The following is a 115,343-nucleotide window of genomic DNA, read 5'->3' as shown; positions in this document are numbered from 1 at the left end:
TCTACTTCTGCCTGCGTTACTACGTGTGATGCTGTGCCTGTTGTTGACTCTCCTGGTAATAACGTTGTCTTGCCTAATGTGATATTGCCGCCGAACATCGGGTCAGTTACGATCACATCTTTCAATGTTACGTTACCTGTGTTTGTCACTGTGAATGTATAGTCTACTGTTTCACCTGCGACTAAGCCCGTTGCTGTCGTTGCTTTATCTAATGTAATGCTTGTTGACGGGTTCGTCGGTACTTCTACTGTATCTTCATCTGTCGGTGGTGGTGTATCTCCTGGCGGAGTGCCTGTTACGTTCGCTGTGTTCGTAACTTTACCACCGTCGATGTCTGCCTGTGTTACCACTTTGCTTGCTGTTCCTGTCGTTGTTTCACCTGGTGCTAATGTTGTCTTATCTAATGTGATACCCTCTGGGAACATTGCGTCTGTCACGGATACATCTTTCAGTGTCACTGCACCTGTATTCGTTACTGTGAACGTGTAAGTGATTGTATCGCCGACTTTCACACTTGTTTGATCTGCTGTTTTCTCAAGATCGATTGCTGACTGCTGATCTGTCGGTACGTCCACTGTATCTGTCGCCGTTGGCGATGTTAAGCTGCCAGGTGGTTTACCTGTTACGCTTGCTGTGTTCGTTACCTTGCCACCGTCGATATCTGCCTGTGTTACTACTTTGCTTGCTTTACCTGTTGTTGATTCTCCCGGTGCTAATGTTGTGCTAAGTAATGTGATGCCCTCCGGGAACATTGCGTCTGTCACCGTTACGTTTGTTAATGTCGTTGTTCCTGTATTCTTCACGTTGAATGTGTAGTCGATTGTATCGCCGACTTTCACGCTCGTCTGGTTCGCTGACTTATCTAACGTAATCGCTGTTGAACTATCTGTCTCTACTTTGACTGTATCATCATCTGTCGGTGGTGTAACATCTCCTGGTGGTGTTCCTGTTGTTGTTGCAGTGTTAGTTACAAAACCGTTATCTACATCTTCTTGTGTTACAACTTTAATTGCTGTTCCTGTTGTTGATTCCCCTGGTGCTAGTGTCGTCTTACCTAATGTGATACCTTCTGGGAACATCGGATCTGTTACTTTTACATCATTCAATGACACTGTACCTGTATTCGTTACCTTAAACGTGTATTCTAGAGAATCTCCAAATTTTACCAATCGTTTATCAGCCGATTTTTCTAACGTAATTGCTGGTGTACCGTCTTGCGTTACAACTACAGTGTCTTCATATGTCGGTGGTGTCAATTCCCCTGGCGGTGTGCCTGTTACGCGTGCTGTATTCGTTACTTTACCTGCATCAACATCCGCTTGTGTTATCACTTTGCTTGCTGTTCCTGTTGTACTTTCTCCTGGTGCCAATGTAGTTTTATCTAATGTGATACCGTTCGGGAACATCGGATCTGTGACTTTTACATCTTTTAATGTCACTGTACCTGTATTTGTTACAGTAAATCCATATTCAATTGTTGACCCAACAACTAATCCTGTAGCATTTGATGTCTTGTCTAACTTAATACTTGCAGTTGAATCAGTAGGTACTTTTACAGAATCCTTATCCGTTGGTGGCATTAATCCTGTCGGCGGTGTTCCTGTTGTTGTTGCTGTATTTAATACATAACCTGCATCGATATCTGCTTGTGTCACTATGTGTATTGCTTTAGCTGTAGTTGATTGCCCAGGTAATAAAGTCGTCTCTAATAAAGTAACAGGTTCATTAAACATTGGATCAGTAATTGATACATTTGTTAACGTTACATTTCCTGTGTTTGTAACCTTGAATGTGTAATTAATAGGATCTCCTAAATTTGCAATTACTTTATCCGCCGTTTTTTCTAAATCAATATTAGTTAATCTTTCTTGATTTATCGTTACTTTGTCTTCTGCTGTTGGTGGTGTTAATTTCCCTGGTGGTGTTCCTGTTGCTGTTGCTGTATTCACTAATGAACCTGCATCAACATCTGCTTGTTTCACTGTCTTAGTTGCTGTTCCTGTTGTACTTTCTCCTGGTGCTAATGTCGTCTTATTTAAAGTAATTCCATCAAACATTGGATCTGAAACTTCCACATTAGTTAATGTTACATTTCCTGTGTTTGTTACTTTAAATTGATATGTTACTGTTTCTCCTGCAATCAGTTCAGTATTGTTTGTAGATTTATCAAGTTCAATACTTGTTACTGGTTTGGCAGGGACTATAGCTGTGTCTTCTGCGGTTGGTGCCGTAATGTTACCCGGTGGTTTGCCAGTTACACTTGCTGTATTTGATACAGAACCTTTATCCATATCTGCTTGCGTTACAGTCTTAGTTGCTGTTCCTGTTGTACTTTCTCCTGGTGCTAATGTTGTCTTTTCTAACGTAATACCTTCCGGGAACATTGGGTCAGTTACTTTAACATCTTTCAATGTCACAGTACCTGTATTCGTCACCTTAAATGTATACGTTATTACTTCTCCTACTTTTGCTTCTTGTTGAACAGCTTCTTTATCAATTTCTATTGCTGCAGATTGATTTGCTGGTACTTCAACAGTGTCTGTTGCTGTAGGTGGAGTTAAACCGTTTGGTGGGGTTCCAGTTGTTGTTGCTGTATTAGTAACTAAACCACCATCTATATCTGCTTGCGTTACTACTTTACTCGCTCTTCCTGTTGTACTTTCTCCTGGTGCTAATGTCGTTTGAAGTAAACGGATACCTTCAGGGAACATCGGATCTGTCACTGTTACTTTCGTTAATGTCGTTGTTCCTGTATTCTTCACGTTAAAAGTATAATTAATTGTTTCTCCAACGTTAACTGCCTTTTTATCTGAGGTTTTATCTAATGTAATACCTGCAGAACCACTTTGTGTGATTTCTACAGTATCTTCATCTGTTGGTGGTGTTAAACCTCCAGGTGGCGTTCCTGTTGTTAGGGCTGTGTTCGTTAACTTACCTGCATCGACTTCAGACTGAGTGACTACGTGAGATGCAGTTCCTGTTGCACTTTCACCTGGTGCTAATGTTGTCTTACTTAAAGTAATATTTCCACCAAACATCGGATCAGTCACAATAACGTCTTTTAACGTTACAGATCCTGTATTTGTTACTAAGAATTTATAATTTACTGATTGGCCGGCAACTAATCCTGTTGCATCAGTAGTTTTGTCTATTTTAATACTCGTTTTCGCATCAGTTGGTACTTCTACAGTATCTTTATCTGTTGGTGATGGACCTGATGGTGATGTCGCTGTTGCTGTTGCTGTATTTGTAACAACACCCGCATCAATGTCTTGTTGTGTTACGACTTTAGTTGCTGTTCCTGTTGCTGTTTCACCTGGTGCTAAAGTTGCCTTATCTAAAGTAACGCTACTAAACATCGCATCAGTTACTTTAACATCAGTTAAAGTTGTATTACCCGTATTTGTAACCGTAAATGTATAAGTAATATTATCACCTAACGCGACTGATGCTTTATCAGCTGTCTTCTCAAGATCGATTGTTGATTGCTGGTTAGTTGATACATCAACTGTATCAGTTGCAGTCGGTGGTGTTAATCCAACAGGTGGTGTTCCAGTTGTTGTTGCTGTGTTCGTTACAACACCTCTATCAATATCTGCTTGAGTTACTACTTTAGTAGCACTGCCTGTTGTTTCTTCCCCTGGCAACAATGTTGTATTAGTTAAAGTAATACCATCAGGGAACATTGGATCAGTCACAATGACATCGGTCAATGTTGTTGTTCCTGTATTTTGCACTTTAAATGTATACGTAATTGTTTCACCTAATTTAACATTTTCGTTTGCTGATGATTTATCTAATGAAATTGATGCTGTTCGATCAGATGTCACAGTTACAGTGTCGTTATCAAAAGGTGGCTCTAAATTCCCTGGTGGTGTTCCAGCAACTACCGCCTTGTTATCAATTCTACCTCTGTCAACATCTTGTTGTGTCGCTACGTATTGAATCGTTCCAACTGCTTGCTCTCCTGGCTCAAGTACAGTTTTATCTAATTCAATATTTTGTCCTGTAAATAAATCTTCACTGTGTACATTTGTTAAAGTGACATTTCCTGTGTTTGTTATAACAAACGAATAAGTTAATGTATCTCCAACTTTAAATATTTGTTTATCGACTGACTGAACAATAATGATATCGGGCGTCCCTGTTGCTACTACTCTATTATCGTCTGTTGCCGTCGGAGGTGTTAATCCAGCTGGTGGTGCGCCTGTTACGCTTGCTGTGTTGATTATTTCTCCGTTATTTATATCTTCTTGCGTAACAGTATATGATTTTGTAATCGTTGTTGATTCACCTGGAGCAAGTATAGTATCTTCCAGTGTGATTGAGCCACCTAACTTTTCATCTGTAAGCGTTACATTAGTTAATGTACTTGTGCCTGTATTGGTAACGACAAACTTATAAGTTATTCTCTCTCCAGCTTTAGTAACAGTCGTTAAATCACTCGATTTATCCAAAGTAATATTTGCTGTTGGATGCGTATTAACAACTTCTGTTTCTTCATCAGTTACTTTTGGCCCCACAGGAGGTAACCCGGTAACATTTGCTGTATTTACAATCTCTCCACGCTCAAATTCATCCTGTGTAACAACATGCTGGAATTGAACTTCTGTCTTCTCACCTGGTTGTAAAGTCGTATTATCTAGTTTGATAACACCACCAAACATTGGATCTGTTAATTCGATATTAGTTAATGTTACGTTACCTGTATTAAATATTTCTAAATCATAAGTTATAACTTGTCCAACGCGCTCAACTTCTTGTATATCCGCATGCTTATGCAATTCAATTGCAGGTTTATGTTCAGTCGGAATAGTTACTGTATCCGTTGCTGTTGGATGCGTTAAGTCTCCTGGTGGCGTACCAGTTACTGTCGCAATATTATAAACACTTAATTTATTTAAATCTGATTGAGTAACAGTATGTGTTGCTGTTCCTATTGTTTGCTCGCCTGGTAATAACGTTGTCTTTGCTATTGTAATACCATTAGGGAACATCGGATCAGTCACAACTATATCCGTCAAGGTCGTATTTCCTGTATTTGTAACTGCAAATGTGTAAGTAATAACTTCTCCCGTTTGCTGGATAATTGTCCGTCCTGCAGTCTTTTTAATCGCAATACTAGTATTTTGCTTTACCGGAACTTTTACCGTAGCAGTGTCTGTCACTTGTGTACCTGTTGGTGGTGTACCTGTTACTTTTGCCATATTCACCAGCTTACCTGAATCAAATTCTTCTTGTGTTACGACATGTATTGCCGTACCTTCAGTTGATTCACCTGGTTCAAGAACTGTATTTGTTAAGATACGGTTATTAGGGAACATCGGATCGGTAATAACAACATCTTTCAATGTAGTATTACCTGTATTTGTCACTTTAAAGTTGTATTTTATTTCCTGCCCCGGCGCTGTAATTTCCGTTAAATTTGCTGTCTTCTCAATTGACATACCATTTGATGTAATAGCCGGTAATTCTAAAAAATCCGTATCTGATGGATCATCTAAGTTATCTGGAGCTGTTCCAACTGCGAATGCTGTATTAGGTAATTTACCGTTGTTAATATCACTTTGTTGTACAGTATACATTGCTGTTCCTGACGTTGTCTCTCCAGGTTCCAAGGTTGTTTTCTGTATAGTAACAGGACCACCTACTAATGGGTCATTAACTTTTACATCTTTCAACGTAGTTGTACCAGTATTCGTTACTGTAAAAGTATATGTTACTAATTCTCCAGCAGATTTAATCTCCTTTAAATTCGCTTCTTTTTCTAAATCTATTCCAGTTGTACCTATCGCCGGAACTGTTACTGCATCTGTTGAAGTTGGCGGTGCGCCCGATGGCGGTGTACCTGTCGCTTTCGCTGTATTATAAATTGTTCCTGCATTCATTTCTGCTTGTGTAACTGTATGTTTTGCTGTTCCTGTTGTTGTTTCTCCTGGTGCTAAATTTGATTTTGCTAAAGTAATGCCATTAGGGAACATAGGGTCAGTTACTACAACATTTGTTAAGGTCGTATCTCCTGTGTTCGTTACTGTAAATTGATAATCAATGATATCCCCAGCTTTAGCAACATTTAATATCTTTGTTGCTTTATCAAGATTTATTCCTGGTTTACCATTTGGTGTAACGATAGCATTATCGTCATCAGTAACATTTGCACCTTTTGAATCTTTACCATTGACTATCGCCGTATTTTTAATTGCATCTTTTGCCATATCAGCAGTAGTCACAGTATAAATGGCAGTTCCTGACGTTGTTTCTCCTGGCGCTAACGTTGTTTTTTGAAGTGAGACATTTCCACCTAACATTGGATCGTTTAATACTACATCTGTAAGTGTCGTATTACCTGTATTTGTTACAACAAAATTGTATGTAACTTTGTCTCCTTCTTTTACTTGTGTAGCTGTTGTTGACTTTTCTAACTTAATCATTGGACTAAGTTGTGTTGGAACATCAACTGTATCAGTTGATGTTGGTGATGTACCTATTGGTGCAGTGCCTGTTACTGTTGCTGTATTTTTAATATTTCCTGAATCAAATTCTGCTTGTGTTACAGTGTGTGTTGCTGTTCCTGTTGTTGTTTCTCCTGGGGACAACGTTGTATCCTGTAATACGATACCACCAGAGAACATCGGGTCACTTACAGTCACATTCGTAAGTGTAACGTCTCCTGTATTTTTTACAGTGAAGTTATAATAAAGCGTTTGCCCAGGCGTTGTAACCAACTCATTTTGTATCACTTTATCCAATGTAATGGATGGTGTTGATGTTGTTGTTACTGTTTCAGTATCTTTTGCTGTAACTTCTGTTCCTGAAGGTGGTGTGCCCGCAACCGTTGCTGTATTCGCAATGGTTGGGTTGAACATATCTTTATCTGTTACAGTATATTTTGCTGTACCCGTTGTTGATTCCCCGGGCAATAATGTAGTTTTCATAAGAGAAACCACTCCACCGAGCATCGGGTCTTTCAATGAAACATTTGTTAAAGTTACATTCCCCGTGTTCGTTACAGTGAAGTTATAAGTAACAATATCTCCTTCTTTAACAACGGATTTATCTGCAACTTTGTCTAAAGTAATTGCTGGCGTATCTGGAGTCAATACAGTCACTTTGTCTTCATCCGTTGGAGGTGTGATATCACCTGGTGGTGTACCTGTAACTTTTGCTGTATTAACTATATCTCCACCATTTATTTCTTGTTGCGTAACAGTCTTAGTTACTGAAGCTGTTGTACTTTCCCCAGGATTTAACGTCGTCTTACTTAGCGTAATTCCTTGCGGGAACATCGGATCATCCAGCTTAATATTGTATAAAGCGATTTCCCCAGTATTTGTTACTTTGAATGTATACGTAATTAGGTCTTCAGCTTTCGTTACCGAAGTTACGTTTGATTGCTTTACTAAATCAATCGTTGCCTTTAACTGTTTATTATCGACTGTTAGTGGACTAGGCATCGAAGTTTCTGTTCCTGTTGTGTCTATTTTAAGAACGGTATAGCTACCATCACTATTAACCGTTATTTTATATTTAGAATTGTCTTTAACATAACCTGACGGTGCAGTTGTTTCTTCAACAATGTACACACCGGGCATTAAATCAGGAGTAATAACTTTTCCAGTAGATGTTGAAGTCGCCGTTACCGGTGTTCCATTTTCTACTTGTACAATTTTCCCTGATGCATCTTCGTAAGTAGTAACTGGTGTTATTTTAAATTCTGCACCAGGTATCCCTTTCTTACTACCATCAGGTGCAACTCCATTCTTCTGGAATGAAATTGGCCAAGGTCGTTGATTCGGTGTATAAACTTTAACTTCATTAGATAATAAAGATTGCTTCGTCGTAGCGCCTGAAATTGTAGTTATGATTTCCGCCTGGTTAGGAATACCGTTCGTTACAATATCAGTATAAAGCGCTCCAGCTTGAGCGAATTCAGGCTTTATCTTTGCTGTGATCAGTACTTTATATTGATCACCTAAATAGCTCGTAAATTTCCCATCAGCATCTGCTGGTAATGTTACTTTAACTTCATTATTCAATGTAGTAATTGCATTAGACCCTAAAGTAAACGGCACTGATGAAGCACCACTTTTATCAAGTGCAACAACCTTAACATCTAAAATTTCTAATCTCGGATCAATCTTATCATAAAGTACTGGACTTGTTGTCCAGGCTAATGGTGATCGATTAAAAGCATAGTCATTCGAAAACGAAAATGTTTGTGTCCCGGAATCTAAAGTGGTACTTGGTGTTCTATATGAAGTTTCAGTCGCTTTTTTTACAGATTTTTTCACTGTTGTTTCACAATTAAAATATTGATAAGTATCTGCTTTAGAAGGTCCAAACTTAGGTACAGTTACTTTCTGAGTACCGAAAGTAAATTCACCGGTTAGTGTCGGCCCTATTTCGTCTGCCGTAGGATCCGCATCAATAACAAGTAAATCAGGATTTAGAAGTTGGGTTGTATATTCTAAACTGTATTCAGATCCATCGTAATCAAATTTGTTAACCGTTATTGTTGTGCCATTTTGGGTAAATGATAACGGGATTCTTTCTCCTGTTGTTTTATTAACAAGCGTCATGGTTTCCATTTTGTATCCAGCAGTTAATGTAAATGTTCCTGAAGAATTCACTGCTTGTGCCGCGTTACTAATTGCTGAAGATAACTGGTTAACAAAAGCAGTAGAATCTCCCGTATTGATATAGTAACCTGGATCTGTTGAATAACTTTGTAAAGTGGTTTGAATTTGTGGACGCATCGTCGTTTCATATAAAGGGCCATACATCGTCATATTAGAGAATGAATTTCTATCTTCTAAGAAACCAACAACAAATTCTGCATTAGAGTATGACGTCTTAACACTTGTAACAGCAGCTGTTAAATCATTCAACCTTGCCTTCCAGTCCTGAGAAGTTTCATATTGATAAATATAAGGCCATGTACCATTCGCTGCGTCATAAAATTGATCATACACTGTTCCCGGATAATCATTCACATATTCATTTCTTATAAACGCACCTGTAACCGCATTGTATCTAGCCCAGCGATATTTAGTATAATATTGCCTTAAACTATCATCATAATATGTTCCTACCACTGTGCTTACCGATTTAAAGTTATCAATATATGCCTGTTCCCCGATATTTGTTTTTTCGATACTTTGCGTGACCGGACTTACGTTAGCCACACCATCTGTAATTAATACGAACACCGTTTGTCTACCTGTTGCAGCACCTGCAACAGATTTATAGTCATTTAATGCTTGAGTCACACCACTTGGTGTCGGCGTTCCACCTTTAGGGACAACCGCATTTACAAACGATTTAACAGATGTAATATCTGACGTTAACTTAGAACTGTTTGTGGTAATCTTAAAATCATTAATCGCACTAGTATAGTAATTTGTTCCTGGAGGGTTTTGGAAGTTGTTGTTCTTCACCCCTTGGAATGTTGTTATCATCGTACGATCGCCATCTGCAGGTTGCACAAATTTATCAATTGAAGCATTGATCATTTCTTTAACATTAGGCATGTTAGATGTAAATGATCCACTGGCATCTAAAATAAAGACTAAATCTAATGGTTTTGGACTAAGTGTGACTTTTGGAATAGAAGTCGTGCCAGTCAAAGTTTTTGTACATAATGCAGGCGGGACTCCACTCGTTGCAGCATCTGCTTTATTTTGAGATATAAATTGTAATGGCAATGCCATAACAATTATCGCTATCATCAAAATGATTCTTGTAAATTTATTCATATTAACCTCCTTTGTTAACAATTGATTTCAAAATAGACAAAAAAATTACTCACTACTAAATTCCATTATCATTAATATTCTATGTATTATCAGTTTCCTTTTCAATAGGAATATAGTATGTTATTCACCAGATAATTTTTTTCTTAGTATAAAAAATATATCCTTCTTTATAATGATAAAATTAATTATATTAAAATAGTAAAGAGACAGAGAATTAAGTGTAAAATAGGTGTTTCCATATTATTTTCCTATATATATATTCTAACTATTTTCCTATTTAAATTTTCCTTTTAATGCTAATTTTGTGTCTTTTTTATGACAATTTGTGAATAAAGTTTCAAGAACAAAAAAAGAGATGTATCGTTTAACAACACACCCCTTTTATTTTTTGTTAATTCTATTCCCACTCAATCGTGCTTGGTGGCTTAGATGTAATATCATAAACAACACGGTTAACGTGTGCTACTTCGTTTACGATACGACTCGATACTTTTTGAAGTACTTCCCAATCGATTCTGGCAAAGTCACTTGTCATACCATCGATACTTGTTACAGCACGTACACCTACTGTGTAATCATATGTTCTATAATCTCCCATAACACCAACCGAACGGATATCAGGTAATACAGTGAAGTATTGCCAAATATCTCTTTCAAGACCTTCCTGAGCAATTACCTCTCTTAAGATTGCATCAGATTCACGTACGATTTCTAATTTCTCTTCAGTAATTTCACCTAGTACACGGATTCCAAGTCCAGGACCCGGGAATGGTTGACGCCATACTAAATGTTCAGGGATACCTAATTCAATACCTAATGCACGTACTTCGTCTTTAAATAGTGTATTCACAGGCTCGATTAATTCAAACTGCATATCTTCTGGTAGTCCACCAACGTTATGGTGTGATTTAATCGTTTGTGCAGTCTTTGTACCTGATTCAATAATATCTGTATAAAGAGTTCCTTGTGCTAAGAAATCAGCATCTTTTAATTTCGTTGCTTCTTCATCGAATAAGTATACGAACTCATTACCGATAATCTTACGTTTCTTCTCAGGATCAGATACCCCTGCTAATTTGCTCATAAAACGTTCTTTCGCATCAACGCGAATAATATTCATGTTAAATCCTTCACCGAACTGTTTCATCACCATATCGCCTTCACCTTTACGGAGTAAACCATGGTCAACGAAGATACAAGTTAACTGATCGCCAATTGCTTTATGGATTAATACTGCAACTACTGATGAATCTACACCACCACTCATCGCACAGATAACTTTTCTATCTCCAACTTTTTCGCGAATCTTCTCGATTTCGATTTCGATGAAGTTTTCCATTGTCCATTCACCTGTACACTTACAGATTTCGCGGATAAAGTTACGTAATAAATCATTTCCATATTCAGAATGACGTACTTCAGGATGGAATTGAACTCCATATAAATTACGTTCAGGATTCTCAATCGCTGCATATTTACAGCTTGGTGAATGTGCAATGACATTAAAACCTTCAGGTAGGTTGATTACTTTATCGCTGTGACTCATCCATACTGTTTGTTCTTCTGGAAGTTTTGTAAACAATGAATGTGTTTCTGCTTTAATGACTGCTTTACCGTACTCACGTTCATTTGCACGTTCTACAGTTCCGCCTAATAATTTTGTCATTAACTGCATACCATAGCAAATACCCATTACAGGTACACCTAAATTAAAGATTTCAGGATCTACCGTAAACGAACCTTCTTCATAAACTGAATTTGGCCCCCCTGAAAGAATGATTCCTTTAGGATTCATCTTTTTAATCTCTTCAATTGAAATTTCATGATCGTGAAGTTCTGAATAAACACCCATCTCACGAATACGTCGTGTGATCAACTGGTTATACTGACTTCCAAAATCAAGAACTAATATAAGTTCCTGTTCAAATGCCATTTCCATAGTTTGTTCTCCTTTTAGTTAAGTTAAGTATATTATAATGTAATTTGTCGTGTGAAGATATTCTTACATTGAATAGTTTGGCGATTCTTTCGTAATTTGAACATCATGTGGATGACTTTCGATTAATCCAGCACCTGTCATACGGATAAACATTGCTTCTTCACGTAAAGCTTCTAAATCTTTCGAACCTGTATAACCCATACCACTTCTTAAACCACCTATTAATTGGTAAACAGTATCTTGTAATGCACCTTTATATGCGATACGCCCTTCGATACCTTCCGGTACAAATTTCTTCGCATCTTTATCTTCCTGGAAGTAACGGTCTTTAGAACCTTTTTCCATCGCGCCAAGTGATCCCATACCACGATATACTTTGTATTGACGGCCTTGGAAGATTTCAGTATCTCCAGGTGATTCAGTCGTACCTGCAAGTAATGATCCTAACATTACTGCATGACCACCGGCAGCTAATGCTTTCGCGATATCTCCAGAGAATTTAATACCACCATCTGCAATAATTGCTTTACCATGTTTCTTCGCTTCTGTCGCTGCATCATAAATTGCAGTAATCTGTGGTACACCAACACCGGCTACAACACGTGTTGTACAAATTGAACCTGGTCCAATACCAACTTTAACGACATCCGCACCTGCTTCGATTAAAGCACGTGTACCTTCTGCTGTAGCAACGTTACCCGCAATTAATGTTACTTCAGGGAAGTTCTTCTTAAGTTCAGAAACCATCTCTAATACACCTTTAGAATGACCATGTGCTGTATCAATCACTAAAGCATCTGTTCCCGCTTCAACAAGTTTAGTCGCACGTGTAATCGTATCTTTTGCAATACCTACTGCTGCTGCGACTAATAAACGTCCATGCTCATCTTTTGCAGCATTAGGGAATTCAATGACTTTCTCGATATCTTTAATTGTAATTAAACCTGTTAAATGACCTGTTTCATCAACAATCGGTAACTTTTCAATTTTATGTTGTTGTAACATTTTTTCAGCTTGTTCTAACGTTGTTCCTACAGGTGCAGTTACAAGTTTTTCACTTGTCATAACATCTGAAATTTTAATCGAATAATCTTCAATAAAGCGTAAATCACGGTTTGTTAAAATACCTACAAGTTTCATCTCTTCTTCACTATTAACAATCGGCACACCTGAAATACGGTATTTACCCATTAAATGTTCTGCAGCGAATACTTGCTCATCCGGTGTTAAGTAGAATGGATTTGTGATAACGCCATTTTCTGAACGTTTAACCTTTTGAACTTCGTCAGCTTGTTGTTCGATACTCATATTCTTATGAATTACACCAAGACCACCTTGACGCGCCATTGCAATTGCCATCTTTGCTTCTGTAACTGTATCCATTCCAGCAGATAATACTGGAATCTTTAAGTTCAAACGGTCTGATAAAGAAACGCTTAAATCTACAGTGTGTGGTAATACTTCTGAGTGACCTGGCACTAATAATACATCATCAAATGTTAGACCTTCTTTTTGAAACTTGTTTTCCCACATAATTAACTTGACCTCCATATATTTTTAAAATTTTAGTAGTTCTATTATTTCACATTTTCACGTATTTGTTTATCTTTTAATCCGTTAAAAAATAAATTAAGGATAATGGCAGTAAATGTACCGATAACAATTCCATTTTGTGTCAACCATTCATAGTCATTGCCAAACTTGCTGAAAGCTTCCGGTACTGTTGTTATGCCTAATCCGATCCCGACAGATACTGCAATAATCAATAGATTATCTTGTCTTGTGAAATCAATAGCACCAAGCATTTTCACACCATATGCCATGACCATACCGAACATGGCAATCATTGCACCACCTAGAACAGATGTTGGAATGATTGTCGCAATTGCACCAAGTTTCGGAATCGATCCACATAACAATAATAAACCGACCATACCATACATAACTTTATTTGATTTCACACCCGATAATGAAACGAGTCCTACGTTTTGTGAATATGCCGTATACGGAAATGCGTTGAAGATAGAACCTAAAACAATCGCAATTCCTTCTGCACGATAACCTTTAGATATATCTTTTCTATCTATTTTTGTTTTTGTAATCTCACTTAGTGCTGAATAAACACCTGTTGATTCAATTAAGCTGACGATTCCTACAATAACAAATAATAAAATTGATCCTAATTCAAATTTAAATCCTGCAAATCTAAATGGTTTCGGTAATTCGAACCAGTTAGATTCATGTACAGGATTTAAATTTACTAAGCCAAAGAATGAAGCAATTACTGTACCGATGACTAAACCGAGTAATATCGCGATTGAACGAATAAATCCGGTAGATAATCTATGAATAACTAATATAATGATTAAAGTGATTAAACCTAATAAAATATTAAGCGGAGCTCCGTAGTCTTTACTACCTTGTCCACCAGCAAGATTATTCATCGCCACCGGCATTAACGTAATACCAATAATCGTTACAACACTACCTGTTACTACTGGCGGGAATATCTTTACCAGATAGGAAAAGAACGGTGAAATAAGTACGATAATAATCCCTGAAGCAAAGAGTGATCCATAAAGGACATCTATTCCGTGTTTTGAACCTACCATAATCATTGGGGTTACGGCAGTAAAGGTACATCCAAGTACTACAGGTAAGCCAATCCCGATACCTTTATATACTTGTAGGAATGTAGCAACACCACACATAAAGATATCGACAGAAACTAAATATGCCGTTTCTTGTGCGCTAAACCCTAATGCATGCCCGACTATGATTGGAACAATAATTGCTCCAGCATACATTGCGAGCAAATGCTGAATACTTAATAATAAATTTTTCATCTTATTCGCCTACCAATGTCACTTTATTATCATCTAAAGAAGCGATTCTACATAAACTTGTGACACTTAATCCTTTATCTATTAGTCTTTGGTATCCTTTTTGGAAGCTTTTTTCAACTACGATACCAACACCCGCACAACTTGCCCCTGCTTGATTTACTAAATCATATAATCCAAGTGCCGCCTCACCATTTGCTAAAAAATCATCAATGATTAATACTCGATCATTCTCATTTAAAAATTTTTTAGAAATAATAACATGATTTGTTTTATTCTTCGTATACGAATGGATATCCGTCTGATAAACTTCTTCTGTTAAAGTGCTTGGCTGTGCCTTCTTTGCAAATAAACAAGGCACATCAAAATGCAATGCTGCCATAATAGCTGGTGCAATCCCTGATGCTTCAATTGTCAGGATTTTGGTAATGTTCTCATCTTTGTACGTCTCATAGAACGTCTTGCCTATTTCATGCATTAACTTTGCATCAATTTGATGATTCAAGAAAGAATCAACCTTCAGAATTCCTCCATCAATTACTACACCGTCTTCTTTAACTTTTTGCTGCAATAATTCCATAACGACCTCCATAAATTTGATAAAAAAATGTTAAAAGAATATAAAAAAAACTCATCTTAAATAAAATTTAAGATGAGTAATAAGTGTATTTATATGAATAAATATCACTTTTATTACTCATAGTCACATTATTTACGGTAATGTGGTAGAAACGCTAAAGCCATATCCTTTAATTTATATGAGTTATTCTTATTTATAATATTTTATAGATAATATCAAAGTTATACTTAATTAGCAATACCGCTTTAAAATGACGCATTATTCAAAATAATCAGTATGTAATATATTAAATAGATTAATTTTTTAATCGCAATTTATCTGACTCGATGACGGTAAAAGTATGTTAATCTCTTATAAACTTAATATTTTTAAAATATTTTTTTATAAAAAAGTATGCTTTTCTTCCATATGTATGTCACTATTAATTCTCTAAATTTAGAAAAAATTCTTTATTATTTGTGTTTACCTTTTAAGTTCACGGGTATCTAATTAGCATAACAACAAAACAACAGTCATCAAGCAACGACAATACAAACAATTTGGAGGTACGATGAAAATGAGAAACTTAGAAACATTTTTAAATGAAGAAAGTTTATTACGTAGAATCGACCAACTAAAAACACAAGGTATTGCAGAGCATGACTTACATGTCATTTCTAAAAACAAATTAGATGGTTCAGCTTTAGATTATACAGATGTACAATTTAAAGATGCTGAAGGTTCTTTCGGTGATAAAGTGGCAGCATTCTTCACTGGAGAAGACCCACAACATCGAGTGTTTGACAAATTAGAATTAAGTGAATCAGAGCGTGTCGAGTATGATAATGCTGTAGACAGCGGAAAAATTCTACTTTATGTAGACAATGATGCTTACGCTACTGATGAAGGTAGTACTTTAAGGGACAATGATGTTCCAGATCACATTAATGAAACTGACCATACAGGTCTTGGATACGCGGCAAGTGTGAATGTTGATACTGATGCGGATTATGCAGAGAAACACAAAAGAAATAACTTAAACAATGGAGAGGAAGTAGTAAATATGAATAACAATAACAATTACAATAACAGTGGATTAAGCTATGAGGAGTACAACAACTTATCAAGAGAAGAGCGTTTAAACAATTTAGATAGCGATTTAAGAGACCGTAACGACATTTCAGATGATGAAAAAATTCAATTACATGAAGAACGTTTACGTGTAAACAAAGATGTAGTTCAATCGGGTGAAGTTACAATCGACAAAAATGTAGTATCTGAACGTCAAGAATTTGATGTACCAGTATCTCACGATGAAGTTACAATTGAACGTCGTAAAGTTAACGAAACTGTAGCTGATGGTCACTTCGATAACGATTTAGACGAAGAAACTATCCGTGTCCCATTAACTGAAGAACGCGTGTCTATCGATAAAGAAAACGTAGTATCTGAAGAATTATTAATCAAGAAAAACCGTGTAACTGACACTGAGCATGTTTCAGAAGAAGTTCGTCGTGAAGAAGTTGAAATCGACGATACAAATGCTCACCGTCGCGATGATTTAGATAACGACTTAACTGACCGTCGCGATGATTTAGGTAACGACTTAACTGACCGTCGTTAATTACAACATAAAAAAGAAAAGTCCTTCGGGACTTTTCTTTTTTATGTTAAATTTCTAAAAGTGCTTTAAATGGGTTGAAGTGATACAATAAGGATATTAAATAATGTAAACGGAGTATTAAAATGAAATTTTTACATCTTACAGAACCTGATCATTATTTTCAGCAATGTATGGATTTATATAATGCTGAATTTGATTATGAAATTCGAGAACCTATTGAAGTATTTACACAGTCTTTTAACGTTAAAAGACAAGATGAAGAAAGTTATCATTTTATCGCTGCCTATGAAGATGATATACTGTATGGTTTTATTGCATTCCATTTAGAAGTGACATATCGTATAGGTTACATCGTATATCTCGTCGTTAATCCAGAAGTACGTGGGAAACAAATAGCGCTTCAACTTATGAATGAGGCTGAAGATATCATGGTAAAACTTTGTGAGAATAATGGCACCGTATTAGAACATATCATGCTTGAATGTGAAAAAGATGCCGATGGGAATAGCCCACTTGACGCATTTTACAAGAAGTTTGGCTTTACAAAAACAAATTTCAATTATCATCAACCCGGTCTACGTGAAGACGATCCTGTACCTATGAATTTGTATTTAAAAACGAGCAATAAAATAGAGGCGCGAACAGCAATCGAACATATTTATCGTGTTAAATATGTTCGATGCAATAATATTGACCTTAAAACAATCGATCAGTTATTAGCTGAAATGTAATAAGGGTGAGACATAAGTCTTAGCTCTCTTCTGTTTAACAGCTTAAACGACAGAACACTTCTGTCCCAGCCTTGTTTTTTATATTTTAAGATTATGTATAGCTACTTTAATATTTTACATAGTACTTCAAATGAAAGGTACGTGTTTATTTTATGGTACTCATAAACATCTAACATAAGTTGATAAGCTTTGATGCCTAACGGTTTTTTTGAAAGCGTGCTAAATAGTGATAAATCTATCTTTCCTTCGTAATGGTGCATTTCTTGAAGATAAAAGAATGCGTATAATTCATAATCCGTTTCTTCATTAAGATTAAATCCTAAGAAAGAAAAATAAGGATGATCTTTTAAAACTTCGATTTCACTTTTTGTAAGTGCTGTATATGATTTTGTCATATGCACATACATTCTAATGACTGCTTCAACAAATTCTGTTACATGAGAAGGTATTTTTTCATATTCTAAAGCCAGTTCTTCCAGCAAAATATGATTCTGAGAGTCGAGACCATCTCTCACAATCTTCTGATGTAATCTATGCATTTCAACATTAAGTGGATCGAGCTTTTCTAAGATATGATAAATTTTGTACAAAATCAATCGGTTAAATGGATTCAATTCAAAGGAATGATTCGTATCTAGCCAATTGTTCATATTGGTCAACCTCCCTCCCTAAGTTTTATGTGATTATTAAAAGATATTAATAATTACAAAATTATTATATTTACTTTTTATAACAATTTCAACACTTTAATTGTAAAATAACACTATAATTAATATTAAATTTTTATAATAAATGTGAATTAAATATAAATTTTTTGAAAATTTGATAAACAAAAAATAAGCTGCAATCCATTAGGATTGCAGCTTATGAATTATATCTTATTGTTCATCTTTAACATATGGTAATAATGCCATATGACGTGCACGTTTGATCGCTACAGTTAACATACGTTGGTATTTAGCTGAAGTACCTGTTACACGACGTGGTAAAATTTTACCGCGTTCAGAAATGAATTTTTTAAGCATTTCTACTTCTTTATAGTCGATATGTGTAATTCCGTTTGCTGTGAAATAACAAACCTTTTTACGACGACGACCGCCTCTTCTTGGTCCACCTGCCATGATTGTTGCCTCCCTTACTTACAATTTTCTTTATTAGAACGGTAAATCATCATCACTGATATCAATCGGACCAGTTGCATTTGCAAATGGATTCGTTGATGGTGCTGATGCATTAGACTGTTGTTGATTGTTGTTATTATGATTTGATTGATAATTTTGACCTTGAGATTGTTGTCCATAATCACCTTGATCATAACTTGAATAGTCTTGACTCGGGTCATTATTTGAACGATTTTGATTTGCATTCTTCGGTTCTAAGAACTGTACTGAATCACAAATTACTTCCGTTACATATACTCTACGGCCTTCTTGATTATCATAACTACGTGATTGCAATCTGCCATCTACCCCAGCTAAACTACCTTTGTTTAAGAAGTTATTCACATTTTCTGCTTGTTTACGGAAAACGACACAGTTGATAAAATCAGCTTGTCTCTCTCCTTGAGCATTTGTAAATGTGCGATTAACTGCTAATGTAAATGTAGCTACTGACACGCCTGATGGTGTGACTCTGTATTCTGGATCTTTTGTTAAACGACCTACTAATACAACTCGGTTAAGCAAATAAATCGCCCCCACATGTTAGGTTTATTTTTCTTCTTCGCGTATAACGATATGACGGATAATGTCATCGTTGATTTTTGCTAAACGATCGAATTCGTTTGTAGCAGCATCAGTTGAGTTTACTTTAACGATTTGGTAGAAACCTTCTTTAAAATCGTTGATTTCGTAAGCTAAACGACGTTTACCCCAATCCTTTGATTCGATGATTTCCGCTCCGTTAGAAGTAAGAATCTCTTCGAAACGCTCGATTAAAGCTTTCTTAGCATCTTCCTCAATGTTCGGACGTACGACATACATAATTTCGTATTTTCTCATCTTTTACACCTCCTTATGGTCTATGCGGCTTTATTATTTAATAAAGCAAGGAATAATTTTCATTACTCACAATAGAGAATTATAGCATAGTTTACTTTTTTCATCAATCATTTCTTTTATAAATTAATGATGAACTTCATTTAATTGATAAGTCACCATTTCTTTTGAATAGAATAATTTAATATCACCGGTACGATGCAAATAAACGTATTCTTCATAATCTGTGTCATCCGGATTTATTTCATCAGTTTCGATAATGTCTAAATAGCGTATCGCCGTTTTTGGAAATGAGACTTTATTGTAAATTGAATCATTTAGTTTCACTGGTTCAGATATTGCAACTGCCTGTACTAAATAATGATATGTAACATGGTATATCGGATTTACTTTGTCTTCAGACTTAATAATAACTTTGATACAGTATATGATTCGCTTTAATGGTTGCATGTTATGCTCCTGTTTGTTTGATTATACATTAAATCTAAAGTGAACAACGTCGCCATCCTGCATGATATAATCTTTTCCTTCTAAACGTACACGACCCGCCTCTTTTGCAGCAGTCATACCATTATGTTCAATTAAATCATCATAACTTACAATTTCTGCTCTGATAAATCCACGTTCAAAGTCAGTATGAATGATTCCTGCACATTGGGGTGCAGTCATACCACGTTTAAACGTCCATGCACGCACTTCTTGTACACCAGCTGTAAAGTAAGTAGCAAGACCTAATAAGTGATATGAAGCTTTGATCAATTTATCTAACCCAGATTCTTCAATACCCAGATCTGCTAAATATTCTTTTTTATCTTCTTCATCTAATGCCGCTAACTCTTCTTCAATACGTGCACTGATAACAATTACTTGTGAACCTTCATTATCAGCATATGCTTTAATTGCTTTTACATGTTCATTTTCTTCTCCTGCTACTAAATCGTCTTCAGATACATTTGCCACATATAACATTGGCTTTGCAGTTAACAAGTGCATACCTTTAACAACTTTCTCTTGTTCCGGAGAGAATTCAATACTTCTTGCAGGACGTTCATTTTCTAAAGCTTCTTTAATAATTGCTAAGATTGATTCTTCAACCATTGCATCTTTATCTTTTTGTTTTGCCATCTTCTGCACACGAGCATAGCGTTTTTCAACAGATTCTAAGTCCGCTAAGATTAACTCCATATTGATAACTTCAATATCATCTACAGGGTTTACTTTACCTGATACGTGTGTAATATTCTCGTCTTCAAATGCACGCACTACTTGACAAATTGCGTCAACGTCACGGATATGAGATAAGAATTTATTTCCTAAACCTTCACCTTTAGATGCACCTTTAACGATACCAGCGATATCAGTAAATTCAAATGCTGTTGGTACTGTCTTTTTAGGTGTAACTAATTCAGTTAATTTATCTAAACGTACGTCTGGTACTTCTACGATACCAACGTTAGGGTCAATTGTAGCAAACGGATAGTTAGCTGCAAGTGCTCCTGCCTTTGTAATTGCATTAAATAATGTTGATTTTCCTACGTTTGGTAATCCTACAATTCCTGCTGTTAAAGCCATAATTTCTTCTCCTTATTCGGCATGTGCCGTTATCTTTTTAATTTTTTTATTGAATGCTTGTCTCGGTAGCATAATACTACGACCGCAACCTTCACATTTAATACGGATATCCGCACCTAAACGAACTACTTTAAAAAGTTTCTCTCCACACGCATGGGGTTTCTTCATTTCAACAATTGTATTTAATTCATAATCATTTTGCATTGTGATCACCCTTATTTGGTTGATTGTACATAACAACACGTGGCATAGGTACGTGAATGCCATTTTGATCTAAAAACTCTTTAATATCACCACGTAATATTCTTGAAACTTTCACATGATTATTTGGTAAAGTTTCTGCCGACATTCTTATTTTTGTTTCTCCTGCACTAACCATTTCAACACCTAACATTTCAGGTGCTTTTACTAAATCAGCATATTTCTCAGGTAATGTTAATAAATAGGGCTGCAATATTGATTCTATATGCGAGATATTTTCTTCACTTGATACGGAAATATCGAATATCGCAATTGAGTTATTTACTGAGAAATTAACAATTTCATTCATTGTGCCATTAGGCAAAATCGTAAGTTCCCCTGTAAATGACTTGATACGTGTTGAGCGCAGACCGATAGATTGAACAGTGCCTTCTGCAACAGTAGTGCCTGTTGTATTTATTCTAACATAATCTCCAACATCAAATTGATTTTCAAAGATAATAAAAAAACCAGTAATAACATCTTTGACCAAAGTTTGTGCACCAAATCCAATGGCGATACCAGCAATACCAGCCCCCGCGATAATACTTTCGACTTTCACACCAAAGTTACTCAGTATTGTCGTTAAAACGATAAACCAAATTACATATGATGCAATATTTTGCAGTAGTTTGATTAACGTTGTGTCCCGTTTTGTTGATTGTGAAAAATTTGTTTTACGTCTGACTCTAAAAAATTGTTCAATGAACTTATTAACAATGCGCACAATAATGACCGCTATAATAATGAGCATAATGGACCATAAAATATCAGTAGCAATATTCAACCACATCTTTGTATCAAAAAATATGACCTTTAATTCATTAATAATATCATTCACAACATTCACCTACTGTGTATTCTCTAACAATGCAATAAGACGATTAAACTCTTCTTCAGAAGTAAACTCAATTGCAATTTTTCCTTTTTTACGCGATTTAGAAATTTCTACTTTTGTTCCTAAATGACGTTTTAAGTTTTCTTCATGTTTCACAAGAAACACTGGTTTTTTCTTTTCTTTCTTCGGCTTAGCTTCTGTATGATTTAAATCTTTAATATATTTCTCTAGTTCACGCACACTCATTGATTCAGCGATTACTTTTTTGGCAACTGTAATCATTTCTTCTTCTGATTTTAGGCCAAGTAGTGTACGTCCGTGTCCGCCTGAAATCTTCTTCTGATCAATTAAATCTTTAACCGCCTGTGGTAAATTCATAAGCCGCAGCATATTCGCAATATATGGTCTTGATTTACCTAATCGGTCAGCTGTTTCAGCTTGTGTTAAATTTAATTTATCCATTAGAAATTGATAGCTTTTCGCTTCCTCCAGTGGATTTAAATCTTCACGCTGTAAATTCTCTATCACTGCAAGTTCCATCATTTGTGTATCAGTTAATTGCTTAACGATTGCCGGAATCTTTACTTTACCTGCTAATTTACTTGCTCTAAAACGTCTTTCACCTACAACAATGTCATAACCTTTCACTGACTTACGTACAACGATAGGTTGCAGTACACCATGCATCTTAATCGATTTACTTAATTCGTTCAATGCCTGCTCATCAAATTCATGACGCGGCTGATATGGATTTGGTCGTAATTCTGAAAGACTGATATCTTCTACTAATTCATCCTGTTGGTTTTCCTGGAAAAGTGCGTCTAAGCCCCTTCCTAATCCTTTACCTAATCCTCTAGCCATGGCGTACAACCTCCTCAGCTAAGCTCTTATAAGTCTTCGCCCCCGTTGAACGGGCATCGTACACACTGATTGGTTGTCCGTGAGATGGTGCTTCTGATAATCGTACGTTACGAGGAATAATTGTATCGTATACTTTTTCACCAAAGTGGTCTTTTACTTCTGCAATCACATCATTACCTAAATTCGTACGTGCATCCAGCATCGTTAATAATACACCTTCAATTTCAAGCGATTGATTTAAATGACGTTGTACTAAACGAATTGTGTTAAGTAATTGACTCAAACCTTCTAGCGCATAGTATTCACATTGTACAGGGATTACGATTCCATTCGCTGCAGTAAATGAATTGATTGTCAACAAACCTAATGAAGGTGGACAATCAATGATGATATAATCAAAATCAGTTTCTAACTCTTTAAATGCATATTTTAAACGTACTTCTCTGCTCATCGCAGAAACTAACTCAATTTCAGCACCAGCTAATGCAATATTAGCTGGAATAATATATAAGTTTTCAACCGCTGTTTCCAAAACACATTTATTGATATTCACATCTTCAACAAGCATGTCGTACACTGAATTTTCTACGTTATTTTTATCTACACCAACACCACTCGTGGCATTACCTTGAGGATCGGTATCTACTAATAAAACTTTTTTACCAAGTTCTGCTAATGCAGCACTTAAGTTAACTGAAGTTGTCGTTTTACCAACTCCACCTTTTTGATTTGCGATGGCCAATATTTTTGTCATCAATATTCTCTCCTACTCATGTTTTTCATATAGTAACGATTATAACAATTTTATCGAAATTCTGCACAGACAATCCGTGAACAGAAAAAAGTGGATGAAAGTATCATCCACTTTATTGATTCATATCATTCTTAAATACTTTTATAGAAATTTCATAGAAATTTTCATACTCGGTATCTTTACGTTTTACTTTTACGCCGCTTTTCTCAACTGCTTTTAAACTTTCACCGATTGTATTGAATGCAAGCTTTAAATCTCTCGTGAAGCCAATACGTTTAGGTTTCACATCTTCTCCACCCAACAAGCGCTTAACACGTTCTTCTGTCTGCTTCACATTTAAATTTTGGCTTTTAATAATGTCCAGCATCTTTTTTTGCCCAACTTCATCTAAAGCAAGCAATGCTCTGGCATGTCGTTCTGTAATTTGCTGCTTGCCCAATGCATCTAAAATCGGTTGAGATAAACGTAATAGTCTTAACTTATTCGCAATAAATGACTGACTTTTACCTAAACTAGTCGCAAGATCCTGTTGCGTAATACTATCTAAGTCTAATAACTTCTTATAAGCTTCCGCTTCTTCAACAGCTGATAAATTTTCACGTTGAATATTTTCGATTAAAGCAATCGCAGCAGTTTCTTTGTCATTCATCTGTTTAACAATTACTTCTGTTTCAGCAGTGCTATTGAACTTTAATGCACGAAACCTTCTCTCGCCTGCAATAATCTCATACATACCTTCTTCAATTGGACGTACCACAATAGGTTGTAATAAACCATATGAACGAATGGATTCTGCTAATTCTTTAATCTTTTCTTCATCAAAAATTTGTCTTGGTTGATATCTGTTCGGTACAATACGTTCTACTGGGACAGTAACAACATTACCATTCTGACGCTGTACATCAACATCTTCTTCTTTATCTTTTAGTCCAAATAACTTAGAAAAGGGTTTTTTCATATCAATCGACTCACTTTCACTTCAAAATACGATAACAATTTAGTATCTTACTTTAATAAAGGCTCTTTATTCGGTGTGCCTGGTTTGCGTGGATATTTTTTAGGTGTTTGACGTTTCTTTTCAATATCCAAAATATAACGCATACTATCTTCTTCTGGTAACGTTAAAGGATGATTATGAATTACTTCTCCACCTAAAATTGAAATTGCAAATAAACCTTCTTCCACTTCTATTTCACCTTGTGCACCTTTTAACGCTATAAAATGACCGCCTTTTTTAACAAGAGGTAAACACAATTCGCTGAGTACTGAAAGACGAGCAACTGCGCGTGCTGTTACAACATCAAATGATTCACGGTACTCACCCTTACCAAACGTTTCAGCACGATCATGAATAAATCGAACGTTCGTCAAACCAAGTTCAACACTTAAATGATTTAAGAAGTTGATGCGTTTATTTAATGAATCAACGATCGTCACTTCAAGATGAGGGAACATAATTTTTAATGGTATGCTTGGAAACCCAGCACCCGCACCTACATCACAAATGGACTGAACCTTTGTAAAATCATAATAAAAACTTGGTGTAATTGAATCAAAAAAGTGCTTTAAATATACTTCTTCTTTTTCAGTCACAGCAGTTAAATTCATTAGCTTATTCCACTCTACTAAAGTTTCATAGTAAATTGCAAATTGTTTTTGTTGTTTTTCAGTGATAGTAAAGCCTTTTTCCTGTAATTTTTGTACGAATTGCGTCTCGTTCATCTAGTTCACCCTTTTAATTTTTCCCTGTTCAATATAGACTAATAAAATTGAAATATCTGCAGGATTCACACCTGAAATTCTTGAAGCTTGCGCAATACTTAATGGTTTAACTTCTTTTAATTTCTGACGCGCTTCTGTTGCTAATGAATGAATATCATCATAATCAATATTTTCTGGAATTTTTTTGTTTTCCATACGTTTCACTTTTTCAACTTGTTGTAATGACTTTTGAATATAGCCTTCGTACTTCGTCTGGATTTCTACTTGTTCTGCGACCGCTTCATCTACTGTGACTTCATTGTCTATGAGTGTAGCTACAGCGTTATAATCCATTTCAGGTCGACGTAATAAATCAATCGCTAAAATACCATCTTTTAAAGCAGCTCCACCACGTGAAGCAATCATTTCCTGTGTTTCTGCATTTGGTTTAATACGGGTATTTGTTAAACGTTTTATTTCCTCGGAAATAGCAGCTTTCTTTGCAATAAATTTAGCATAACGGGCTTCATCTATCAATCCTATTTCTTTACCGATTTCCGTTAAACGTAAATCAGCATTATCATGACGTAATAATAGACGATGTTCAGCACGGCTTGTAAGTAGTCGATATGGTTCGTTTGTACCTTTCGTTACTAAGTCATCGATTAAGACCCCAATATAAGCTTCGTGACGTCCTAAAATTAATGGTTCTTGATTTAATACTTTTGCTGCAGCATTAATACCCGCCATTAAACCTTGACCCGCTGCTTCTTCATATCCACTCGTTCCGTTAATTTGTCCCGCAGTAAATAAGCCATCTATCTTTTTCGTTTCAAGTGTTGGCCATAATTGTGTTGGCACAATTGCATCATATTCAATCGCATATCCAGCACGCATCATATCTGCTTTCTCAAGACCAGGGATTGATTGTAACATTTGAAGTTGTACGTGTTCCGGCAAGCTTGTAGATAACCCCTGAACGTAAACTTCTTTCGTATTACGTCCTTCTGGCTCTAAGAAAATTTGATGACGAGGTTTATCATTGAAACGCACGAATTTATCTTCAATCGATGGACAATAGCGCGGACCTGTTCCTTTTATCATGCCTGAATACATTGCAGACAAATGCAGATTATCATCTATTACTTTATGTGTTGCGGCATTTGTATATGTTAACCAGCAAGGTAACTGATCTAAGATGAATTCAGTCGTTTCGTAACTGAATGCACGTGGTACTTCATCACCAGGCTGAATTTCAGTTTTCGAATAATCAATTGTATTGCCATTCACACGAGGTGGTGTTCCCGTTTTAAAGCGCACAATATCAAAGCCGATTTCACGTAAGTGATCTGCTAATGTGATTGATGGCATTTGGTGGTTTGGTCCTGAAGAATATTTAATATTACCTAAAATAATTTCCCCACGTAAAAAAGTACCCGTAGTAAGTACGACTGCATCAGCATAGTACGTTGTACCAATAATTGTTTCTACACCTTTAACTTTATCATCTTCAATGATTAAACGTTCAACCATACCTTGCATAATATCTAAGTTGGCGGTATTTTCTATAACATCTTTCATTTCTTGCTGATAAAGCACTTTATCTGCTTGTGCACGTAAAGCACGTACAGCTGGTCCTTTACCTGTGTTTAACATACGCATTTGAATGTGCGTTTTGTCTATCGTTTTAGCCATTTGGCCACCTAAAGCATCAATTTCACGGACAACAATTCCTTTTGCAGGACCACCTACCGATGGATTACATGGCATAAAAGCAACTGAGTCCAAATTAATTGTCAGCATTAAAGTCTTTGCACCTTTTCTCGCTGCAGCTAATCCCGCTTCAACACCTGCATGACCTGCACCAACAACAATTACATCATATCTTTGTTCCAAAATATTTCCTCCTTATTTTCCTAAACAGAACTGGCTAAATAACTGATCGATTAAGCCATCTGCAACAGACTCACCAATTACTTCTCCAAGTAACTCCCATGTTTTTATTAGATCGATTTGAATCATATCTATCGGTACACCACTTTCAGCAGCAATAATAGCATCACTGATTGATTGTTTTGCATCTTTTAATAAACTAATATGTCTTGCATTTGAGACATATGTCATATCTTGATTCGATACTGCTCCTTCAAAGAATAGATCACGAATCTTCTCTTCTAACTGTTCGATACCACTTTGGTCAACCATCGATGTCATCACAATTGGCGTATTTACACCAACCATTTGTTTCACCGCTTCAATATCTAATGCTTGTGATAAATCTGTTTTGTTAATAATAACGATAACATCTTCATTTTTAATAACTTCAGCAAGCTGATGATCACTTTCTGTTAATGCTTCATTATAATTTAATACGTAAAGAATTAAATCAGCTTTGCTTAAAGCTTCACGACTACGTTCAACACCAATCTTTTCTACGATATCGTCTGTTTCACGAATACCAGCCGTATCTACTAAACGTAAAGGTACGCCACGTACGTTTACATATTCCTCTAACACATCACGTGTAGTTCCTGCAATTTCCGTAACAATTGCTTTATTATCTTGAATTAAATTATTTAACATTGAAGATTTACCAACATTAGGTTTACCAACGATAACTGTTGATAATCCTTCACGTAAGATTTTACCTTGCGTACCAGTTTGTAATAATCCTTCAATGCTCGTCTTTATCTTTTCAGCTTCTGTTAATAAGAATTGATTCGTTGCTTCTTCTACATCATCATATTCAGGATAATCAATATTAACTTCGACTTGTGCTAGAATTTCCAGGATTGATTGACGCAATCCTTTAATAAGTGTGCTAAGTCGACCTTCAATTTGCTGCATCGCAACTTTTGACGCACGATCTGTTTTAGAACGAATAAAATCCATTGTTGCTTCTGCTTGAGATAAATCAATACGACCATTCAAAAATGCACGTTTCGTAAATTCTCCTGGCTCAGCTAACTTTGCACCATTAGATAATGTTAGTTCTAAAACACGATTAACAGTCATAATACCACCATGACAATTGATTTCAACAATATCTTCTCTCGTATAGGTTCTAGGTGCACGCATTACTGCCACCATTACTTCTTCAACAATGTCATTTGTCTCAGGATCAATGATATGACCGTAATTTATCGTGTGTGAATCAACATTAATTAATTTGTGCTTACCTTTATATATCTTGTCTGCAATATTTATCGCTTCATCTCCAGAAAGTCTAACGATAGCAATGGCGCCTTCTCCCATCGGTGTTGAAATACTTGAAATTGTGTCGAATTCCATACATTGATCCTCCTTTAAATGTCCATTTGTTGATTGTAGTTTGAAATGTTAAAAATGAAAACACTTTTGCTTTAAATAAACAGATTAACTCTAAAAACTTAATGTTTTTAGAGTTAGTCAGAGTTATAGAATTAACGTGCTTTAATGACTAAATAACGATGAGGTTCACGACCTTCAGAATATGTTTCGATATTCTCAATATTGGTCAATATTTGATGCATAATTTTTCGCTCATAGTTCGGCATAGGCTCAAACTTTACCGGTTTACGTGTAGCAACTGCTTTTTTTGACATATTTAAAGCGAGATTTTGTAACGTTTCTTTACGTTTCTCACGGTAATTCTCGATATCCAGCGTTACAGTCATATAACCTTTTTCAATATGGTTATAATAATTTTGAGCAAGCAACTGCAGACTATTCAATACTTGTCCACGCTTTCCGATAATTCGTCCAGCTTCACTTGATTCCAAATTAATCACAACTTCACTATTATTCTTAAAGCTGCTTGTAGCAAAAGTATCAATACCCATTTCTTGAATAATAGCAGTGATATATTTTTCAGTTTGATTCAGTGCATCTGTTTTTGCTTGTTGTTTTGATAGCGACTCTTTTTCAGTAGTAGCAAGTATAACTACATCAGTATCAATACCCTTTTTATCGTCCGATTGTTCAAGTTGCACTCGTTCTGTATTAGTCGTTTGTTCTTCTGTTTCCTGAGTTAAGTGTTCACTTTTATTTTTAACAGCTTCAATAGTAGAAAGTTTCTTTAATTCAGGGTCAATTACAGTAAGTTTCACTTCTGCATCAGCTTTGCCAATACCAAAAAAACCTTTCTTTCCTGGGTGGATAACATCAATCTTTACTTGTTTTTCTTGCAGGTTTAATTCATCAAGTCCTTGTTGAATCGCAAGTTCAACAGTACTGGCTATATAATTTTTCTCTAACACAGGCATACCTCCATCATAAGATTAACTGATTCTTTTATTAAAACCTTTCGCAATCTTCATGACATGCTCAAGACTCTTATGAATTTCTTCAACTGTCATATCTTTTGAAGGGTTTCTGGCAATAACAATAAAATCATCTTTAATGATATCTTGTTTATGGCGCGTAAAACTTTCTCTAATCGCTCTTTTTATACGATTACGTGTCACAGCATTTCCAATTTTTTTCGACACTGAAATGCCTAATCTAAAATGCTCATTTTCCTGATTATTGAATCTATAGATGATAAATTGCTTATTAGCAACGGACTTACCTTGTTTATAAACTTTTTGAAAATCATCATTTTTTTTGATTCGATATGCTTTTTCCACGATACACCAACTTCTATCACTAAATAGATACTTTTATTCATTATACTAGAATACAGACCTGTTTTAAACAAAATAAAAAAAGACCACTGAAATGTTCAGTGATCTTATGCTGATAATACTTTTCTGCCTTTACGACGACGACGCGCTAATACGTTACGGCCGTTTTTTGTGCTCATACGTGCACGGAATCCATGAACTTTACTATGTTTACGTTTATTTGGTTGATAAGTACGTTTTACCACTAAAAACACCTCCATTAATTTATATTTCATCTATCGAATTTCGTCTAGTGATTTACAGTAACTATTGAAGTATATCAAAAGCAACCTCTAAAATCAACCTCTTTCTAGTTAGAAGATTGAAAGAAAGGTATCCACTTATCCACATCTATTCACAGATCTTTGTGGATAATCATAAATCAGATTCAACTTGTTCCATAGTTATTCACATCCTAAATCACATATTCAACTTTACTTTTAAAGTGCGATGTGGTTAAGTATATGTTTGTGGATAAGTCGATGTAACACTTGATATTATAATCTTTTTTTGATAAGATTTTGATATATTTCCTGTGGATAAAGAATTGGTTTATGATTTTATCCACATTTTGTGTATAGTTTGTGGATAAACTATTCAAACCTGTGTTTTATGTTTATTCACATTTTTAATACTGTGTATAACTTTGAAATTTTTTTATAAGAAAGAGGAACATTATGAGTGGAATCGATACGATATGGGATAAAGTTTTAACAAAATTACAGACAAAACTAACGAACGCAAGTTACGATACTTGGTTTAGTGAAACAAAGATCAAGTCTCTGGATAACAATCAAATCGTTATTTTAGCACCAACTTCTTTCAATGCAGACTGGCTGAAAAAAAATTATTTAAACTTAATTCAGGAAGTAATAGAAGAAACTATCGGAGAACATTTAAATATTAAAGTCATTTCTGATGAATTTGATGATTCCGAAACTGATTTTCAGGCAAATAAACCTACTGAAAGACCTGCTTCTCAAGAAATTTTGCCAAGTCAACTCAACACTGATAATACATTTGACACTTTCGTCATCGGAAGCGGTAATCGCTTTAGTCATGCAGCAAGTTTAGCAGTTGCTGAAGCACCAGCAAAAGCATACAATCCGCTGTTTATATATGGTGGCGTAGGTTTAGGTAAGACACATCTAATGCACGCCATTGGTCATTACGTTATGGAACATAAGGAAAATGCAAAAGTCGTATATACTTCAAGTGAAAAGTTTACGAATGAATTCATCAATTCCATTAAAGACAACAAAACTGAAGAATTTAGATCGAAATATCGTAATGTTGATGTACTGCTCATAGATGATATTCAGTTTTTAGCTGGAAAAGAATCGACACAAGAAGAATTTTTCCATACGTTTAACGAACTTCATCAAAATCATAAACAAATTGTAATTTCAAGTGATCGTGCTCCCAAAGAAATACCTACTTTAGAAGAACGTTTACGCTCACGTTTTGAATGGGGACTAACAACAGACGTTACCCCACCCGATCTTGAAACACGTATCGCAATATTACGTAAAAAATCAGAGGAAGAAAATATAGAGATTCCAAATGAAGCAATGCTTTATATCGCTACTCAAATTCAATCAAATATTCGTGAACTTGAGGGAGCACTAACAAAAGTTGTTGCCTATTCTAAATTAGTAAACCGTGAACTAAACTCTGATTTAGTGGCTGAGGCTTTAAAGGATATTATCGCTTCTAGTAAACCAAAGAAAGTAACCATTCAGGATATTCAGGAAGCTGTAGGTGCATACTATAACATCCGTCTAGAAGATTTCAGTGCAAAAAAGCGTACTAAATCTATTGCATTTCCTAGACAAATTGCAATGTACTTAGCACGTGAACTCACTGACTTCTCTTTACCTAAAATTGGTGAAGAATTTGGTGGAAGAGATCATACAACTGTTATACACGCTCATGAAAAAATCAGAAAAGAATTAGAACATGATAATAGTTTAAAAAGTGATTTAAAAAATATCGAAAAAGATATCAAGGGGTAATGTTAAAATTGTGCATAACTTTTTGATACATATAAACAAGTTATGCACATGTGGATATCTTCTCCGAACTCAGTTCAATAGACTTATCCACCTATTCACAGCCCCTATTACTATTATTACGGTTTTAAAAGAGATAAAATATATATAAATATCATTTTAAGGAGCTTATTCATTATGAAATTTACAATTCAAAGAGATCACTTTATTACTCAATTGAATGATACATTAAAAGCCATTTCTCCAAGAACAACTTTACCAGTATTAACAGGTATTAAATTAGATGCTTTTGATAATAAATTAGTATTAACAGGGTCAGATTCAGAAGTATCTATTGAAATTACGATTCCAACTGAGCAAGGAGACAATGAGATTTTATCTGTGGATACGAAAGGCTCAATCGTATTACCAGGTCGTTTCTTTGTAGATATCATTAAAAAATTACCTGCAGATACTGTAACGATTGAAACAAATGATAACTTCCAGGCAAAAATTACATCAGGACAATCAGAATTTAATGTATCTGGTATTGATTCAGATCAATATCCATTATTACCACAAGTAAGTGAACAAGAAGCGATTACTTTACCAATTAAAGTATTAAAAAATATTATCAAACAAACTAATTTCGCAGTGTCCACGTCAGAAACACGTCCAGTGTTAACAGGTGTTAACTGGCTGATAAGCGATGGTATATTAAACTGTACTGCAACAGATTCACATCGTTTAGCTTTAAGAAAGCTTCAACTGGAAAACACGAACATTGAAACAATCAATGTCATTATTCCAGGAAAAGCATTAAATGAGTTAAATAAAATTATTGATGATACTGAAGAAACAATTGATATTTTCTTTGCATCAAACCAAGTATTATTCAAAGTAGGAAATATTAACTTTATTTCACGTCTGCTTGAAGGAAATTATCCAGATACATCACGTTTATTTCCAGAAAGCTATGAGACGGCGTTATCTATTAATAACGGAGACTTCTTCCGTGCCATTGATCGTGCCTCTCTACTGGCTCGTGAAGGGGGAAATAACGTCATTAAATTATCTGCTTCAGAGAATGCAGTAGAATTATCTTCTACTTCACCTGAAATCGGTACGGTGAAAGAAGATGTTAAGACAAATAAATTTGAAGGAGAAGGTATCAAAATTTCCTTTAACTCAAAATATATGATGGATGCACTACGTGCCATTGATAATGATGATGTTCAAATTGAGTTCTTTGGAACGATGCGACCATTTATCCTGAAACCCGAAGAAGATGAAAATTTAGTTCAGCTTATTTTACCGATAAGAACATATTAATTTAAAAGCTTAAGCCAGATTCTGGTTTAAGCTTTTTATTTTGACAAATAAAGTTTTTATTTTGACAAATATACTTGTCATAAAATATGCTATATATTACAATTTTAAGTGAGATAATACTATTTTCTTAAAGTATGGAAATCCTCAAAAACTATGATGGAGGTAGCAAAATGCTGATTCTGGAGAATGTTAGTAAAGAATTTAATGATTTCAAAGCAGTAGACAATGTCAATATTTCTGTACCTGCTGGTGAGATGCTTGGTTTCTTAGGCGGAAATGGTGCGGGAAAAACGACAACATTTCGCATGATTTTAGGTCTTCTATCTAAGACGGCAGGAATAATTACATATAACGGTAAACCGATTGATTATTCTGTCACTGATATAATTGGTTACTTACCTGAAGAGCGTGGCTTGAATCCAAAATTAAAAGTAAGTGAACAAATTCAGTATTTAGCCCAGTTAAAAGGTATGAATAAAAAGGATATTGATAAAGCTCTAGATTATTGGCTCGATCGTTTCGATGTACCAGAAAATAAAAATAAGAAAATCGAAGACTTATCTAAAGGTAATCAACAAAAAATTCAATTGATCGGTGCCATTATACATCGCCCCTCTTTACTTATTCTTGATGAACCTTTTAGCGGTCTTGATCCAGTGAATGTAGAACTGTTAAAATCAGCTGTTAAAGAAATCAATGAAAATGGTGCTACTATTGTATTTAGTTCGCATCGCATGGAACATGTAGAAGAGATGTGTGAACATGTGTGTATTTTGAATAAAGGTAAGACGGTTGTTTCAGGAGAAATTAAACAAGTGAAACATGATTTTGGCAAGAAAGAAATCATTATCGAAGGACAACATGATTTTAGTACGTTAGCGAATGTTCCAGGCGTAACAAAATTTAGTCAAAATAAAAATGATGTGCGTATTCAAATTGCTAATGGAGAGGTAGCACCTATCATATTCGATGCTGTTAAACAAATGGGCTATGTTTCAAGATTCCAGGTCAATGAACCATCTCTAAATGAAATATTCATTGAGAAAGTAGGTAATAGACATGAATAAATTTATACCGACATTTTGGTTAACATTCTGGAAAAAAGTATCGAGTAAATCTTTTATCATTTCGACTTTGATCGTAATACTTGCGATTATCGCATTAAGTAACGCTGATAAAATTTATGATTTCTTTGATAAGAGCGAAGATGATATTACTGTTATTACTTCCGAAGACAAAACATTATCAACTGTATTTAAAGATGAATATCAAAAATTAGATAAGAAAAAGAAGTTAAAGATAGTTGATCTTGAAGCGGGGAAAAAAGGGATAAAAAATGAAAAATATAAAGTATTGATCGAAATTAAAGAAAATACAGATAAAACAATTGAAAGTAAAGTTTATACACTAGATAGTTTAGGTACAGATGAATTGATGCAGATACAATCTACATTGACTGCTTTTCAGAGCAATAATATTGCAAAGTCACTAAATCTTGCACCTGATAAATTAGCAAAAGTGCTATCACAAGCCAAAGTTGATAATGAAGTTATTAAACCATTAGATGCTAACGATAAAGTGTCTGAGGAAAGTAAAGCAGTAAATACAGCGTTAGTATATGCAGGAATCTTTTTAATTTTCTTTATTACAATTAACTATGGAAGTCAAATTGCTACAGAAATTGCACAGGAGAAATCATCACGTGTCATTGAAATGATCGTCACAAGTATTTCACCAATCACACATTTAATGGCTAAGATTATTGGGGTCATTGCAGTAGCGTTAGTACAAATTATCATCTATGCGCTTACAATTTTTATATGTGTTCAGGTGTTTAATTTAAATAAAACGATTGAAAGTTTTGGATTTAAATTTACACAGGAAAATGTTCGTGTACTTATGTATGCACTTATTTTCTTAATTTTGGGCTTATTGCTATATATCAGTTTAAGTGCAATTGTCGGTTCATTAACAAATCGTATTGAGGATATAGGTCAAGCCATAATGCCGGTCACATTTTTAAATATGGCTGCATTCTATATTGCGATATTTAGCTTAACAACACCAGATACACTACTTGTAAAGATTACAAGCTTTATTCCTTTCTTCACGCCACAAGTAATGTTACTCAGAACCATTTCTCAGAAAACGAGTGATGTTCAGCTTATCATTGGTATTATTATTTGTATCGTAACGATTATTGTACTGTTTTTTATCGCAGCAAAAATATACAAAGGTAGTGTATTCAGTAACGATAAAGGACTAATTAAGAATTTTAAAAGAGCATTGCAAACAAAATAGTTCACAAAAAATTAACTATTTTATTGTGGCATTGTTATTTTATTTAATATAATATTTATACTATGTATTCTAAAAATTTATAATAATAAATAACAAATTGTGTATACACAATAAAGAGAGGTCAATTCGATGAAGAATAAAAGCTCATTAATTTTTACGATGGTTCTTACACTTTTAGTTGTAGGTGCTTTGGCAGCAATGGTGATCATGAAACAAAAAGATAAAACTGAAACAGATAGCGTCGATACATCGACAGTTGATTCTACAGTCAATAACAATCAAGGTAAAGATCCGGTAGATACTGATAAGGTTGATTTAAAAGGTCAACCGATGATAGGAAAAAAAGATGCGAAAGTAACAGTGGTTGAATTTGGAGATTTTAAATGTCCGGCATGTAAATATTTTGATAGTAACATGAAACCTGAACTTAAGAAAAAATACTTTGATACAGGTAAAGCGAACTATTACTTTATTCATACACCATTTCATGCTGAAGAATCAATTTTAGGTGGACTTGCTGGTGAAACAGTGTTAAAAAATGATCCAGATAAATATTGGGCATTCCATGATGCATTATTTAAATTACAAACGCATAATGGTTCTCAAGATAAATGGTTAACGATGGCTGCTGTTAAGAAGGCACTTAAAACTGCAGGCGTAAAGGACGAAGCGAAAATAGTTGATGCAATTAAAGCGAACAGTGAGAAAGCTGCTGTTCAAAAAGATATCGATTTATATCAAAAACACAATATCACTTCTACACCAACAATCATTGTTAATGGTAAAGCACTTGCTGATCCGATGAACATCGATGCGGTCACAGAAGCTATTGATAAGGCGTTAAAATAATGAAAAATACTAAATATTTTTATATTTCCTGGGTAATTGCACTTGTGGCAATGTTAGGTAGTTTGTATTATTCAGAAATCATGCATTATGTACCTTGTGAAAAATGCTGGTATCAAAGAATCTTAATGTATCCTTTAGTAATTATTGCTGGATTTGCAGCATTTACAAATGCATATCAATTTAAATATTTGATTATGACTTTCTCTGTCATCGGTTTTTGTATTTCGGTGATTCACTATATGGAACAGAAGATTCCTGGATTTGCACCAATCAAACCATGTGTTGGTGGCGTCCCTTGTAGTACACAGTATGTGAATTACTTTGGTTTTATTACAATTCCATTTTTAGCTGGAACGGCATTTTTGTTAATTACAGTGATGATGTTACTTGTTAAAAAATCAAATGTAGATGTAAAATAAATGATTTAGAAAAAAATATGTAATGTTCATAAATAAAAACGTTGAATGATAAGCATTCAGCGTTTTTATTTATGTGAAAAAACATGCAATTTTTAAAGATTAAAGGTATAATTATATAATGACTGACATGGAATAGGAGTGAACCGTGAATGGTAAATATAGTCGAACTAAATAGTGAGATTACGTTAGGTCAATTTCTAAAAGCAGAAGGGATTATCTCAACGGGCGGACAAGCGAAATGGTATCTGCAGGATAACCCGGTAATGTTGAACGGAGAAGAAGAAAACAGACGTGGTAAAAAGCTTCACCAGGATGATCTTTTAGAAGTTGAAGGCGAAACTTACAAGATTACTTACACGGAAGCATAATGAAGTTAAAAGCATTATCTTTATCGCATTATCGAAATTATGATTCCGTCAAATTAGACTTTAGCGATGAAGTAAATATTTTGATAGGTATTAATGCACAAGGAAAGACAAATCTTTTAGAAGCGATATATTGTTTAGCGATGGCTAAAAGTCACAGAACTTCAAATGATAAAGAACTAATTACCTGGGGTGAACAATTTAGTCATATTGAAGGTGACTTAGAATACCGACATGGCATCATGCCATTATCACTCACAATTTCATCAAAAGGTAAAAAAGCGAAAGTGAATCATTTAGAACAAAAGAGACTGACTGAATACATCGGCCATATGAACGTCGTTTTATTTGCACCAGAAGACTTGAATTTAGTTAAAGGTAGTCCGCAAATAAGACGCCGATTCATCGATATGGAAATCGGCCAGATATCTGCTGTTTATCTTAATGATTTATCAAACTTTCAAAGAATACTCAAACAAAAGAATCATCATCTTAAGCAACTTAAACTATCAGGCAATACTGATACTACGATGCTTGAAGTATTGAATGAACAATTTGCGGAATATGCAGTAAAACTTACGCAGCGACGTAAATCATTCATTGAAAAACTGGAGGAGCTTGCCTTACCTATTCATCAAGGCATTACAAAACAAAAAGAAAACTTAAAATTACTGTATGTATCAAGTCTTGAATATATTGATGACACACAAGCCATGATTGAAGCTTGTGTTTCATTGCTAAATAAAGAAAGTAAACGTGAGATAGAACGTGCACAAAGTTTATTTGGCCCACATCGTGATGATATTACGTTTGCCATCAATGATATTGACGTGCAAACGTACGGATCACAAGGTCAACAGAGAACGACAGCTTTATCAGTGAAGCTTGCTGAAATAGAATTGATTAATCTGGAAGTGGGAGAATATCCGATTCTATTGCTGGATGATGTATTAAGCGAGCTTGATGATTTAAGGCAGACACATTTACTTACTACAATTCAACATAAAGTTCAAACATTTGTAACAACAACATCAGTGGATGGTATTGAACATGAAACAATCAACAGAGCGAAATTATTTAATGTTTCTGATGGACATATTTCGACTAATTGAAGGCTAGGTGACAATCTTGGAACAAAATTTAGATCAATATGGTGCTGACCAGATACAAGTATTAGAAGGATTAGAAGCAGTTAGAAAAAGACCAGGTATGTATATCGGCTCTACTGCATCACGTGGATTACACCACTTAGTATGGGAAATCGTTGATAATAGTATCGATGAGGCATTAGCAGGATATGCGGATGAAATTGAAGTAGTGATAGAAAAAGATGACTGGATTAAAGTTACAGATAACGGGCGTGGTATTCCGGTTGAAATGCATAAGAAAATGGGTCGTCCTGCGGTAGAAGTTATCTTAACAGTATTGCATGCCGGAGGTAAATTCGGCGGTGGCGGATATAAAGTTTCTGGTGGTTTACACGGAGTAGGTTCTTCTGTCGTTAACGCACTATCATCAACTTTAGAAGTATATGTACATAAAGATGGACAAATTCATCATCAGGCGTATCATCAAGGGGTTCCTGCTTTTGATTTGAAAGTTATTGGTGAGACAGATAAAACAGGAACTGAAATCCGCTTTAAAGCAGATCCGGAAATATTTACGGAAACAACAGAGTATGAATATGAGATTTTACAAAAGCGTATTCGTGAACTTGCATTCTTAAATAAAGGTATTAAGATTATAGCTCGTGATGAACGCGAAGAAGAAGTGATTGAAGATGAGTATCACTATGAAGGTGGTATTAAATCATACGTTGAATTATTAAATAAATCTAAAGAAGTATTATTCCCTGAACCGATTTATATTCATGATACACGTGACGATATTGAAGTAGAAATTTCAATACAATATAACAATGGTTACTCAACAAACCTTTTAAGTTATGCAAATAATATCCATACATATGAAGGTGGAACGCATGAGGATGGCTTCAAACGTGCATTAACACGTGTCATTAATAACTATGGTGCTAAAAATAAACTGATTAAAGAAAATGATGAGAAACTATCCGGGGAAGATGTACGTGAAGGAATTACTGCGGTAGTGTCTATTAAACATGGTAATCCTCAGTTTGAGGGACAAACGAAGACGAAACTAGGCAATACAGAAGTACGTCAAATTACAGATAATCTATTTGCAGAAAACTTTGAAAGATTCTTAATGGAGAATCCGCCTGTTGCACGTATTATCGTTGAAAAAGGTATTATGGCATCACGTGCACGTCTTGCTGCGAAGAAAGCGCGTGAAGTAACACGACGCAAATCGGGACTTGAAGTTTCTAGTCTTCCGGGTAAACTTGCAGACTGTTCTAGTAAAGATCCATCAATCAGCGAATTATATATCGTTGAGGGAGACTCTGCCGGTGGTTCAGCGAAATCCGGTCGTGACTCTAAGACTCAGGCTATTTTACCGTTACGCGGTAAGATATTAAACGTTGAAAAAGCACGATTAGATCGTATTTTAGGAAATAATGAAATCCGTTCTATGATTACAGCGATGGGTACTGGTATCGGCGGCGAATTTGATATTTCTAAAGCACGTTATCACAAAGTTGTTATTATGACGGATGCGGATGTTGATGGTGCGCATATTAGAACACTATTACTTACTTTCTTCTATCGTTTTATGAGACCGTTACTTGAAGCGGGATATATTTATATTGCACAACCACCATTATTTAAAGTGGAGCAAGGAAAGAAAAAATATTACGTCTATAATGAACGTGAACTTAATAAATTAAGAGAAGAATTACCAGCAACACCGAAGTGGCAATTAGCACGATATAAAGGTTTAGGTGAGATGAACGCTGACCAGTTATGGGAGACAACAATGAACCCTGAGAACCGTTCGATGTTACAAGTAACTTTAGGTGATGCGATAGAAGCAGATGAAGTTTTTGAAATGTTAATGGGAGATGTTGTTGAACATCGCCGTACATTTATCGAAGAAAACGCGGTTTATGCAAACGTTGATGTATAAAGATAGTATTTTAAGGAGGCGCCATTTATGGCTTTAGAGCACGATTCAAAACTAAAAGACCAGAATATTGTCAAAGAGATGAAGGATTCGTTTCTTGACTATGCGATGAGTGTAATCGTTTCTCGTGCGTTACCAGATGTACGTGATGGTATGAAACCCGTACATCGTCGTATATTATACGGAATGAATAATCAAGGTATGACACCAGATAAACCCTATAAGAAGTCTGCACGTATCGTAGGAGATGTTATGGGTAAATATCACCCACACGGTGACTCTTCAATTTATGAAGCAATGGTTCGTATGGCACAGGACTTCAGTTATCGCTATATGCTCGTTGATGGACAAGGAAACTTTGGTTCTATGGACGGCGATGGTGCAGCTGCGATGCGTTATACAGAGGCACGTATGTCTAAGATTGCTATGGAATTAATGCGTGATATCAACAAAGATACGATTGATTTTACAGATAACTACGATGGTAATGAACGTGAACCAGTCGTGCTACCTTCTAGATTTCCTAATCTACTTGTCAATGGTGCATCAGGAATTGCGGTTGGTATGGCAACAAATATTCCTCCGCACAACTTAACGGAAGTTATTAACGGTGTTTTAGAATTAAGTAAAAATCCTGACATTTCGATTCCTGAATTAATGGAGTTTATTCAAGGTCCTGATTTTCCTACTGCAGGCTTAATATTAGGTCGTAGTGGTATCCGTCGTGCATATGAGACGGGTCGTGGATCTGTTATTATGCGAGCGAAGACGTTAATTGAAACCCGTCCAAACGGTAAAGAAACGATTATCGTAACAGAAATCCCTTATCAGGTGAATAAAGCACGTTTAGTAGAGAAGATCGCTGAGCTTGCACGTGATAAAAAGGTTGATGGTATTACAGATTTACGTGATGAGACAAGTTTAAAAGAAGGTGTACGTATCGTAATTGATGTACGCCGTGATGCGAACGCAAATGTTATCTTAAATAATTTATATAAATTAACACCGTTACAAACTTCTTTTGGTGTGAATATGTTAGCGCTTGTTGATGGACAACCGAAAGTTTTAAATATTAAACAAGCAATCTATCATTATTTAGAGCACCAAAAAGTAGTAGTTCGTCGTAGAACGCAATATAACTTGAAGAAAGCTGAAGATCGTGCACATATTTTAGAAGGATTACGTATTGCATTAGATCATATCGACGAAATTATTGCTTTAATTCGTGGTTCAAAAAATGATGCTGAAGCGATGGAAGGATTAATGGAACAATTTAAGCTTTCTGAGCGTCAGGCACAAGCAATATTAGATATGCGTCTACGTCGATTAACAGGACTTGAACGTGACAAAATTGAAGAAGAATACCAGGAATTACTGAAATATATTGATGAATTAAGAGCCATCTTAGCAGATGAAGAAAGATTACTGGAAATTATTCGTGAAGAATTAATTGAAATCCGTGAAAAGTATGGTGATGAACGTCGTACAGAAATCACAGCAGGCGGATTTGATCATTTAGAGGATGAAGATTTAATCGATGAAGAAAATATCGTTATTACGTTAAGTCATAATAACTATATTAAACGTTTACCAGCATCTACTTATCGTACACAACACCGTGGTGGACGTGGTGTTCAAGGAATGAATACTTTAGACGAAGACTTTGTTAGTCAAATGGTAACGACCTCAACTCATGATAACGTATTATTCTTTACGAATATGGGTCGTGTTTACAAAGTTAAGGGATATGAAATTCCTGAACTATCTCGTCAATCAAAAGGAATACCAATCGTTAACGTATTAGAACTGGAAAAAGATGAAAAGATTAGCACGATGATTGCGGTGAAAGACTTAGAACGTGAAGATGCCTTTATTATATTTGCGACGAAACAAGGTATTATTAAACGTACGAATCTTTCTCATTTTGCGCGTATTAATAAAAACGGTAAGATTGCAATTAACTTTAGAGAAGACGATGAACTGATTGCTGTACGTTTAACAGATGGTAATAAACAGTTAATTATCGGTACAAAAAATGCATCACTCATCCGTTTCGAAGAAGATAAACTGCGTCCACTCGGAAGAACAGCTGCAGGTGTAAAAGGTATTTCATTACGCGAAGGCGATGAAGTAATAGGACTTGACGTTATTGAATCTAATGGTGAACATGAAGTATTGATTGTTACTGAAAATGGTTATGGTAAACGTACGGGTGAAGCAGAATACCGTATTTCTAACCGTGGTGGTAAAGGAATTAAAACAGCAAGTATTACTAAGAAGAACGGTAATCTTGTTTGTATCACAACAGTTAACGGTGACGAAGATATTATGTTGGTGACGAATCAAGGTGTAATCATTCGTTTAGATATTGCTGAATTCTCTCAAAATGGTCGTTCAGCGCAAGGTGTACGCTTAATTAAGTTAGGTGAAAGTCAACATGTTGCGACCGTTGCGAAAGTGGAGAAAGAAGAAGAAATTGATGTAATTGATGAAGATAAGTTGCCAGGTGAAGTAATTGCCAAACAAGAAACAACATTAACTGAAGAAGCATTAGAAGATAATAATGAAGATATAGAAGCTGAAGATGGTCATGTTGTTGGTACGCTTGAAGATGAAGAAGATGACGCTCAAAAAGATATTTTAGAAAGTTCATCTTTTGATGATATTTTTAAAGACGAAGAAGAAACTGAATAAAATTGTAAAGAACTAAAGCCAATTTTTTAAGTTGTGCTTTAGTTTTTTTATTTCCTGAGTAATATTGAAATCACTTCAATATTGCTGGAAACGTTTTATATGTTTTTTAAAGGCGTATTATTTGAAGTAAGCATGTATTCGTACTAGCATTTAAATTGTAAAAAAATATAACTTTAATTAGGAGCGTTAATATTATGAAAAAATCTGGTGGAGATTTATTCGTTGATACATTAATTAATCATGGTGTGACACATGTATTCGGAGTACCTGGAGCGAAAATCGATAAAGCATTTGATGTTTTAGAAGATAGAGGTCCCGAAGTCATTGTGACACGTCATGAACAAAATGCGGCACTTATTGCACAAGGTATCGGTCGTATCACAGGTAAACCTGGCGTTGTACTTGTAACGAGTGGACCAGGGGTAACCAATTTAGCGACAGGATTAGTGACGGCAAACTCTGAAAGTGATCCGGTCGTTGCGATTGGGGGTAATGTTAAACGAGAAGACAGTTTAAAACGTACACATCAATCATTAGATAACGCTGGTCTAATGAGTCACGTTTCTAAGTATTCAGTTGAAGTTCAAGATGCGAACAGTATTTCTGAAGCAGTTACGAATGCATTCCGCGCCAGTGTTGAAGGACGTAAAGGTGCAGCATTTGTAAGTATCCCACAAGATGTTATATCAGCAGAAAACGTGGAGGTGGATGCTATTGAAGTGAAAGAACCACCTGTTTTAGGACCGGCACCCAATTTTGAAATTGATACATTGGCTGAAAGAATTAAACAAGCAAAGTTACCAGTATTTTTACTTGGGATGCGTGCCTCTTCAGAAGAAAATACTTTAGCGATAAGAAAATTTATGGCAAATAATGCGATACCAGTTGTAGAAACCTTCCAGGGTTCTGGTATTATTTCAAGAGAATTAGAAGAGCATTTCTTCGGAAGAATTGGCTTATTTAGAAATCAGCCTGGTGATGAATTATTAAAACATGCCGATTTAGTAATATCAGTAGGTTATGACCCAATTGAGTACGATCCGGTGATTTGGAATAAAGAAAATGAAAAGACAATTATTCATATAGATGAAGTGCAAAGTGATATCGATAATCATTATGCACCGGTAACTGAATTAATTGGTAATACTGCGCTCACAATTCAACGATTAGATGAGAAATTAGATCCAGGTGATATTCAGCTTGATGAAAATGCTCAAAAAATATTATTAAATGTGGCACAAATGATTCAAAAGAAATATGAATTGCCTGAAGATTACATGAATGCTGAGAAAGTAAATCCTAAACATATTGTTAAAGCAGTACGTGAATTAATTGATGATGAAACAACAGTTACTGTAGATGTAGGGTCTTTATATATTTATATGGCACGTTATTTTAGAAGTTATGCACCACGTCATCTCTTGTTCTCAAATGGGATGCAGACATTAGGTGTAGCACTGCCTTGGGCGATTGCAGCATCAATTGTACGACCAGGTAAAAAGATTGTTTCTATGGCGGGGGATGGAGGTTTCTTATTCTCAGGTCAGGAACTTGAAACAGCAGTAAGACTTAAAGCGCCAATCGTACAGCTTATTTGGAATGATGGCCATTATGATATGGTTAAATTCCAGCAGGAAAGTAAGTATGGTAAAGGTGCAGCAGTTGACTTAGGTCCTGTTGACTATGTTAAATATGCAGAATCTATGGGTGCAAAAGGATATAAAGTGAATCACTCTAGTGAGTTAGAAGATGTACTGAAGAAAGCGATGTCAGAAGAAGGACCGGTTATCGTAGATATTCCTGTAGATTATAGCAACAATGCTAAATTAATGGAAGATTTATTACCAGACGCTACAAACTAGGAGGATAACGATGAATAACTTATATCAATATTCAACAATGGGTGCACTTGTAGGAGGTATGTTTGAAGGAACATTTAAAATGTCAGATGTACTTTCAATAGGAAATTATGGTATCGGAACAATGGATGGCTTAAATGGTGAACTGATTGTTTTGGACGGCACACCATATTTAATCGAAAGTACAGGAAATGTACGCGTTGTTTCACCTGAAGAAACAACACCTTTTGCAAGTATGATGGACTTTAACCCGACAAAGACATTAACTTTTAAAGGCAGTTTAAATAAAGAACACTTAGACGAAGAAATATTAAAAACAATGCAGGGAATGAACTATTTTCATGCAGTAAAGATTAAAGGTAAATTTAAAATGATTAAAGCAAGATCAGTGAAGAAACAACAACAACCCTATCCAAAACTTGTTGAAGCGGTTAAAGAACAAGGCTATTTTGATATTCAAGATACAGAAGGTACATTGTTTGGATTTTATACACCTCATTTCATTATGGGCATCGGTGTTGGCGGTTATCATGTACATTATTTAAGTGACGACGTGACACAGGGTGGTCATGTATTTGATTATGAGATTGAAGACGTGAAAGTTGAACTTGCTTTGCAGGAAGATTTTATCTTAAAAATGCCGGATACCAATCATTATCGTGAAAATGATTTGAATGATCCGGAAATGCTTAAAGATATTGAAGCAAGTGAATAGAAAAACAATCCTGAATCATTTGATTCAGGATTGTTTTTCTATTCCTCTAGCTTTTTCATCATATAAGGTAATTCATCGATAATACGGCTTGCTGGTACAACATACATTTCCTGAGCTAATTGATCTCCGATTAAGCTATGAATGAAAACAGCTTGTTTAATTGCTTCTCCTGGATCGAATTGACCTAGGAAACTTGCGATAATACCTGCTAATGCATCTCCCATACCGCCTGACGCCATTGCTGCATTACCGACAGTGATTTTATAATCACCGCTTTTCAAATATAATTCTGTTTCATGTTTCTTTAATATAACATGTGCACCTAATTCATCAGCTTTAGCACGGTTACGTTCAGGTGTCTGTTCTGCAATAGGAATGCCGCTTAATCGTTCCCACTCCATCTGGTGTGGCGTGAAGATAACATTACATTTTGGTAACGGATGTTTTAATTTGCTTAATATAGTAATAGCATCTCCATCTATAATTAACGTTTGATGTTCCTGAATATGTTGAAATAATAATGTTAAAACATTATTCCCCTGGAAATCCAGACCAAGTCCAGGACCGATTAAAATACTATCTGCGTTGTCTATTAGCTTTGTCAGGCGTTTTATATCATTAATGTCAGAAACCATTGCTTCAGGACATCTTGAATGTAATGCTGTATGATTTGTATTGTGCGTAGCAACTGTTGTGAGTCCCCCACCACTGTATACACAAGCACGAGCTGCCATCATAATTGAACCACCCATATTCTGGTTGCCTCCGATGAGCAATATGCGACCATAATCCCCTTTGTGTGTAAGTACTTTGCGTTTTGGTATGCTGATAGACTCAATAATTTGCATGATCATTCTCCTTATAATGTGATATCCTTATTCGCTATAGAATGACATAAATAGTTGTCATTCTTATATCCATATGATACTATATTATCAAATTAGATAATAAATTTGTCATTTGGGATAAGTAATGTTGAAGTAATTTTAGAGACATAGCGGTTGGTGTAAGCTATGATACTACATACATGAAATTCTACCCATAATTAAAGTTTGGCAAACCGGTGATGAACCGTTATGTAATGGAGAGAATAGTTGAGACGAAAGTTTTAACTATTAATTAGGGTGGCAACGCGTAAATACCACGTCCCTTTTTGGGATGTGGTATTTTTTTGTACCCAAAAATAAAATTAGGAGGCAATCAACATGTTAGACATTAAATTATTTAGAAATGATGCTGAGTTTGTTAAGAAAAAATTAGAAATGCGTGGTATCGATACGTCAATCGTCGATGAAATATTAAATTTAGATTCTAAAACACGTGAATTGACTGCAAAGACTGAGGAATTAAAAGCGAAACGTAATAAAGCAAGTGAAGAAATCGCACTTAAAAAACGTAATAAAGAAAATGCAGATGATGCAATCGAAGCAATGCGCGCAGTTGGTGATGAGATTAAAACAATCGATGCAGAATTAAATAAAGTATCTACAGATTTACGTGATAAATTAGTACGTTTACCTAACTTAGTAAGTGATGAAACACCTTTCGGTAAAGATGAAGATGATAATGTAGAAGTACGTAAATGGGGTACACCACGCGAGTTCGATTTTGAAGCGAAAGCACACTGGGATATCGTTGAAGATTTAAAGATGGCTGACTTTGAACGTGCTGCTAAAGTATCTGGTGCACGATTTGCTTTCTTAACTAAAGACGGTGCGCGTCTAGAGCGTGCTTTAATGAACTTTATGCTGGATACTCATCGTGAAAATGGCTATCAGGAGATGGTGACACCGCAACTTGTAAATGCTGATTCTATGTTCGGTACGGGTCAATTACCGAAGTTTGAAGAAGACTTATTTAAAGTTGAGAAAGAAGGATTATATACTATCCCTACTTCAGAAGTGCCTTTAACAAACTTTTATCGTAATGAAATTATGACATCTGATTTGTTACCGACTAAATTTACTGCGATGACAGCTTGTTTCCGTAGTGAGGCGGGATCAGCGGGTCGTGATACACGTGGATTAATTCGTATGCACCAATTCAACAAAGTTGAGATGGTTCGTTTTGAAACACCTGAAAATTCATTTGCAGCATTAGAAGAGATGACACGTCATGCAGAAGCAATATTAGAAAAATTACAAATTCCGTACCGTACGATTAATTTATGTTCTGGTGATATTGGATTTGGAGCAGCAAAAACATATGATGTTGAAGTTTGGTTACCAAGCTATAACGCATATAAAGAAATTAGTTCTTGTTCAAATATGACTGATTTCCAGGCAAGACGTGCAAATATCCGCTTCAAACGTGATAAAGATGCGAAAGCTGAATTTGTGAATACATTAAACGGATCAGGTCTTGCTGTAGGTCGTACATTTGCAGCAGTTGTTGAAAACTATCAAAATGAAGATGGTTCAATTACTGTTCCGGAAGTACTTGTTCCTTACATGGGCGGACAAACAATTATTAAATAATCTGAATAAAAAAATAAATTGTTTAAAATAATTTAGACAAGGTATCTGTAAAAGAGGTACCTTGTCTTTTTGTTTTAAAAATATGGCAATCAAAAAATAAACAAAATAATATATTTTTTATACTTGAATATATTTAATATATCTGATATATTAAATATATAAGTTAGAAATAAGGAATGATTACACATGTTTAAAAAGCTTTTTGGTAAAGACAAGGCAACAAAAACTAAAACAAATAACGAAAGAGGTAATTTAACGATGACAAACTTTACTTTAGACAAAACACACTCAGGAATTGACTTTTCAATTAAACACATGATGGTTTCAAAAGTTAAAGGAGAATTTACAGATTTCGATGTAACAGTTACTGGAGACATCAATGATTTATCTTCTTTAAATGTTAAAGCATCAGTTAAAGTTGATTCAATTGATACAAACAATGCTGATCGTAATGGTCATTTAAAATCTGGAGATTTCTTCGATGTAGAACAATACCCAGAAATCACTTTCGTATCTAAATCATTAACAAACAACACAATTACAGGTGACTTAACAATTAAAGATGTTACAAACGAAGAAACATTTGATTTAGAGTTCAATGGAGTTCACAAAAGCCCAATGACTGGTGGAGATGTGACTGGTTTAGTAGTATCAGGATCAATCAACCGTGAAAGATATGGTTTAACTTGGAACCAAGCGTTAGAAACTGGCGGCGTTATGGTTGGTAAAGACGTTAAATTTGAAGTTGGTGCAGAATTCTCAATCGAAGGTTAATTTATAATTTTTAGACTGCCTAATTATTAGGTAGTTTTTTTTTTGTATTTTTAATAAAAATGTACATACATTGAGGTATTTTAAGTAAAGTTGTAAAATAGAATAGTTATAGAAATATTCTTAGAAAGTGAGAATTTATGTTGAAGATTGATTTAAGTAAGACGATTGTCGTTACGATGATTATGATGATGGTAACGTTACTGATAAATTTCCTGCCGTTTATGGCATTCATTATCGCACCGTTTCTGCTTATACCGACTGTATATTTGTTCTGTAAGTCGCGTAATAGTTTTTATATCATGAGTTTAATCGTAATACTCATAACTATTTTTATGTCGATATTTACGATGCAGGTCATAATGGGATCGATATTTGCTGGATATATCATTGGTCAATTACTGATAGAACGTACATCTAAAGAACGCATGCTTTATATCCTTACAGTTTTTTATAGTATATATACACTTGTATCGATTATCTTCCTTCAGTTAACTGACTATTTACCTAAAGTGCAGACTTGGTTTAAGCCAACAATTGATATTTATAATGAATACTTATCTAAAGGCGTTAAAGAAGGTACAATTCCTGCTTATCAGTTAGAGATGTTTAATACAAGTATGAATGAAGTGATTAAACAAGTACCTGGAATTGTTATTTTATCGCTATTTTTATTAGCCTTATTACAATTGGTGATAACTTTACCTGCATTACGCCAGTTTAAGATTGCGACACCCAACTTTAGATCATTATATACATGGCAGATGCCGAAAGTACTATTAATCATTTATTTATTTGTACTATTAGCGCATTTTGGAATTTCAGAAACTGATTATGTTCCTCTCGGAATCGTGATAAACTTAAGATATGTATTAGAGTGGATGTTATTCATTCAAGGATTATCTTTATATAGCTATTTTATAAAGATGAGAAAAATTCATCTGATTGTTAAAGTTTTTATATTCTTTATCGCGTTTTTATACGCTCCCATTACTCAACTTTTCGGAATTATTGATTTGATGGTAAACTTAAAGAAAAGAATACCGAAAAAGTTTAAGTAATAAATAATTTAATGAGGTGTCACAATGAATAGGAAGTACAATAAGCAAACATTAATTATGCCATTTATTGTTATGTGTCTCGCAGCTTTTATTGTTACAGGAATACTTTATACGGTACATCCTATGACAGCGACGGTTTCATTCGGCATACTTTTTGTCATCACGTGCATCAGTCTTTTCTATTTAAGATATGGTATCAGACACAATGAATCTTATATTGCGAATTTATCAACATCTATTGATAAGGGAAAACGTTATGCAATAAGCGAATTACCCATCGGTGTTATTCTTTTAGATGAAAATGAGCATATTGAATGGCATAATCATTTTATTAATGAGAAGATTAATGCTCCTATTATTTCTGAATCTATTCATAATTTGTTCCCTAATTTGCTGAATCAACTTAAAAATACAGGTGTAAATGAAGCCACTGCCAACTTTGAATCATACAAATTTAAAGTAAAATATGGTGAAGATTTAAACACTTTGTATTTCTTCGATATTACCGATAAAGTTGAAATAGAACAATTATACGATGAAGCTAAGCCTATTATAGGGATACTGTTCCTGGATAACTTCGATGAAATTACACAAAACATGGCTGATGCGCAACGTACGGAAATTAATAGTATGATGTCGACTGAAATTAATAAATGGGCTGAAGAGAATAACGTATATATTAAACGTTATCAATCAGATCAATATATGATGTTCTTTAATCAAAAGATCTTACATAAGATTGAAGAGACAAAATTTAATTTATTAGATACTATTCGTGAAAAAAGTCGAGAAATCAAAACGCATATCACACTGAGTGTTGGCATTGGTGAAGGCTCTGAAAATTTACTGGATCTTGGTACATTAGCGCAATCAAGTTTAGATTTAGCACTTGGTCGTGGTGGTGACCAGGTAGCGATTAAGAACATGAATGGAAATGTTCGATTCTATGGTGGTAAAACTGATCCTATGGAGAAACGTACACGCGTTAGAGCACGTGTTATCTCTCATGCACTCCGCGATATTTTAATCGAAGGTGAAAACGTTATTATTATGGGACATAAACGTCCTGATATGGATGCGATCGGTGCTGCAATTGGTGTTGCACGCTTTGCTAAGATGAACAATTTAAAGGCGAATATCATTCTAAATGATTATGATGTTGATGATACTTTATCTCGTGTTATGGCTGAAATTGCAGAAAAACCTGAGCTCGATGAAATATTTGTGTCTTCAGAAGAAGCATGGAATTTAATGACGAAGAAGACGACATTGGTTATCGTAGATACACATAAACCTGAAATGGTGATTGATGAAAGTATATTAAATAAAGCGTATCGTAAAGTGGTGATCGATCATCATCGTCGTGGCGAATCGTTTATCGAGAGTCCATTGCTTGTATATATGGAACAATATGCGAGTTCTACAGCAGAACTTGTAACTGAATTACTGGAATATCAACCGACAGAACATAAGTTGACGCGTCTAGAGGCAACGGTAATGCTTGCCGGCATTATTGTTGACACACGTAACTTTACGCTGCGTACAGGTTCCAGAACATTTGATGCAGCAAGTTTCTTAAGAAACCATGGTGCTGATACGATTCTTTGTCAGCATTTCTTAAAGGATGATATTGAAACGTATATTAAACGTTCCGAAATTATTCGTACCGTGCAGTTAGAAGATAATGGCATAGCAATTGCGCATGGCCCGGTAGGTGAGATCATTCATCCGGTTATTGTTGCACAAGCTGCTGACGAGCTTTTGGGTATAGAAGGTGTTGAAGCATCTTTTGTGGTGGCAGAGCGAAAAGAGAATGTCATCGGTATTTCTGCCAGATCGTTAGGAGAAATAAATGTTCAGCTTGTTATGGAAAGTATGGGTGGCGGTGGTCATTTATCAAATGCTGCAACACAACTTGAAAATGTCACGATCAATGAAGCAATTTTGCAATTACAACAAACTATAAATGAACAAAGTGAAGGAGAAGATTAGTTATGAAAGTTATATTTACTCAGGATGTTAAAGGAAAAGGTAAAAAAGGCGAAATTAAAGAAGTACCAGTAGGTTATGCAAATAACTTCTTATTAAAGAATAAATATGCTGTAGAAGCTACACCAGGAAACTTAAAACAGTTAGAAGCACAAAAGAAACGTGTTGAGTTGGATAAGCAACATGAATTAGAAGAAGCGGAAAAACTAAAAGAGAAATTAGAATCACTGGAAGTAAAAGTAACTGCTAAATCAGGTGAAGGTGGCCGTTTATTTGGATCTGTAAGTTCTAAACAAGTAGCTGATGCTTTAAATAAGCAACACGGTATCAAACTTGATAAACGTAAAATGGACTTACATGATGGCATCAGAAGTCTAGGTTATACGAATGTACCTGTTAAATTACATAATAAAGTAAGTGGTACATTAAAAGTTCACGTTACAGCAGAATAAAATTTTTAGGAGGATAATATGTCAGATTATCTTGAAGGTAAGAAACTGCCTTTTAATTTAACAGCTGAGCAATCTGTATTAGGTGCTATCTTTATTGATAATGAAGTATTATCTTCTGTGCTTGAAACATTATTGCCGCTACATTTTTACAGACAAAGTCATCAGAATATATTTCAGGCGATGCTTACTTTATCTGAACAAAACGATGTTGTAGATATCATTACTGTTATGAATCAAATGACGCAGGATGGAACGCTTGAAGCGAGTGGCGGGGAACTTTATCTTATTGAATTGTCAGAGAAAGTACCTACTGCTAGAAACGTTGATTTCTATGTGGATATTGTTTATCGTGATGCCGTAAAGCGTCGTTTAATTCATGTTGCTGATAGTATTATGGCTGATGGATATAATGAGTCACTCGATTTGGAAACATTACTTGCAGATGCTGAAAAGCGTATTATGGAAGTGTCGACCAATCGAGGTGCAGACGGTTTTAAAGAAATTAAAGACGTGTTAACACAAGTCTTTAATAATGCGGAAGAACTTGATAATAATAAAGGCCAAACGCCTGGTATACCTACCGGTTATCGTGACCTGGATCAAATGACTGCAGGTTTTAACCGTAATGATTTAATCATTATCGCAGCACGTCCATCAGTAGGTAAGACAGCGTTTGCGTTAAATATTGCCACACAGGTGGCTACAAATGATCATCCGTATACAGTAGCAATATTTAGTCTTGAGATGGGTGCAGATCAACTTGCAACACGTATGATATGTAGTACAGGGAACGTTGATTCGAATCGACTGCGAACAGGACAGATGGACGGAGAAGATTGGAATCGTTTCACAGTTGCTGTAGGTAAATTATCTCGAACAAATATTTTCATTGATGACACGCCAGGAATTCGTATTACAGATATTCGTTCTAAATGCAGACGACTTCATCAGGAACATGGACTGGATATGATATTGATTGACTATCTACAGTTGATACAAGGTTCTGGAAGTCGCTCAAGTGAAAATAGACAACAAGAAGTGTCTGAAATATCTCGTATGTTAAAGGCATTAGCGCGTGAATTAGAGTGTCCTGTTATTGCCTTATCTCAGCTCTCTCGTGGCGTGGAACAACGACAAGATAAACGACCGATGATGAGTGATATTCGTGAATCGGGATCGATTGAACAAGATGCTGATATTGTAGCCTTCTTGTATCGAGATGATTATTATAACCGTGGACAAGGTGAAGATGGCGAAGAAGTAGAAGTTGATGCAGGTGCGCAAGATGAGAATGGTGAGATAGAAATTATTATTGCTAAGCAGCGTAATGGTCCTACAGGGACTGTTAAATTGCACTTCTTAAAGCAATATAACAAGTTTACTGATATCGATTACGCACATGCAGATATGATGTAAAAAAACTATAAAACACGTACTTTAAATCGATTAATATATTTAAAGTAGTGTTTTTGTTTGTAATTTACAAATAATTTTCAGGAATGTTTGTACTTATTATATTGATTTTTGAATAAAAATATTAAATTTCAAAACGAAAAAACAGTATAAATCAAATGAAATAAAGAAGATTATTCATTTATGCATTCCTAAATACATAAAACCTTATTTCATAAGGAAAAATTATGTATAATTATTAATGTTCGGTTTTTGGTTGATTTTTCATCTATATATTGATAGAATGGCTAAGGTTAGTCAAGAAAATTTGGAGGTGCACGCATGTCATCAATCGTAGTTGTTGGGACGCAGTGGGGAGACGAAGGTAAAGGTAAAATCACAGATTTTTTAGCTGAACAGGCAAATGTGATTGCTCGTTTTTCAGGTGGTAATAATGCAGGTCATACTATTAAATTCGGTGGAGAAACGTATAAATTACACTTAGTACCATCAGGAATTTTCTATTCAGATAAATTATCAGTAATCGGTAATGGCGTTGTTGTAGATCCGGTTGCTTTATTAAAGGAATTAGATGCATTAAATGAACGTGGTATAAGTACAGATAACTTACGTATCTCAAATCGTGCCCAAGTTATTTTACCGTACCATTTAAAACAAGATGAATTAGAAGAAGAAAAACGTGGCGACAATAAAATCGGTACAACGAAAAAAGGTATTGGACCGGCATATGTTGATAAAGTACAACGTATCGGGATCCGTATGGCTGATTTATTGGACGAAGAAACATTTAGAGCAAAGTTAGAAGAAAACTTAAATGCTAAAAATGAACTATTCGAAAAAATGTTCAATGCTGAAGGATTCACTTTTGAAGAAATCTTTGAACCTTACTTTGCCGCAGGACAACGATTGAAACAATATACAGTGGACACTGCAAAAGTATTAGATGACGCTTTCGAAGCAGAAGAAAAAGTATTGTTTGAAGGTGCACAAGGTGTGATGCTTGATATCGATCATGGTACTTATCCATTTGTTACATCAAGTAACCCGATTGCAGGTAACGTAACAGTTGGTACTGGTGTAGGACCGACTTTTGTTGATAAAGTTGTAGGCGTATGTAAAGCTTATACATCACGTGTAGGAGATGGGCCATTCCCAACTGAACTATTCGATGAAGATGGACACCATATCCGTGAAGTAGGTCGTGAATACGGTACAACAACAGGACGTCCACGCCGTGTAGGTTGGTTTGATTCAGTTGTATTACGTCATTCACGTCGTGCGAGTGGTATTACAGATTTATCAATTAACTCTATTGATGTATTAACAGGTTTAGAAACTGTTAAAATCTGTACAGCATACGAATTAGATGGTGAAATTATTACTGAATATCCTGCTAACTTAAATGCATTAAATCGTTGTAAACCAGTATTTGAAGAGTTACCTGGATGGACAGAAGATGTTACTAGTGTTAAGACGATGGAAGAATTACCGGATAATGCATGTCGTTATTTAGAGCGCATTTCTGAATTATGTAATGTTAAGATTTCTATCTTCTCAGTAGGACCAGATAGAACGCAAACAAACTTACTTGAAGATTTATGGCAAACAGATAAATAAGCTTTAATTAAATGATTAATATAAAAAATAGCAATAAAGGAATCTATTGAAATAGACTACTTTATTGCTATTTTTTATTGTTTTAATGGATATCTCTCTTTTTAAATCTTCCACCTTTAACTTCTGATACATTGCCGATTGCAACAAATGCATTTTCATCATAATGATTAACGATGTCTTTTAATTTAAATTCTTCTAAACGTGTAATGACACAGAAGATGACTTTCTTATCTTCGCCGGTATAAGCACCTTCTCCAGATAAATATGTAACACCACGTCCCAATCGGTCATTAATAGCATCACCAATTTCTTCGTGTTGATCACTTATAATCCATACTGATTTTGATTCATTTAACCCTTGCTGTACGATATCAATTGTTTTAAAAGCGATAAAATAGGCAATTACTGAATACATTGCTGATTCCCATGTAAAGATGAATCCGGCAGCAACATAGATGAAAAAATTAATAACCATAACGATTTCTCCAACTGAAAAAGGAGATTTATTACTAATAAGAATTGCAAGAATTTCAGTCCCATCTAATGAACCACCATAACGAATGACGAGTCCTACACCAAGGCCAAGAATCACCCCACCAAAGATAGTGACTAGAAATTTCTCATCTGCGAAAGGAGGAACAGGATGTAATAGGGCTGTCCCAATTGATAAAATAGTAATGGCATATAAAGTGGATAAAGCAAATGTTTTACCGATTTGTTTATATCCTAGGTAAAAGAATGGGATATTTAATAAAAAGATAAATAATCCAAGAGGTACTTTAAGTAAATGTGAAGCCATAATTGAAATACCTACAATACCTCCATCGAGTAATTTGTTAGGTACTAAAAAGAGTTCGAGTGCCACTGCCATGAGAATTGCACCTAAAGTGATGAAAGAAAAACGCTTAATCTTTTCTTTTAAAGGCAGCTTTTTGTGTTGCTTTACCACTTTTTCCAAGGGTATTGACATAACATGCTCCTTTCTTGATTAATACAGAGTGTATACATATCAATTATACTAAATTTTTTAATATTTCTTAAAAATAATGCTTGATAAATGTAAATTCAACATGCTATAATCAATCTTGTGCTATTAATTAATGGCCCCTTGGTCAAGCGGTTAAGACACCGCCCTTTCACGGCGGTAACACGGGTTCGAATCCCGTAGGGGTCACCATTTATTTTAATACGTAAGGTCCCGTGGTGTAGCGGTTAACATGCCTGCCTGTCACGCAGGAGATCGCGGGTTCGATTCCCGTCGGGACCGCTAATTAGTAAGGCAATTGCCTTACTCATTCATATTTAGAAGTTAGACTTTTGTCTAGCTTCTTTTTTTGTGATGTCGTATAAAATGCGACCTTATAGAAAAAAGTACAAAACAGTGGTAAATTATAGAGTAGGGTATTATTGAATTTTACCAGAGAAGAGGGACGCCAATGTCGAGAAAAATCGTTGTTGTAGATGATGAAAAACCGATTGCAGATATATTAGAATTTAACTTGAAAAAAGAAGGCTATGAAGTACATGTTGCTTATGACGGTGATGATGCTGTAGATCTTATCTATGATGTGCAACCAGATATCGTATTGTTAGATATCATGCTACCTGGTCGTGATGGTATGGAAGTATGTCGTGAAGTACGTAAGAAATATGATATGCCGATTATTATGTTGACAGCTAAAGACTCTGAAATTGATAAAGTATTAGGTTTAGAGTTAGGTGCTGACGATTATGTAACGAAGCCATTCTCAACACGTGAATTAATTGCCCGTGTTAAAGCGAATTTGCGTCGTCATTATACACAAGCTCAAACAGAAGAAAAAGAAGAGTCAACAGATATCGTTATTAAAGATATTATCGTTTATCCTGAAGCTTACTCTATTAAAAAGCGTGGCGTAGATATAGAGCTTACACATCGTGAGTTCGAGTTATTCCATTACTTAGCGAAACATATTGGTCAGGTGATGACGCGCGAACACTTACTGCAAACAGTATGGGGTTATGATTATTTTGGAGATGTGCGTACAGTGGACGTTACCATCCGTCGATTACGAGAAAAAATTGAAGATGATGCAAGCCATCCGGAATATATCGTAACACGTCGTGGTGTAGGATACTTTTTACAAACGCAGGAGTAGTGCAAAATGAAAACGTTATATAAAAAGCTTCAATCTTTACACATTAAGCTCGTTGTAATCTATGTATTACTTATTATCATCGGTATGCAGATTATCGGTTTATATTTTACGAATAACCTGGAAAAAGAGTTAACGAAGAATTTTGAAACAAATATTAACCAGCAAATAAAATCAATCAACTATGATATACGAAATATATATAAAGAAAATAAAAAAACACCGAATAGAATACAACGAGAGATTCAAAAGACTGTTGATGAATATGCATTGCGTACAGAAATCGATACGATTCGCTATGTTGATAATTCAGAAGTTATTTTAGCGACAAGTAACGATTCGAATCGTGAGAGTATTAATCAAAAGATTAATGATAGCCAGATTAAAACATCATTATCTCTAGGGAAAACGAATGATCGCGTAAAACTGCGTGATGACCCTGGCGGTAAAGTGCGTGTCTGGATTAAAAACTTTCCAATCAAAGATAATAATAAAATTTTAGGGGTTATCCATGTTGAGGAATCAATTGAACCGGTTTACACGCAACTTATGAAGATTAACAGTATCTTCATCATCGGTACAGGATTATCTTTATTAATTACTATTATATTAGGGTTCTTTATTGCACGAACGATTACTAAACCCATCTCAGATATGCGTAATCAGGCATTAGAGATGTCAAAAGGTAATTATACAAATCGTGTTAAAGTTTATGGAAACGATGAAATCGGTGAACTTGCTCTAACATTTAATAATTTATCAAAACGAGTACAGGAAGCGCAGGCGAATACCGAAAGTGAGAAACGTCGTCTTGATTCTGTAATTACACATATGTCTGATGGTGTTATTGCGACGGATAGACGTGGACGTGTACGTATTGTAAATGAAATGGCTTTAAAGATGCTCGATATGAATAAAGATGAAGTAGAAGGTCGTCACGTATTAGATATATTAAATATCGAAGAGCATTATTCATTAGATGAATTACAGGATATCGCTGGTGGTATCATTATTGACCTTAATGAGAAAGAGCAGTTAATAGTACGTGCGTCATTCTCTACAATTATTCAGGATACTGGATTTATTACGGGTTACATTGCTGTATTACATGATGTTACTGAACAACACCATGTTGAGAATGAACGTCGTGAATTCGTAGCCAACGTTTCGCATGAATTACGTACGCCGCTTACATCGATGCGTAGTTATATTGAAGCTTTAGAAGAAGGTGCATGGAAAGATGATGATTTAGCACCGCAATTCTTAAGCGTTACACGTGAAGAGACGGATCGCATGATTCGTCTTGTAAACGATTTACTGCAGTTATCTAAGATGGATAATACAGATGATCATCTTAATAAAGAACTGATTGATTTTAATATGTTTATACATAAAATTATTAATCGTTTTGAAATGTCAGAAGGTAAAAATGCTACGTTTATCCGTGATATACCGAAAAACGGTATATTTGTCGAGATTGACCCTGATAAGATGACACAAGTATTTGATAACGTCATTACCAATGCATTGAAATATTCTAAAGGTAAGAAAAAAGTTGAATTCCACGTGAAACAAAATACTTTATTTAATCGCATGACCATTCAAATTAAAGATAATGGTATTGGAATTCCATTAAATAAAGTAGATAAAATCTTTGACCGCTTCTTCCGAGTAGATAAAGCACGAACACGAAAGATGGGTGGAACCGGATTAGGACTTGCCATTAGTAAAGAGATTGTTGAGGCACATAATGGACGTATTTGGGCAAATAGTAAGGAAGGTTTCGGGACATCAGTATATATTACACTTCCATGCGAAGTATTAGATGATGGTGATTGGGATGTTTAAAAGTATCTTAAAAGGGATTATTTTGTTAACGCTTGTCATATCAAGTATCGTACTAACATATAAAATCTGGAACTTTAGACCGAACCTTGCCAATATCGAAACGTCTATTACTAAAACAAATACAGCACTTAGTCCAAAAAATGTAGATGATATCAATAGTATTTTTCTGCCCTATCAAGTCGTTGTATATTCAGATAATAATGTACTTGGTACAACAGATAAGGATATGTTAATTGAATTTGTTAAACGTATTTCAAGTTTAAAAGTTTCAGACATTAGCGATAAAAATCAAGGTATCTCATATATGTCGAAATCATTAAAAGATAAATTTGTTATGTTAGACTATGCCGGTAATTTACCAGTTGCTATATATTTGACTGATATTTTAGAGGATACTGTAAAAGAGGATAGTAATGCTCAATTTAAACGCATCATTATTGATAGCCATAAAAAACAAAATCTTATTCTTTATATGATGACGAATGATAATCGTATGTTAGAGATTGAAACAAATGGTTCTAGTAAGGCATTTAATACATTGGTAAGATCGTCTCGTAAATCGATGGAGAGTTATATAGGCGTTATTACTAATGAAAGAACAACTGATGAATTGACAAGTTTGTATGTACCGGAGAAACCGAAACAAACGCAAGCATATAGCTATCTGGCGGATAACATTAATGTTGATAACATTAATAAAGCGGTACTCGGTGATAAAAATAGTATCATTGAACGTTCTGACAATAATCGTTCTAAAACTTACAATTCAAACACAGGTATTGTAAAGATGACGAATAATGAAAACTATAAATTTAATAATTTATCAGAAGTCGATCATGATAAACCAAATCCGATGAATAACTTAATTAATTCATTTAATTTTATTAGTGAACATCGCGGATTTACGGATGATTATCGTTATTTTGGAGTAAGAGATGCGGATAGTGCAATTAAGTATCAAATGTTCTTCAAAGGATACCCGGTATTCAATCGTCGTAACTTATCTGAGATAGATATTATTTGGGGAGACGATAACGTATATGAATATAAACGAGGACTGTATACTACAAGTGTTGCAGTGCCGGCAAAAGAAAAAGTCAAACAACTTCCGACAGCTGAAGAAGTACGTTTTTCATTAGCATCAAATAAACATTATCATTTTGAACGTGTATCGAACATGATGATTGGTTACAAAATGGAACGCTCAGATGAAGAAACCATCCAGTCAACATTGTCATTTAAACCTGCATGGTTTATTAAATATAATGATGAATGGAAAGAGTATGATAATGGGAGGCTGAAATAATGGATTGGAAACATGCCACATCGTTATTTATTTTTGTATTCCTGATTATCAATATTGCGCTCGGCTTTATCTATCATGAGAAAGTTCAACGTGCAAATATTGTTGAAGATGCTAAACACGAGCGTATTGATTTTGATAAAGAAGGTATAAAGTTGCCGGAACTACCTTCTGCTAAGCATGTGATGATGAATATTATGTCTGCAAAGAGTGCTGGATTTACAGAAAACTCAGCTGACTTTGACAAGAAAAGCGACGAATTAAAAACAGTCGTAACAAGAGAAGTAAAACCAAAAATAAAATTATCTAAAATCGAAGAAAATGCGATAATTAGTGGGTTAAAAGAGTATATCATTACTGAAATAGATAAAGGAAAAGAATATACACTTAGTGGAATAGATAGAAAAAAACATATTCTTTACTTTGATCAAGTATATGGCAAGTACCCGATTCTAAATAATGATAAAGCACAGCTCGTATTTCGATATAATGATAATAATGAAGTGACAACTTATAAACAAACCTATCTTAAAGATATACAAGAAGGACTAGGAAAGAATAACGAAAAGAAAAAAGTGATTCCAGCGAAAGAAGCGATTGAAGTATTGTACTATAAAACAGCTTTAGAACGTGGGGATACAGTGACATCAGTGAGGCTTGGATACTATTCAATCGTACGAGAAGTACGTGGACAAGTGTTGAAGCCAACATGGCAAATCGCTGTACGAAAAGCAAATGGTACGTCGACTACTTATTATGTAGATGCTGTGAATCCAGAGCAACCAATATTGTAAATTAAGTGAGTGATTTGATGATTAATATGTCAGTACTAGCAAGTGGTAGTACGGGGAATGCAGTGTACGTTGAAAGTGAGAAAGGATCGCTACTCGTCGATGCTGGACTAACAGGCAAGAAGATGGAAGGTTTGTTTGAACAAATCGACCGTAAAATAGAAGATTTAAATGGGATACTTGTGACGCATGAACATATCGATCATATTAAAGGATTAGGTGTGCTTGCAAGAAAATATAAGTTACCGATATATGCGAATGAAAAGACGTGGGAACGTATTAATCGTGCTGATGGAAAAATACCAGAGGAGCAAAAGTTTATATTTAATCCGTATGAAACAAAAACATTAGCAGGAATGGATATTGAATCGTTTAACGTGTCGCATGATGCAGTAGATCCACAGTTCTATATCTTCAATAATAACTATAAGAAGTTAACGGTGATTACAGACACAGGGTACGTATCAGACCGTATGAAAGGTATGATACATGGATCAGACTGTTTCGTATTTGAAAGTAATCATGACGTAGATATGCTACGCATGGGACGCTATCCATGGAGTACGAAACAACGTATATTAAGCGATATGGGGCACGTATCGAATGAAGATGCAGCTTATGCGATGAGAGATGTGATTACAGGAAGTACGAAACGCATCTATCTATCACATCTATCACAAGATAACAATATGAAAGACTTAGCGCGTATGAGTGTCGAGCAGGTGCTGAATAAACACGATATTGATACAGTGAATGAAGTGCTCATACATGATACAGATAAAGCAGTACCGACGAAAATTTATGAAATTTAGTGGTAATATATCAAAATAAATAAAAATAAATAAAAATATCGAGTAAATAAATTATTAACAAGTGGATAAGTTATGTTATTCACGAAAAATTGTGCATAACTAGGGATAACTTTGTGGATAAGTACTGATTTATACACAATGTATAAAGATGTCCAGTAAAATGGGCATCTTTTTTTATTTTTATACAGAGTAAAATGTTACATTTACTATTATTAATGATGAAAATATGATTATAATAGGATTGTGAAATGTGTATATGTGAGTAACTTGTGGATAAGTAGGATAACTTTATAAAGGAAATGAATAAAAATGAAAATAACGATAATAACTGTGGGTAAATTGAAAGAAAAGTACTGGAAGATGGCCGTGGATGAATATGTGAAGCGACTTGGTGCGTATGCAAAAATGGAATTGATTGAAGTGGCGGATGAGAAAGATTCGGATAATATGAGTGAGAAAGATATTGAGATTGCGAAAAAGAAAGAAGCGGAACGCATACTCTCTAAAGTGAAAGATGACAGCTTTGTGTATACGCTTGAGATACTAGGTAAACAACTGGATTCTGTTCAATTATCAAAAGATATAGAACAAAAGATGAATACCGGTAAAAGCCATCTGACCTTTATCATCGGTGGATCAAACGGCCTCCACCAATCCGTTATGGACCGCTCAAACTACGCCCTATCATTCAGCAAGATGACCTTCCCACATCAGATGATGAAGGTGATACTGCTTGAGCAGGTGTATAGAGGGTTTAGGATTATTAGAGGGGAGGCTTATCACAAATGATGCGGTTATTTTCTAGTTGATTCTTTTATAATATGTCCAATTAAGTGTAGACGATTCAAACCATGGGCATCACAAAAGATATCAAACTTATTAATGTACAAATAATACTGAACAATTTCCAATTCATTTTATCCCCAACTTTCTATAATATTTAATATGTATTATAATCGTAATATGTAAATAATATACCATAGTATACATAGGAGTGGAATTATATGGAATACAGAAATATGTTGCCGTTTGAAACTATGCAATTAATAGATTTTACATACCATGCCTTGTATGTTGCACCAGATGAAAAACCATTTGAAAGAGATATACTATATACTCCAGAAATTAATAAATATTATGCTAATTTTGATGTTGAACGCGAGTTATGTGTTGTAGCTGAAGATAACTTTAAACTCGTTGGTGCAATTTGGGGCAGAGTTTGGGACAGAGATGTTAAAGGCTATGGATATTATGACTCTCATTATGTTGAATTAACAATGTCTATCATCCCACAATATCGTGGTCAAAGTATTGGAACACATTTACTCCATAAGTTTATAGAAGAAATGCGTAAAACAAGCTATAAAGGCATTTCGCTCAGTGCAAGCTATGGTAATTTCGCAAAAGAATTATATGAGAAAGTTGGATTTAAAGTTGTTGAAGAACGTGATACGGATATATTGATGGTGTTAGAATTGAATAATGACTAAAAGAAACGATACATCCCTAAGACGGCATGTATCGTTTTAGTTTTTTTAAAATTTAATAATCTCTTATATTTATCTATTTAATTATACCTACATAATATATTAAACAACATTTTTTTGTATAGAAATCCCAAAAAACCCCACATAATATCTAAATATTTGCTATATTTGTGTAAAGGATAATATAGAGGTGGAAAATATATGGCAACTATCGGATTTGAAGAAAAGTTATGGCAAGCTGCAGATAAATTACGTGGAAGTATGCATTCGGCAGCAGTCTTATTAAGATTATTATCTGCTACTTTATCTTCAGGTGTTTTCTCGCTTGCTTTCGATTCATTTGCTTGCGTTTTTTTATCTTGTTTAGCATCAGCTTTTTTATTCTTTTCTTTACTTTCTGGTTTTGCCAACTCAAGTTTGATTTTTTCTTTTTCTATTTCTGTTTCTTGATGTTTATTGAAAGCAAATAATGATAATAGCCCAATCCCTAAGAGGATTATTAACGATAGTAGTATAGTTGCTATTTTATTCATAATAGTGCTCCTTTGTTCTTGAATTACGGAGTTTGTTGTTCTTCAATTGCTTTATTTGCTGCTTCAAGTTCAGCCATTATTTTTGTATATTCTTCCGGTGTAACATAATGACAACCTGTTTCGCCCATTTGAGTAGGGACACATTCTGTTCTGTCACCAGATGGATGCATGGAATCTAACTGTTCTTGAGTGTAAACATCTCCTAAAGGTTGATTAGAATCTCCCTGTTCTTTTTGCTGTTGTTTCTCATAATAACATCTACTGTTAACATTCTCACAATCTTCATTACCGTTTTCATCTAAAGCGTTTAAAGTATAAAGTACACATTTAGCTTGTTCATATTCTTCTGGCATCACATAATAAGTGTCGTCTGGAGTCTTTAATTCAATTGTTATTGTGTTCTGTTGGTGTATTGCTTCTTGTAAAATAGATAACACTGTCAGAGTGTTTTTTTCTTCGTCTACTACGTGAAACATGTTTATCTGTTCTAAAAGATGCTTTGTATCATGACTATAGAACTTGTAAATAATTGATTTTAATAGTTCGTACATATCACGACTTATTACAGAAGAATGGTTTTTGAGATGCATAATGAGTATTGATAAGATATTACTATCCAGTAATGCATTATGCCTTATTAATCGGTACTCATTTGTCTTATGTTGATACGTAACTTCCATTCTCTGTTGAAACTCTTCATTATCGAATAGGTAATTTCTAATGTCGTCTATATCTCGTTGTATTGTCCTTTCATCGACTTCTAACTCGTCGGCTAGGTTCATTTTGTTAACTCCTTGATTGTTAAGGAGGCGAGTATATATCGTTAGAAGACGTTGTGCTTTGTTCATGAATCCACCACTTATCGCTGTACCTTTATTTTATAAAATCGATTAGACACCGTGTGTCATGGATGGAAAAATTCTGTATTGTTTATACAGATATGGGACGATGAATATTTCAGTTGTTTCTATGCGAAGGTGACAAATCGTTAATAAAAAAATAAAGGTCAGACACATAATGTCTAACCTTTAGAGATGACCACTTTCTTTTAGTGAAATGAATGAATCATCTGTAAAGATGATATGATCGAGGACATCTATTCCAATCAATTTACCTACTTCATAAAGACGCTTCGTAGCTTCGATATCTTCATATGATGGTTGAGGATCTTATCAAGAGCAAATTATGAAAAAAATGGTTTAAATCAATGTTCTTACTTTAAGTACATGTGTTTAACGTAAATGATAATTAGTTAAATATAAAAAGGTTATCCCAATCAATAGGATAACCTCTTTATACTTTACTTTATGGTTTGGATTCGCCACTTCAAAGAAGAAATGAAATCAGAGCATTGAATGTTCCATTTTCAAACAATATATAAATACCTAGCCCAATGAATACAATTGGTACAATCCAACGTTCATATTTCTCAATTGTTTCCGATATAAAATCGAAGGAAGCTAGACGGTAACTGACATAGCACAAAACTCCAACCATAATTAGAAAGACAATAGTGACAATAAAGATTTCAGACATACTTAAGGTCGTGAAGTACGGTATATAAATGGAAAAGTCATCCGCACTGGAAGCCAATACGATGAAAGTCATCGTCAAAAATAACTGATTAAATTTTCCAGAGGAGAATAAGGATAAAATGCTACTTTCATCTTCATCCTCTTCTCCTTTAATCCATATTTTCACGCCTAGGTAAAGTGGTAAAAGTCCAAGTAGTCCGATAACCCATTGCTGAGGAATTAAATTTACAACCCCCTGTGCAACTAAAAGACTTGCTCCTATCACAATTGCAGTCCCTATATATTGTCCTATCCAAATATGTTTTACCTGACCTTTTTTTATTTGCGAAAACAAAAGAATTAATATGACGAGATAATCAATTCCTGTTGCTACATATACCGCAGTAGCCGTCAGTATCGTCGCGATCATTTTATCATCTCCAATATTTTAGGGATAGGACTTTTCTTCAAAATGAAAAGTCCTTCCGTAAATTGCACACATATAGTACCTATTTATCCTTCACTCTCATCAGTCGCAAACTATTTAATGCTACCAAAATAGTGGCTCCCATATCGGAAAGAATCGCAATCCAAAGGGTTAGCCAGCCTGGAATAACCAATAGTAAGGCAATTATCTTAATTCCGATGGCAAACGTGATGTTCGCTTTGATGATATTTAGCGTTTTCCTGCTAAGTCTTACTGCAAATGGAAGCTTACTTAAATCATCTCCCATTAATGCAATATCAGCTGTCTCGATGGCAGTATCTGTTCCAGCACCGCCCATTGCAATGCCAACAGTGGATGCAGCAAGTGCAGGAGCATCATTGACGCCATCGCCAATCATAGCTACATTACCATGCTCGGCTTTCATTTTTTTAATATAGTCCAACTTATCCTGTGGCATCAATTCGGACTGAATATCAGAAACGCCTACATGAGCACCGATTGCTTCTGCGGTACCTTGATTATCACCTGTCAGCATAATTGTTTGCTTGATTCCTAACTGATGAAGTTTTTGAATCACATTTTTACTTGTTTCGCGGACCTCATCTGCTACAGCAATCACGCCGAGGATTGTTTGGTCCGTTCCAATAATCATGGCCGTTTTCCCTTGGTTTTGTAAAACTTTCACTTTATTTTCAAACTCAAGGCTAAAATCGGAAACATTTAATTCTTTAAAAAGTCTTGGACTGCCAATGTAATAGGTTGTTCCATCTATATTCCCTTGAATGCCCCGACCTGTAATAGAAGTGAAGTCCTCCACTCTAACATCGGAATAAGTAATATTATCTTGCTCTGCTTTCTTCATTATTGCTGAAGCAAGTGGATGTTGTGATCGATATTCTAAAGCTGTAATAATGGAAAACAGCTCTTTCTCTTCCACTTGATCATTTAACACTTTAAAATCTGTTACCACTGGTACACCTTTTGTCAGTGTTCCTGTTTTATCAAATGCGATTGCCTTAATGGCTCCTAATTCCTCTAGATAGACACCGCCTTTAATCAACACACCTTTTTTAGCTGCATTTCCAATTGCCGAGACAATCGAGATTGGAGTAGAAATAACTAATGCACACGGACATCCAACTACAAGTACCGCTAATCCTTGATAAACCCAAGTATCCCAACTTCCACCAAAGAATAAAGGTGGAACGACTGCAACGAGCGCCGCAATAACCATAATGATCGGCGTATAATATTTCGCAAATTTATCTACGAATGCTTGCGCTGGAGCGCGCTCCCCTTGTGCCTCCTCAACCAGATGAATAATCTTGGAGATGGTTGTATCCTCTACGTATTTGGTGATTTTTACTTCAAGTAGTCCCTCTTCGTTAAGCGTACCTGCAAATACTTCATCATCTACCGTTTTGGCAACAGGGACAGATTCTCCTGTTATAGCAGCCTGGTTGACAGCCGACACCCCATTTATAATGATCCCATCCATGGCAATTTTCTCCCCTGGTTTGACGATCATAATATCACCCACGGCGATATCGTCCACATGGATCATTATTTCCTGACCATTCCGCCTAACAAGTGCTTCTTTTGGGGCAATATCCATCAATGAACGAATGGACTGTCTTGCTCTATCCATAGAAAAACGTTCAAGTGCTTCACTGATTGCAAAGAGAATGACAACAATGGATGCCTCTGCCCATTCACCAATGATGGCAGCTCCAATAACTGCAACGGTCATCAGGGTTTTCATGTCGAAATCAAAGCGTATCAAATTTTGAAAACCAACTTTAAATAGTGAATATCCGCCAATTACAATCGAACTTACAAATAACATGGAAGTTACAAGGTTATCTTCTCCATTTACAAATTGAGAAAGGTAACCAAAAGCAATCAGTAATGTGGCAAACAGCAATGTGCTGTGTTTTTTATAAAACGGTATTTTCTCTTCTTTAGGAGCCTTAGTGTCTTCTTTGACCGCTTGTATCGATGGATTCGCCAGTTTTTCAGGAATTACCTTAAGATTCTCGAAAGCACCTGCTTTTTCAAGCTCTTCAACCGATGCATTTCCATATACATCAATTTTGGAAGCGCCAAAGTTCACTTTTGCATCCTGAACTCCAGCTAGTTGTTTTACATTTTTTTCAAACTTCCCAGCACAGTTTGCGCAAGAAAATCCCTCCACACGGTAAACATTTTTATCTTCTGTTACCACTGGTTCGACCCGTCTTCTAGCCTTCTCTGGTGCCACTTTAAGATTCTCGAAAGCACCAGCCTTTTCCAGATCTTCAACGGTTGCACTGCCAAAGACATCAATTTTGGAAGCTCCGAAATTGACTTTAGCATCATACACCCCTGGTAGTTCTTTTACATTTTTTTCAAACTTCCCAGCACAATTCGCACACGAGAAACCCTCCACACGGTAAACCTGTTTATCTTCTGTTAATGTTTTTGTTGAACTATCCAATACTAGCAACCTCCCTTTGATGCAAGAAAGCTTTTTCTACAAGCTGTTTAACATGCTCATCATCTAGTGAATAATAGACTAATTTTCCTTCTTTACGGTATGTTGCTATACCTAAATTTTTCAACAATCTTAAATGATGGGATGCCGTAGCCATTGAAGATTCAATGATATTCGCTACATCACAAACACATAACTCTCCCTCTAAAGATAAAACATAAGCAATTTTAACCCTTGTATCATCTGACAGAGTCTTAAAAACTTTCGCTACATCCATAGGATTCTGTTTAGCAAGGTCTTTTTTAGCCCTGTTTACCTTATCTTCGTGAATACAGGTAACTTCACACATATCTTTTGTCATAATTATCCTCCTTATTCAAATGACTGTTTGTTTGATAATTATAATATATCCCACCATAAACAAATAGTCAAATGATTGTTTGATTATTATATATTAATATTACAATAAAAAAGATTGGTTTCTAATGTTAGAAACCAATCTTTTTAGAGATTTTAACCAGATTTTAAAGCACGTCGATTGTAAAATTAAGCTAGACAACTAAAAAAGCCTTCTGTGCTAAACTCAATATGTATTTCCGACCAAAGAAAACATAAGGAGTTAGTACAGAATGGCCTATAAACATCTTAACACGGATGAACTCACGTTCATAGAATCATATTATCATCAAAATCTTTCGGTAAAAGAAATCGCAAAGAGATTGAAACGATCAAGACAGACAATTTATAACGTAATAAATGCACTTAAGACAGGTATAACTGCACTGGAATATTACCAGGAGTATAAGCAAAGAAAATCAAATTGTGGCAGACATAGAATAGTACTTCCAGAAAATCAGTCAGCTTATATTCGAGAAAAAGTAGCCGATGGCTGGACACCTGACACCATTATTGGCAGAGGTGAACACCCGATTGATTGTTCTGTAAAAACTCTTTATAGAATGTTTAAGGAAAACATCTTTTCGGTACAATCTTTACCTATGAAAGGTAAAAGGAAGCCAAATGGTCATTGTGAAAAAAGAGGTAGACAGGCTTTCAAAAGACACATTTCTGAAAGAATAGAAGAGTTTCCTTTCTTCTTTCAAGAATTTGGTCATCTTGAAGGTGACACTATCATTGGCCGTAATCATGGGAGTGCTGTCATAACCTTAGTAGAAAGAATCTCTAAGATGATTATCACTATACGACCTCAAGGTCGCAAGGCAGATGATATTGAAGATGCTCTTCACTCTATGTTTTCTGCTTTACCTCCTTATATATTTAAATCGCCTACTTTCTTAATTTAACAATACATCCCCTCAGGGGAGTTGTCCAATTAAGTGTAGACGATTCAAAATCAAAAATTCAATGCACGCGCAATATTCCACACACTTTTCTTTCTTGTGGGATTCAGCTTATTCTATATAGCCCTGGGGTTTGGCATGTCCTTTTTAGGCGGAATATTGATTGAACATGCGAATCTGATCAGACAACTGGGTTCAATCTTGATTATTTTCTTCGGGCTTATCATTACCGGCGTGCTTAATTTTAATTTCTTGATGAAAGAGAGGAAATTAAAATTTAAAAACAGACCGTCAGGATTTTTAGGTTCAACTTTAATAGGTATGGCTTTTGGTGCCGGATGGACGCCGTGCAATGGACCGATTATCGGAGCTATTTTCGCAATGAGTGCCAGTGCACCAAAAGATGCTTTAATGTTAATGGTTATTTACTGTCTGGGCTTTGCAATTCCATTCTTTATATTGAGCTTTTTCGTATCTCGTACACGCTGGATGCTGAAATACTCGAATACGATTATGAAAGTTGGTGGGGTCATCATGATATTAATGGGTGTACTTCTGTATTTTGATGGATTGACTCAGATTATCATTTGGCTGCAGCCGTACTTTGGAGATTTTCAAAGCTTCTAATTATGAATACATTAAATGACTTGTTTATATAACTTTCATAGAAATGACATATTATTATAAAATTTGTTTAAAAATTATTGTTAAAATTAAATATCAAGGAGGAATCTGGATGAAAAAATATTTAATGCCAGTTTTGATGGGCGTAATCTTTATTTTAACAGGTTGTAGTGATGACTCAGCATCGAACGAATCAAATATTAAAGAAATGGTTTCGGAATTAAGCGCTAGTAATATTGTAGAATCAGCATCTATAAATGATAAAACACTTATTGTTAAAGATAGTGGAGATGAGAATGTCTATACTTTGCCAGACGATGAATTTTTTGTATCTATTGCACCATACATCTCAGATACACATCCTTGTGAATTTCATAGCTTAACAGGTTGTCAGGGAGAGCTGATGAATGAAGAGATGGATGTAAAAATTACAGATGAAGATGGAGAAGTTCACGTTGATGAGAAGTTGACTACCCTTAAGAATGGTTTTTTGGATTTTTGGCTGCCAAGAGATAAAAATTACTCTTTAGAAATTAATTATGATGGAAAAAAAGTTGAATCTAATTTTTCAACTTTTGAGAATGACAGCACCTGTCTGACAGATTTACAGCTTAAATAATATTATTGAATGCAGATTACCCAATGCTATTAAGTGTTGTGGAATCTGCATTTTTAATTCAATGTTAAATCTCAGAGTAGCAGTTAATTTATTTTTACTTAGTTTTTAAATACATGTAGTGGATAGTTTCTGCACATATATTTTTTATAATAAACTTAGTAAATTAACAGCTTGACAATTAACGATTACAGATGTAAACTTAAGTAAATAAATCGATTACAGTTGTAGTCTTATTATAATATAGGAGGGAAAAAAATGAATAAAGAAGGTAATCATAATCATGCTGAGCATGAAGAAAATCATCATAACCATGAGGAGAGCCACGAATCCCATAATCATAGCGGACACGATCATCATGCGCATATGGTGACAGATTTTCGTAATAAATTCTTCATTATCCTGATATTCACAATTCCAATTGTACTTCTATCTCCGATGATTCAAAATTTCATAGGTGTGGATTGGCAATTTACTGGAGATAGTTATATTGTGGCAGCGTTGGCCACGTTCGTTTATTTCTACGGGGGTTGGCCATTCATTAAGGGCGCTTACGATGAATTGAAAAACAAAGAACCAGGCATGATGACATTAATAGCAATGGCGATTTCTGTCGCTTACCTCTATAGTATGGCAGTTGTTTTTGGATTCAATGGGGAAGAAATGTTCTGGGAGCTGGCAACTCTTGTATTAATCATGCTTCTGGGACATTGGATTGAAATGCGAGCTATTAACAATGCTTCCAAGGCTCTGGAATCCCTCGCATCATTAATGCCTGATACGGCAAACCGTATCACTGAAAATGGTGAAACAGAAGAAGTTCAGATTGATGATATTAAAGCGGGTGATTTATTATTAGTAAAACCCGGAGAAAAAATGCCACTGGATGGTAAAATCGTTAAAGGAAAGTCGCAAGTTGATGAATCAATGTTAACGGGTGAATCTGTTCCAGTTGAAAAATCCGTTGATGACGAGGTCATTGGAGGTTCAATAAACAGAGAAGGTTCTCTCACTATTGAAGTAGAGAAACTGATGAATGAATCTTATCTGACACAAGTTATAGATATGGTTAGAGAATCACAACGTACTAAATCGAAAACTCAGGATGTAACTAATAAAGCAGCTAAATGGTTATTCTATATCGCTTTAGCTGCCGGTATTATCACATTTATCGCTTGGATAAGTATTGGAGCAACTATAGATACTGCTATCATAAGATTGGTAACAGTTTTGGTTATTGCTTGTCCTCATGCTTTAGGTCTGGCAGCACCGTTGGTTATTTCAGTATCTACATCACTTGCTGCAAAGCACGGTTTGTTAATTCGAAAACGTCCACAGTTTGAAAAGGCTCGTAAAATTAACGCTGTGATCTTCGATAAGACGGGTACTTTGACTGAGGGTAAATTTGGTGTTACAGATATACAGACTTTCAATAATATTGACGAAAATACCCTTTTAAGTTATGCAGCAACAATAGAAAATGACTCGGAACACCCTATTGCGAGAGGTATACTCAATGAAGCCAAGTTAAAAGAACTTGAATTGCTTGAAATGTCAAATTTCAATTCAATTACTGGTGTAGGAATTGAAGGGACGATTGATGATAAACAAGTCAAAGTAGTGAGTCCGGGATATGTACGTAAACAAAAAATAGATTTTGACGATAAGAACTTTAATAAATGGTCAGAACAAGGTAAGACGGTAGTTTTTATTTTGGTAAACGAAGAATTAGCAGGTGCCATTGCACTGGCAGATAAGATTAAGGAAAGTTCTAAGCAGACAATAGAACAGCTGCATAAGAGAAATATTAAAGCTATAATGTTGACCGGAGATAACCAAAAAGTCGCAAATTATGTCGCAGAACAAATTGGGATTGATGAAGTCTATGCTGAAGTAATACCCAATGAGAAAGCAGATAAAGTGACAGAAATCCAAGAACGTGGTTTGGTTGTTGCAATGACAGGTGACGGAATCAATGACGCACCGGCATTGACTAAAGCAGATGTTGGTATCGCAGTGGGTGCAGGCACAGATATCGCGATGGATAGTGCAGACATCGTTCTCGTTGACAGTAATCCGAAAGATATTCTTGCAATATTCAGCCTGTCCAAAAGAACATATAATAAATTGGTACAGAATCTGATCTGGGCAACCGGATATAACGTGATTGCCCTCCCATTGGCAGCAGGAGTGCTGGCGCCTTGGGGGATAATACTCAGTCCGGCTGTAGGTGCGATTTTGATGAGTCTCAGTACAATCATCGTTGCAATCAATGCGCAGTTACTTCATAGATTTGAAGTAGAATAAAATAAATGCCGACAAATCCTTACTTAAGGATAGTCGGTATTTTAATTCTTTACTGTATGAAATATGAAAGACATCTTAAAAATACTTGAAAAATTTAGAGGTGAAAATATGACCAAAGCAATTGATTCAAATATCACAGATTCCGAATGGGAAGTGATGCGGGTCGTTTGGGCACAAAATAAAACTACGAGTAAAGATATTAGAGATATTATAGAAAATAAAAAGAATTGGAAACCGGCCACGACCAAAACACTTATTGGCAGACTTGTTGATAAAGGTGTATTAAACACAGAAAAGGACGGCAATAAATACATTTATTCAACTGATTTAAAGGAAAGTGATTTTCTTAAAAGTAGGCTTGAACAAACTTTCAATAATATATGTAGTAAAGACGTTGGAAAAATAATTGCAGATTTAATTTCAAAATCAACATTAAGTTTTAGAGACATAGAAGAATTAGAAGAAGTATTAGAAATGAAAAAAAAGAATGCAGTTGACGAAGTGCAATGTAATTGTGTTCCAGGTCAATGTAACTGTTAATCAGCAGTAGATACAATGAATTAATTAAGATAATTGATTGGTTAAATAAAAAAAATAGAGAAAATATAAAATACCTGCCTGGGGTATGATGAAATTATTGTATAGCGTAATCTAATTAAATTTTAAGGAGGAATTTATATGTCAAAAGTAACACTTAATGTAGAAGGAATGTCATGTGGGGCTTGCGTTAATAAAGTTGAGGGAAGTGTCAGTCAATTAAATGGCGTTGAATCAGTCAAAGCTCAAATTCCTGAAGGTAAAGTAGATGTAACATTTAATGACAGTACAATTAATTTGGCAGACATCAAAGGTGCTATTCAAAATACCGGCTACGAGATTAAAGAGGATATTGATAAAGAAGATGGTTCTGCGTGTTCATGCTGCAGCTAGTTAATGACAAAAGATTTTAAGAATTTAGAGTATCATCTTTTTATGTCATATTGATTCTATATAATAATTGTAGAAAGAGACCAAGATAAAAAATCCGGCAAATCTTAATTCAAGATTTGCCGGATTTTTTCTTTGTAATCAGGAATCCATGCTTTTATCCTATATTACTATTCACTAATTTATTCCACAGGTGCCAGTTCACTTTCTGTAACCCACTTATGATTCTGCACTTCTTCTTCAGTATCTGTTGTAACAAAATCTACCATATAGACAGTCGTTTCTTCAGCTGAGTCAATCGTGGCTGTTGCACCATCCATGCCTTTCATGTGATCCGCATCCAAGGTCACTTCAGTGCCGGGCTCCAGTGGTGCTTCTCCTGGACCTTCCAATTCTTCATGGATGACCCATTTATGATCTTCGACAGGATCTCCACCATTCGTAGGTGTGTATGAGACAGTATAGACAGTCGTGTCAAAAGCACCGGAAATTGTTGCTTCAGCACCATCCATACCTTGCATGTGCTCTGCTTCAATAATTGTCCGACTTCCAACTGCATAAGTTGGATTTTCTGCTTCTTTCAAGTCTTCAGGTACTTCACCGGAACTGGACATCTCATCAGCTGAATGTTCCATATGACCGCCGGAATCTGATCCCATGTCCATCTCTTCTTCGGAGCTAGACTCTGTTTCAGTGCTTTGACTTTCTTCATTTTCATTAGGCTGAGTCTCCCCGTTACCACACGCAGTCAGTAAAGATACAATGAATATCGAAAGAAACCCTAATAATATTTTATTTTTTACCATGTATATGCCCTCCATTTTATTAGTTATACTGAGAACTTTACCAATAAATTTTGCAGTTTACGTGCAGATTCAATGAAAAATAAATGTATTTAATCAAGAATAATATTACCGACTCGACATATTGGATTTCAATTTAAAGGTTTATTAACCGTGGATGATATCTCAGCGCTTCCTTCAAATCTGCACGGAAAATCAATATTTAAATAATAAAATCTATAAGGAGAGTAGCGAATATAATCATGATACCAAGAAAATTAATAATTAATAATATAATATTATCATCTATATTTTTAGCAGGATGTGGTAAAATCACTCATGTAACTTCGAGTCACCCTTTAAATTTAAAAAATCTTGACGGTCAGGTGTTATACTTAGTCATACATTTTTCAGACTAAAACTTCGTTGCAGCTGCTACCTCTGCTAGGTTATTTTATCGAAAGATAGTGGAAATGAAAGATGATGGTATTTTGTATGTTGCAATCAATCCACAGAACGAAGATGAGTTAGCAATCTAGACTATAAACAGAAATAGTTATGTGTCTAATGACGGCTCATAAGAATAGTGGAAGAAAATTTTAGTTGTGGGAAAAGTAAAATAAGCTGAATTATTCATAATAAAAATACTACTTTTCTATATAATATGACTAATAAACAAAATGATAAGATGATATATTACGATTTATACTGTTGCAGAAAACTGAGGAGGCTTTTATGTTCAATAAATTAGCTTTAAAAATCGGACTTTTGTTTTTTCTGGTGATTCTTATTATTGAAATCATATTATTCTATATTCTATATACAAATCTGGTCGCTGATCGTGTGGAGGAAGTGATGGGGGATTTATTGGCTCGGGGGAATACACACAGAGACGTATTAGAAGAAAACTATACAACCACGACACTGGAGCATGTTGCGATTATGGAGTCAGAATCAGATTTTATTGCGGTGATAACAGATGAGAATGGAAAAGTAATCATCAGTTCTGATCCAGTTGAACCAGAAATGAAAACTGTCATTGAACATACTGATTATGATGAAATACCACAAGAAGGAGCCATTCTGAAATCAAATTGGTCAGAAGAAAAATATGTCTCTACAGACAGCCCCCTAACTTTTAACGAAACTCATAGCGGGCATGTTTTTATGTTTGCTGAAAGTGATAGCATCGAACGGATTATTGATCATCTCAGCCATAAGTTTTGGCTTGTGGGTCTATTTACTTTACTTCTGACTGTTATAACGGTGTTTATTCTTTCCAGAGTTATTACCCAACCGGTATTGAGGATGAAAAAAGCGACAGAACAATTAAGTAGAGGCAATCATAACGTGGAATTGTATACACATCGAAAAGATGAGCTTGGAGATTTGGCGACTTCGATTACTTTGCTCTCGCAAGATCTGGAACGTTTAAAAAACGAGAGAAATGAATTTTTAGGGAGTATATCGCATGAGCTACGAACACCTTTAACCTATATGAAAGGGTATACGGATATTATTAGCAGAAAAGAAATATCCACGACGGACAGGAATAGATACATTAAAATCATTCAGGAAGAAACAGAGCATTTAGCAGACCTGATAAAAAATCTGTTTGAATTAGCTAAAATCGATCATAATGAATTTGCCATCACAAAAGAGAGGGTAGTATTTAGCGCTTTGATTGAGACGGTTTTAGCACGAATCCGTCCAGCGCTCAATGAAAAAAAGATAGAGCTTTTCTTTCATTGTCCGGACAACTTGGTTGTTATGGCAGATCCCGAAAGAATTCAACAAGTTATATTGAATATATTAGATAATGCAATAAAGTATACTCCCGAGAAAGGTCATATCACAATGGAAGTGATTCAAAATAAAAATGAAATTTTAACAACTATTTCAGATACAGGAGAAGGAATCCCAGAAAAAGATATACCCTTTATATTCGATCGACTGTATCGTTCTGAAAAGTCTAGATCCCGGGTAAGCGGAGGGTCTGGTCTCGGGCTGACAATCGCTAAAGAAATTGTGGAGTTGCATGGTGGCAATATTGGAGTAGAAAGTACACTTGGCAAGGGGACTGTTTTCGTCATATCTTTAAAGAAGGAGAATGTAAATGAATAAAGTGCTGTTAATCGATGATGAAGAGAGAATGCTCGAACTGTTGACATTATACTTGAAACCTTACCCTTATTTTTGTCGAAAAGCAGTAGGTGCAAAAGCAGGGCTTAAGTTTGTTAAAGAAGAGAAGTTTGATCTTATACTACTGGATATCATGATGCCTGAAATGAATGGATGGGAAGTATGCAGAGAAATACGGCAATACTCAGATGTACCTATTATCATGGTGACTGCACGTGAGCAGAAAGAAGATATTGTAAAAGGACTCAAGCTGGGTGCAGATGACTATATAACAAAACCTTTTAATGAAGAAGAATTGGTTGCAAGAATGGATGCATTACTAAGAAGAACAAGACCTGTCAACCGGATTGAAGTCGAAAGACTGTTATGGGACGAAGATCAATTTGAACTATCCTATAAAGAACAGCTTGTAAAATTAACACCAAAAGAATTTGCAATCATTGGGTTACTCATGAAAAATCCAGGAAGGATATTTTCTAGAGATCAATTGATTGATTTAGTGTGGGGCATGCATTCTGAAACGGAAGGACGTACTGTGGATTCCCATGTTAGAAATATGCGGAAAAAAATTCGGGAAGTCGGCTTTCCTATCGATGATTACTTTCACACGGTGTGGGGCGTGGGCTACAAGTGGATTAGAAAGTAGCTTTCTCATATTATCGATTGCTTAAAAATGTAGATTTTGAGCACATTGCTAAAATTAATTTGAAATATTTTAAAAACCGCACACTAACTGCACAAACCATGAGCATATGTTTTAGAAACTATTATTTCTGAGGTGATGCTAATGAGCGAATATAAAAAAGACAGCTTATCTTTACTGGATTATCTATCTCAAATGGATAATCTGCATGGATAAGCTCTTTTTATTATATGAATTAACAGATACATTAATGACTGTTTTGAAGGGAATTCGGTTTACTCCTCCTTGCAACGATGGTTCTAAGCGAACTCAACTGTTTTTTATAACCTTGTCTAAACTAAGGCGTCTCTTATAAGTATTGTCAAAATCAAGGGCGCTCTTAATTAATAATGCAAATACACTTTAATGTATATTTTCGTTAAAATGCTGGGTACAATCTTAACCGGAAATAAAAGAAGTGGTATGTCCAGAATAAGTTCCGACATACCACTTCTTTCTAAGTGTTGTGCTTAGGCGATTTCTTTACAAGCCTCTGCACATTTGAAGCACGCATCTGCACATTTCTGGCAGTGATCGTGGTCATGTTTTTGACACTCGTTGCCGCAAGCTTCGCAAATCTTGGCGCATACCGCTGCTAAATCAGAAGCAAATGGTGAATTTCTTGTCAGAGCCTGTTCTAAAAATGCACAGATATCTGCACATTCACGATCCAATCGGATACACTCCGCCATCATTTTTACGTCTTCTTCCCTCAGACAGGCATCGTAACAGTGGTTACAGGCTTCCATACATTCATGTAACGTCTGAATCAGTTGTTGATGTTGTTCATGAGCCATTATAAATCCCTCCTATAGAATTGAATGCACTTACATTAATTGAATACCCATCCATTTCGCATATAAACCGATATGGTAAAACTCCATAGAAACTGCACACAATTTTAATGATGATTGTCCTTCTCCAACTTACTCAATATTGTAATTCGTCTAGAAAAAATCAAGAAATAGTTCCTTTTTTGTTATTAGATTGAAGCTTTGGAGCTTACTCTACTTTAACCTGTCCCATCATCCCATTGTCCTCATGTTCAAGTATGTGACAGTGGAACATATATATGCCTTTATTTTTAAACTGAATGGCAATTTTTACAGTCTCATCCGGGGCAACGGAAAAACTATCTTTCCAGCCTCTTTCGTTCTCAGGTGGTGCTTCTCCATTCCTGGAAAGGATCTTAAACTGAGCACCATGGATGTGGAACGGATGAATCATGCCGCCCATCATGTCAGGTTTATTATAGATTTCCCATACTTCTGTAACACCTTGTTCCTGCGTAAAATCAATTCTTTCAGGATCAAATTTTTTTCCGTTTATCGTTACATGATCCATCATGCCGAAAAGTTCAATTTCTTTTGTCACTGGCAGGTTCTTTTCTTCTTCCGTAACTGAAAAGTCATTCATTTCATCAGGTATATCCATGTTCTTACCTGTTTGATCTGTGATTTCAAAAGGTAAGAGCGTGGCACCATCTTCATTCATTAACGCTATATTTTCATTACCATCGACTTTAGAAAAATCAATGATTATTTCGGCTCTCTCTGAAGGCGTGAGTGTGATTTCTTCCATTGAGACCGGTTTATTTAAAAACCCGCCGTCCGTTGCGACTTGTACAAAAGAATCCCCTGTATTTAGTTTAAAGGTGTAATTTCTTGCATTTGATCCATTTAAAAGTCGAAGCCTTACTTTTTCTTTATCTACAGTTAATTTTGGATTCAATGTGCCATTAATTAATGATGTATCTCCGACAGTGCCATCTTCATTTGCTGTTGCTTTATAATTCAACTGTTTTTCGTCATCAAAGACTCTGTCCTGGAAAATGAGAGGAATATCATTTTCTCCATATTCGCTTGGCAATTCGAGTTTTTTTGAATTTTGGTCCTCGATATAAATTAACCCAGCAAGTCCGTTGTACACTTGTTCAGAGGTTTTTCCTTCCGGGTGGGGATGGAACCACAATGTGGCAGCTTCCTGTGTCACTTCAAATTCAATAGTACTCTCTTCGCCTGGCTCCAATACATTGTGTGGACCACCATCGTCATTCCCTGGCACTTCCAATCCATGCCAGTGAAAAGTGGTGTTTTCATCGAGTTCATTGATTAAGTTTATCTTCACAGTATCTCCTTTTTCAAATTGAAGCATGGGACCTAGAAACGAGCCATTATAACCATATGTTTTTGTTTGAACGCCATCAAATATTTCTGTTTCTCCTTTTTGCGCGCGTATTGTATATTCAATACCTTTGTTGCTGTCGCTTTTGAGTACAGGGGGGATATTCAGTTCATTCTCTCCTGTCGAATCAATTAGACTTACCACATCATCATGATCCATATGACCATTACCCATGGAACCATTATTCATTTCTCCTTCACTGGAGGAGTTATTCATATTTTCATCCATAGAATTTTCATTGTCCTCATTCATATTCATCTCTTCATTTGAATCCTTTCCATTGTTAGTATCTTCTACAGATGCTTCTCTGTCATTGCTTGTACAAGCTGATAAAACAATGACCATCATCAGAGAAAACAAGCTTACCAATAATTTTTTTTTCATACTTTACAATCCCTTCTTTCTCCTTTTAATAAAGAACTTGTCATTCCTTTATGTATTAGACTAGATTATAATTTTCGAGAATTCGTGCATAAAATGAGTATTTAATATGACAAAAAATACATGCAAGATTAAGTTCAAAAAACGACCGTTAATTATACAAATGTTCTATATATGTAATTATTAATTGAATTAGATGCAATATAAACATTAAATGAGAACTAGAAAATTTTAGCTCTCACTTTTAATATCACTAGTGTTGCATAAAAATAACGTAACCTTCGGTTATGAATTGAATTTTCTAAAATTAATTTTCTGTATAAAAAAATTCCTTTATAATGGTTGGAGGTAGTAATACTCATCCAAATCCAAAAATAAAGGAACAACCTATGGATAAGTTTACTAGAAAATCATCATTTGAACAATGGATATCTCCTATTGATTTTAAAAAAATTTCAAAGCAAGTAACAATTCTTAATTTAGATCACTACACAAAGAAGTTAAACACATTATCTTTTATTAGGCTGCTATTATTTTCACAGTTAGTTGAAAGTGAAAGTTTAAGAGCTATAAGTGATAGTGTCTTTTCAGAAGAACTACAGAAAACCATTGGTTTTACTTCAATAAGCTATTCTCAATTAAGCAGGAAGTTAGCAGAAGTACCGACTGAAATCTTTCAAAATATATTTTTGGAGTTACTCGATCAAATTCACTGTAAAAATAATTTCAGTCAAAAGAGAAAATTGACAACACCTTTGAAGATAATTGATTCCAGCACATTACCGCTAAACTTACGTAATCATCGATGGGCAAAATTTCGTAAAACAAAATCAGGTGTCAAATTACATTTGAGACTTGTTCATATGCCTGATTGTGATAGTTATCCGGATAATTTTTATATAACAAATGCTTGTGAAAATGACCAAAATCATCTAGAACTGTTTGTTAATGACAAAGAGTGTCTTTACGTCTTTGATAGAGGTTATGTTAATTATCAAAGGTTTGATGAAATGACTGATGATGGTTACTTTTTTGTATCACGTCTTCGTAAAAATGCAGTACATCGAGTGATTGAAACATTTGAAGTCAATGAAAACAGTCATATAATCTCAGAACAGATGGTTGTCGTTGGTACCACATTAAACAGAAGTGAAAACTATTTTAGAAGAATACTGGTAAAAGACTCATCAGGTAATGAATTAGTCTTAATCACAAATAGATTTGATTTATCTCCGGAGAAGATTGGTGAAATATATAAATCTCGTTGGTCGATTGAACTATTCTTCAAATGGATTAAGCAACATTTAAACGTTAAAACATTCTATGGCCATTCTGAAACAGCTGTAGCTAATCAGGTCTATATTGCGATGATAGTTTACTGCTTAAATGTAATTTCTAAATTAAGTACAAATAGTAAAAAGAATATACTCCAAATTACACGGTTAATTAAAGCTTCAATATGGAAAAGTAGCCATCTATGGATTCGAAGAATCAGTGATAACGTACCTTAACACAAAGATATTTTATCGCTATACCAATGGAAATTTTATAGTCAAAAAAAATGGATGATTACTACCTTTAATCAGGTGTTTTCAATTTTTAAATTTTCGAAGAAAAATTAGTTTCAGAAATTTCAGTCTTTATTTATGCAACACTAGTGATAATATATGAATAGCTAAAGGAACAAAATGTTAATCAAAATACCTCACTCTCTAACGATACGCTGAAAGTTATCATAAATGATAAGGTTTTTAGGATGTTATTTTACATTAGAAATCGATAATATGATTACAATTGATTTCAAAATTAATAAACAACTGCTAAAAATCTTTTACTCGAGGATAAGGAAGTAACATAGGAACAACAAAAACTAATTCTTGATGTTATTAATGATTAAGAAAGAAATTTTGTATGAACTAATTCGTAAAATTACATTTAAAAAATTAACTAGGAATAATTATATATGCTGAATAAGGGAAACCCTACCCTGCTGTGTCTAACTATGCGAATAGAGGCGAAAGACATGTCGATTTGACATGTCTTTTTAGTTGTATAGAGACATTTTAATTCGAATTATAACCAAACTGTCGACTTTGCAAAGCTTCTTTCCAGTATGATTCTCTTTGAAGCACCAACTTATCATCAACTTTACCATTATAGTTCTCAAGTATCGTATACTGAAAATTTTCTTTAACATAATCAAAGCCTTTTTCTTCAACTAGTGCTACTAACTCTTTATTACCACCATGACCATTAGCTACATAGTTAGACCATCTTGTTAGCAACATCTTACTCATACTCGTTGCTGATCCTACATATAACTTTCCATTACTTTTATCGGTGATAAGATAAACTGCTTTTTGATTTTCAAGGGCGGCTAGCCAGTCACGTTTACCACGATGAATAATCGTTGCGAGTTGCTGATATGATAGTTTGACCTTGTCATAACCAGGGAAGTCATCACCGTCATAGATTGTAGGTAATATCTGTTGAACGATTAACTCTTGATGTAAATCTTTATAAAAACGTCCCTGTGCCATGAAAGATTTCTTAAACTTGATGATAACTCGACCATAATATTTTTCGTATTGCTGCAGTTCAACACCTTCATAATTGATACCTTCTAATACATCTAGTTCTTTAGTCACTTTCTTAATCGTCGTAAGTAACCACGTATCGTATGAAAGCTTGAGTAAACATACTGCTGTCTGACCTACATTAAAGTATCTCGATTTGTTTCTCCAAAATAGCCATTGTGTATTCACTTCTTCTGGGTTTTGCTTAAATACTTCCATAGGATCAACAAAGCCATTTGATTGGTTGAACTTGATTTTCACATGATACATTTCTTCTTCTGTAAAACCAAGTAAATCATTCAGTTTTATTTGTGACATTATCCCTGCTCCTTCATAATTTAATATTTATATCATATCAAATGACTATGCATATGAGATAATATTATTGAAAAAGTACATTTATTTTAAGGAGCAAATAATTATGGTCAAACGAGGGAAGAATATCAATCTGTATTTAATAGATGGGGATGTTAATGGACGTATCAAATGTACACTTGCTAATTGGACCGGAGTAATATTCAAGGTTCCACAAACAAAAGTTGAACGTATTTCTAATCGGAAAGAGCTAAAGCAATCAGGCATATATTTTCTTTTTTGGATCAAGGGATGATAATGAAAAAGACAGTGTTTATATTGGACAAGCAAGCTTTAGATCGAATGGTGAAGGACTTTTATATCGAATCAATGAACACAAAAACGATACGACTAAAGATTACTGGACTGAAGCTGTAGCAGTAACAACGTCTAACAATTCATTTGGACCTACTGAAATAAGCTATCTAGAACACAGAATGGTTAATATAGCAAAAGAGAGTAACAGATATGAAGTTAAGAACGGTAATATACCTAACATAGGTAATGTTACGGAGGAAAAGCAATCTGAACTCGAAGATTTTTTGGATAATGCAAAAATTGTTATGGGCGCATTAGGATATAAAGTATTTGAGAAAATTATGAATGATGAAGAACGAGATGTTTTAGAGCCTGGTTTTGTATATGAAGTAAAAGGTGTGAGAGCAATGGGGCGTCGCACTTCAGAAGGTTTTGTATTATTAAAAGGAAGCCAACTATCACCTAGTATTAGTGAAGTTGGTGGTGATAAAGTCAGGATACAACGAGAAAAATATGCTGATGATATAGATATGAATAACTATGTGATAAATGACATCTTATTTAAGAGTCCTTCGGGTGCAGCTAAATTTGTTAGTGGTAATAGCGTAAATGGAAATGTTAGTTGGAAAACATCTGATGGAAGAATGCTAGGCGAAGTACTCAAATTAATATAATGGGGGAATCGGACACATTGAAGTATTGGATTATACCTTGCAATATAAAATCGTACGATGTAATTGGTGCTTTTCAAGCATTGCAATCTATTGATTGGAAGCAAAGTAGGAACCTTAAGTCAGCTGAAGTAGGGGACATGGTATTAATTTATGTATCAGCCCCATATTCATGTATTAAGTATGTATGTAAAATCAAAGCGGTTAATAAACCCAAAGTAACCATAGACGATAGAACATTTGTTATCAATGGAGAGAATTATGTCGATTATGGAAATCATATGGAGTTGGAGTTAGTTAATGAACTTGATGAGAGTTCGTTAAACCTAAAAGCATTACAAGAGAATGGCATGAAAGGTGCAGTCCAAGGACCACGTATGTTAAAAGGAGAGCTATTAGATTTTGTTTTGAGACATTTATCTTCAGATACTGAAGAATCTCTATCTGAAGAAAACTTGTTAGAGAGCGTTATTTATAAAGAGGGCAAGATAATACAGCAATATGGAACAAAATATGAACGTAATCAAAAGCTAAGAAAAAAAGCGATTGAAATACATGGTATAACATGTAGATGTTGTGGTTTTAATTATGAAGAAATCTATGGAGAGATCGGTAAGGGATTTATCGAGATTCATCATATAAAACCTATGTATAGCATAAAAGAAGAAATTATAGTTGACCCCACAACAGATTTAGTGCCATTATGCTCAAATTGTCATAAGATGGTACATAGAAAAAAGGAACAACCATTAACAATCGAAGAATTGAAGCAAACCATAAAACACAATGCTAAATAATGTTGAGGAGAAATACACATGGCATCAATTGAGCGCTATTTAGAAATGCTAAATAATATCCCAGTGGTAGATGAAAAAGTTCATTCTGAATCAATCGCAAAGATATTTGGTATCGAATCCAAAGAAAATATAATCAGTAATTGGTTAGCCTTTTTATTAGATCCTAAACGAATAAAATCTGATGTACCGTTGAAAGCTTTTTTAAGCACATTTTTAAATGATAAAGTTATTGAGGATTTAGATTATACAGACGTCGTTGTTACAAGAGAATACGTCCTGAACAATATGCGAAGAGTAGATATTGTAATACAAATTAATGAAGTAATTATTGGTATAGAAAATAAAATTTTTGCTGCCCTACATAATGATCAACTTAATGATTATCATAATAACTTATCTAATATTCAGTTTATGTTGGATTCCAATAACTCACAACATGTAGTTACAGTTCTGTTGGCACCATCATGGAGTAAGGAATTAAGCGGTAGGAAAGATTTAAAAGACATAAGTGATTTAATAGATGAAGAGAAGCATCAAACAGAAATTACTTATGAATCACTTGCTGAAGTATTTTCAGAGATTCCGCAAAAGAATATGGAGTATAGACATTATTTTATTTTAAATGAATTTGTTAAGTACATTAATGAATATATTAAGGAGGAAGCTATGGAATTAGAAGTTGAGTGGACTAACTTTAACAGTAAGTATTCAAATGATTTGAGTGATATTTATCATAAAGGGAATGAACAATTAGCGGTTTTGTCTGATAAAATTGAAAAATTTCTAAATGAAATGGGAATCGAATTATTCGGTTCAGAAATACTAAATAATAAACTGCAATATATTATTAATAAAAAAGTAACATCTAAGATGTTCTATTTTCAGTTATTTAACCACCAAATGGCAAAATACAATATTCACTATGAGATAGGATCTGATAATTATGAGTCAAAAGGTTTTATATTGCCTACAAACCTTAAACTCACGATTGACTTTGAAAACAGAACAGTAAGAAATCAATTAAATGAACATCGAAATTTTGAATTGAAACGACCTTTAGAGTTCCAGACTACTATAAATGTTTTTGACCTAGATTACTCAAGTGAAAAGTCAATCAATAACAATTTTGATGAGATTAGAAATAAATTATTAGAATGGCATAGAAATAATTACAAGTTATTATTAATGGATCTAGAGAAATGTTTAATAGATTGATTATCATTTAAAGTTATATTTACACAATTTAAATAATTTTAATCACATTTTACACAATACACTTAGTTGACTTTTTTAATATAAAATACAAAATAATATTATTTATTTTAAAAATATTCTAAATGTGATATGATGATAATAATAAAACCGAGGGGGAAGAATATGATTGATACAAATTCAAGGTTATTGAAACATTTAGTGAACACTTGTGTTAATAATGATGAAGAAGCATTAAGAGAATATGAAGAAAGTATTGGTAAGAAAAACGAATTAAACGTTAGTAATTCTAGAGGCATTGCTAAATGGGATATTATTTACAATAAATTTATAAATGACAGCACAAGAGTTGGTTTTAAATCTATACCGATTTATAGAGGTGCATTTTGGACAGCAGTCGGTGCATACGTTGAGGATACCAAAGAGTTATTTTTAGTGTTTAGAAAGCCTAATTTCAAAAATATTATGAAACATCCATGGCAAGGACATTATGCTACAGTTGCAAATGTCGCTAATGGTTATAAGAAACCTAAGCAGGGAGAGTTATTTCAAGAATTTGAAATTGAAAATGATCTTAAAGTACAGTATGATACATTGGCTGAAGAGCTTTTCGAGAAAATGGAAATTATACCTGAGAAGGTAATCTTATGCTCGTTTACTTCTAGTGAATTCATTGCCCATTTATACAATGATGATCAACAGCTTGTTGATGATGAAAATTTATCTCATTTAATAGAACCACAATATAATGATTTATCTAATGAGCAAGAAAATGTTGAACCTCCTCGTAAAGAAACAGATGTTAATATCACTAGGAAAAAACAGCAAAAACAAAGGATTTTTGGTTTGAAGAAATAATATGTATAGGGTGAAGAAGAATGAATTCATCTTTTAATGGTAAGAGATTAAAAGAAGCAAGATTATATAACAAAATGTCGATCACTGAACTTGCTGAGCAACTAAACATTTCTAAACAAATGATTTCGAAATATGAAAATGGAATGGCAGATCCAACCGCCGAAAAATCATTAAAACTGAATGGTATTTTGGGGTTTCCTAGAGAGTTCTTTTATTGTGAAGAAAATTTTGATTTTGAAAGTAAAGGAACTTTCTTTCGTTCAAGATTAACAGCAACTAAGAAGTCCAAAATACCAGCTGAGTATTTACTTAAGTATTCAATCATTGTTAGAGATTTCTTAGATCAATATGTAGAGTTTCCAAAATTAATTAATTATGAAGACTTAGCTCCTATAAGTAATGATATTAATTATGAGAAAATTACCATGCAATTAAGAAATGATATGGGAATCGATGATGATCCAATTGAAGATATGCTAGAAGTAGTAGAACTAATGGGAATAATTGCTGTTAAATTTGGTTATGATGAAGACAAGGTAGATGCATTTAGTGCGACAACAGTTCTTAATGGTAAAAGTTATTTTAGTATTGTTACAGGGAATCCTCGTTCATTTTTTAGACAACAGTTCAGCATAGCACATGAGTTAGGGCATTGGATTCTACACAATGATTATGTTCCGGAAGAGCTGTCTAAAGAAGAATACAAAGAGATGGAAAAAGAAGCAAACTCATTTGCATCTGCATTTTTATTGCCTAAAGAAAAATTTAGTAAGGATTTAAAAAATATTGTTATTAATATAGATAACTTATTAACTCTTAAAAAAAAGTGGAATGTGTCATTAGCAGCTATGATTGAAAGGGGTCATCAGCTTGGCATAATTAGTATTCAAGAAAAGACCAAATTGTATAGATATATGAGCTATCATAATTTGAGAAATCCTGAACCTCTTGATAGAGACACACCATGTTCTGAACCACTTGCATTATCACAAGCAATCGAATTATTAATTGATGAGAAGGTAATGGAAGGTTCAGAAATAAAAAGAAGAATTATGGAAGATTATAATCTATATATTCCACAAAGTATGTTAGCTGAAGTGTGCAATGTATCGGAAAGTATTTTTAACCATAAAAATAAACTTGAGCTAAATTTAAGAATGAAATCATTCAGTAAAATGAATGAATAAAATTAGCGATTAATCAATTAAGTTGCTACTTTATATTTAATGTTTTTTGAAGCATTATTCATTAAAGATATTATCAGATAGAAACTTTATTGAATAGAGAAGTATATAAAGACAATTGTATAATAAAATATTATTTGATAATTTTTAAAAATGGAGGGATTTATATGTGGATTAGAAATAAATACACTGGACCAGGTGGAGGGTTATATACCGGACCAGGTGGAGGAATGTATACTGGCCCAGGTGGAGGAATGTACACTGGCCCAGGTGGTGGATTATACACTGGCCCAGGTGGTGGATTATATACTGGCCCAGGTGGCGGATTATACACCGGCCCAGGTGGCGGATTATATACTGGCTCAGATTCTCAACCGTATATGAGTAACATACCACCATGGCCAGTTTATGTAAAAGAACTAGAAAGAAGAGGATACAAAGAAGAGGCTGAATTAATTAAGAAATATATTTAATTAATATAAAGCTCTTTTAACTTTTACACTATTAAAAAATATGAATTAACTTTCCTAGTTATTTATAAGTATGTTATGTACAATTTCTTGAAGAGCTTTGTACAATTGCTACCTAAAAAAGTGTGAAGTTTATTGATTAATGTTACTATGCACGCATGACTAGATTATTTATTTGATATGAGCTTAGTAGGCGATGCCATGATGAAAGCATTGAATCCTACAAGGGTAAATTATGAGACACTAGACAATAAAGATTATTTCCTTCATGCATATTTAATCCCAAGATATGAATAAAGAGATGTATCTGTTAGGTATATACCAGTGGGCATATGATGCATCTAATTGGTCGAATGAATAAACGACTTATGATCCTGATAAACATGATAAAATTAGAAGTTAGATAAAGAACGAACTTGAACAGTTGCATAACATATAAACCAAAGTCGATATCATCATTTTGATATCGACTTTAATTATTATAACCGCACTCTTCGGAGATACATTGAAAGTTATCATAAATGATGCGATTTTTTTCTAGGAAATACCGCAGTCTTGAGAGATACACTCAGGTTTACCATAAATAAACTTTATTATCATGAATCAAAGTTTTTTTCAATGTCATTAAGAATTTCATTTAAAAATAAAAATACTTGATTATAATCTTCAATTAATCTTTTTAAGATATAAATAAATGGTACTCTCATATTTAGTTCGAAGTTTGTCAACGAAGTAATGTTTTGTGAACTTCTATGAGTCATAGAGTCTCTCATATCTTTTAAATAAGAATGGTTACCATTCCACTTTCCATTTATATTGGAAACATCATTATCTTCCGTTAAATAATCAAATACTTTTTTGGCAAAAGGTCTAGCACTTTTCCCCTGAGCTCTATTATTAAAAAAGGATTTATAATAAATTTTGTCATATGCAATATATTCTTCCCAATAAATGTTGCATATTTGTGCAAGTAAGTCCCATAGAATACTAGTTATAAACAATATATTTTCCATATAATAAATAACTTTAACCTCATCTTTAACAGCTACTTCCATTGGATTAAACGTAGAATATATGTTTTTCAAATTATATTCCAAGATTTTTTCAAAAGAGAATTTAATTTTTCTATCTAAATCTTTTATATTTTTTCGTTTGTCAAAATAAGCTAGACAATTTCTCATCTTCGATGAAACTCATAAATACTTCCAATGGTGTCCTATAACCAAGAGATTTTCTTTTCTTATCGTTCTAATAGAATTCCAGTACAGATATACCTGCTTTGAGTGCATTAATTACATTATAGACGGTCTGTCTTGAACGCTTAATTCTCCGGCAGATCTCACTGACCGAAATTTTCTGGTGGTAATATAATTCTATGAACGCAAGTTCATCCGTGGTAAGATGTGTATAGGCCATTTGTGCTAACTCCTTAATGTTTTCTTTGGTCGGAAATACATATTGAGTTTAGCACAGAAGGCTTTTTTAGTTGTCTAGCTTAATTTTACAATCTGCGTACATTTAAATTTTTTAAAGCACACTGTAGGTGGCTAACTTGATTATAGAATTTCCCTAAATTTTTTAATAAAATATAATCGGAAATTCAGCTAAAAATTTGGAACTTTAAAATTGATAATTATAAACTTATTTCTCGTTAGAAAGGTAAAAAATATAAATATATTTAATTATGGAGAGGAAGTTTGGGATGAAAAATATCATCATCAAAGGTGCACGACAAAATAATTTAAAAAATGTTTCGTTAAGTCTTCCAAAGCATCAATTGACCGTTTTTACAGGAAAATCAGGATCTGGAAAATCTTCATTAGTATTTAGTACGATTGCAGCTGAATCTGAGCGTCTACTCAATGAAACTTATTCTACATATATACAGAATCAATTGACTCATTATGAGAAACCTGATGTAGATTCTATTCAAAATCTTCCTGTTTCAATGGTCATTAGTCAGAAAAGACTTGGTGGTAACTCGCGCTCTACAGTAGGTACAATTTCCGACATTTATTCTGCTGTTCGTCTACTATGGTCTCGTATTGGTCAACCATTTGTCGGATATTCAAATGAATTTTCATTCAATAATTCGTCAGGAATGTGTGAGAGATGCCAAGGCTTAGGATATGTCGAGGAAATTGATATCGATGAATTGCTGGATTATGACAAATCTTTAAACGAACATGGAATTAATTTTCCTACATTCGGACCAGATCACTGGCGTGGTAAAAGCTATACGCATTCGGGTCTATTTGATAATGATAAGAAGCTGAAAGATTATTCGAAGGAAGAGATGCATCAATTACTTTATTTAGAGCCGACCAAACTGACCAATCCTCCTGAAGAATGGCCCCGTACTGCAAAATATGAAGGGGTCGTCTATCGATTCAGGCGACTGTTTATTATTAATGATGGCTATGAAAAGAGCAGGTGGCCGGATGAATATGAGCGTGTTGTAACGACAATGGTTTGTCCTGACTGTCACGGAAAACGTTTAAATCAACGTATTTTAAGTTGCAAAATTAACGGTGCAGATATTGCTGATTTTACAAATCAAAGTATCGTAGAAAATATCCTGTTTTTAGACCACCTTACTGATAAAACAGCTGCATATATTGTAAAGCCGCTTAAACAGCAACTTCAATCTCTAGTTGATATTGGACTTGGTTATTTGACACTTGGTCGAGAAACACCTACATTATCAGGTGGTGAATCTCAGCGTATTAAGCTTATTCGTCATCTAAGTAGCCCACTGACCGATCTCGTATACATTATCGATGAACCGAGTGTTGGACTGCATCCTGAAGATATTGAAAATATCAATCGCATAATTATGTCTATTCGGGATAAAGGAAATACAGTTATTGTGGTTGAACACGATCCTGATATTATTAAGATTGCAGATCACATTGTTGACGTAGGACCAGGGGCCGGTAAAAATGGGGGTAGAATTACATTTGAAGGAACATACGATCAACTTCTCGACTCCCACACTGCGACTGGACAAGAACTCAAAGAAAAACATCAACTAAAAGTTCCAAGGTCATCTCAAGAAATGATTCATATCGGTCCAGTTACAAAAAATAACGTCAAAAATGTTGAAGTGTATCTCCCTAAAAATGCTATTTCTGTTATTACAGGGGTTGCTGGTTCTGGTAAGAGTACGCTCATAAAGACTGGGTTTAAACAGATTAAAAACGTTATATTCATCGATCAAAAAGCTATTAATGCTTCAAATCGTTCAAATATATTAACTTATACCAATACATTTGATGAATTACGAGCATTTTTCAGTAAGGAGACAGGGCTAAAGAAAAGTATGTTCAGCTATAATTCTAAAGGTGCTTGTCCAAACTGTAAAGGAAAAGGAATTCTTAAAACAGAACTTGCGTTTATGCCCGATTTTTCACAAGTTTGTGAAGTATGTCATGGAACACGTTATAGACAGGAAGTACTGGATGCTAAAGTAGATGGTTACTCTATTGCAGATGTCTTACAATTAACGGTCGAAGAAGGAATAAATTATTTCAATACACATCATAAAATTCTGGAGATATTAAAATCCCTCGCTGCCACTGGTCTAGGCTATATGACACTTGGACAATCATTGGACACACTTTCAGGTGGAGAAATTCAACGTGTAAAGCTCAGTGCGTATTTAATCAATCAAGTGACTGACCACATCTTTATTTTTGATGAACCAACAACAGGGTTACATGAAAGGGATATCCATGTGCTGATAGAATTATTTAATCAATTAGTGGATGAAGGTAATACCGTCGTTCTAATCGAGCATAACTTGTCAATGATGACAGAAGCAGACTGGTTAATTGATATGGGACCAGCTGCTGGTCAACAAGGAGGAAGATTATTATACAGTGGTTACCCAGAAGGTGTCCTTAGCATACAAGATAGCGTAACTGGGAAACATTTATCTAATTACATTCAAAAATAAGGGGAGTGTATTTAGTAGTGAAAAAAGTAAGATATTTTTAGTGATGGTAAAGTAAAAGCAAGTATATGTAATAAGAAGATATACTAAGCTGATACTTCGTTTGGGCAATATGGGCCCCTATCCTTAATAAAGATAGTGAATTAATAGGTATTCACATAGCTGATAAATCTTTTTTTCTTCTTTTGTTGTGGCAGATAGTGATTTAAAAAATGAAGTATTTGATTCTACTGAAATTATCACACATACTTTTCCTTTAGAAAAAGCCGATGAGGCTTATAAAGTATTTGATGAAAAACGAGAAATATTAAAGTCGTATTTAAACCGGAGTAATTATTCATAAAATTAAACGTTTAAGTAGTTTGATATAATTGAGCAATATATTTTTAATGTGTATATATTAAAAGTAAAATAGAATTATAGTTCTCACATATTGATTACGAACTCACTATTGAATTAGGAGGAATTTATATTATGACTAAGAAAATCGCAGTAGTATTAGATAATTTATTTGAAGATATAGAATTTACGAGCCCGGCTGAGGCTTTTGAAAAAGAAGGACATGAAATTACTGTTATTGGTAAAGAAGCTGGTAGTACAGTAAAAGGTAAACAAGGGAATACTGAAGTAACGATTGATAAAGCAATCGATGACGTTAAACCTGATGACTTCGATGCATTATTCATTCCAGGCGGATTCTCACCAGATATGTTACGTGGTGATGAGCAAGGACGATTCGGTGAATTTACAAAAGGATTTGTTTCTAATGAAAAACCTGTATTTGCAATCTGTCACGGACCACAGTTATTAATCGATACAGATTTATTAAAAGGTAAAAAACTAACGGGTTACTTATCTGTACGTAAAGATTTAGAGAATGCAGGTGCAACAGTAGTAGACGAATCAGTTGTTGTAGATAGTAGTATCGTAACATCACGTACACCTGACGACTTAGAAGATTTTAATCGTGAATCATTAGCATTATTGAAATAGAATATACACAAACACCTAGCATACTATAGACTTTATCATGGATGAAATTTCTAATTTGAGGAGGAGGTAGAAAAATGGTTAATGTAGCGCTATTGGTTCGACTTGAAGCAAAACCTGGAAAAGAAGAGGAAGTTGAAAGCTTCCTACGTGGGGCCCTACCTGTAGTTCAGGAGGAGTCAGAAACGATCGCATGGTTTGCGATCCGACTTGGACCTACGACATACGGCATCTTTGACGCATTCCCGGACGACACAGGTCGTCAAGCACACCTTTCTGGTCAAGTGGCTGCGGCATTGATGGAGAAAGCTCCTGAACTTTTCGCAGAGCCACCAGTGATTGAAAATATTGACGTCCTTGCTTCCAAGCTTCCTAAATAAAGTCATATTATCGCTGCCATCGTATCTGTCCAGAGACAGTGGATGGCAGTTTTTTGATTATTAGTTTTGGCGTGAGCTATATAAAGTGGAACACCTATAGTGAGGGGAAGCGATGGAGTTGAATAATGAATGGGCGCTCTTCAATAGTAAGCATTCAGCAGAATTGACTGAAATTGTGAAGAATGGAGAACAACAGTTAGACATTTTAGCAGACAAAATTGAAAAGATAAAGTTGGAAAAAAGATTTTTCCAGCTATAGAAGAAGAAGAGACTAGCTTTCATGTATATAGAAAAGTGACGGCAAAAGCATTTTATTTTCAGCTTTTCCATATCAGCTGGGGAAAATATAAAATTCATTATGAAATCGGTGCAGGCGATTATGAATCAAAAGGGTTTATACTGCCCACAAAACTCCACGTTTTGATTGATGTAGAAGATAAAGAAACAAGAACAATAATGAACAGCAAGCCTAATGTATTTAAAGATTTTAACCATATACAAACCCATAATATTATAAAAGAATTTGTTATTGATTATTCAAGTCAGGAAGCTTTTAAAGCTATATTTTAAGATATAGAGAATGAGTTAGATAACTGGCATAAAGTAATAAAAATGCACTGTTAAATGTTATACCTAGTATAAAAGTGTAAGGCTCATGATTGATGAAATTACAATTCTTCATATTTGAATAATGATAAAGCAAGAACATTTAAGCAGTGGCATAAGAATACGATATCAACGTTTTGTTGATATCGTTTTTTTTTAGCAATATCACTGGTTAGGGCAATCGTATCACAAGTAATGAGGTTTATGGAGCATTTTGGAATCTCAGGATTAACCGATACGCTGAGTCGTATCATAAGTGATGCGATTTTTTTATAGAATTACTGCAAGTTTAACCGAGTAATAATCAGTACCGCAGAAAATATATGTTAATAGAATCATTTTTATATTTTTAATGTGAGAAAAATTCAAATATTATATAATTTAAATATGAAAGCAGGCCAACAAATAGGACAATCAGGTAATACTGGTAATTCAACGGCACCACACTTACATTTCCAACGTATGCAAGGTGGCGTAGGTAATCAATATTCAGTTAATCCAGATTCTTATATTAACAACAATCAATAATTTTTATAATAAAAATCACGTCATTATAGGTGTGATTTTTTTATTTGAACTTAAGAAGTAGATATGTTTAAATGTAATTATTATAGTTACATTTAAAAAAGGAGATGATTCATTGAATTTAGAATTTAATATCGCAGTTCACGTATTAACTTTCTTAAGTAAACATTCATCTGAAAGATTTAGTAGTGTCGAATTGTCATCAAAAGTTTGTGTTAATCCTGTGCAATTAAGAAGGGTTATGAGCAAACTATTAGAAGAAGGTTACATTACTACACAAAAGGGCAAATATGGAGGGTATCGTATAAATGGTAATGTGTTAGATACGCCATTATCCAATTTATTTAAATTATTCGCTTCTAGTCAATCGTTTGGCAGAATTTATACAGGTACAAAAGAAAGTGACTGTAAAATCTCAAATGAAATGAGTCGAGTAATGTCAAACTACCATCGAAAAGAATTTGAAATAATAGAAAAATATTATCAAAATATTTCTATTGGTGACATATTAAACGATATATTAATGGAGGGTTACAATGAAAAAGTATGATTTATTAATTTTAGGGTTTGGTAAAGGTGGAAAAACACTAGCAAAAACAGCTTCAGCTCAAGGGAAGCAAGTAGCAGTTGTTGAACAATCCAAAAAAATGTATGGTGGTACATGTATCAATATCGGCTGTATTCCATCTAAAACATTAGTGCACGAAGGATTAGAAAGTGGATCGTTCAATCAAGCATTTGAGCGAAAAGAAGAAGTTGTAGTGGCTCTTAATAAAAAGAATTATCATAACTTAACAGACGATGAAAATATAACAGTATTAGATTTTAAAGCTAGGTTTAAATCCAATACGGAAGTAGACTTGTTAGATGAACAAGGCAAAGTTGTAGATACTTTAACAGCAGATGACATTGTGATAAATACTGGTGCAACACCTGTTATTCCTGATATCAAAGGCATTAATGAATCTAAACATTTATATGATTCTACAGGAATAATGAATTTAAAAGAGCAACCTAAACGGTTAGTTATTGTTGGCGGAGGATACATTTCCTTAGAATTCGCATCTATGTTTTCGAACTTTGGTACAGAAGTGACTGTATTAGAAGTGAATGACAATTTAATGGCAAGAGAAGATGAAGAAATCGTTTCACATGTGATTAAAGATTTAGAAGATAAAGGTGTAAAATTCGAGTTAGGCGCTCAAACTTCAGAATTTGAAGATAAAGATGGATATACAATCGCTAAAACGAATAAAGGTGATTTTGAAGCAGAAGCGGTATTACTCGCAATTGGTAGAAAGCCAAATACTGACTTAAATTTAGAAAATACTGATATTAAACTAGGTGAACGTGGCGAAATAGAAGTCAATAATCAGTTGGAAACAGCTGTACAACATATCTATGCAATAGGTGATGTAAAAGGTGGCATGCAATTCACTTACATTTCTTTAGATGACTTTAGAATTGTTAAAGACAAATTATTCGGTTCAGGTGCACGCACAACAGAAAATAGAGGTGCAGTACCTTATACGGTATTTATAGATCCTCCATTATCTCGTGTAGGATTGACTGCTAAAGAAGCAAAAGAACAAGGGTATGAAATTAAAGAAGGTAAACTACCAGTAAATAATATACCTCGTCACAAAATTAATAATGACCCTAGAGGTCTGTTTAAAGTTGTGATAGACGCAACAACAAATAAAATACTTGGCGCTACCTTATATGGTTTACAATCCGAGGAGATTATTAATATAATAAAAGTAGCAATTGACCAAAATATTGACTATACAATTTTACGTGACAATATATATACACATCCTACTATGATAGAATCATTTAATGATTTATTTAATATTTAATTATATAAAAATGTAACAAAGGCACATCACATATTGAAGAATTGTTCAATAATGTGGATGTGCCTTTTTTTATTGAAACGACATTAACTACTCGTCATCACAATTTTAATACTTGTAATTACGATACAGTCAAACACCTATATATACATATATCTATATAGGTGTTAATCTATTAACCAACGCTGTGTATGTAATAATATGAAATCAGGTGAATGTTGATGATGACAACTTTAGCAGTTGTAATTTTTTTTAACTTTAATCTTTGTGATATGGCAACCTAAAGGTTTAGATATTGGTATCACGGCTTTAATTGGTGCGGTCATTTCTATTGATACAGGTGTTGTTAGCTTTTCTGATGTACTAGAGGTAACAGGATCGTTTGGAACGCCACATTCACATTTGTAGCTGTTATTCTTATTTCATTAATATTAGACGAGATTGGATTTTTTGAATGATCTACAATACATATGGTCAAAGCTTCAAACGGTAACGGCTTAAAAATGTTTATATATATCATGCTATTAGGATCAATAATAGCTGCATTTTTCGCAAATGATGGTGCAGCTTTAATCTTAACGCCAATTGTATTAGCGATGGTAAGGAATCTAGGATTTAATAAAAATGTGATTTCCCCTTTTATTATTGCCAGTGGATTTATTGCTGATACTACATCACTTCCATAACTGATAAGCAGAAGGTTATCATAAGTGATTTAATTTTTTCTTAACATTAAAACGCCTCCCTATAATTATAGAGAGCGTTTTATTATTGTTTCGGATTTTTATTACTCTAAATTTGCATGATTATTCTGCATTGTAACTTCATCAACATTCAGTGCTTCTTGAATCGTTAACACGACGCTATCTAAATAGATTTGACTGCTTTGCTCAAAGAGACTGCCTAAAGGTTGTTTTGAACCTTCTGCATCGTATTTTGTACCAGCAGGTAATACGATGGTTAGGTCTGCAATATCAGCAATGGGTGATTCGTCTTTTGTTGATAATAATAACACATATGCTTCATTATCTTTCGCTGTTTGTGCGAGAAATTTTAAATGAGCTGTAGAGCCTGAACCTGACGCTATAACGAACACATCATTTTTCTGGATTGATGGTGTATTTGTTTCACCCACGACATAAGCCTTTTTGCCTAATTGATTTAATCTCATGGCAAAGCTCTTAATGACAAGACCAGAACGGCCTTTACCGGCTACAAATATTGATGATGCATCCATAAGATCTTTTGAAAATTTCTCTGATTCTGCTACATCAACATGTGATAATGTCTGCTTTATTTCATTTAAAATTAATTCAAAATGATTAAGCATGTGCATCAACGATTTCACGACATTTTTTAGCAGCAGCTTTTGGATCATCAGCATTCGCGATACCGCCACCTACGATAATTAGGTCAGGTTTTTCGGCTGCTACTGTTTCGATTGTATCAGGTTTAATACCTCCAGCTACAGCTACTTTAGAATTTGAAATCACTGATTTCACAGTACGTAAACTTTCTAAAGGTGATACACCTTCAGCTTGTAAATCATATCCAGTGTGAACTGCGATATAATCAGCACCCATTTTATCTAATTCAGCTGCACGCTGTTCTAAATTTTGAACTGCGATCATATCAACCAATAGTTCTTTACCGTGTTTGTGTGCTTCTTCAATAGCGCTTTTGATTGAAGCATCTTCAGCCACTCCTAAGATTGTTACGATATCAGCACCAAACTTTATCGCTTGGCTTACTTCATATCCAGCAGCATCCATAATTTTTAAGTCTGCTAATACTTGTGTGTTATTAACTGATTTACTCATATGTTCAACGGCAGATAGCCCTTCGTTTATAACGATAGGTGTTCCAATTTCTACGATATCAATAAATTCTTCTACTTCTTGAGCTAGCTTTGCTGCCTCTACTTGATCTAATAAATCGATTGCTAATTGTAATTTCATAATAATTTCTCCTATCTATCTTTTATAACTCTATTATGATACTATGGATTACAAATAACAATACTGACATTTTCGTCACCATAGAAAAGAGGAATGAATATGTTCATTGAATATAATAATAAGGAATTCTATACATCGAAAGATTTGGCATTATCTGTAATTGGAGGTCGATGGAAAATTGCAATCATCTATCATCTTTTGCATGAGGACAGATTAAGATTAAGTGAGTTACAAAATAAACTTCCTGATATCAATCAGCGTATGTTAATCAGACAACTTCGCGAGCTGGAACAAGACAAAATCATTGAAAGAACAGTGTACCCAGTAGTGCCACCTAAGGTAGATTACAAATTGACAGAAATAGGGTTGAAACTTGATGGAGTAGTTTTTTCGATTTGTAATTGGGGAGATGAGTTTTTGCAGGTGATTAAAGGTGATAATCATAATAAGATAACATAGCGCTGCGTCGTTTAAAGGTTTCTCGGAATTATAGCATAGCTGGTTAGGCATTAGGTATATGCTGAGTTACTGGTTGAAAGCAACACTACTATCTCTATAGCTATTGTGTGTAAGAATATCGGTGTTAGTATAAAAATATATTAATATTATATATAATACCTTGCTGTATAATTTTACAGTGATAAAATTGAAATAACAGTCGGTAACATAATGATGGTTACCGACTACGGGCCCAGCTGCGTGACAGCTGGTTTTTTTGTAAAGGAGGACATATGAGGTCTATTAAATTAATCGTCAAAAATAGTATTGTTTGGCTAAGTGCTCACCTTATTATCGCCTCATTATCGGCACGAATATCAGATGACTTTTTTCATCGAAACAGCAGATTATTTAAGACGTTTAAATTTGAGCGTTCCGGAGAAATATGGAATCATTTATTTAAAGTTAAGCAATGGAAAGCATATCTACCAGATGGTGCTTCACTTATGAAAAGAAATTATAATAAAAAGACATTACCTGATTTTAATATGAACACGTTAAGCAAGTTTATTATAGAAATGCGACGTGCAGAGTTCACACATTGGATATCAATATTGCCTGCGCCTTTATTTTTCTTGTTTAATCCACGTTTTGCAGCATGGATCAATGTCATCTATGCATTTTGTAGTAATTTTCCATTTATCATAACGCAGCGATATAATAGACCGAAAATCGAGAGACTCTATTATTACAAGCAACGTAAGCACAAATAACGTTAAGAAAGGAAGATTAAGTGGATAAACGTACTAAGAGAAAAGATGAGCATATTCAATTAGCGCTGGACCATCCTAGTGTATCTCAGTCTGATTTTGATTCTATTAAACTGATTCATCAATCACTACCACAATGTGATGTTAAGGATATTAATTTAGAAACGCAAATTCAAGGTATTAAACTTGCAACACCGATTTATATCAATGCGATGACAGGGGGGAGTATGCGGGCAGGAGAAATTAATAAGAAGCTTGCAATAGTTGCACGTGAAACAAATACCGCAATAGCTGTAGGATCAACACATGCTGCTTTGAAAGATAATACTTTAGCTCAAACTTATGCTATTGTTCGAGAAATCTATAAAGGCCCTTTGTTCAGTAATGTTGGGGCAGATGTATCGACAGAATTTGCCAAAAGGGCCGTAGATTTATTACAAGCAGATGCGCTACAGATTCATGTTAATGCACCACAAGAACTTGTTATGCCAGAAGGAAATAGAACTTTCAGCAGATGGCTTGAAAATATTGAAGCTATTGTTACGTCTATAGGTGTGCCTGTCATCGTTAAAGAAGTAGGATTTGGAATGAGTCGAGAGACGATGCTGGCGCTTAAAGCAGCCGGTGTAAAAACTATAGATGTGAGTGGTAGTGGAGGCACAAATTTTATCTATATTGAGAATGAAAGAAGAACGATGAAAGAATTTGACTACTTGAAGGATTGGGGTCAGTCGACTGCTATCTCACTTATAGAAAGTCAGAATATAGCACTAGAAACTTTAGCTAGTGGTGGCATTAGAAATCCCCTAGATGTATTAAAGTGCCTTGTACTTGGTGCACAAGCTGTAGGGTTATCGAGACCTATATTACTTAAATTGCAAGAGAGTGGTATAGAAGCAACCATAGAGTATATAGATTATCTTAATGAGCAGCTTATACTACTGAGCACCATGGTTGGAAAGACAAGTATTCAAGACCTGAAGTCTGTCCAATATGTGCTTCAAAAGGATGTGTGGGCATGGTATCAGCAAAGAAACGGATAGGGAGTGACCATATGAAAAGAGTTATCGTTATAGGTGCAGGGGTTGCAGGGCTTGCAAGCGCAATACGTTTGCAGCACGAGGGATATGAAGTTGAAATCTATGAAAAAGAGCATTTGCCTGGAGGGAAAATGCATCAAATCGAAAAGGATGGTTTCTTTTTTGATGTAGGTCCGACGATTGTAATGATGCCCGAGTTGTATCGTGAAGTCTTTGAACTTGCAGGTAGGAATCCAGACGATTATATACCGATGCAGAAGCTCAATCCCATGTTCTCAGGATTTTTTAACAATGGTAGTGAAAAGATCGATGTTTCCAATGATCTGGTAGAACTCATGCAGCTCTTTGAGATGTCGAGCGAAAAAGACGCTGAAGGTTTTTTAAGGTATATCAGTGATTTGTACAGCCGTTTCAATATTGCTAAGAACTATTTTTTGCAAAGATCTTTCAGAACTAAGAAAGACTTCTACAACCTTAATATGATTAATCAAGGGTTAAAGTTAAGAACGCTTGGCAATGCAGAGAGCACGATGAACAAATATATAAAGAATAAGCGACTCAGAGATATGATCAGCTTCCAGACACTGTACATCGGTATCTCACCTTCTAAGAGCCCGTCATTATATACGATTATTCCTATGATTGAATTTTTGTATGGTATTTGGTTCATTAAAGGCGGTATGCATACGATGGCAACAGCGATGGAACGTCTATTCAAAGAACTAGGAGGTAAAATTCATTATGGTAAAGCAGTGGAAGAAATCAAGATAGAAGATGGCATCGCTAAAGGAATTATAGTGGATGATGAATTGATACCTTCTGATTACGTTATGTGTAACGCTGATTTTCCATATGCTATGAAGTCACTTGTAACATCAAAAGAATCAAAAGGAAAGTATACCGATGAGAAGATAGATAAACTAGACTACTCATGTTCATGCTTTGTCCTCTATCTCGGTGTTGACCGTAAATTTCACGAGATTGATAATATTCACAACTTTATTTTCTCTGAGGACTTAGATGACAACATCAAACAAATCTTTGATGGTCGTAAGGTAGAAGATCCTTCAATCTATATGTATATCGCTTCTAAAATCGATCCATCACTTGCACCTCCGGGTAAAGACGGGTTATATGTGCTGATGCCAGTATCAGAACTTTCTACTGCCCAATATGAATGGAACGACGCAACAAGGTCATTTTATAAAGAGAAAATTCTAGACAAACTTGAAAAATTGCCTGGCATGAATAATATCAGAGATGAAATTATCACTGAAATGATGATGACACCAGCTGAGTTCAAGAAAAACTTTAATGCTTATAATGGTGCGACATTCGGCTTACAGCCTACACTATTTCAAAGTAATCATCTTCGTCCTCAAAGTAAAGCAACACACTGTGAGCACTTATACTTTACTGGTAGTAGTACGCATCCAGGAGCAGGTGTACCAATTGTACTGTTATCATCTAAGATTGCTGTAGGTGAATTGATACTAGATGATCGAAAGTAGGTGAGGTTATGAGTACAATCGATAAAGATTACCAATACTGTGAGGCTATTATTAAACAGCATTCAAAATCTTTCTATTATGGTTTCAAGCAGCTCCCTAAAAATGATGCAAAGGCCGTCTATGCAGTCTATGCTTTTTGTCGCATGGCTGATGACATGGTGGATCAGAAAGAATCAGTTCAATATAGAAAAGCAGAGCTCGATACCCTTAGCGATCAGTTTAAACAGTTTGAGCAAGGCTTGATAATTGACCAACCGATGTGGCGTGCACTAGCTGATGTACGCTATCGATATCCTCTAGAAATTTCTGCGTTTAAGATGCAACTAGCAGGTCAGCAGATGGATTTAGTATATACACAACCTGAAACAATGGCGGACTTAGAGCGTTACAGTCAATATGTTGCAGGTTCAGTCGGGAGAATGTTGTTACCCATCCTATCTGAAGATGTTACTTTGGAATTGAAGCAAAATGCAGAAAAATTAGGTGTTGCTATGCAAATTACTAATATATTGAGAGATATTGGAGAAGACTTTAAAGTTCATCAACGTATCTATCTCCCAGCACAGATAATGCGTCAATGGAATTATACACAACAAGACCTTGAATCCCATGAAGTCAATAGTGCATTTGTGGGGATGTGGGAGACTCTTGCACAATACGCAGAAAGATTGTATGACGAGTTTTGTCACTCTATTACGCATTATAAACAAGAGGCGAGGATGCCGTTATTACTTTCTATGTTAGTGTACAAAGAGATATTAAATGAGATTAGAAGAAATGACTATGATTGCTTTACAAAAAGAAATCATGTCTCTCTTTTAGATAAATATCGATTGAAGAAAGAAGCTATTTCATATCTGAAAAGAAAGTGAGGAAGGACATGAATAATAAAAATATTGTTGTGATAGGTGGTGGACTTGGAGGCTTATCTGCTGCAATCACCTTAAGACAAGCTGGATTTAATGTGTCCTTATATGAGAAGAACAATCATTTTGGTGGAAAACTGAATCGTCTCACGCAGGATGGATTTGGTTTTGACCTTGGCCCATCTATCCTTACGATGCCCTATATTTTTGAAAACTTATTCAAGGGTAGTAAAAAGCGTATGGAAGATTATGTAGACATCGTTGAGCTGCCCTTGCAATGGAGATGCTTCTTTCCATCAGGTCACATCTATGATCTATATAGAGATCTTGAAGAGATGCAAGCGAATAATCAGTATTTAACAGCACAGGATATAGAGGAGTACAGAAATTTTCTGTCCTATGCAGGGTGTATCCATGAGCTGACAAAGGATAGTTACTTTGAACGTGGGATAGATACGAAGCTAAAGCTCATCAAATATCATGGGCCAGTTAAGGCACTTAAAGGTTTTGATTATTTCAGTACAATGCAACAGGCAATTAATCGCTATATTTCTAATGAAGAATTTAGAGATATGATTGGGTATTTCATCAAGTATGTTGGCTCTTCTTCCTACGATGCTCCTGCTGTACTTAATATGATGAGTCATATGCAGCATGAGCAAGGAGAGTGGTATGTTCCTGGTGGTATGCATCTATTAGCAGATGCAATTGTGAAGCTTGCAGAGGAGATAGGTGTGCATCTTTATACAGATAGCGAAATTGTAAGTTTAGAAACCGAAGACAAACGAATCGTAGCGATGCAATTAAAGAATGGCAAACGCGTAACAGCAGATTACTTTGTGTCTAATATGGAAGTGATTCCTCTGTATGAAAAGTTAGTGGACCCTCCTCGCAATTTAGATGCACTGAAGAAAAAGTTTGAACCTGCAAGTTCAGGTCTGGTTTTACACATTGGTGTAAATAAGGAGTACCCTCAGTTACAGCATCATAATTTCTTCTTTTCTAATGATTCGAAGAAAAATTTTGAGCGTGTATTTCATGAGAAAAAGCTGCCAGTGGACCCTACAATTTATGTTGTAAATACCAATAAAACAGACAAAGCACAAGCACCAAAAGGGCACGAAAATATTAAAATCTTACCGCATATCCCTTATATACAAGACAATCCATTCACAGAAAGCGCGTATCAGGAGCTAAGACAGAATGTACTTGTAAAACTTGAGAATATGGGACTTAAGGATTTACGTCGTCATATTGTAACGGAGGATATGTGGACACCACATGATATTGAAGAGACTTATCTCTCACATCGTGGTGCAATCTATGGTACGTTATCTGATCGCAAGAGTAATAAGGGTTTTAAGCATAGAAAACATAGTGAACACTATGATAATCTCTATTTTGTCGGTGGCACGGTCAATCCTGGAGGAGGTATGCCGATGGTTACGCTTAGTGGACAGCAGGTAGGAAGAATGATTAAGGAACAAGAACGATGATTATTTTATGGGCATCATTAAGTATTCTAGCTGGATTACTACTATTTGTTCGTAGGCCCTTAGTTAATGCACAGCCTATAGCGAATCGCAAGATTAGTGTAATTATACCCGCCCGTAATGAAGCACATAATTTACAGAAATTGCTTCATTCATTTGATTTATCAGATGTATATGAATGTATCGTAGTAGATGATGGCTCAACTGATCATACTGCTCAAATCGCACAATCTTTAGGTGCTAAAGTCATTCGTACAGATGATCATTCGGATTGGAGAGGGAAATCAGCGGCTTGTTATAAAGGTGCTGAAGCGGCTGATGGAGAAATTCTTCTCTTTATAGATGCTGATACATGGTTCTATGACAAAAAATCGATTCAACGTATTGCTGGTATGTACAAAGAAGGGTTGATGTCCATACAACCCTATCATGAAATGAAACAATGGTATGAACAAGGTTCATTGTATTTTAATCTCCTTACAGTATTAGGACTGAATGCTACCTCCGTTTTTAAAGGTCAAGAAGGCGTATTCGGACCGTGTGTGATATGCAGTAAAGAGGGTTATTTTATAACGGATGGGCACCGTGCAGCTTCCGGTCAACTGATTGAAGGTTTTGGTCTAGGTGCAGCATTTAAGGCACATCATTTTAATCTGTATAATTATATTGGCAAAAATGTTATTCATTTTCGTATGTATCCTAAAGGATTAGCTGCGATGACGAGCGGGTGGATGAAGCATTTTGCTGCCGGTTCTGCTGGAACAGATAAGCGTGTATTAGCACTTATTGTATGCTGGATTTCAGGGGCGTTTTTACCGCTATTAATCTTTATCCATCCTACACAATACACAACGATTTTGATTGTTTATTTGTTATATGTATCTTTGCTCTACAGAATGTCCTGTTTGGTTGGAAGCTTTAAGCTACTCACTGCAATATGCTACCCAGTTGTACTTGTATATTTCGTATATGTATTTTTGAAATCAATTGTAGCAATCTATATAAGAAAAGAAGTAAAATGGAAAGATCGTAATATAAAACTATAAAAATCACTACGAAAGGTAGTGATTCAGACTTTGTCTACAGTCTGAAACAGGCATTGTATAAATAATACAATGCCTGTTTCTACATTTTAAGCGCTTCTTAATATTCTTTGATCTAGTTGTCATTAAAACGGATCAATATAGGATTATGAGATTAAATTAACTGTGTTACAAACACAATTATAATGACAATAGGCAGAATATATTTTATTAAGGTATACCATAGGTTAAATAATTTGCTGTGTTGACTGTTACGCGTAAAGATAGAGAATAATAATTGTTTGTCTAGTACAAACCCACAAAATAATGTTGTAAATAATACACCAAGCGGCATCATAATATTTGATACTAGAAAGTCCATATTATCAAATATTGTTCCTGCACCAAACTTAAAATCTTTATAAATACCAAATGATAAAGCAGGAAAAATACTTGTGATAAATACAGCTAAACTCAGCAGTAATGCATATTTTTTGCGCTTATTTTCATTATTTTTAATTAAGTTAGAAAGATTCAGTTCTAATAGTGAGATAGAAGAAGTCAAAGCAGCAAATAAAAATAGTATTAAAAATAACATATAGAATCCAAAACCGAAAGTCATTTTTTCAAATAATTTTGGTAATACTAAAAATAATAATCCAGGACCTGCTTCTACTTCAATATTTAATGCGCTTGCAGCTGGGAAAATTGCGAGACCAGCAAGAATAGAAATTAATAAGTTCATTATTACAATCCATAATGCAGACTGAATAACATTTGTATCATCTTTAGTGTAAGATGCATAAGTAATCATACCGGTTGTTCCGAGTGATAAAGCAAAGAAAGACTGTCCCATAGCATAAAGGGTACCTTCTATAGATAAATCCTCAAACCTAGGAATTAAAAAATATTTTAGTCCTTCGATAGCCCCTTCTAACATCAGTGCACGTCCAACAATAATTAAAAATAACAAAAATAATAATGGCATCATTATTTTTGAGGCTCTCTCTATACCATTTTGAATACCGAATGATACGATCACTTCTGTGAGCATTATAAATAGTAATGCACCGAGAATAGATAATAAAGGATTGGCGATCATTTGCTGAAAATAATCTAATTGAAGTTCGAAGACATTAAAGATAATCCCCAAATAATAGCCTATAAATAAAATAATCCATCCACCAATAACACTATAGAATGCATATAAAATGAATGCAGCAATATTTCCCCAAAGACCAATTAAGTCCATGAATTTTGAACCTGATAGTTTGCTAAAGATTGTTAATGAAAAAGTCTTGCCGGCATGCCCAATATAAAATTCAACGATAAGCAATGGAAGTCCAATCAATAAAGTGAACAAAATGAATTGAATTAAAAATGCTCCACCACCATATTGTCCTGCTATGTAAGGAAACTTCCAAATGGCACCAAGGCCGATTGCTGATCCTGCACTAGCAAGGATAAATCCAAGAGAAGAATTCCAATGTTTATTTTTATGCACAATTACACCCTTTCGTTTTAACGCTGTAAAGTGACATTGTATCAAACATCTTTTTTTACTGCAATATAGTATTAATGAAAGGCAAATACTTTTTTTGGTGTTTCATTATTTATCTACTTAATTTTAGGTATACGTATTATGGAGGTGAAAAAATGACGAATACTAAGAAAATAACTAGAACACTTATACCACTCGCTGGAGGTTTAATCGTTGGAAGACTAACAACTAAGGCGAAAGATGATTATAAACATTATAGAAAACCACCATTTTCACCACCTGCAATTGCTTTTCCTATTATTTGGCCAATATTATATACATCGATGGGTGTGGCGTATCAAAGAGCGATGGATAACGCTAAAAATGAGACTGAAAGCAGTGAACTTAAGCGTGCACATTATACCCAGCTAGGCTTGAATTATATATGGTCTATGCTATATTTTAATCTAAAATTCAGAAAAGCATCATTACTAGAAAGTTATGCATTATTAGCTGCAGGGAGTATCACTGCTACGAAATTTTATAAGATGGATAGAGCTGCAGGAAACTTGATGGTTCCTTATGTGATGTGGTTGAGTTATGCGAGTTATTTAAATGGGGGCAACTGGATTTTAAATAAGGCTAAAGAAGGTTACTCTAGAGACTAACAATAAAAATATATAAAAATACTCGTTGTATTAATATTAAGCAGGTAATTCGGTACGTTTTTCACTATGTTTTCTAAATGTCGCTACAAGGAATGTAGAGATGATTCCAAACACTGCTAGTTATTTAAATTGAGATGTTTAATTACTCAAAGTATGTGGTATTAATTACGTATGTAACATATTATAATTGGGGAGTGTTGTATATGAAGGCAGTAACATTTCAAGGCAAGAAGAAAATGAAAGTAAAAAAAGTTGCAGATCCAAAGATAATTGAGCCAACTGATGCAATTATTAAGATTACTGCTTCAGGTATTTGTGGGTCGGATTTACATTTATATCATCAAGGCGATATGTTTATGGATAAAGATTTTGTTATCGGACATGAGCCGATGGGTATTGTTGAAGAAGTAGGTAAAGACGTTAAAAAACTGAAAAAAGGTGATCGTGTAGTCATTCCGTTTAATATAGGTTGTGGTGATTGTTTCTACTGTAATAATCAAATGGAATCGCAATGTGATCAATCTAATGAAGAACCTGCCAACTGGAAGATGGATAACGGTGCATTATTTGGTTTTGGGAAGATGCACGGAAATTTCTGGGGGGGACAAGCAGAATATTTAAGAGTTCCTTATGCTGATTTTTCTTCATTTGTAGTCCCGGATAGTGATTTAAAAGATGACCAAGTATTGTTTTTATCTGATGTAGTACCTACTGCATATTGGAGTGTTGAACATGCAGGTGTGAAAGCAGGAGATACTGTTATTGTATTAGGATGTGGTCCTATTGGATTAATGGCACAAAAATTTGCAAAGCTAAAAGGTGCTGATCGTGTTATAGCAATCGATAATGTCGAACATAGACTAGAGCATGCCAAAAAATATAATGGGGCGGAAGTTTATAATTTCGATAAAGAAAAAGAAATAGGAAAGCTATTAAAAGAACAAACAAGTGGTGGTGCTGATGTAGTTATTGACTGTGTTGGTTTTGATGGCGTACAATCAAGTCCAGAACCAAAACTTTCAAAAAAATCTCAACAGAGAGGAACAATCAGTCCGATTATTACTGCTTCAGAATCAGTCCGTAAATTTGGCACGATTCAACTGACAGGAATTTATGGTACACCGGCTGATAATTTCCCAATCGACGTAATATTTAATCGTAATGTTCGTCTAACTATGGGTCAAGCACCAGTCATTCATTTAATGCCTAAATTATATGAAATGATTAAAGATGAAGTATTTGATCCAACTGAAATTATCACACATACTTTTCCTTTAGAAAAAGCCGATGAGGCTTATAAAGTATTTGATGAAAAACGAGATAATAATATTAAAGTCGTATTAAAACCGGAGTAATTATTTAAGGATAAGTTAGGAGAGCAATACATTGCTCAAAAGCGATAAATCTGAAAAGATATAAAACTGATTTGGCTATATATTTGAGACTGGTCTGACAATTTTTATTGACGTGATTATATTTTATTAGTTTTTGTAGTGGGAACACTGTTATGATTAGATGACAAAAGAAATTTGTTTAGCATCTGATGGTGTTTTATTAAGTGCGATATGTGGCTTGTGACTTTTTATAATGCCATGTTTATTTTTACTTACCGACGCATAAAGAAAGTAGTCAGATATACTAGCAATTCTGGATAGGCAATGCAGTAATGGGCATAGGTACTTTTCAGATTTATGATGGAATTATTAATTCAAAAAGGTCTGGTGCATAAGTAAGTAAATCTTCGATTTACCATATCTAAGCGAAATTCGAAAAAATTTTCGGGTTTCGCTTTTTATATATACATACATAAAAATATTAACCTTAGGAGAGATGTTATGAACTGGAAAGAAAATAGAATTCTATCAGCAAAGAATGTATTGTATCAAATTATGTTATCTAATAATTTGAGACGATAGACGAATCAAATATGTATATTTTATTTGTTTCAGCATTTTACATATAATACTAAAGGATGTAAAAACCTCTGCTTTAGGGTAATTAAAAACTAAAGGAGGGAATTTTATGAAAGATAAAGCATTTTATATCATCCAGACCATCGAAAGGTTAGCAAAAACTGCAAAAGGTGGTAAGCGTGCGCATACGAAAGGATTTAATTATTCTGGAGAAGTTAAACTAAATGTTGAAGGACAAAAGCTTTTAGGTCAGTATCACAAGGCTCATGTTAGATTATCGGATGCTTTAACAACTAAAAATCATATTTCAAAGTTAGTTCCGCTAAAAGGTATGGCGATTCGTTTCGAAGGGTCTAATCCTATCGATTTAGTATTAGTGACATTTCCTTATTTTCCGTGGACTAAAGCTGACTCAATATACAAGATTGCCCAATATAGCAATGCTATTCATGATGCAAATAACATAGGTGTTAAGCTTAATTTATTCAGATATTTAATGAAGATTGAAGAATTTCATAAAGAGTGGAAGAAATTTATCCTCAATCAACCAATACTGCCAACGTTTAAAGTGAAAACGTATTACAATCTACATTACTTTAAAACGAGTGATAATCAGATTGTTAGATTTAGAACAACGTTAAAAGGTGAAATGATTATTTTACAAGCAGAGATTCATCAACAACCCCATCCTATCTCTGAATTACCAAATAATTATCAGTTAGTCGATATAGGAACGATTCAACTTAAAGAAGCAGCTAAAGAAAATATAGAAGTGTTCGATTTATTTCAAACAGGTTCTAATTTAACTCCGTTAGCTGATGATGAGATAATTCAATTAAGATCAGAACTTTATATAATTTCACATCAGAGAAGGATTGCAGAAGGTATTGATTATGATAATGTTATACCTTTAGATAAGCTAGATTAAGAAATAGTTGATTTGAATGTGTTATTTATTGCAAAAAGTGAAATGCGATATTTAATCGTATTTCACTTTTTAATATGAGAGAATTAGTAGTTATATAATTAAGTAAGAGCAAAACATTAGTATTTACAAATCACACCACGTACTGTATGGTTGCCGGAAGACAGACGTTTCTTTTCCTGAATACCAAAATACTCTTCTAATGTTACGTTATTATACTTGATACGCGCTGCATGTGTACGTCCTACATATCTAATATGCCAAGGTTCATACATAAATCCTGTGATTTGTTCTTTACCTTTTAGATATCGGATGATAAATCCGTATTTATGAGCATTTTTCTGAAGATATTTTGACGCAGCGGTATATTCAAATGATGTCGATAATGTACCATAATTCGTGCCATCTTTAATATCCATGGCAAGCCCCAATTGATGTTCACTTGTACCAGGTCTTGCTGAAATCCGGTTTGCATAAGCTTGTCCGTAAGATGCGACATAACTATTATAAAGATATTGCTGTGTTGCATACGATCTATAGCCATATGCTCCAGTTTGACCAACGATTTCAAGATTGATACCTTGTTTTCTAGCATCTGCTTTCATCTTGTTGTACCACTTAATCATCGTTTTATTGGCACCTGGATTATATTTTCGTGACATATAGTATTGTTTATTCGCTATAGGTATACCATTGATTTTAGATATTGTCTTATTACCGACATGAATAGAACAACTTCTATGGTTAGCTGCATGTGTCTCATGTAATGGGAATGTTGTGGCGACAATTAAACCAGCCAAGCTCAATTTAGCAAATGCATTCATATGAAGTCTCCTTATAATATGTTCTTGTTATATTATACGATGCTTTTTATGTCCCGCAATACGTCTGATATACTCTGTCAGTAGGAGGGGCTGGATTTAAATACTGTTCATCATGATAATCATCAAACGGATGACTTAATGCTTCAAGTAATTGTTGTAGCTTCGTATAATCCTGAGCAAGTGTAGCATCACTAAGTGCTTCTTCTACGAGGTGATTTCTTGGAATTACTGAAGGATTGACAGATTGCATTAAGGTAAATGCATCGTATGTTTCATCCTGTTGAATAATATCTTCCCATCGTTTATACCAGGCTTGTACATCATCGTGTTTAAAGCATACTTCTTCTTTAAATGTGTTAGTCGCTAAACTTCTGAAAGTCTTAGTAAAGTCGCATTCATATTTCTCTAATAATGCAAGTAAATCAATCACGAGTTGGAAGTCTTGTTGTTGGATGTTCTCAACGCCAATCTTTTGACCAAAGTGTTTCGTATAATGAGAAATATATAAATCCTGAAACGTACCAAGTGCAGTTTCTGCATATTGTATTGCTAGTACTTCATTATCATCAATTAATGGAATAAGCGTTTCAGCAAAGCGTGTTAAGTTCCAAAGTGCGATACTCGGCTGATTATCGTAAGCATACCTACCATATTGATCGATTGAGCTAAATACAGTCGATGGATGATACGTATCCATAAAAGCACAAGGACCATAATCAATTGTTTCACCACTAATCGTCATATTATCTGTGTTCATTACACCATGGATAAATCCAATCGATTGCCATTTTGCGATAAGAGAAGCTTGCCTTTCAATCACTATGTTAAGTAAAGAAAGATATGGATTATGATCGTGCTTTATTTCTGGATAATGACGTGATATCGCGTAATCTGCTAATTGTTTAATATTATCTTTATTCTCAGTGCGCACTGCATATTCAAATGTGCCGACGCGTAAATTACTTTGAGCAATTCGAACAAGTACAGCACCTGGTAAAGATGTTTCACGGTAAACATTGTCTCCGGTGAGGGACACTGCAAGACTCCTTGTAGTAGGAATATTTAATTGATACATCGCTTCACTAATAATATATTCTCTAAGCATCGGACCAATAGCAGCGCGCCCATCGCCTGAACGAGAAAAGATTGTACGACCAGAACCTTTTAACTGTATATCATAACGCTTATTGTCTTCTGTCAAATATTCACCAAGTACATGTGCACGTCCATCTCCAAGCATTGTGAAATGACCAAATTGATGTCCGGCATACGCATGTGCAGATGGGGTACTCCCGGACAGTATCTCTTTTCCTGATAAGTATTCAGGATGATCCTGAATGGATACATCTATAATAAGTTGCTCCGCTAATTTTGTATTAAATATAACGACTTCAGGTTGAGCGGGTTTGTCGGGCTGACTAATTTCATAAAAGTCATCAGATAACTTTAAATAAGAGTTGTCGAAACGAAGATTAAACATGTGAACCTCCTTGAAAGGATATTGTAGTTTCATCTTAACATTAAGACGGATAAAATGATGATATTTTAAATTAATGATAAAATAATGATGGATAAGATATTACTGATATTTTCTTATAAAGTCTAACAAGAAAGAGATGATCTGATGCGTTACGTGATTAAAAGTAAAAACATATTTACTGAAGAAGGTATAGTTGATGGTTATATTGTTATTAATAATAAAAAGATAGAAGCCATTCAAACGGGTTTATATTCTGGAGAAGACAGTGTATATGATTATCATGATGCTTATATAATGCCGGGATTTATAGATATTCATATTCACGGTGGATATGGTGAAGATGCTATGGATGCATCATTTGAGGGACTAAAGCATTTATCGAAATCTTTGCTAAGCGAGGGCACAACATCATTTCTTCCCACAACAATGACACAATCGAATGAAAATATTATTCAAGCACTTCAAAATATAAAAAATGTGCACAATGATGAATATGAAGGTGCAGAAATATTAGGAGTACATTTAGAAGGTCCGTTTATTTCTGAGGAGAAAATTGGTGCACAAAATCCTAAATACGTTCAGCAGCCAAATGTAGAACAACTCAAAACATTCCAGGAACAGTCAGGAGATTTAATAAAAATTATTACATTTGCACCTGAAAAAGAGGGTGCAAAAGAAATGATTGAAAGTTTCCCTGAGATTATATTTTCAATTGGGCATTCTGCTGCAACTTATGAACAGGCGGAACAAGCAGTAGCTAACGGTGCACGACACATTACACATCTTTATAATGGCAGTTCAGGTTTCCAGCACCGTGAACCTGGTGTAGTAGGAATGGCTCTTACTAATGATAATATTCATACGGAATTAATAGTAGATGGATTGCATGCGCATCCGGCAAGTGTAAAACTTTCCACAATAACAAAAGGTAATGAGAAATTTTATTTAATTACAGATGCAATGAGAGCGAAAGGAAAACCGGATGGTGTTTATGATCTAGGTGGGCAGGCAGTTATCGTGAAAGATGGAGAAGCTAGAATAAGTTCCGGCGCACTTGCAGGTAGTGTATTAAAGATGAATCATGGTCTTAAACATTTATTAGAATATAGTGGGAAAGATTTAAGCGAACTTTGGCGAGTGACAAGTCTAAATCAGGCGATTGCTTTAAAGATAGATGATATTAAAGGTTCGATAAAAGAGGGAAAAGATGCGGATATCGTTATACTCGATGAGCATTTTGATGTCATGACGACGATAAAGTCAGGGAAACGATATAATTTTTAGTAATTGATTTAATCTTATTACAATAAAGGAAAATAACAGCCAAGCGGCTGTTATTTCAGACTGAAGACAAACTCACAATTTTATAAGTGAGTTTGTCTTTTTTCTTCGAAAAATATTGTTATTTTAAAGAAATTAACAAAATATCCAGCTTAACCAGCTAAATAATTTGCTAATTTCTTTAAATTCATGCATGCGAAAATAAGCGTGGTCTCCATGGTGACTTTTTGAATTCCTTTGTACTTAGTCCATCGCAAACCATGCTGTTCTTTAGCATCAGCAAAACGTCTT

Annotated in this window: 101 protein-coding genes, 2 tRNA genes, 5 pseudogenes, 1 riboswitch and 1 other annotated feature (1 of these 110 running past the window's edge); of the genes and pseudogenes, 67 read left to right on the top strand and 41 right to left on the bottom strand. The window is 34.6% G+C overall.

The genetic code is table 11. The features are described from left to right. From BHX94_RS10805 to xpt, 5 genes are all read right to left on the bottom strand, one after another. The coding region annotated (locus BHX94_RS10805; RefSeq protein WP_146606923.1) for a DUF7507 domain-containing protein crosses the window boundary (this coding region is incomplete at its 3' end): on the bottom strand, positions 1-9,755 show 9,755 of its 11,789 nt. The annotated region extends 2,034 nt beyond the left edge of the window. A 397-nt stretch (positions 9,756-10,152) separates the two neighbouring features. Next, positions 10,153-11,694: a glutamine-hydrolyzing GMP synthase gene (gene guaA / locus BHX94_RS10800; protein WP_111746586.1), complete on the bottom strand. Its 1,542-nt coding sequence runs from the start codon at positions 11,692-11,694 to the stop codon at positions 10,153-10,155. A gap of 63 nt (positions 11,695-11,757) precedes the next feature. Further along, positions 11,758-13,227: an IMP dehydrogenase gene (gene guaB / locus BHX94_RS10795; RefSeq protein WP_111746584.1), complete on the bottom strand. Its 1,470-nt coding sequence runs from the start codon at positions 13,225-13,227 to the stop codon at positions 11,758-11,760. Positions 13,228-13,271: 44 nt separating this feature from the next. Further along, positions 13,272-14,540: a nucleobase:cation symporter-2 family protein gene (locus tag BHX94_RS10790; protein WP_111746582.1), complete on the bottom strand. Its 1,269-nt coding sequence runs from the start codon at positions 14,538-14,540 to the stop codon at positions 13,272-13,274. 1 nt (position 14,541) lies between these two features. Next, a complete protein-coding gene (xpt, locus tag BHX94_RS10785) occupies positions 14,542-15,117 on the bottom strand; it encodes a xanthine phosphoribosyltransferase (protein WP_111746580.1) in 576 nt (191 codons plus the stop codon). Between the two features lie 100 nt (positions 15,118-15,217). Further along, positions 15,218-15,319: riboswitch (purine riboswitch) on the bottom strand. A 348-nt stretch (positions 15,320-15,667) separates the two neighbouring features. Between xpt and BHX94_RS10780 the strand changes: the two genes are divergently transcribed. Both BHX94_RS10780 and BHX94_RS10775 read left to right on the top strand, forming a co-directional pair. Beyond that, positions 15,668-16,720 (top strand): YsnF/AvaK domain-containing protein, encoded by a 1,053-nt coding sequence (locus BHX94_RS10780; protein ID WP_111746578.1) that lies wholly within the window; start codon positions 15,668-15,670, stop codon positions 16,718-16,720. Positions 16,721-16,842: 122 nt separating this feature from the next. Then, positions 16,843-17,451: a GNAT family N-acetyltransferase gene (locus BHX94_RS10775; protein WP_111746576.1), complete on the top strand. Its 609-nt coding sequence runs from the start codon at positions 16,843-16,845 to the stop codon at positions 17,449-17,451. A 101-nt stretch (positions 17,452-17,552) separates the two neighbouring features. On the opposite strand, the gene BHX94_RS10770 is transcribed toward BHX94_RS10775, so the two are convergent. The 17 genes from BHX94_RS10770 to rpmH all read right to left on the bottom strand — a co-directional run bounded on the left by BHX94_RS10770 (position 17,553) and on the right by rpmH (position 30,278). Beyond that, a complete protein-coding gene (locus BHX94_RS10770; RefSeq protein WP_111746574.1) occupies positions 17,553-18,101 on the bottom strand; it encodes a YfbU family protein in 549 nt (182 codons plus the stop codon). 228 nt (positions 18,102-18,329) lie between these two features. Continuing rightward, complete coding sequence (gene rpsR / locus BHX94_RS10765; protein ID WP_096077771.1) at positions 18,330-18,572, bottom strand: 30S ribosomal protein S18; 243 nt, start codon at positions 18,570-18,572, stop codon at positions 18,330-18,332. Between the two features lie 33 nt (positions 18,573-18,605). Further along, positions 18,606-19,136, bottom strand: coding sequence for a single-stranded DNA-binding protein (gene ssb, locus BHX94_RS10760; protein WP_111746572.1), 531 nt, complete (start codon positions 19,134-19,136; stop codon positions 18,606-18,608). Positions 19,137-19,160: 24 nt separating this feature from the next. Further along, complete coding sequence (gene rpsF / locus BHX94_RS10755; protein WP_096077769.1) at positions 19,161-19,451, bottom strand: 30S ribosomal protein S6; 291 nt, start codon at positions 19,449-19,451, stop codon at positions 19,161-19,163. Between the two features lie 123 nt (positions 19,452-19,574). Further along, positions 19,575-19,898 carry a hypothetical protein gene (locus BHX94_RS10750; RefSeq protein ID WP_096077768.1) on the bottom strand — a complete coding sequence of 108 codons (324 nt, stop codon included), beginning with the start codon at positions 19,896-19,898 and terminating at the stop codon, positions 19,575-19,577. Between the two features lie 21 nt (positions 19,899-19,919). After that, entirely contained in the window at positions 19,920-21,020 is a 1,101-nt protein-coding gene (gene ychF, locus BHX94_RS10745; RefSeq protein ID WP_111746570.1) for a redox-regulated ATPase YchF, read from the bottom strand. 12 nt (positions 21,021-21,032) lie between these two features. Beyond that, on the bottom strand, positions 21,033-21,224 hold the full coding sequence (locus BHX94_RS10740; protein ID WP_096077766.1) for a DUF951 domain-containing protein: 192 nt from the start codon (positions 21,222-21,224) through the stop codon (positions 21,033-21,035). Continuing rightward, positions 21,214-22,101, bottom strand: a complete 888-nt coding sequence (locus tag BHX94_RS10735) for a mechanosensitive ion channel family protein (RefSeq protein ID WP_379875277.1) — start codon at positions 22,099-22,101, stop codon at positions 21,214-21,216. The genes BHX94_RS10740 and BHX94_RS10735 overlap by 11 nt, the downstream gene beginning before the upstream one ends. 9 nt (positions 22,102-22,110) lie before the next feature. Then, the gene (locus BHX94_RS10730; RefSeq protein WP_096077765.1) at positions 22,111-22,959 is read right to left on the bottom strand and encodes a ParB/RepB/Spo0J family partition protein; all 849 of its coding nucleotides are present in this window, start codon (positions 22,957-22,959) and stop codon (positions 22,111-22,113) included. Beyond that, positions 22,952-23,713, bottom strand: coding sequence for a ParA family protein (locus BHX94_RS10725; RefSeq protein WP_096077764.1), 762 nt, complete (start codon positions 23,711-23,713; stop codon positions 22,952-22,954). Before BHX94_RS10725 ends, BHX94_RS10730 begins: the two co-directional genes overlap by 8 nt. 112 nt (positions 23,714-23,825) lie before the next feature. Next, a complete protein-coding gene (noc, locus tag BHX94_RS10720; protein WP_111746568.1) occupies positions 23,826-24,671 on the bottom strand; it encodes a nucleoid occlusion protein in 846 nt (281 codons plus the stop codon). 47 nt (positions 24,672-24,718) lie between these two features. After that, entirely contained in the window at positions 24,719-25,435 is a 717-nt protein-coding gene (gene rsmG, locus BHX94_RS10715) for a 16S rRNA (guanine(527)-N(7))-methyltransferase RsmG (protein WP_111746566.1), read from the bottom strand. After that, entirely contained in the window at positions 25,436-27,310 is a 1,875-nt protein-coding gene (gene mnmG / locus BHX94_RS10710; protein ID WP_111746564.1) for a tRNA uridine-5-carboxymethylaminomethyl(34) synthesis enzyme MnmG, read from the bottom strand. 12 nt (positions 27,311-27,322) lie between these two features. Further along, positions 27,323-28,705, bottom strand: a complete 1,383-nt coding sequence (mnmE, locus tag BHX94_RS10705; protein ID WP_111746562.1) for a tRNA uridine-5-carboxymethylaminomethyl(34) synthesis GTPase MnmE — start codon at positions 28,703-28,705, stop codon at positions 27,323-27,325. Between the two features lie 131 nt (positions 28,706-28,836). Continuing rightward, positions 28,837-29,652: an RNA-binding cell elongation regulator Jag/EloR gene (gene jag, locus BHX94_RS10700; RefSeq protein ID WP_312040123.1), complete on the bottom strand. Its 816-nt coding sequence runs from the start codon at positions 29,650-29,652 to the stop codon at positions 28,837-28,839. 21 nt (positions 29,653-29,673) lie between these two features. Further along, entirely contained in the window at positions 29,674-30,021 is a 348-nt protein-coding gene (gene rnpA / locus BHX94_RS10695) for a ribonuclease P protein component (protein ID WP_111746558.1), read from the bottom strand. A 104-nt stretch (positions 30,022-30,125) separates the two neighbouring features. Then, positions 30,126-30,278 (bottom strand): 50S ribosomal protein L34, encoded by a 153-nt coding sequence (gene rpmH / locus BHX94_RS10690; protein WP_096078141.1) that lies wholly within the window; start codon positions 30,276-30,278, stop codon positions 30,126-30,128. Positions 30,279-30,734: 456 nt separating this feature from the next. On the opposite strand from rpmH, the gene dnaA reads away from it, so the two are divergent. The 12 genes from dnaA (at position 30,735) to budA (ending at position 45,621) form a co-directional block, all read left to right on the top strand. Continuing rightward, the gene (dnaA, locus tag BHX94_RS10685; RefSeq protein ID WP_096077757.1) at positions 30,735-32,072 is read left to right on the top strand and encodes a chromosomal replication initiator protein DnaA; all 1,338 of its coding nucleotides are present in this window, start codon (positions 30,735-30,737) and stop codon (positions 32,070-32,072) included. 171 nt (positions 32,073-32,243) lie between these two features. Further along, positions 32,244-33,380 carry a DNA polymerase III subunit beta gene (dnaN, locus tag BHX94_RS10680; RefSeq protein ID WP_242446694.1) on the top strand — a complete coding sequence of 379 codons (1,137 nt, stop codon included), beginning with the start codon at positions 32,244-32,246 and terminating at the stop codon, positions 33,378-33,380. Between the two features lie 170 nt (positions 33,381-33,550). After that, on the top strand, positions 33,551-34,447 hold the full coding sequence (locus tag BHX94_RS10675) for an ABC transporter ATP-binding protein (RefSeq protein WP_111746554.1): 897 nt from the start codon (positions 33,551-33,553) through the stop codon (positions 34,445-34,447). After that, entirely contained in the window at positions 34,440-35,681 is a 1,242-nt protein-coding gene (locus BHX94_RS10670; protein WP_111746552.1) for an ABC transporter permease, read from the top strand. The genes BHX94_RS10675 and BHX94_RS10670 overlap by 8 nt, the downstream gene beginning before the upstream one ends. A gap of 129 nt (positions 35,682-35,810) precedes the next feature. Further along, entirely contained in the window at positions 35,811-36,530 is a 720-nt protein-coding gene (locus BHX94_RS10665; protein WP_111746551.1) for a DsbA family protein, read from the top strand. After that, on the top strand, positions 36,530-36,949 hold the full coding sequence (locus BHX94_RS10660; protein ID WP_111746549.1) for a disulfide oxidoreductase: 420 nt from the start codon (positions 36,530-36,532) through the stop codon (positions 36,947-36,949). The genes BHX94_RS10665 and BHX94_RS10660 overlap by 1 nt, the downstream gene beginning before the upstream one ends. Before the next feature lie 149 nt (positions 36,950-37,098). Beyond that, positions 37,099-37,317 (top strand): S4 domain-containing protein YaaA, encoded by a 219-nt coding sequence (yaaA, locus tag BHX94_RS10655; RefSeq protein WP_096077751.1) that lies wholly within the window; start codon positions 37,099-37,101, stop codon positions 37,315-37,317. Beyond that, a complete protein-coding gene (gene recF, locus BHX94_RS10650) occupies positions 37,317-38,426 on the top strand; it encodes a DNA replication/repair protein RecF (protein ID WP_096077750.1) in 1,110 nt (369 codons plus the stop codon). The genes yaaA and recF overlap by 1 nt, the downstream gene beginning before the upstream one ends. Positions 38,427-38,433: 7 nt before the next feature. Further along, a complete protein-coding gene (gene gyrB, locus BHX94_RS10645) occupies positions 38,434-40,356 on the top strand; it encodes a DNA topoisomerase (ATP-hydrolyzing) subunit B (RefSeq protein WP_096077749.1) in 1,923 nt (640 codons plus the stop codon). A gap of 27 nt (positions 40,357-40,383) precedes the next feature. Continuing rightward, the gene (gene gyrA, locus BHX94_RS10640) at positions 40,384-43,047 is read left to right on the top strand and encodes a DNA gyrase subunit A (protein WP_111746547.1); all 2,664 of its coding nucleotides are present in this window, start codon (positions 40,384-40,386) and stop codon (positions 43,045-43,047) included. Positions 43,048-43,241: 194 nt separating this feature from the next. Further along, positions 43,242-44,909 carry an acetolactate synthase AlsS gene (gene alsS / locus BHX94_RS10635; protein ID WP_111746545.1) on the top strand — a complete coding sequence of 556 codons (1,668 nt, stop codon included), beginning with the start codon at positions 43,242-43,244 and terminating at the stop codon, positions 44,907-44,909. 10 nt (positions 44,910-44,919) lie between these two features. Continuing rightward, the gene (gene budA / locus BHX94_RS10630) at positions 44,920-45,621 is read left to right on the top strand and encodes an acetolactate decarboxylase (protein WP_111746543.1); all 702 of its coding nucleotides are present in this window, start codon (positions 44,920-44,922) and stop codon (positions 45,619-45,621) included. A gap of 38 nt (positions 45,622-45,659) precedes the next feature. Here budA and BHX94_RS10625 read toward each other — a convergent pair whose 3' ends face one another. Beyond that, positions 45,660-46,469: an NAD(P)H-hydrate dehydratase gene (locus BHX94_RS10625; RefSeq protein WP_111746541.1), complete on the bottom strand. Its 810-nt coding sequence runs from the start codon at positions 46,467-46,469 to the stop codon at positions 45,660-45,662. Between the two features lie 99 nt (positions 46,470-46,568). Next, positions 46,569-46,775, top strand: a binding site (T-box leader). A gap of 51 nt (positions 46,776-46,826) precedes the next feature. On the opposite strand from BHX94_RS10625, the gene serS reads away from it, so the two are divergent. The 7 genes from serS (at position 46,827) to BHX94_RS10590 (ending at position 55,401) form a co-directional block, all read left to right on the top strand. Next, positions 46,827-48,098 carry a serine--tRNA ligase gene (gene serS / locus BHX94_RS10620; protein ID WP_111746539.1) on the top strand — a complete coding sequence of 424 codons (1,272 nt, stop codon included), beginning with the start codon at positions 46,827-46,829 and terminating at the stop codon, positions 48,096-48,098. A gap of 258 nt (positions 48,099-48,356) precedes the next feature. Next, complete coding sequence (locus BHX94_RS10615) at positions 48,357-48,872, top strand: YceI family protein (protein WP_111746592.1); 516 nt, start codon at positions 48,357-48,359, stop codon at positions 48,870-48,872. Positions 48,873-49,009: 137 nt separating this feature from the next. Next, a complete protein-coding gene (locus tag BHX94_RS10610; RefSeq protein ID WP_111746537.1) occupies positions 49,010-49,930 on the top strand; it encodes a DUF2232 domain-containing protein in 921 nt (306 codons plus the stop codon). Positions 49,931-49,954: 24 nt separating this feature from the next. Further along, complete coding sequence (locus tag BHX94_RS10605) at positions 49,955-51,922, top strand: DHH family phosphoesterase (protein ID WP_111746535.1); 1,968 nt, start codon at positions 49,955-49,957, stop codon at positions 51,920-51,922. A 2-nt stretch (positions 51,923-51,924) separates the two neighbouring features. Further along, on the top strand, positions 51,925-52,371 hold the full coding sequence (rplI, locus tag BHX94_RS10600; RefSeq protein ID WP_111716932.1) for a 50S ribosomal protein L9: 447 nt from the start codon (positions 51,925-51,927) through the stop codon (positions 52,369-52,371). 18 nt (positions 52,372-52,389) lie between these two features. Next, entirely contained in the window at positions 52,390-53,787 is a 1,398-nt protein-coding gene (gene dnaB, locus BHX94_RS10595; protein WP_099581677.1) for a replicative DNA helicase, read from the top strand. A gap of 318 nt (positions 53,788-54,105) precedes the next feature. Then, positions 54,106-55,401: an adenylosuccinate synthase gene (locus BHX94_RS10590; protein ID WP_111746533.1), complete on the top strand. Its 1,296-nt coding sequence runs from the start codon at positions 54,106-54,108 to the stop codon at positions 55,399-55,401. A gap of 82 nt (positions 55,402-55,483) precedes the next feature. Here the strand turns inward: BHX94_RS10590 and BHX94_RS10585 are convergent, their stop codons facing one another. Beyond that, entirely contained in the window at positions 55,484-56,371 is an 888-nt protein-coding gene (locus tag BHX94_RS10585) for a YitT family protein (RefSeq protein ID WP_096077738.1), read from the bottom strand. A gap of 132 nt (positions 56,372-56,503) precedes the next feature. On the opposite strand from BHX94_RS10585, the gene BHX94_RS10580 reads away from it, so the two are divergent. The 10 genes and pseudogenes from BHX94_RS10580 to BHX94_RS13215 form a co-directional block, all read left to right on the top strand. Continuing rightward, positions 56,504-56,578, top strand: a tRNA-Glu gene (locus BHX94_RS10580). A 17-nt stretch (positions 56,579-56,595) separates the two neighbouring features. Then, a tRNA-Asp gene (locus tag BHX94_RS10575) sits at positions 56,596-56,668 on the top strand. A gap of 169 nt (positions 56,669-56,837) precedes the next feature. After that, the gene (yycF, locus tag BHX94_RS10570) at positions 56,838-57,539 is read left to right on the top strand and encodes a response regulator YycF (protein ID WP_096077737.1); all 702 of its coding nucleotides are present in this window, start codon (positions 56,838-56,840) and stop codon (positions 57,537-57,539) included. A 6-nt stretch (positions 57,540-57,545) separates the two neighbouring features. Next, entirely contained in the window at positions 57,546-59,384 is a 1,839-nt protein-coding gene (walK, locus tag BHX94_RS10565; protein WP_096077736.1) for a cell wall metabolism sensor histidine kinase WalK, read from the top strand. After that, positions 59,377-60,690, top strand: coding sequence for a YycH family regulatory protein (locus tag BHX94_RS10560; RefSeq protein ID WP_170120831.1), 1,314 nt, complete (start codon positions 59,377-59,379; stop codon positions 60,688-60,690). The genes walK and BHX94_RS10560 overlap by 8 nt, the downstream gene beginning before the upstream one ends. Further along, positions 60,690-61,481, top strand: a complete 792-nt coding sequence (locus BHX94_RS10555) for a two-component system regulatory protein YycI (protein WP_111746529.1) — start codon at positions 60,690-60,692, stop codon at positions 61,479-61,481. The genes BHX94_RS10560 and BHX94_RS10555 overlap by 1 nt, the downstream gene beginning before the upstream one ends. Positions 61,482-61,498: 17 nt before the next feature. Further along, entirely contained in the window at positions 61,499-62,290 is a 792-nt protein-coding gene (locus BHX94_RS10550) for an MBL fold metallo-hydrolase (RefSeq protein ID WP_199798153.1), read from the top strand. A gap of 309 nt (positions 62,291-62,599) precedes the next feature. Continuing rightward, the gene (rlmH, locus tag BHX94_RS10545; RefSeq protein WP_111746527.1) at positions 62,600-63,079 is read left to right on the top strand and encodes a 23S rRNA (pseudouridine(1915)-N(3))-methyltransferase RlmH; all 480 of its coding nucleotides are present in this window, start codon (positions 62,600-62,602) and stop codon (positions 63,077-63,079) included. 215 nt (positions 63,080-63,294) lie between these two features. Continuing rightward, positions 63,295-63,780, top strand: coding sequence for a GNAT family N-acetyltransferase (locus BHX94_RS10540; RefSeq protein WP_111746525.1), 486 nt, complete (start codon positions 63,295-63,297; stop codon positions 63,778-63,780). Positions 63,781-63,978: 198 nt separating this feature from the next. Beyond that, a pseudogene (locus BHX94_RS13215) lies at positions 63,979-64,050 on the top strand (type I restriction-modification system subunit M N-terminal domain-containing protein); the annotation flags it as partial. A 283-nt stretch (positions 64,051-64,333) separates the two neighbouring features. Here BHX94_RS13215 and BHX94_RS10530 read toward each other — a convergent pair. The 5 genes and pseudogenes from BHX94_RS10530 to BHX94_RS10510 all read right to left on the bottom strand — a co-directional run bounded on the left by BHX94_RS10530 (position 64,334) and on the right by BHX94_RS10510 (position 69,106). Next, on the bottom strand, positions 64,334-65,158 hold the full coding sequence (locus BHX94_RS10530) for a helix-turn-helix transcriptional regulator (RefSeq protein WP_111746523.1): 825 nt from the start codon (positions 65,156-65,158) through the stop codon (positions 64,334-64,336). A 180-nt stretch (positions 65,159-65,338) separates the two neighbouring features. Further along, positions 65,339-65,467, bottom strand: a pseudogene (locus tag BHX94_RS10525) (JAB domain-containing protein); the annotation flags it as partial. A 169-nt stretch (positions 65,468-65,636) separates the two neighbouring features. Further along, on the bottom strand, positions 65,637-66,254 hold the full coding sequence (locus BHX94_RS10520; protein ID WP_099482189.1) for a CadD family cadmium resistance transporter: 618 nt from the start codon (positions 66,252-66,254) through the stop codon (positions 65,637-65,639). A 79-nt stretch (positions 66,255-66,333) separates the two neighbouring features. Continuing rightward, positions 66,334-68,748: a cadmium-translocating P-type ATPase CadA gene (locus tag BHX94_RS10515; protein WP_111746519.1), complete on the bottom strand. Its 2,415-nt coding sequence runs from the start codon at positions 68,746-68,748 to the stop codon at positions 66,334-66,336. Beyond that, positions 68,741-69,106 carry an ArsR/SmtB family transcription factor gene (locus BHX94_RS10510; protein ID WP_111746517.1) on the bottom strand — a complete coding sequence of 122 codons (366 nt, stop codon included), beginning with the start codon at positions 69,104-69,106 and terminating at the stop codon, positions 68,741-68,743. Before BHX94_RS10510 ends, BHX94_RS10515 begins: the two co-directional genes overlap by 8 nt. 268 nt (positions 69,107-69,374) lie before the next feature. Here BHX94_RS10510 and BHX94_RS10505 point away from each other — a divergent pair. From BHX94_RS10505 to BHX94_RS10480, 6 genes and pseudogenes are all read left to right on the top strand, one after another. Continuing rightward, positions 69,375-70,040 (top strand): annotated as a pseudogene (locus tag BHX94_RS10505) (IS30 family transposase); the annotation flags it as partial. Between the two features lie 144 nt (positions 70,041-70,184). Continuing rightward, on the top strand, positions 70,185-70,673 hold the full coding sequence (locus BHX94_RS10500) for a sulfite exporter TauE/SafE family protein (protein ID WP_455565344.1): 489 nt from the start codon (positions 70,185-70,187) through the stop codon (positions 70,671-70,673). Between the two features lie 109 nt (positions 70,674-70,782). Next, positions 70,783-71,289, top strand: a complete 507-nt coding sequence (locus BHX94_RS10495; RefSeq protein ID WP_111746513.1) for a CueP family metal-binding protein — start codon at positions 70,783-70,785, stop codon at positions 71,287-71,289. 255 nt (positions 71,290-71,544) lie between these two features. Beyond that, positions 71,545-73,593, top strand: a complete 2,049-nt coding sequence (locus BHX94_RS10490; RefSeq protein WP_111746511.1) for a copper-translocating P-type ATPase — start codon at positions 71,545-71,547, stop codon at positions 73,591-73,593. Between the two features lie 63 nt (positions 73,594-73,656). Then, positions 73,657-74,133 (top strand): CopY/TcrY family copper transport repressor, encoded by a 477-nt coding sequence (locus BHX94_RS10485; protein ID WP_462491171.1) that lies wholly within the window; start codon positions 73,657-73,659, stop codon positions 74,131-74,133. A gap of 138 nt (positions 74,134-74,271) precedes the next feature. Continuing rightward, on the top strand, positions 74,272-74,523 hold the full coding sequence (locus BHX94_RS10480) for a copper ion binding protein (RefSeq protein ID WP_051239034.1): 252 nt from the start codon (positions 74,272-74,274) through the stop codon (positions 74,521-74,523). A 179-nt stretch (positions 74,524-74,702) separates the two neighbouring features. Here BHX94_RS10480 and BHX94_RS10475 read toward each other — a convergent pair whose 3' ends face one another. Continuing rightward, a complete protein-coding gene (locus tag BHX94_RS10475) occupies positions 74,703-75,326 on the bottom strand; it encodes a YdhK family protein (RefSeq protein ID WP_111746507.1) in 624 nt (207 codons plus the stop codon). 711 nt (positions 75,327-76,037) lie between these two features. On the opposite strand from BHX94_RS10475, the gene BHX94_RS10470 reads away from it, so the two are divergent. Then, positions 76,038-77,426: a sensor histidine kinase gene (locus BHX94_RS10470; RefSeq protein ID WP_111746505.1), complete on the top strand. Its 1,389-nt coding sequence runs from the start codon at positions 76,038-76,040 to the stop codon at positions 77,424-77,426. Next, on the top strand, positions 77,419-78,090 hold the full coding sequence (locus BHX94_RS10465) for a response regulator transcription factor (protein ID WP_199798152.1): 672 nt from the start codon (positions 77,419-77,421) through the stop codon (positions 78,088-78,090). The genes BHX94_RS10470 and BHX94_RS10465 overlap by 8 nt, the downstream gene beginning before the upstream one ends. 506 nt (positions 78,091-78,596) lie before the next feature. Here the strand turns inward: BHX94_RS10465 and BHX94_RS10460 are convergent. Together BHX94_RS10460 and BHX94_RS10455 are read right to left on the bottom strand one after the other, a co-directional pair. Beyond that, complete coding sequence (locus BHX94_RS10460) at positions 78,597-78,923, bottom strand: four-helix bundle copper-binding protein (RefSeq protein WP_111746503.1); 327 nt, start codon at positions 78,921-78,923, stop codon at positions 78,597-78,599. 205 nt (positions 78,924-79,128) lie between these two features. Further along, entirely contained in the window at positions 79,129-80,694 is a 1,566-nt protein-coding gene (locus BHX94_RS10455) for a multicopper oxidase family protein (RefSeq protein ID WP_111746501.1), read from the bottom strand. A 386-nt stretch (positions 80,695-81,080) separates the two neighbouring features. Here BHX94_RS10455 and BHX94_RS10450 point away from each other — a divergent pair, with 386 nt between their 5' ends. Continuing rightward, entirely contained in the window at positions 81,081-82,202 is a 1,122-nt protein-coding gene (locus BHX94_RS10450; RefSeq protein ID WP_111746499.1) for an IS4 family transposase, read from the top strand. A gap of 552 nt (positions 82,203-82,754) precedes the next feature. On the opposite strand, the gene BHX94_RS10445 is transcribed toward BHX94_RS10450, so the two are convergent. Then, complete coding sequence (locus BHX94_RS10445; RefSeq protein ID WP_111746498.1) at positions 82,755-83,585, bottom strand: GIY-YIG nuclease family protein; 831 nt, start codon at positions 83,583-83,585, stop codon at positions 82,755-82,757. A 473-nt stretch (positions 83,586-84,058) separates the two neighbouring features. Between BHX94_RS10445 and BHX94_RS13015 the strand changes: the two genes are divergently transcribed. The 6 genes from BHX94_RS13015 (at position 84,059) to BHX94_RS10415 (ending at position 89,074) form a co-directional block, all read left to right on the top strand. After that, positions 84,059-84,553, top strand: coding sequence for a DUF4357 domain-containing protein (locus tag BHX94_RS13015; protein ID WP_242446691.1), 495 nt, complete (start codon positions 84,059-84,061; stop codon positions 84,551-84,553). Between the two features lie 17 nt (positions 84,554-84,570). Further along, a complete protein-coding gene (locus BHX94_RS10435) occupies positions 84,571-85,347 on the top strand; it encodes an HNH endonuclease (RefSeq protein ID WP_242446690.1) in 777 nt (258 codons plus the stop codon). Between the two features lie 18 nt (positions 85,348-85,365). Then, positions 85,366-86,562 (top strand): PD-(D/E)XK nuclease family protein, encoded by a 1,197-nt coding sequence (locus BHX94_RS10430; RefSeq protein ID WP_111746494.1) that lies wholly within the window; start codon positions 85,366-85,368, stop codon positions 86,560-86,562. 162 nt (positions 86,563-86,724) lie between these two features. Beyond that, on the top strand, positions 86,725-87,417 hold the full coding sequence (locus BHX94_RS12950; protein WP_199798151.1) for a DUF5986 family protein: 693 nt from the start codon (positions 86,725-86,727) through the stop codon (positions 87,415-87,417). A gap of 20 nt (positions 87,418-87,437) precedes the next feature. Next, positions 87,438-88,604: an XRE family transcriptional regulator gene (locus tag BHX94_RS10420; RefSeq protein WP_111746492.1), complete on the top strand. Its 1,167-nt coding sequence runs from the start codon at positions 87,438-87,440 to the stop codon at positions 88,602-88,604. Between the two features lie 164 nt (positions 88,605-88,768). Then, positions 88,769-89,074, top strand: a complete 306-nt coding sequence (locus tag BHX94_RS10415) for a hypothetical protein (protein ID WP_111746490.1) — start codon at positions 88,769-88,771, stop codon at positions 89,072-89,074. Between the two features lie 593 nt (positions 89,075-89,667). Here the strand turns inward: BHX94_RS10415 and BHX94_RS10410 are convergent. Together BHX94_RS10410 and BHX94_RS10405 are read right to left on the bottom strand one after the other, a co-directional pair. Further along, a complete protein-coding gene (locus BHX94_RS10410) occupies positions 89,668-90,252 on the bottom strand; it encodes a hypothetical protein (RefSeq protein ID WP_096077694.1) in 585 nt (194 codons plus the stop codon). 70 nt (positions 90,253-90,322) lie between these two features. Further along, positions 90,323-90,487, bottom strand: a pseudogene (locus BHX94_RS10405) (helix-turn-helix domain-containing protein); the annotation flags it as partial. A 286-nt stretch (positions 90,488-90,773) separates the two neighbouring features. Between BHX94_RS10405 and BHX94_RS10400 the strand changes: the two are divergent. The 10 genes and pseudogenes from BHX94_RS10400 to BHX94_RS10365 all read left to right on the top strand — a co-directional run. Continuing rightward, on the top strand, positions 90,774-93,029 hold the full coding sequence (locus BHX94_RS10400; protein WP_111746488.1) for an ATP-binding cassette domain-containing protein: 2,256 nt from the start codon (positions 90,774-90,776) through the stop codon (positions 93,027-93,029). Between the two features lie 187 nt (positions 93,030-93,216). Further along, positions 93,217-93,369 carry a hypothetical protein gene (locus BHX94_RS12900; RefSeq protein WP_170120829.1) on the top strand — a complete coding sequence of 51 codons (153 nt, stop codon included), beginning with the start codon at positions 93,217-93,219 and terminating at the stop codon, positions 93,367-93,369. A 131-nt stretch (positions 93,370-93,500) separates the two neighbouring features. Continuing rightward, complete coding sequence (locus tag BHX94_RS10395) at positions 93,501-94,019, top strand: type 1 glutamine amidotransferase domain-containing protein (protein WP_111746486.1); 519 nt, start codon at positions 93,501-93,503, stop codon at positions 94,017-94,019. Positions 94,020-94,093: 74 nt separating this feature from the next. After that, positions 94,094-94,396 (top strand): putative quinol monooxygenase, encoded by a 303-nt coding sequence (locus BHX94_RS10390; protein WP_111746484.1) that lies wholly within the window; start codon positions 94,094-94,096, stop codon positions 94,394-94,396. Positions 94,397-94,508: 112 nt separating this feature from the next. Next, positions 94,509-94,655: a hypothetical protein gene (locus BHX94_RS12895; RefSeq protein ID WP_170120828.1), complete on the top strand. Its 147-nt coding sequence runs from the start codon at positions 94,509-94,511 to the stop codon at positions 94,653-94,655. 35 nt (positions 94,656-94,690) lie between these two features. Beyond that, positions 94,691-94,966: a hypothetical protein gene (locus BHX94_RS10385; RefSeq protein ID WP_111746483.1), complete on the top strand. Its 276-nt coding sequence runs from the start codon at positions 94,691-94,693 to the stop codon at positions 94,964-94,966. A 381-nt stretch (positions 94,967-95,347) separates the two neighbouring features. Further along, positions 95,348-95,530, top strand: a complete 183-nt coding sequence (locus BHX94_RS10380) for a M23 family metallopeptidase (protein WP_146606921.1) — start codon at positions 95,348-95,350, stop codon at positions 95,528-95,530. Positions 95,531-95,642: 112 nt separating this feature from the next. Continuing rightward, a complete protein-coding gene (gene hypR, locus BHX94_RS10375) occupies positions 95,643-96,077 on the top strand; it encodes a redox-sensitive transcriptional regulator HypR (protein WP_002511808.1) in 435 nt (144 codons plus the stop codon). Beyond that, positions 96,064-97,386: a hypothiocyanous acid reductase MerA gene (merA, locus tag BHX94_RS10370; RefSeq protein ID WP_111746481.1), complete on the top strand. Its 1,323-nt coding sequence runs from the start codon at positions 96,064-96,066 to the stop codon at positions 97,384-97,386. Before hypR ends, merA begins: the two co-directional genes overlap by 14 nt. A 221-nt stretch (positions 97,387-97,607) precedes the next feature. After that, a pseudogene (locus tag BHX94_RS10365) lies at positions 97,608-98,066 on the top strand (ArsB/NhaD family transporter); the annotation flags it as partial. A 104-nt stretch (positions 98,067-98,170) separates the two neighbouring features. Here BHX94_RS10365 and hxlB read toward each other — a convergent pair. After that, positions 98,171-98,719, bottom strand: a complete 549-nt coding sequence (hxlB, locus tag BHX94_RS10360) for a 6-phospho-3-hexuloisomerase (RefSeq protein ID WP_111746479.1) — start codon at positions 98,717-98,719, stop codon at positions 98,171-98,173. Then, positions 98,706-99,341, bottom strand: a complete 636-nt coding sequence (gene hxlA / locus BHX94_RS10355; protein WP_012655948.1) for a 3-hexulose-6-phosphate synthase — start codon at positions 99,339-99,341, stop codon at positions 98,706-98,708. Before hxlA ends, hxlB begins: the two co-directional genes overlap by 14 nt. A gap of 99 nt (positions 99,342-99,440) precedes the next feature. Here hxlA and BHX94_RS10350 point away from each other — a divergent pair, with 99 nt between their 5' ends. From BHX94_RS10350 to BHX94_RS10320, 7 genes are all read left to right on the top strand, one after another. Beyond that, positions 99,441-99,800, top strand: a complete 360-nt coding sequence (locus tag BHX94_RS10350) for a winged helix-turn-helix transcriptional regulator (RefSeq protein ID WP_096077692.1) — start codon at positions 99,441-99,443, stop codon at positions 99,798-99,800. A gap of 272 nt (positions 99,801-100,072) precedes the next feature. Further along, positions 100,073-100,552, top strand: coding sequence for a glycosyl-4,4'-diaponeurosporenoate acyltransferase CrtO family protein (locus BHX94_RS10345; protein ID WP_111746477.1), 480 nt, complete (start codon positions 100,073-100,075; stop codon positions 100,550-100,552). Between the two features lie 20 nt (positions 100,553-100,572). After that, on the top strand, positions 100,573-101,592 hold the full coding sequence (gene fni / locus BHX94_RS10340) for a type 2 isopentenyl-diphosphate Delta-isomerase (RefSeq protein WP_111746475.1): 1,020 nt from the start codon (positions 100,573-100,575) through the stop codon (positions 101,590-101,592). A gap of 11 nt (positions 101,593-101,603) precedes the next feature. After that, on the top strand, positions 101,604-103,100 hold the full coding sequence (locus BHX94_RS10335; protein ID WP_096077689.1) for a phytoene desaturase family protein: 1,497 nt from the start codon (positions 101,604-101,606) through the stop codon (positions 103,098-103,100). Positions 103,101-103,108: 8 nt separating this feature from the next. Further along, positions 103,109-103,972, top strand: coding sequence for a phytoene/squalene synthase family protein (locus BHX94_RS10330; protein WP_111746473.1), 864 nt, complete (start codon positions 103,109-103,111; stop codon positions 103,970-103,972). An 8-nt stretch (positions 103,973-103,980) separates the two neighbouring features. Further along, complete coding sequence (locus BHX94_RS10325) at positions 103,981-105,462, top strand: phytoene desaturase family protein (RefSeq protein ID WP_111746471.1); 1,482 nt, start codon at positions 103,981-103,983, stop codon at positions 105,460-105,462. Then, a complete protein-coding gene (locus BHX94_RS10320) occupies positions 105,459-106,505 on the top strand; it encodes a glycosyltransferase family 2 protein (protein ID WP_111746469.1) in 1,047 nt (348 codons plus the stop codon). Before BHX94_RS10325 ends, BHX94_RS10320 begins: the two co-directional genes overlap by 4 nt. A 151-nt stretch (positions 106,506-106,656) precedes the next feature. Here BHX94_RS10320 and BHX94_RS10315 read toward each other — a convergent pair whose 3' ends face one another. Continuing rightward, positions 106,657-107,985 (bottom strand): sodium-dependent transporter, encoded by a 1,329-nt coding sequence (locus BHX94_RS10315; RefSeq protein WP_111746467.1) that lies wholly within the window; start codon positions 107,983-107,985, stop codon positions 106,657-106,659. 152 nt (positions 107,986-108,137) lie between these two features. Here BHX94_RS10315 and BHX94_RS10310 point away from each other — a divergent pair, with 152 nt between their 5' ends. From BHX94_RS10310 to BHX94_RS10300, 3 genes are all read left to right on the top strand, one after another. Further along, positions 108,138-108,629 (top strand): TspO/MBR family protein, encoded by a 492-nt coding sequence (locus tag BHX94_RS10310; RefSeq protein ID WP_111746465.1) that lies wholly within the window; start codon positions 108,138-108,140, stop codon positions 108,627-108,629. 203 nt (positions 108,630-108,832) lie between these two features. Next, on the top strand, positions 108,833-109,984 hold the full coding sequence (locus BHX94_RS10305) for an alcohol dehydrogenase catalytic domain-containing protein (protein ID WP_111746463.1): 1,152 nt from the start codon (positions 108,833-108,835) through the stop codon (positions 109,982-109,984). Positions 109,985-110,651: 667 nt separating this feature from the next. Next, a complete protein-coding gene (locus BHX94_RS10300) occupies positions 110,652-111,470 on the top strand; it encodes a catalase family protein (protein WP_111746461.1) in 819 nt (272 codons plus the stop codon). A gap of 116 nt (positions 111,471-111,586) precedes the next feature. Here BHX94_RS10300 and BHX94_RS10295 read toward each other — a convergent pair whose 3' ends face one another. Both BHX94_RS10295 and BHX94_RS10290 read right to left on the bottom strand, forming a co-directional pair. Further along, the gene (locus BHX94_RS10295) at positions 111,587-112,291 is read right to left on the bottom strand and encodes a M15 family metallopeptidase (protein ID WP_111746459.1); all 705 of its coding nucleotides are present in this window, start codon (positions 112,289-112,291) and stop codon (positions 111,587-111,589) included. Between the two features lie 46 nt (positions 112,292-112,337). Further along, positions 112,338-113,771: a protein adenylyltransferase SelO gene (locus tag BHX94_RS10290; protein WP_111746458.1), complete on the bottom strand. Its 1,434-nt coding sequence runs from the start codon at positions 113,769-113,771 to the stop codon at positions 112,338-112,340. A 141-nt stretch (positions 113,772-113,912) separates the two neighbouring features. Between BHX94_RS10290 and nagA the strand changes: the two genes are divergently transcribed. After that, a complete protein-coding gene (nagA, locus tag BHX94_RS10285; protein WP_111746456.1) occupies positions 113,913-115,055 on the top strand; it encodes an N-acetylglucosamine-6-phosphate deacetylase in 1,143 nt (380 codons plus the stop codon). Positions 115,056-115,204: 149 nt separating this feature from the next. On the opposite strand, the gene BHX94_RS12945 is transcribed toward nagA, so the two are convergent. Further along, on the bottom strand, positions 115,205-115,343 hold a 139-nt coding region (locus BHX94_RS12945; protein WP_146606913.1), incomplete at its 5' end, for a transposase.

It is taken from the genome of Macrococcoides bohemicum, assembly GCF_003259675.1.
In the GTDB taxonomy this organism is placed as follows: domain Bacteria; phylum Bacillota; class Bacilli; order Staphylococcales; family Staphylococcaceae; genus Macrococcoides; species Macrococcoides bohemicum.
Note: the sequence above shows the minus strand (reverse complement) of the source record. Positions and strands in the feature narration are given on the sequence as shown.

What these genes read in the sequence shown, in the direction of transcription:
- guaA (WP_111746586.1), bottom strand. Translation starts at nt 11,694, where the DNA reads ATGGAAATGGCATTTGAACAGGAACTTATATTAGTTCTTGATTTTGGA.
- guaB (WP_111746584.1), bottom strand. Translation starts at nt 13,227, where the DNA reads ATGTGGGAAAACAAGTTTCAAAAAGAAGGTCTAACATTTGATGATGTA.
- BHX94_RS10790 (WP_111746582.1), bottom strand. Translation starts at nt 14,540, where the DNA reads ATGAAAAATTTATTATTAAGTATTCAGCATTTGCTCGCAATGTATGCT.
- xpt (WP_111746580.1), bottom strand. Translation starts at nt 15,117, where the DNA reads ATGGAATTATTGCAGCAAAAAGTTAAAGAAGACGGTGTAGTAATTGAT.
- BHX94_RS10780 (WP_111746578.1), top strand. Translation starts at nt 15,668, where the DNA reads ATGAAAATGAGAAACTTAGAAACATTTTTAAATGAAGAAAGTTTATTA.
- BHX94_RS10775 (WP_111746576.1), top strand. Translation starts at nt 16,843, where the DNA reads ATGAAATTTTTACATCTTACAGAACCTGATCATTATTTTCAGCAATGT.
- BHX94_RS10770 (WP_111746574.1), bottom strand. Translation starts at nt 18,101, where the DNA reads ATGAACAATTGGCTAGATACGAATCATTCCTTTGAATTGAATCCATTT.
- rpsR (WP_096077771.1), bottom strand. Translation starts at nt 18,572, where the DNA reads ATGGCAGGTGGACCAAGAAGAGGCGGTCGTCGTCGTAAAAAGGTTTGT.
- rpsF (WP_096077769.1), bottom strand. Translation starts at nt 19,451, where the DNA reads ATGAGAAAATACGAAATTATGTATGTCGTACGTCCGAACATTGAGGAA.
- BHX94_RS10750 (WP_096077768.1), bottom strand. Translation starts at nt 19,898, where the DNA reads ATGCAACCATTAAAGCGAATCATATACTGTATCAAAGTTATTATTAAG.
- ychF (WP_111746570.1), bottom strand. Translation starts at nt 21,020, where the DNA reads ATGGCTTTAACAGCAGGAATTGTAGGATTACCAAACGTAGGAAAATCA.
- BHX94_RS10740 (WP_096077766.1), bottom strand. Translation starts at nt 21,224, where the DNA reads ATGCAAAATGATTATGAATTAAATACAATTGTTGAAATGAAGAAACCC.
- BHX94_RS10730 (WP_096077765.1), bottom strand. Translation starts at nt 22,959, where the DNA reads ATGGCTAGAGGATTAGGTAAAGGATTAGGAAGGGGCTTAGACGCACTT.
- BHX94_RS10725 (WP_096077764.1), bottom strand. Translation starts at nt 23,713, where the DNA reads ATGACAAAAATATTGGCCATCGCAAATCAAAAAGGTGGAGTTGGTAAA.
- noc (WP_111746568.1), bottom strand. Translation starts at nt 24,671, where the DNA reads ATGAAAAAACCCTTTTCTAAGTTATTTGGACTAAAAGATAAAGAAGAA.
- rsmG (WP_111746566.1), bottom strand. Translation starts at nt 25,435, where the DNA reads ATGAACGAGACGCAATTCGTACAAAAATTACAGGAAAAAGGCTTTACT.
- mnmE (WP_111746562.1), bottom strand. Translation starts at nt 28,705, where the DNA reads ATGGAATTCGACACAATTTCAAGTATTTCAACACCGATGGGAGAAGGC.
- rpmH (WP_096078141.1), bottom strand. Translation starts at nt 30,278, where the DNA reads ATGGAGGTGTTTTTAGTGGTAAAACGTACTTATCAACCAAATAAACGT.
- dnaA (WP_096077757.1), top strand. Translation starts at nt 30,735, where the DNA reads ATGAGTGGAATCGATACGATATGGGATAAAGTTTTAACAAAATTACAG.
- BHX94_RS10675 (WP_111746554.1), top strand. Translation starts at nt 33,551, where the DNA reads ATGCTGATTCTGGAGAATGTTAGTAAAGAATTTAATGATTTCAAAGCA.
- BHX94_RS10670 (WP_111746552.1), top strand. Translation starts at nt 34,440, where the DNA reads ATGAATAAATTTATACCGACATTTTGGTTAACATTCTGGAAAAAAGTA.
- BHX94_RS10665 (WP_111746551.1), top strand. Translation starts at nt 35,811, where the DNA reads ATGAAGAATAAAAGCTCATTAATTTTTACGATGGTTCTTACACTTTTA.
- BHX94_RS10660 (WP_111746549.1), top strand. Translation starts at nt 36,530, where the DNA reads ATGAAAAATACTAAATATTTTTATATTTCCTGGGTAATTGCACTTGTG.
- yaaA (WP_096077751.1), top strand. Translation starts at nt 37,099, where the DNA reads ATGGTAAATATAGTCGAACTAAATAGTGAGATTACGTTAGGTCAATTT.
- recF (WP_096077750.1), top strand. Translation starts at nt 37,317, where the DNA reads ATGAAGTTAAAAGCATTATCTTTATCGCATTATCGAAATTATGATTCC.
- gyrA (WP_111746547.1), top strand. Translation starts at nt 40,384, where the DNA reads ATGGCTTTAGAGCACGATTCAAAACTAAAAGACCAGAATATTGTCAAA.
- alsS (WP_111746545.1), top strand. Translation starts at nt 43,242, where the DNA reads ATGAAAAAATCTGGTGGAGATTTATTCGTTGATACATTAATTAATCAT.
- budA (WP_111746543.1), top strand. Translation starts at nt 44,920, where the DNA reads ATGAATAACTTATATCAATATTCAACAATGGGTGCACTTGTAGGAGGT.
- BHX94_RS10625 (WP_111746541.1), bottom strand. Translation starts at nt 46,469, where the DNA reads ATGCAAATTATTGAGTCTATCAGCATACCAAAACGCAAAGTACTTACA.
- serS (WP_111746539.1), top strand. Translation starts at nt 46,827, where the DNA reads ATGTTAGACATTAAATTATTTAGAAATGATGCTGAGTTTGTTAAGAAA.
- BHX94_RS10615 (WP_111746592.1), top strand. Translation starts at nt 48,357, where the DNA reads ATGACAAACTTTACTTTAGACAAAACACACTCAGGAATTGACTTTTCA.
- BHX94_RS10610 (WP_111746537.1), top strand. Translation starts at nt 49,010, where the DNA reads ATGTTGAAGATTGATTTAAGTAAGACGATTGTCGTTACGATGATTATG.
- BHX94_RS10605 (WP_111746535.1), top strand. Translation starts at nt 49,955, where the DNA reads ATGAATAGGAAGTACAATAAGCAAACATTAATTATGCCATTTATTGTT.
- rplI (WP_111716932.1), top strand. Translation starts at nt 51,925, where the DNA reads ATGAAAGTTATATTTACTCAGGATGTTAAAGGAAAAGGTAAAAAAGGC.
- dnaB (WP_099581677.1), top strand. Translation starts at nt 52,390, where the DNA reads ATGTCAGATTATCTTGAAGGTAAGAAACTGCCTTTTAATTTAACAGCT.
- BHX94_RS10590 (WP_111746533.1), top strand. Translation starts at nt 54,106, where the DNA reads ATGTCATCAATCGTAGTTGTTGGGACGCAGTGGGGAGACGAAGGTAAA.
- BHX94_RS10585 (WP_096077738.1), bottom strand. Translation starts at nt 56,371, where the DNA reads ATGTCAATACCCTTGGAAAAAGTGGTAAAGCAACACAAAAAGCTGCCT.
- yycF (WP_096077737.1), top strand. Translation starts at nt 56,838, where the DNA reads ATGTCGAGAAAAATCGTTGTTGTAGATGATGAAAAACCGATTGCAGAT.
- walK (WP_096077736.1), top strand. Translation starts at nt 57,546, where the DNA reads ATGAAAACGTTATATAAAAAGCTTCAATCTTTACACATTAAGCTCGTT.
- BHX94_RS10560 (WP_170120831.1), top strand. Translation starts at nt 59,377, where the DNA reads ATGTTTAAAAGTATCTTAAAAGGGATTATTTTGTTAACGCTTGTCATA.
- BHX94_RS10555 (WP_111746529.1), top strand. Translation starts at nt 60,690, where the DNA reads ATGGATTGGAAACATGCCACATCGTTATTTATTTTTGTATTCCTGATT.
- BHX94_RS10550 (WP_199798153.1), top strand. Translation starts at nt 61,499, where the DNA reads ATGATTAATATGTCAGTACTAGCAAGTGGTAGTACGGGGAATGCAGTG.
- rlmH (WP_111746527.1), top strand. Translation starts at nt 62,600, where the DNA reads ATGAAAATAACGATAATAACTGTGGGTAAATTGAAAGAAAAGTACTGG.
- BHX94_RS10540 (WP_111746525.1), top strand. Translation starts at nt 63,295, where the DNA reads ATGGAATACAGAAATATGTTGCCGTTTGAAACTATGCAATTAATAGAT.
- BHX94_RS10530 (WP_111746523.1), bottom strand. Translation starts at nt 65,158, where the DNA reads ATGAACAAAGCACAACGTCTTCTAACGATATATACTCGCCTCCTTAAC.
- BHX94_RS10520 (WP_099482189.1), bottom strand. Translation starts at nt 66,254, where the DNA reads ATGATCGCGACGATACTGACGGCTACTGCGGTATATGTAGCAACAGGA.
- BHX94_RS10510 (WP_111746517.1), bottom strand. Translation starts at nt 69,106, where the DNA reads ATGACAAAAGATATGTGTGAAGTTACCTGTATTCACGAAGATAAGGTA.
- BHX94_RS10500 (WP_455565344.1), top strand. Translation starts at nt 70,185, where the DNA reads ATGTCCTTTTTAGGCGGAATATTGATTGAACATGCGAATCTGATCAGA.
- BHX94_RS10495 (WP_111746513.1), top strand. Translation starts at nt 70,783, where the DNA reads ATGAAAAAATATTTAATGCCAGTTTTGATGGGCGTAATCTTTATTTTA.
- BHX94_RS10490 (WP_111746511.1), top strand. Translation starts at nt 71,545, where the DNA reads ATGAATAAAGAAGGTAATCATAATCATGCTGAGCATGAAGAAAATCAT.
- BHX94_RS10485 (WP_462491171.1), top strand. Translation starts at nt 73,657, where the DNA reads ATGAAAGACATCTTAAAAATACTTGAAAAATTTAGAGGTGAAAATATG.
- BHX94_RS10480 (WP_051239034.1), top strand. Translation starts at nt 74,272, where the DNA reads ATGTCAAAAGTAACACTTAATGTAGAAGGAATGTCATGTGGGGCTTGC.
- BHX94_RS10475 (WP_111746507.1), bottom strand. Translation starts at nt 75,326, where the DNA reads ATGGTAAAAAATAAAATATTATTAGGGTTTCTTTCGATATTCATTGTA.
- BHX94_RS10470 (WP_111746505.1), top strand. Translation starts at nt 76,038, where the DNA reads ATGTTCAATAAATTAGCTTTAAAAATCGGACTTTTGTTTTTTCTGGTG.
- BHX94_RS10465 (WP_199798152.1), top strand. Translation starts at nt 77,419, where the DNA reads ATGAATAAAGTGCTGTTAATCGATGATGAAGAGAGAATGCTCGAACTG.
- BHX94_RS10460 (WP_111746503.1), bottom strand. Translation starts at nt 78,923, where the DNA reads ATGGCTCATGAACAACATCAACAACTGATTCAGACGTTACATGAATGT.
- BHX94_RS10455 (WP_111746501.1), bottom strand. Translation starts at nt 80,694, where the DNA reads ATGAAAAAAAAATTATTGGTAAGCTTGTTTTCTCTGATGATGGTCATT.
- BHX94_RS10450 (WP_111746499.1), top strand. Translation starts at nt 81,081, where the DNA reads ATGGATAAGTTTACTAGAAAATCATCATTTGAACAATGGATATCTCCT.
- BHX94_RS10445 (WP_111746498.1), bottom strand. Translation starts at nt 83,585, where the DNA reads ATGTCACAAATAAAACTGAATGATTTACTTGGTTTTACAGAAGAAGAA.
- BHX94_RS13015 (WP_242446691.1), top strand. Translation starts at nt 84,059, where the DNA reads ATGGTTAATATAGCAAAAGAGAGTAACAGATATGAAGTTAAGAACGGT.
- BHX94_RS10430 (WP_111746494.1), top strand. Translation starts at nt 85,366, where the DNA reads ATGGCATCAATTGAGCGCTATTTAGAAATGCTAAATAATATCCCAGTG.
- BHX94_RS12950 (WP_199798151.1), top strand. Translation starts at nt 86,725, where the DNA reads ATGATTGATACAAATTCAAGGTTATTGAAACATTTAGTGAACACTTGT.
- BHX94_RS10420 (WP_111746492.1), top strand. Translation starts at nt 87,438, where the DNA reads ATGAATTCATCTTTTAATGGTAAGAGATTAAAAGAAGCAAGATTATAT.
- BHX94_RS10415 (WP_111746490.1), top strand. Translation starts at nt 88,769, where the DNA reads ATGTGGATTAGAAATAAATACACTGGACCAGGTGGAGGGTTATATACC.
- BHX94_RS10410 (WP_096077694.1), bottom strand. Translation starts at nt 90,252, where the DNA reads ATGAGAAATTGTCTAGCTTATTTTGACAAACGAAAAAATATAAAAGAT.
- BHX94_RS10400 (WP_111746488.1), top strand. Translation starts at nt 90,774, where the DNA reads ATGAAAAATATCATCATCAAAGGTGCACGACAAAATAATTTAAAAAAT.
- BHX94_RS10395 (WP_111746486.1), top strand. Translation starts at nt 93,501, where the DNA reads ATGACTAAGAAAATCGCAGTAGTATTAGATAATTTATTTGAAGATATA.
- BHX94_RS10390 (WP_111746484.1), top strand. Translation starts at nt 94,094, where the DNA reads ATGGTTAATGTAGCGCTATTGGTTCGACTTGAAGCAAAACCTGGAAAA.
- BHX94_RS12895 (WP_170120828.1), top strand. Translation starts at nt 94,509, where the DNA reads ATGGAGTTGAATAATGAATGGGCGCTCTTCAATAGTAAGCATTCAGCA.
- merA (WP_111746481.1), top strand. Translation starts at nt 96,064, where the DNA reads ATGAAAAAGTATGATTTATTAATTTTAGGGTTTGGTAAAGGTGGAAAA.
- hxlB (WP_111746479.1), bottom strand. Translation starts at nt 98,719, where the DNA reads ATGCACATGCTTAATCATTTTGAATTAATTTTAAATGAAATAAAGCAG.
- hxlA (WP_012655948.1), bottom strand. Translation starts at nt 99,341, where the DNA reads ATGAAATTACAATTAGCAATCGATTTATTAGATCAAGTAGAGGCAGCA.
- BHX94_RS10350 (WP_096077692.1), top strand. Translation starts at nt 99,441, where the DNA reads ATGTTCATTGAATATAATAATAAGGAATTCTATACATCGAAAGATTTG.
- BHX94_RS10345 (WP_111746477.1), top strand. Translation starts at nt 100,073, where the DNA reads ATGAGGTCTATTAAATTAATCGTCAAAAATAGTATTGTTTGGCTAAGT.
- BHX94_RS10335 (WP_096077689.1), top strand. Translation starts at nt 101,604, where the DNA reads ATGAAAAGAGTTATCGTTATAGGTGCAGGGGTTGCAGGGCTTGCAAGC.
- BHX94_RS10330 (WP_111746473.1), top strand. Translation starts at nt 103,109, where the DNA reads ATGAGTACAATCGATAAAGATTACCAATACTGTGAGGCTATTATTAAA.
- BHX94_RS10325 (WP_111746471.1), top strand. Translation starts at nt 103,981, where the DNA reads ATGAATAATAAAAATATTGTTGTGATAGGTGGTGGACTTGGAGGCTTA.
- BHX94_RS10320 (WP_111746469.1), top strand. Translation starts at nt 105,459, where the DNA reads ATGATTATTTTATGGGCATCATTAAGTATTCTAGCTGGATTACTACTA.
- BHX94_RS10310 (WP_111746465.1), top strand. Translation starts at nt 108,138, where the DNA reads ATGACGAATACTAAGAAAATAACTAGAACACTTATACCACTCGCTGGA.
- BHX94_RS10305 (WP_111746463.1), top strand. Translation starts at nt 108,833, where the DNA reads ATGAAGGCAGTAACATTTCAAGGCAAGAAGAAAATGAAAGTAAAAAAA.
- BHX94_RS10300 (WP_111746461.1), top strand. Translation starts at nt 110,652, where the DNA reads ATGAAAGATAAAGCATTTTATATCATCCAGACCATCGAAAGGTTAGCA.
- BHX94_RS10295 (WP_111746459.1), bottom strand. Translation starts at nt 112,291, where the DNA reads ATGAATGCATTTGCTAAATTGAGCTTGGCTGGTTTAATTGTCGCCACA.
- BHX94_RS10290 (WP_111746458.1), bottom strand. Translation starts at nt 113,771, where the DNA reads ATGTTTAATCTTCGTTTCGACAACTCTTATTTAAAGTTATCTGATGAC.